We start from the raw sequence: 111,638 nt of genomic DNA, 5'->3' as shown, positions 1-111,638 counted from the left end.
GTTTGCAGAGTGAAAATACTTCAGCAACTCACCCACCTGCGGGTTATTGGCGAGGTCGATCAGCGGCGCATGGCCCCCAGGGATCAAGAGACCTGCATATTGAGAGAGGTCACCGGCAAGTACTTCAGTCAGTTTCTGCGGCTTGTTAATTCCGGGGAGGTTTGCCACCACCGATTGAATGCGCAGCATTTCTGTACGATTACCGCCAAAATAGAGTGGGTCAACCGAACGTTGGTCAACGCTCGGTGCCTGACCATTGGGTGTAACCAGTACCAGTTCATATCCCGCTTTTTGCAGGCCATCTGCCGGCACGCCAAATTCATTGAGGTAATATCCGGTCGGATAGGTTTTTCCCCCTTTAAGCGGTAACTGGTTTTCACCTGAAAGCAGCACCAGTATCCGCCCATGGGTTTCTGCCGCCAGGGCGGTAGCACTTACACCCAGGCAAAGTAACAGCGTAGTAATATATTTAGCTAATCGCATAACAAATATCCGAATCAGTAAGGTTTTATAATGGGCACAGTTGCTTAGAGCAATTTTAGCAACGCTTCAGCCGTAGCATCTGAAGACGCCGGGTTTTGTCCGGTAATCAACAAACCATCCACCGCGACGTGACTTTGCCAGTTTTCGGCACGGCTATAGTGACCACCGTTAGCCTTGAGCATATCTTCTACCAGGAAGGGGACGACCTGAGTCAGCTCTACGGCTTCTTCTTCACTATTGCTAAAACCCGTGACCTGTTTTCCCATTACCCATGGCTTGCCTGCCGCATTTTTGGCATGACGCAGTACCGCAGGCGCGTGACACACCGCCGCCACCGGTTTGCCCTGTGCCAAGAATTGTTCTATCAGTGCAATAGAGTGGGCATCTTCTGCCAAATCCCACAACGGGCCATGGCCGCCGGGGTAAAACAGTGCATCAAAATCATTGGCGTTAACATCCTGCAGTTTCAGGGTATTTCCCAGTGCTTGCTGCGCAGTAGCGTCTTCAGCGAACCGATCAGTGGACGCCGTTTGTGCATCCGGCTGGTTACTTTTCGGATCAAGAGGTGGCTGGCCCCCTTTGGGGGAGGCCAGAGTAATGTCTGCGCCCGCATCGCGGAAAACATAATAAGGTGATGCAAACTCCTCCAGCCAAAAGCCGGTTTTTTGGCCCGTGTTGCCCAGCTTGTCGTGCGAGGTCAGTATCATCAGGATTTTCATCATTTTCTCCGTTGAGCGCCGTAGCGCATGAATAAGTTCACTGGAGATCAGCTTAGGCTATTCGTTATAATTCTAAAAATTAGGACTCTTCATTTCAGGTATTCAAAAAGTGAATATATCCAGCAAAGACCTTAACCTGCTGCTGTTCTTCCATGTGCTTTACCAGGAACGTAACGCCTCACAAGCTGCGGTGCGGATGTCTCTGAGTCAGCCGGCAATGAGCCATAAACTCAACAAGTTACGGCATGAGTTTGGCGATCCGCTTTTTGTCAGGGCACCACGTGGGCTGGCTCCTACGCCACTAGCCCATCAAATTGCACCCCAGGTTCAAAAGCTGGTTGAAGATATCGAGACGTTTTACGATCGGTGTGAGGGACGCGATTTTCTTGCGCGGGCAGAACATATCCATATTTATACGACCGATTACATGGAGCAGATTCTGTTGCCGGGGTTATTGCCGATATTGCGACAAGAGGCCCCTAATCTGGTGCTGATAACCCATAACACGCGGGGAGTATTGCCGCGTGAAGAACTCGAGAAGGGCATCTGTGACTTAGCTATTGCGGGTTTTTATGAGCAGTTGCCAGATACTTTTCATCAGCAGCGTCTGTTGAGCGAAGATTTTGTGGTGTTGGCCGCCGCAGGGCACCCTTTGCTACATGAAGGACTTGATCTGAACACCTATCTGGCTTGCGAACACGTTCTGACAACGTTGACCGGCGATCTGAACGGGCTGGTTGATCGTGAGTTACAGCGTCAGGCATTGGCTCGAAAAGTGGTCGCCGGGCTGTCCAGTTTTCTTGCGCCAAGCCGCTTGATCAGGGGAAGTGAATTGCTGCTCACCTGCCTGCGTTCGTTGGGCGAAGAGGCCGTTGCGCACGATCCTGAATTGCGTATTTACCCGTTACCGCTGGTTTTGCCGAGCATCGACATGATGCAGATCTGGCATGAACGGACACATAGCGATCGGTTACGCCGCTGGTTGCGTCTGAAAATTCAGCAGCATGCACAAGTTCTAGCATGCACGAAGTGATTTCTTAATAGTGTGTAGAAGCATTTCCCACACGAATGCAGCAAAAAGCATCTGGGGGCTATAACTTAAAATAACCAATTAAATATCATCAAGTTATAGGGTTATAAACCCTCTCCCACAGGGGGAGAGGGGCGCCATATAAGCATGGTTTATCACGCCGCCAGCGTATGTTCCCTGAAGGCGACCAGCAGTTCTTCGATAAACTTCAGCCTGGCCGGGCGATCGGTGAGATCCAGCATAAACTTCAGCTTGGCCGGGCCGTCGAGGCGGTAAACCTGCGGTTTGCTTTGCAGCAGACCAATCAGATAGCTCGGGTCGACGCGGTTTTTCTCGCCGAATTCGATAAACCCACCGCGCTCGTTGCCCTCGATACGTTTGATCCCCAGAGTCTGCGCATGCTGGCGCATCGCCGCGCTTTGCAGCAGATTGCGTGCCGCATCCGGCAGCAGCCCGAAGCGATCAATCAGCTCCACTTTCAGCTCTTCCAGTTCACCGGTATTTTTCGCACTGGCGATGCGCTTGTAGAAGGACAAACGGGTATTCACATCTGGGATAAAATCGTCCGGCAGCAGGGCTGGCATGCGCAGTTCGACTTCGGTCTGATTGCTGGTGAGATCTTCCAGCGAAGGCTCGCGCCCGTTTTTCAACGCATCGACGGCGCTTTCCAACAGTTCCATATACAGCGAGAAACCAACGGTGGTCATCTGGCCGCTCTGATCTTCACCCAGCAATTCGCCAGCGCCACGGATTTCCAGATCGTGGGTTGCCAGCGCAAAGCCTGCGCCCAAGTCTTCCAGCGCGGCGATCGCTTCCAGACGTTTGTGCGCATCGGCACTCATGGTTTTTGGATGCGGCGTCAGCAGGTAGGCATAAGCCTGATGGTGTGAGCGCCCAACGCGGCCGCGAAGCTGGTGCAGTTGCGCCAGGCCGAAGCGATCGGCCCGCTCGATAACAATGGTATTGGCACTCGGGATATCGATACCGGTTTCGATAATGGTGGTGCAAACCAGCACGTTGAAGCGTTGGTGATGGAAATCGTTCATCACCCGCTCCAGATCGCGCTCGCGCATCTGGCCGTGGCCGATGGCGATACGTGCCTCTGGCACCAGTTCGGCCAGCCGCTCAGCGGCTTTATCGATGTTTTCCACATCGTTGTACAGGTAATACACCTGCCCACCGCGCAGCACTTCACGCAGAATGGCTTCGCGCACTACCAGGCTGTCGTATTCGCGCACGAAGGTTTTTACCGCCAGGCGGCGCGCAGGCGGGGTGGCGATGATCGATAAGTCGCGCATGCCGCTCATCGCCATATTCAGGGTACGTGGAATTGGCGTGGCGGTGAGCGTCAGGATATCCACGTCAGCGCGCATCGCTTTAATGCGCTCTTTGTGGCGCACGCCGAAGCGGTGTTCTTCATCGACGATCAACAGCCCCAAATCTTTCCAGCGCAGATCGCTTTGCAGCAGCTTATGGGTGCCGATGATGATATCCACTTTGCCTTCTGCGGCTTCTTCCAATACCTGCTGTTGCTCTTTGGCACTGCGAAAACGCGACATCATCTCAATGCGAATCGGCCAGGTGGCAAAACGATCGCGGAAGTTATCGAAATGCTGCTGTGCCAACAGAGTGGTCGGCACCAAGACCGCCACCTGCTTATTGTTCTCCACCGCCAGAAACGCGGCGCGCATTGCTACTTCGGTTTTACCGAAGCCGACATCGCCACACACCAAGCGATCCATCGCCAGCGGCTGACACATATCGCTCAGCACGGCGTTGATCGCCTGTTCCTGATCGGGGGTAGTTTCAAACGGGAAGGTTTGGCAGAACAACTGATACTGTTCGCGGTTGTGTTTGAAGGCAAAGCCCGATTTGGCGGCGCGCTGGGCATAAATATCCAGCAGCTCTGCTGCCACGTCACGCACGCGCTCGGCCGCTTTCTGCCGCGCCCGTGACCAGACATCGCCACCCAACTTGTGCAGCGGCGCATTCTCGTCGGCACCCCCGGCGTAGCGGCTAATCAGATGCAGAGAGGAGACCGGCACGTACAGTTTGTCTTCGCCCGCGTAAGAGAGGATCAGGTACTCCGCCTTGATGCCGCCGGTTTCCAGCGTGGTCAGGCCGACATAGCGCCCGACGCCGTGTTCCAGATGCACCACCGGTTGACCAGAGTGCAGCTCCGCCAGGTTGCGGATCAGCGTATCGGTATTAATGGTGCGGCGATTATCCTGCCGACGGCGGCTGACGCGTTCACCCAGCAAATCGCTTTCGCAGATCAGCGCCCGGTCGCGCAGGCTATCGAGAAAACCGCGCTCGGAGGCGCCGATCATCATATAGCGGCCGGGTGCCTCAGCTTCATCAAGGTGCTGGATCAGGCTGGTGCTCAGCTTGATGCGGCCCAGTAAATCCTGCAGGGTTTCACGGCGGCCTTCGCTCTCGACCGAGAAAATGACGCTGCCGCTGAAGCTTTCGATAAACCGGCGCAGGTTATCCAGCGGGGCTTTCTGCTGGGCCTGGACGGACAGATCGGGCAAGGGCTGATAACCCAGATTGGTACTCCCCGCTTTGGCAGGCAGATCGTCAGTTTTCAGCGCCATACGCGGCCAGGCTTTCAGCTCGGCGAACAGGGCATCCACACGCAGCCACAGCGTATCGGGGGCGAGCAAAGGACGCATCGGGTCAACCCGGCGGCTCTCAAAACGCTGATTAACATCCAACCAGAAGCGCTCGGCGGCGCTTTCCAGGTTGCCGGTGTTAACGATCAGCGTATTGGCAGGCAGATAGCTGAATAAAGAAGGCAGCGGCTGGCTGAAGAAGAGCGGCTGCCAGTATTCGATACCGGCTGGCCAGGTGCCTTTGCTCACCTGCTGATAAATATGTTCGGCGTCGCGGCGCACTTCAAACTGCTCACGCCACTGACTGCGGAACAGCTCAATGGCGGTTTTATCGGTGGGGAATTCATGGGCGGGCAGCAGATTGATGGCATCCACTTCGCTCAGGGTGCGCTGGGTATCCACGTCGAAGGTGCGCAGGCTGTCGATTTCATCATCGAAAAAGTCGAGGCGGTATGGCTCCTCGCTGCCCATCGGATAGAGATCGAGCAGCGCACCGCGGGTGGCGAACTCGCCGTGCTCCATCACCTGATCGACGCTGCGGTAACCGGCCTGTTCCAACTGAGCACGCAGGAGATCCCGTGAAAGTCGCTGGCCTTTTTTCATCACCAGCGCATGACCGTGCAGGAACTCATGCGGGCAAACGCGCTGCATCAGGGTATTGACCGGCAGAATAATAATGCCGCGTTCCATGGTCGGAAGATGGTACAAGCTGGAAAGGCGCGCCGAGATGATTTCCTGATGCGGCGAGAAACTGTCGTACGGCAGCGTTTCCCAGTCGGAAATGCTGGTCACCCTCTGATCGGTAAACTGCTGGATTTCGTCACGTAACCGCAGCGCGTTTTGCATATCCGGGGCGACGAGCATCACCGGGCCGTGATGGCGTTCGGCGATCTCAGCGCATTCCACGGCACAGGCAGAGCCGGTCAGTTGCCCCAGTTGGCGCAAATCACCCGCGCGGTCAGGTAGAGAGTAACGAGAAGATGATGAGGAACGGCGGCTATTATCAGAAGTGCTCATTCAGTTATCTTTAATCAATGAATTGAATAACAGTTTTTGTGGTGTTCACCGTGATGGTTGACGCGTGAATACCACAAAACCCTGTTTACCTGGCGCAAATAACAGCGCGCCTTTACCTTCTTTATACTAGCCCAGCGGCTAATAAACTGACACAGGTAAAAGCATACACCAGGCTGCTGTTGGGCGTTATTTAACCGCAGGTAAGAGAATAAAACCCGCCGGGTGGTTCCATAAACCGGGTGGAGCCATTATTATCCATGCTCATTGTGCTTAAGCTACGGCAACTAAACGGATTTCATGTATCAACCTGTCGCGTTATTCATTGGCCTGCGTTATATGCGCGGGCGAGCTTCAGACCGCTTTGGGCGGTTTGTCTCCTGGCTGTCCACCATCGGCATTACGCTGGGTGTGATGGCATTGGTCACCGTACTTTCGGTGATGAACGGTTTCGAAAAAGATCTCGAAAACAACATTTTGGGCTTAATGCCGCAGGCGCTGATTACCAGTAAACAGGGGTCGATCAATCCTGAGCAACTCCCGGCGTCTGCCGTGCAGGGGTTACAAGGCGTGGCCCGTGTCGCACCGCTGACCACCGGTGACGTTGTGTTGCAAAGCGCGCGCAGCGTCGCTGTGGGGGTGATTCTGGGGGTGAGCCCGGATGAAGCCGATCCGCTGTCGCCGTTCCTGGTTAACGTCAAGCAGCAGCAGTTGCAGCCGGGCGAATACAATCTCATCATCGGCGAACAGCTTGCCGGGCAGTTGGGCGTCAAACGTGGCGATCAGCTGCGCCTGATGGTGCCGAGTGCCAGCCAGTTTACCCCGATGGGCCGCATTCCGAGCCAGCGGCTATTTACCATTATTGGTACTTTCCACGCTAACAGTGAGGTGGATGGTTACCAACTGTTGGCTAACCAACAGGATGCTTCACGCCTGATGCGTTATCCGGCGGGGAATATCACCGGTTGGCGTCTGTTCCTGCAACAGCCGTTGCAGGTGGACACCCTCAGCCAGCAAACGCTGCCGGAAGGCACCGTATGGAAAGACTGGCGCGAGCGTAAGGGCGAGCTGTTCCAGGCGGTGCGCATGGAGAAAAACATGATGGGGCTGCTGCTTAGCCTGATCGTGGCGGTAGCGGCATTCAATATCATTACGTCTCTGAGCTTGCTGGTGATGGAGAAGCAGGGCGAAGTGGCCATTCTGCAAACTCTGGGCCTAACGCGGCGCCAGATTATGTTGATCTTTATGGTACAGGGGGCCAGTGCGGGCATTATCGGTTCGCTGCTGGGCACCTTGCTGGGCGTGCTGTTGGCCAGTAACCTGAACAACCTGGTGCCGATTCTGGGTGTCTTGCTTGACGGCGCTACGCTGCCGGTGGCGGTTGACCCGTTGCAGGTGACGATCATTGCCGTCGCGGCGATGGCGGTTTCCCTGTTATCCACGCTTTACCCTTCATGGCGCGCTGCCGCCGTACAACCCGCTGAGGCTTTACGTTATGAGTAACCATCTTTTGTTGCAGTGTGACAACCTGTGCAAGACCTATCAGGAAGGCAATCTGCATACCGATGTGCTGCGCAATGTCAGTTTTGCCATGCAACCGGGCGAGATGATGGCGATCGTCGGCAGCTCGGGTTCCGGTAAAAGTACCTTGTTGCACCTGCTGGGCGGGCTGGATTCGCCCACTTCCGGCGAAGTGATCTACAAGGGCCAGTCATTGAATTCGCTCTCTTCCGCCGCTAAGGCCGAATTGCGTAACCGCCAGCTTGGCTTTATTTATCAGTTCCACCATCTGTTGCCGGATTTCACCGCGCTGGAAAACGCCGCGATGCCGCTGCTGATTGGCGGTATGAAACCGGCACTGGCGCAGGAAAAAGCGCAGGAAATGCTGGCGGCGGTCGGGCTGGAAAAACGCAGTAAACACCGCCCCTCTGAGCTTTCCGGCGGCGAACGCCAGCGCGTGGCGATTGCCCGTGCGCTGGTGAATAACCCGTCGCTGGTGCTGGCGGACGAACCGACAGGCAACCTCGATCAGCGCACCGCCGACAGCATTTTTGATTTGCTGGGTGAACTGAACGTGCGCCAGGGCACGGCGTTTCTGGTGGTGACCCACGATCTGCAACTGGCACGGCGTTTAAGCCGCCAGTTGGAAATGCGTGATGGCCATCTGCAATCTCACTTGACCCTGATGGGGGCCGAGTAATGAGCGCTTCGCCACTTTCCTTGCTGATGGCGCTGCGCTTTAGCCGTGGCCGGCGGCGCGGCGGCATGGTGTCGCTGATTTCAGTGATCTCCACCATTGGTATCGCGCTAGGGGTGGCGGTGTTGATCGTCGGCCTGAGTGCAATGAACGGCTTTGAGCGTGAACTGCAAAACCGCATTCTGGCGGTGGTGCCGCACGGTGAGATCGAACCGGTTAATCAACCGTTCGAAGGTTGGCCTGAGATCCAGCAGCGGGTGGAAAAAGTGCCGGGCATTTTGGCTGCCGCGCCTTATATCAACTTTACCGGTCTGATGGAGAACGGCACCCAACTGCGTGCGGTGCAGGTCAAAGGTGTGGATCCCGCGCAGGAAAGCCAGCTTAGCGCACTGCCGAAATACGTGCAGGGCGATGCCTGGGCCAATTTCAAAAGCGGTGAGCAGCAGGTGATTCTTGGCAAAGGCGTTGCCGAAGCGCTGGGGGTGAAGCAAGGTTCTTATGTGACGGTGATGATCCCGAACAGCGATCCGGAAATGAAGCTGCTGCAACCGAAACGTATTCGCCTGCAAGTGGCCGGTATTCTGCAACTCAGCGGCCAGCTTGATCACAGCCTGGCGATGGTGCCACTGGCCGATGCGCAGCAGTATCTGGATATGGGTGACAGTGTCACTGGCCTTGCTATCAAAGTAAATGACGTGTTTGCGGCGAATAAGCTGGTGCGCGATGCCGGTGAAGTCACCGATGCCTACGTCTATATCAAGAGCTGGATCGGCACCTACGGTTATATGTATCGCGATATCCAGATGATCCGCGCCATTATGTACCTGGCGATGGTGCTGGTGATCGGGGTGGCCTGCTTTAACATTGTTTCCACCTTGGTGATGGCGGTGAAGGATAAAAGCGGAGATATCGCCGTGCTGCGTACTCTCGGTGCCAAAGACGGGTTCATCCGCGCCATCTTTATCTGGTACGGCTTGCTGGCCGGGCTGGTGGGCAGCCTAAGCGGCGTGGTGGTCGGCGTGATTGCTTCGCTGCAACTGACCAATCTTATCAAAGGGATCGAAAAGCTGATGGGGCACTCTTTCCTGTCTGGTGATATCTACTTTATCGATTTCCTGCCGTCCGAACTGCACTGGCTGGACGTACTTATCGTTCTGGCAACCGCCATTGTGCTCAGCCTGCTGGCCAGTTGGTATCCGGCCCGGCGTGCGAGCCGCATCGATCCTGCTCGCGTACTGAGCGGACAATAATAAAAACCTGGGGCTGATTAAGACGCCCCATTTTTTTAGCCTGAGGTCGAGTTATGTACTACGGTTTCGATATGGGCGGCACCAAGATTGAATTGGGTGTGTTCGATGCCGATCTACGGCGTATCTGGCAGAAACGGCTGCCAACGCCGCGTGACGACTACCGGCAATTGCTGGCGGTGTTGCGCGATCTCACCCATGAGGCCGATGCGTTTTGCGGTACCCAAGGTTCAGTGGGGATAGGAATTCCGGGCCTGCCGAATGAAGATGGCACCTTGTTTACCGCCAACGTGCCCGCCGCGATGGGGCAACCACTGCCGCGCGATCTGAGCACGCTGATTGGTCGTGAGATCAGGGTAGATAACGATGCTAACTGCTTCGCTTTGTCAGAAGCCTGGGATGACGAATTCCGTCACTATCCCAGCGTGTTGGGTATTATCCTTGGCACCGGAGTTGGCGGTGGATTGATTGTGGATGGCAAAGTGCTGTCTGGGCGTAACTATATCGCCGGTGAGTTCGGCCACTTCCGTTTGCCAGTGGATGCGCTGGAAGTGCTCGGGCGTGATATACCTCGCGTAGCCTGTGGCTGTGGCCATGATGGTTGCATTGAAAATTACATATCGGGCCGCGGATTTGAGTGGATGTATAGCCACTTTTATCAGCACCACTTGCCTGCACAGCAGATTATTGCGCATTATCAGGCGGGTGAGCCACGGGCAGTGGCGCATGTTGATCGTTTTCTGGAAGTGCTGGCGATATGTCTTGGCAATCTGCTGACTATTATCGATCCGCATCTGGTGGTGATTGGCGGTGGGTTATCGAATTTCGACGCGATCTACCAGGCGTTACCGCAACGCTTGCCAGCGCATCTGCTGCGTGTGGCTAAACTGCCACGCATCGAGAAGGCGCGTTACGGTGATGCAGGCGGGGTTCGTGGGGCTGCGTTTCTCAATTTAGTGCGTAATAAATAAGCAAGGAGAGTTCATGCACACTCGCCATCGGTTGTGTCGGTTTCGCAAGAATAAGCACGTGCTGCATCAGCGCTTTCGCTCACGGATTTTCCACCGAGATACTATGGCGGCGGCAGAGCTGAAGAAGCCGTTTGTCGTGGTGCTGACAGGGGCAGGGATTTCTGCTGAATCGGGTATCCGCACGTTCCGCGCAGACGACGGGTTATGGGAAGAGCACCAGGTGGAAGATGTAGCCACCCCGGAAGGCTATCGGCGCGATCCTGCGCTGGTGCAGGCGTTTTACAACGCGCGCCGTCAGCAGCTTCAGCAACCGGGCATTACCCCGAATGCTGCTCACCGCGTGCTGGCCGATCTCGAAGAGTGGCTGGGGGATAACTTCCTGCTGGTGACGCAAAACATCGACAATCTGCATGAGCGCGCTGGCAGTAAGCGAGTGCTGCATATGCACGGTGAATTGCTGAAAGTGCGTTGTACCCATTCCGGGCAGGTATTTAACTGGCCAGGCGATCTGAACGTTGATGAGCGTTGCCACTGTTGCCAGTTCCCCGCGCCGTTGCGCCCGCACGTGGTGTGGTTTGGTGAAATGCCGTTGAGGATGACCGAGATTTACGACGCGCTGGCAAAAGCCGACTTCTTCGTGGCCATCGGCACCTCTGGCCATGTTTATCCGGCGGCTGGCTTTGTGCATGAAGCGCGATCGGCAGGTGCCTATACCATTGAGCTGAATCTGGAACCCAGTCAGGTGGAAAGCCAGTTCGATGAGAAGCACTATGGCCCGGCCAGTGAAGTGGTGCCACGGTTTATGCATAAACTGCTGGCGGGTAAGATCGAACGGGCAGATATTCCCTATGACGGTGCGGGCTAAGATTGTTGCTGATGCGTATTCAGCTATCTCAGCGTCAAACTATCATTGATTCTAATGATTTCAGGTAAATCTGATTATTAATGACCTGTCTCAATATTTGATCCGAATCGGTTCCGCATAATGAAACGCGAAATTCTGAGGGCGGAACCATGGATAAACTACTTGATCGCTTTTTTAACTACGTCTCTTTCGACACACAGGCTAAAGCGAACGTCAAACATGTGCCGAGTACCGATGGGCAACTGAAGCTGGCGCGTGCGTTGCGGCAGGAAATGATTGAACTGGGGTTTGAACAGGTATCGCTCAGCGAGCACGGCTGCGTGATGGGAACCTTGCCAGGCAATGTCGCTTGGCCGGTGCCTACGATTGGATTTATTTCCCACCTTGATACTTCACCGGACTTTTCCGGTAAAAATGTGACGCCACAGGTAGTGGAGAATTACCGCGGTGGCGATATTGCCTTGGGGATTGGTGATGAAGTGCTGTCACCGGTGATGTTCCCGATCCTGCACCAGATGCTGGGGCAAACGCTGATCACCACCGACGGTAAAACCCTGTTGGGTGCCGATGACAAAGCAGGTATTGCCGAAATCCTCACCGCGATGATGCGGCTGAAACAGCAAAAAATCCCGCATGGTGACATCCGCGTCGCCTTTACGCCTGACGAAGAGGTGGGTAAAGGGGCGCATTTCTTTGATGTGGAAGCGTTCAATGCCGAGTGGGCCTATACCGTTGATGGCGGCGGCGTGGGTGAGCTGGAGTGTGAAAATTTCAATGCGGCATCGGTGACGGTGAAAATCGTTGGCAACAATGTGCACCCTGGCACTGCCAAGGGGGTAATGGTCAATGCGTTGTCGCTGGCGTCGCGCTTCCACCAGGCACTTCCGCCCGATGAAACACCCGAAAATACCGAAGGTTATGAGGGTTTTTATCACCTGAGCAGCATCAAAGGGCACGTTGAGCGCGCGGAGATGCATTACATCCTGCGTGACTTCGAGCGTGAAGGTTTTGAAGCGCGCAAGCGCAAAATGATCGAAGTGGCGCAAATCGTCGGGCGCGGGCTGCCGCGGGATTGCTATATCGAAGTGGCGATCGAGGACAGCTATTACAACATGCGCGCTCAGGTTGCCGACCATCCGCATGTCATTGCGCTGGCGCAGCAGGCGATGCGCGATTGCGATATTCAACCGGTGATGAAACCGATTCGCGGCGGCACCGACGGGGCGCAGCTGTCGTTCAAAGGGTTGCCTTGCCCGAATCTGTTTACCGGGGGGTATAATTTCCACGGTAAGCATGAGTTCATTACGCTTGAAGGCATGGAGCAGGCCGTGAGCGTGATTATGCGTATTGCGGCATTAACGGCGGCGCGAGCCAAAAGATAGACGTGTTTATCGGGCGCAGCTTACTGCGCCCTCCAAATATCGATTAGTCGTTAAAATACCAGTAACCGCTGTTGATCAGCGTGGTCAGCAGGGCGAGGAAGGAAGGATCGTTCATCGCTTCGCCCAGCAGGGTTGCATCAACGCTGAAATGTTGGCACAGCGCATCAGCCGCCTGTAGGTGCTGGGTATCAATCAGCTCACCGTTAACAAAGCACTGTTCGCCAATGCGCAGCACGCGCAGGCCACCCAGGCGCTGTAATGCTTCACCCTGTTGCAGCAGTTCGTAGATCTCGCCAGCTTGATACGGCGGCTCCGGTGGTGCAATGTCCAATTCGTGGCGCGACTGCGAAATAAACTCCCCGAACCAGTGTTGGAAATGTTCCGGCTGTTGCACCAGATCCAGCATCATCTGACGCAGCGCATCTACTTCCTGCGGCAATACGTTGGCCGGATGATCGCGCAGAGTCATGTCCGGATCGCTGTAGCGCTGGCTGCCCAGATCTCGTGCCAGTACGTAATCAGCAAAGCCGCTGACCAGTTCACGGCCATTCGGTGCGCGGAAACCTACGGAGTAGTTGAGCGAGTTTTCCTGCGAATAGCCCTCGTGCGGGAAGCCCGGTGGGATATACAGAATATCACCCGGTTCCATCTCTTCATCAATGATGGCGTCGAAAGGTTCGACCTGTAACAGGTCTGGATGCGGGCTGTGCTGTTTCATCGGCACTTTTTCACCCACGCGCCAGCGACGACGGCCAGTGCCCTGAATAATGAAGACGTCGTATTGATCAAGGTGCGGGCCTACGCCACCGCCTGGCACAGAGAACGAAATCATCAGATCGTCCATACGCCAGTCTGGCAGTTTGCGGAACGGGCGCATCAGCGCGCTGGAGGGCTCATGCCAGTGATCGACCGCCTGCACCAGCAATGACCAGTTGGTTTCCCCCAGATGATCGAAGCTTTCGAAGGGGCCATGTGCAACCTGCCAACGGCCATCCTGGTGGCTGACCAAGCGGCTGTCTACTTCGTTTTCCATTGCGAGTCCGGCCAACTCATCCGGGGAGATCGGATCGATAAAATTTTTGAAGCCGCGCTTCAGGATCACCGGGCGTTTTTGCCAGTAACGTTGTAAAAAGTCGTTCCAGTCCAGATCTAATTGATAATCCATGTTCTATTCCAGGATTGAGTGAGCTTGGAGGGATTATAACGGAAGTTAGGCCCCATGGATCGGGGCCTGAACGACAGAATTTATTCGTGATGGTGGGAGTCATGCTGGCGGGCGAAGGTCACTTCCATGCGAGCCCCACCCAGCGGGCTGTCGCTGATGGTAATGTGGCCGTCATACTGCTCGATAATCTCGGCAGCTACCGATAAACCCAGGCCCTGACCAGGGCGCAGGGTATCGACGCGCTGGCCGCGCTGGAAGATCAGTTCACGTTTGCTCTCAGGGATACCAGGGCCATCGTCATCAATCACAATGGTCAGGTATTTGTCAGAATGCAGCGACGTGATCTCCACAAACTCCAAGCAGTATTTGCAGGCGTTTTCCAGCACGTTGCCCATCACTTCCATAAAGTCGTTTTTCTCACCCATAAAAGTCACTTCAGGCGAGATATCCAAGGTGATCACCACCCCTTTGCGTTGGTAGACCTTATTCAGCGCCAAGGCCAGGCTGTCGAGCAGGGCTGATACCGAATGGATCTCGCGCGTCAGCACGGTTTGGCCCGAATTGATACTGGCCCGGTGCAGATAATAACCAATCTGCTGTGAAATACGGCCGATCTGCTCAAGCATAATCGGCTCCGCTTCTTCGATGGTGGTCTGCTTGCCGGAACGCAGCGAGCGCAGCGTGGTTTGCAGCACCGCCAGCGGGGTTTTCAGGCTGTGGGTCAGGTCTGACAGCGTGGTGCGGTATTTGGTGTAACGCTGCCGTTCATTGCGCAGCAGAATATTGAGATTACGTACCAGTCCGCGCAGTTCGCTGGGGAGGTTTTCATCCAACTGTTCGCGTTCGCCATTCTCCAACTGACCGACCTGGCTCACCAGCGCCTTGATGGGCCGCAGGCTCCAATAGGCCGCCAGCCACAGCAGTGGCACCACCAGCAGCAGATTAGCCAGCAAGACGTAGCTGAACCATTCCCATACCACGTCTGAGCGCTGTAGTTCCTGTGGGATACTGTCTACCACCACAATGGTCAACGCGGGCAGGCGCGAGGTGGCGGCGTAGGTATTGACGGCCACCGAGTGAGTCAGGGCATTCTGATCGGCGTCATCGTAATCTTTCAGTTGATCCTGGGCTTTAGGATTATTGCCCAACACTTCACTACTGATGCGGGTATCGGTATCAATCTCATAAAAACCCGACTCTTCTAACCAGCTTTTCTGGATCAGTTTTTCTAATTTCGGTACTTGGCGCTGGCTCCACAGCAGGTTGCCTTTATCGTCATAGATAAACACCAGCGTCGGGGAGTTGAGGTCAAGATCGGGTGGAATGGCGATGGTCAGCTTCTGTTCTTTCCATTGCGCCAGGCTGAAAAACAGGTTGCTCTCGCCGCGCAGCAGGCGGAAAGCGGTTTTATCAAAGCTGACGATATAGCCCACTACTGCCACCAACCCATAGGATAACGACAGCGCCAGGATCACCCCGGCGGTGGCCATCAGAAAACGGGCGCGCAGCGAGAAGGGTTTTTTATCCTTTTTGAACATGATGTTCACTTAGCATCAAAGCGATAGCCCTGACCACGCACGGTCGTGATCACTTCCTGTGGATATTCCGCTTGCAGTTTCTTACGCAGGCGGCCCATCAGTACGTCAATGGTGTGGCTCTCGCGCAGCTCTGCATCCGGGTAAAGTTGCAGCATCAGCGAATCTTTGCTCACCACTTTGCCCGCGTTACGGATCAGGGTTTCGATGATGGTGTACTCAAACGCCGTCAGCTTGATTTGCTGTTCGTTAACGCTTAACTCGCGGCGCGAAAGGTCGATCTGGAAGGGCGGCAGGACGATCACCTGTGAGGCCAGGCCACTGTTGCGGCGCATCAGCGCTTGCATACGGGCGATCACCTCTTCCAAGTGGAAGGGTTTGGTGACGTAATCATCGGCACCGGCTTCCAGCACGGCGACTTTATCTTGCCAGCTTTCACGGGCTGTCAGCACCAGAATGGGCAAATTCATCTGATGGGCGCGCCAGCGGCGGATCAGGCTCAGGCCGTCTTCCCCTGGCAAGCCGAGATCGACGATGGCGATATCAGGCGCATGTTCCTGCAAAAAATAATCAGCCTCTTTGGCGTCTTCCGCCGCATCCACCTGATGCCCCATTTCGCGCATCTGCACGGAGAGGTGGTGGCGCAATAGACCATTATCTTCAACAACCAGTACTCGCATGGGGCAGACTCCTGTAAATACGCGGGTGAAGTTCCGACTACCCAGAGCGCGCTAAGTTATGGTAGGTATAACCCGTTGATGCCGCAGGCGGGTAATTGGAAATCCGTGTTATCACACAATGGGATGCGGCAATTATCGGCAGTAGGTAATAAACGCAGGATAAACAGCATAGAGACAAAGGTAAACCAAACTTAAACGAAGGGGTTGCTTTCGAACCCAACATAATCAAATTTGCAGCAATCAGATGGAAGACGTTTATGGTGATAAATCAATATGGTCAGCCGGTGGGGGATCCATTACCGCAGTGGCAACCGCGGATACGGCCGACCGGTGCAACCCTGACCGGTAAGTTTTGCCACCTCGTTGCATTAGACGCCGAGCGAGATTTTGCCGCGCTATTCAATGCGTACCAGCAAGCAGCGGATGGCCGCGATTGGACCTATCTTATGGGCGAGCGGCCCGAAAGCTTGCCGGAAATGCGTGCGCATTTGGCAAAGCTCGAAGCCAATACGGGTCTGGCGAATCTGGTGGTGATCGACTCGCATAGTCAAATACCGGTAGGAACGGTGGCTTTTATGCGTATTGAAGAGGCGATCGGCGTGTTGGAGATTGGCCACGTCAACTGGTCACCGCTGATGAAGCAGCGCTCTTGTGCCACAGAGGCGATTTACCTGATGTTACGCTACACCTTTGACGAATTGGGTTATCGCCGCTGTGAATGGAAGTGCGACAGCCTGAATGAGCCATCCCGGCAGGCGGCGCTGCGTTTCGGGTTCAGCTATGAGGGGCGATTTATGAAAGCGCTGGTGACCAAAGGGCGCAGCCGTGATACCGACTGGTTTGCGATGACCGAAGATCGCTGGCCCGCAGTGCGTACCGCGTTCGAACAGTGGTTGGATGAGAATAACTTTACCGCCGACGGGCAACAGAAACAGCGGTTGCAGGCGTTTATGCCGTAAAAAATTGAGGCGACTGAAAAGCCGCCTCATTAGTCTTGCCGCGAGCTTATTTCAGCTCATCAACCATGCTGGTGGCACGGCCAATGTAATTGGCGGGGGTCATGGCTTTCAGGCGGGTTTTCTCTTCTTCCGGCAGTTCCAGGCTGTCGATAAACGCCTGCATCCCGGCCGCATCCACGCGTTTGCCACGGGTCAGCTCTTTCAGCTTCTCGTAGGGCTTTTCGATGCCGTAACGGCGCATCACCGTCTGGATTGGTTCAGCCAGCACTTCCCAGTTGTGATCCAGTTCGTCCAGTAGGTGCGCCTGATTCACTTCCAGCTTGCTGATGCCCTTCAGGGTGGCCTGATAGGCGATCAGTGCATAACCCAGGCCGACGCCCAGGTTGCGCAGCACGGTGGAGTCGGTCAGATCGCGCTGCCAGCGGGAAACTGGCAATTTGCTCGCCAGGTGGCCCATCACGGCATTAGCCAGGCCCAGATTGCCTTCGGAGTTCTCGAAGTCGATCGGGTTAACCTTGTGCGGCATGGTGGAGGAACCAATTTCACCGGCAATGGTTTTCTGCTTGAAGTGATTGAGGGCGATGTAACCCCAGATATCACGGTCAAAGTCGATCAGAATGGTGTTGAAACGCGCGATGCAGTCGAACAGTTCGGCGATATAGTCGTGCGGTTCGATCTGGGTGGTGTACGGGTTCCAGGTAATGCCCAGCGAAGTGACAAATTCTTCGCTGAAACGGTGCCAGTCCACTTCCGGGTAAGCCACAATGTGAGCGTTGTAGTTGCCCACGGCGCCGTTGATTTTCCCCAGGATCTCAACGCGTTCCAACTGACGGAACTGACGTTCCATACGGTAAGCCACGTTGGCGAACTCTTTACCGACGGTGGAAGGGGTCGCTGGCTGGCCATGGGTGCGGGACAGCAGCGGAATGTCGCGGTATTCCAGCGCCAGCCCTTTGAGTGCATCAATGATTTTGCGCCAGAACGGCAGCACCACGTCCTGACGTGCCGTTTGCAGCATCAGCGCGTGTGACAGGTTGTTGATGTCCTCTGAAGTACAGGCGAAGTGGATAAACTCCGATACCGCCTGTAGGGCAGGGACGGCTTCCACCTTTTCTTTCAGGAAGTATTCAACCGCTTTCACATCGTGGTTGGTGGTGCGTTCAATGGTTTTAATGCGCTGTGCGTCTTGTTCGCTGAACTCTGCGACGATTTTATCAAGGTAAGCGTTTGCGTCGGCATCAAAAGCCGGAACTTCCTTGATTTGTGTGCAGGCAGCCAGTTTTTGCAGCCAACGTACTTCAACCTGCACGCGAAATTTCAGCAAACCGTATTCGCTGAAAATGGTGCGCAGTGCGCTGACTTTATCACCGTAGCGTCCGTCAACGGGGGAAACGGCGGTCAGTGAGGATAATTCCATCGGTAGCAACTCCTGGGATCGATTAACAATGAGCAACGATATTTTGCGCCTGTTTGAACAGACGATTACGGGAAAACATTAATTGCAGGCGGCTGCCGCCAACCTGTTGCCACAGCACCGCAGCACGAATGCCTGCGAGCAGCGTGGCGCGCACCTTGGCCTGCACCTGCGGATTTTGCAGGATAGCGGGTGATCCGGTCACCTGAATACGCGGCCCCAGCGGTGCCACCACGTCGACATAAATACCGGCCAACGCGCTGATGATGGTGTCTGACTCCAGCTCAAAATGCGCCAGTTGGCGCTCTAACTGGCTCAGGCGATCGCCGAGGGTATTCATCGCCGATTTGTTGGCATTCAGCTTACGCTCCAACACCATCAGGCTGATGGTGTAACGGGTCAGCTCGGCAGCCGGGCCTTTATTGTTGGCATTGAGCACGCCCATTAGCGTCTCAAGGCCCATTTTCAGGTTACGCTCTTCGCCACCGAATACCGCCAGCGTAGAAGGGGGATCCATCTGCAACAGGCTGCTCAGCGAGGTGTGAAACGCTTCGCGATCGGCTTGCCCTTCGTGCGCCAGTTGCTGTACCAAGCGCGCTGACTGGCTGATTCCAGCCATCGCCAACGTGATGTCGTAATAATTCTTCGCCACGATTACTCCTGTAAGCGTTGTTCGATAATGCCGCCGCCCAGGCAAATATCGCCGAGATAGAACACGGCGGATTGGCCTGGGGTCACGGCAGCAACCGGTTCGTCGAAGCGTACTTCAATACGCTCTGCGTCGATCGGCGTGACGGTGCAGGGAATGTCTTGCTGGCGATAACGGGTCTTCACCGTGCAACGCAGGGCTGCCGTCAGTGGCTGACGATCGACCCAGTGCAGCTGTTGGGCGATCAGGCCAGTGGACATCAGGCGCGGATGATCGTGACCTTGGGCAACGATCAGAATATTGTTGGCAACGTCTTTATCCACCACATACCACGGGTCTTCGCTGCTGTCTTTCATCCCGCCAATGCCCAGCCCTTTACGCTGGCCGAGGGTGTGATACATCAACCCCTGGTGTTCACCGATGGTCTGGCCGTCAACGCTGACGATCGGGCCGGGTTGCGCAGGCAGGTAGCGGCCGAGGAAGTCGCGGAATTTACGTTCGCCGATAAAACAGATGCCGGTGGAATCTTTTTTCTTGGCGGTGACCAGCTCCAGTTGTTCCGCGATGCGGCGCACTTCCGGTTTTTCCAGCTCGCCCACCGGGAACAGGCTTTGTGCTACCTGCTCGTGGCTGAGGGTATAGAGGAAATAGCTCTGGTCTTTGTTGCCATCGATGCCGCGCAGCAGGCGGCTTTTACCGTCAACGTCCTGGCGGCGCACATAGTGGCCGGTAGCGATGTAATCTGCCCCCAGATCTTCTGCGGCAAATTCCAGGAACGCTTTGAATTTGATCTCTTTATTACACAGGATGTCCGGGTTTGGCGTGCGCCCCGCTTTATATTCTTCGAGGAACAGTTCGAACACGTTATCCCAGTATTCGGCGGCGAAGTTCACCGTGTGCAGCTCAATGCCAAGTTTGTCGCAAACCGCTTGCGCATCGGCCAAATCGGTGGCGGCTGAACAGTATTCCTCGTCATCGTCCTCTTCCCAGTTCTTCATAAACAGCCCAGCGACCTGATAGCCCTGTTGCTGTAACAGATAGGCAGTAACGGAAGAGTCGACACCGCCGGACATCCCGACGATTACTTTTTTCTGGCTGTTGTCTGACATGGGGATCTCACGAACTTGAACACATGACTGTGTGATAAAAAACAAGCGCAGTACTTTACCATGTTGGCCGCCTGCGCGCACGGCACTTATATGTTGTCTATGCCGTCAAAATGGCCAGTTGAAGCTGGCGACCAGTGATAAAGGATAACGCTCCGGCTGCTGATAACAGCGAATGCTCTCGGCAACCAGCGGGGAACGCAGGTTGCTGGCGGACAAAATCTCTTCGGCGGTCAGCCACAGGCAACGATCAATATCGCTGTCGTGCGGCTCGGTGGGCAACGGGCTTTCCAGCTCAATCACAAAGCTGAAGCGCAGAAACGGCGTGCTGTCCGGTGCGATCCACTGATGCATGCGCAGGAACGCCTGCGGCGTGGCGCGAATGCCCGTTTCTTCCCACAGCTCGCGTTCGGCGGCCTGGATCAGCGTTTCATCCGCCTCCAAATGGCCTGCCGGCTGATTCCACAAGGCTTTGTGATTGATGGTTTCTTCGACGATCAAAAATTTACCGGCGGCATGAACCACGCAGGCAACGGTGACGTGTGGTTTGAACATGGTGGTTCCTCTAGTGGTTACAGCGAATCAATAGATTGCCATTCACCGGGCTGCAATGTACCCAAGGAAAGGTTCCCCATACTGTAGCGAATCAGGCGCAGGGTAGGGAAGCCGATATGCGCCGTCATGCGTCGCACCTGGCGGTTGCGGCCTTCATACAAGGTGATTTTCAACCAGCAGGTCGGTATGGATTTGCGCTCGCGGATTGGCGGGTTGCGTGGCCATAACCACTGAGGCTCGTCCACAAGCTCCACGCCAGCGGGCAACGTTGGGCCATCTTTTAACGTCACGCCTGTGCGTAATTGCGCCAAATCGCTGTCTTGCGGTTCACCTTCGACCTGCACGTAATACACTTTACCGGTACGCTTACCCGGTTGTGTCAGTTGCGCCTGCAACTTGCCGTCATTGGTAAGCACCAGTAACCCTTCGCTGTCGCGATCAAGGCGCCCGGCCGCATAGACGTCGGTAAAGGGAATGAACGCTTTCAGCGTGGTACGTCCGGCTTCGTCGGTAAACTGCGGCAATACATCAAAAGGTTTGTTGAATAACACGATTCGGCGCGGCCCCTGCGGCGCTGCGCGAGCGGCGGGTTTAGCTGGGCTGAATCGTTTAACTTGGTGATTTTTAACAGGGAATTTATTCATAGTCGTTGATATTACGGATGATAGGCGCATTATAACCGAATCCGTTTCGGATTGGCGCGGACTGAATATTCAAGTAGTATTGACACGCATCTTACAAAGCATTAACAAAAATTGCGCTTGAAGAATGAAGGAGAGGTTGATGGAAAGCAAAGTAGTTGTTCCGGCAGAAGGTAAAAAGATTACGGTTGATGCCCAGGGTAAACTGGTTGTTCCGCCTAACCCGATCATCCCGTTCATCGAAGGTGACGGTATCGGTGTCGATGTTACCCCTGCTATGATTCACGTGGTTGATGCAGCAGTAAAAAAAGCCTACCACGGCGAACGTAAAATCTCCTGGATGGAGATTTATACTGGTGAGAAATCCACCCACGTTTATGGGAAAGACGTGTGGCTGCCGGACGAAACACTGAGTCTTATCCGTGACTACCGCGTTGCTATCAAAGGCCCGCTGACCACTCCGGTTGGTGGCGGCATCCGCTCCCTGAACGTTGCCCTGCGCCAGCAGCTCGATCTGTATGTGTGCCTGCGCCCGGTGCGTTACTACCAGGGCACGCCAAGCCCGGTAAAACAACCTGAACTGACTGATATGGTGATCTTCCGTGAAAACGCCGAAGACATCTACGCCGGTATCGAATGGAAAGCCGGTTCAGCAGAAGCTGACAAAGTGATCAAATTCCTGCGCGATGAAATGGGCGTGAAGAAAATTCGCTTCCCAGAGCAGTGCGGTATTGGCATCAAGCCATGTTCTGAAGAAGGCACCAAACGCCTGGTACGTGCGGCGATCGAATATGCGATCACCAACGACCGTGATTCTGTGACCCTGGTTCACAAAGGCAACATCATGAAGTTCACCGAAGGTGCCTTCAAAGATTGGGGCTACGAACTGGCGCGTGAAGAGTTTGGTGGTGAACTGATCGATGGTGGCCCATGGCTGAAGATCAAGAACCCGAACACGGGTAAAGAGATCGTGGTTAAAGACGTGATCGCCGATGCATTCTTGCAGCAAATCCTGCTGCGCCCGGCGGAATACGACGTTATCGCCTGTATGAACCTGAACGGTGACTACATTTCTGACGCCCTGGCCGCACAGGTTGGTGGTATCGGTATCGCCCCTGGTGCCAACATCGGTTCCGACTGTGCGCTGTTTGAAGCTACCCACGGCACTGCGCCTAAGTATGCTGGCCAAGATAAAGTGAACCCAGGTTCCATCATCCTGTCCGCTGAGATGATGCTGCGTCATATGGGCTGGTTCGAAGCGGCTGACCTGATTGTTAAGGGCATGGAAGGCGCAATCGCTGCCAAGACCGTGACCTATGACTTTGAACGCCTGATGGAAGGCGCTAAGCTGCTGAAATGTTCAGAGTTTGGCGACGCTATCGTTAAACACATGTAATGGTGTTTGGGCGTTAAATGATTACGGGAGCCTGATGGTTCCCGTTTTTTATTATTCAATATGTAACGGTTATCAAAACGTTATCAAAATAAGTTATCAAAACGCGGTTATTTGGATGCCTTGCTCATGATTATTTAAAGGTTGAGCTGAGTCTAAAATGTCCTGTAAAACTGACGGTAAACTCTCTACAAATGTCTTTTTCGGAAATAAGAAAAGAACCCTACAAGGAGTATGAATGAGCTTTTTCTGGGTGAACATTGGTGGCAGCTATAAAGAAGTCAAAGAGCAAAATTTCCTCTGGGCTCCTCAATTCGGAATGAACAAGAATGGGAAAAAGTTTAGCAATGCTTCGTGGGAGGCAGTAAAGGGCGTAAAAGCTGGAGATGTTATTTTCTGCAATAAGGATAGGGAGATAGTCTATGTGGCTACTGCTACAGCCGATGCGGAATTTGCGCCGCGCCCCCTGAGTCGATCCTTTGATAAATGGGAGCGAGAGGGCACTCGAGTAGAGGTAGAATTGACCGTCTTGGGGCACCCGATCGATGTTTCGCAGTTTAGCGAGATATTTATGAGTTCATATAATGAGTTGAGTCGTCCATCAGTCTTTGCCGAGAATGGTTCGTGCACACAAACGTATATGTGTGAGATTCCCGAAGTCGCGGCAAAAATGATAGCAAGCTTCATTAGTGAAAATGTCTCAATAGACTTCAATAAGGAGACCACTAAGGTAAAAGAAGCCACCGGAAGCACCAAAGAAACAATCATTCAGGCTCGTGTTGGTCACGGCCCCTACCGAGATAAATTATTTAAGAAGTGGGGCGGAAAATGCGCAGTCACAGGCATTGCGCTTGAGTCAATGCTAACCGCGTCCCATATTGTTTCGTGGTCTATCTCAAATGACAAAGAGAAAGTTGACCCTTACAACGGATTCCCCCTCATTCCTAACCTGGACAGATTGTTCGATCGGGGCATGATCAGCTTTGATGATAATGGACACTTATTGCACAAGAAAGAATTTTCAGGTCTGCTTCGTGATTTAAAAATCCCCTTGGACTCAAAAATTGATGGGCTGTTTGGGGAGAATAAAAAATACTTAAAACGGCACCGCGTGATTTTTGGGTTTGAGAAAGAGCAATAGCTTGGAGTACCTCCAAGCTAGCAGTTCACAGTGATCCAGTTTTTACCTCTATCATCGTGATATTGTTCAGTTTGCTTTTGCGATTTATGACCAAGAAGGAGTTGCGTATTTACACCTTGCTCGCTGTATAGCCGCTCTGAAAGAGAACGCTGTTCGTGAAATGTTGCTGGCGTTCCCGATCCCCAATCGATGTTTGCGAGATCTCTAGCTTTACTGAAATTCGTGGTTAACGTGTTTGCAGATACCTGAGCTCCGCGCTCCGCCATCGAGGTGCCACGAAAGTAGTGAACCAGATACTGGCTGACCACATGATCCCGGCAGCGGGCTACCACATCGCGCAGCGACATATTCAAAGTATCACAGCGAAGAGAAAGGGGGATCGCCAGCTTGGTGCCTGTCTTCTCCTGGATCACGTGTAAATGGTCATCCCAGATATCACTAAACTTCATAGCTGAAACGTCCCCAAGCCGCTGGCCGGTCACAATAGCCAGCAGCATTGCGTTGCCCATGTACTTATGTTGTTTATTGGCGATGTCGAAAATCAGTTGCCACTCTTCAAGGTTCAGACGCTGACGGGTAATTTTGCGCCGCGGTTGCTTGGTGGCCAGCGCCGGGTTATAGCCTGGTGGAACCTCACCAAAATGCTGTGCCTCCTTGAACACGTCGATCAGTACTGAGCGAACAACCTGAGCCATTCGAGGCTGACCCGCAGAAATATACTCATCCAGCAGTAAGGATATGTCTCTTGCATCGACAGATGGCAGCGGCTTCATGGAAAAACTATGGCGCAGGAGATCTACAGGTTTGCGCTTTTGCTTGAATGTGTTCTGCTTAATATCGCCTGACGCGAGACGCTCCTCCTGTATTTTCCAGTACCGATCTAACCAAGTGCTGACGGTAATTTCCTTTCCCCGGATCCGTGCCAACCGGTCACCTAATGCCAGCATTTGGCGACTGCGCTGCTCAGCCAACCTGCTGTTGGCCTCTATCGCAATTTCACGGGCTTCCTGCTCATTGTCACCTAGCGCGTGATACTTCCCGGTAACCGGGTGGCGATAACGCCAATACACCTTATTAGCCTTGCGGCTGAATAGCGGGTACAGGTTAGGGATATCGACATTATTCTTACGTGGACGAGCTGCCATCGTTCAAGATCCTTTGAAGCCTTGGATTATCAGAGTGCCTAATTACCGGGGATGTAAGCGGCCCGACTAATTCAGCATCTTCTCGCACCCGCCACAGCCTGCCTTCTTTACGTGCTGGTGGTGAGAAGTGGCCTTCTTTCGCACAACGCCGCAGCGTACTCAGAGAGGGTGGCTTGCTGCGATATCGTTCCGCAGCCCATTCTTCAAGCGTTAACATTTGCAACATGGTTAATCTCCACACAATAGGCCCGCTGCAACGGGCCGCTGATCATTGCTGGTGGTCTGCTGGCTTATCGCCGCATACCTGGTCTACAAACCGATCAGTCTCATCATCATCCGCGACACGCGAAACCCCGTAATTGCAGTATTCATGGAAAATATCACTTCCAATCTCCTCTGCATCTTCTGTGGTTGCAGCCTCAAAATAATGTGTTGAGACATACCCTGGCGCTTCGATAGTTACACGGTACTTAGTCATGATCACGCTCTCTCCTCCTGTGAGTGCCCAGCTTTGACGAAGATGATCCAGTGCGTTTTGTCGGCTTTTCCAGTGCGCTGCCAAATAGCTGGCTGCTCATCCGTCAATACGATGATTTGGCTTACGGGTATTTGGGTTTCCGCCCATTTGAATATCAAAACGCCGTGAGGCCGCAGCACGCGAAATGCTTCCGAAAACCCAGCCCGGATATCATTGCGCCAGGTATCGCGATTTAACTTTCCGTACTTCTTCCCCTGCCATCCATTTGGCCCGGCGCGATCAAGGTGCGGCGGGTCGAAAACAACAACCGAGAAAGAAGCATCAGCAAAGGGCAGTGCGCGGAAATCGGCTATCACATCGGGGCTGATAACGAGCTGCCGGCCATCGCAAAGTGTGTGCTGTTCGGCGCGGATATCACTGAACACGGCGCGGTCATCGGCTTTGTCGAACCAGAACATGCGAGAGCCGCAACACATATCAAGAATCTGAGCGGCGTTACTCTTCATGATGGACCTCACTGACCGGAACAACTGCATCTACCGGCAGGCATTCATACTGAGGTGGTAACTGTTGCTGGCGCACATCGGCCAGGCAGTTAGATTGATCTGGATACACCCAACCCTGCGGAACGTAATCACACGGCTGGTAGGTGTAGCAGACGAGAAGGAACAGACCGAACATCACTCAATCCTCTCGCCAGTGATCTGCCGATAGCGGTTTGCGAATTGCGCACGCGCCTGTGCTGGATTAAGAGGCATGACGCTTACCATCTCTGATGGTTTCACGCCGTCAAGCATCGGCCAGCGTTCGCCATTATCGATCCCCAGATCGCGTCGTTCGGTTGCCAGCATAACCAGGTCAGCATGTTTAACCTCCGAGCTCAGCTCGGCAGGCAGGCCGAACTTATGACGGATAACAAAATCAATACTGTTTTCAATCCCGCGATAGTCAGGGATTAAACGTTTAAGCGGCGATGGAATATCTTTGCAATATGCTTCATGGGCATCATGCAATAAAGCCTCCAGTGCGAACTCTGGCGGAACAATTCGACTTACTAATACAGAATGCTGCGCTACGGAATAGAACTCCGGTAAATGACCAGCAAAGCGGCACTCATGTGATAACGCCTGCACAATATCTTCAATGCAAATACTTTCAGGTGTTGGCTTTGCATAATTAAAATGCAGGCCACTGAATGTTTTAATCCATGACATAATTATTTCCCCACACAGTTTAGGCAATACTTCACCAAATACCCCATCGCTGGGGTATTTGAGGCTGCATTACTTAATTAAAAATCAGGATTCAAAACTACCGATGAATGTCTCAACTGATTCGCCATCGAATTTCCCGATCAGTAGGTCACGGAACTCGATAGCAATCTCTTCTTCCTTCGCTTCGAGCTGTACGATACGGAGAACGAAACACGGCTCGTCGCTTTTCAACAGGCCATTGCGAAGACTGAAAGGGCGCTCGCCAAGACCTTCATACGGTACGCATTTGAATTCAAACGCGACTGGCATGATCTCTTTACTTGTGGCCTCAACGCTCTGCATCAGTGATTTTTTACCGCTAAAATCACCATCTTCATGATCCGCTTCCTGCATCTGCTTGATACTGACGCGCCGCACGGCGCTGGCAGCTTGAGCGATCGGCATGGTTTGGCCGTCAGCATCGAACGCGGTAAGGAAATCAGACCAATCTTCCAGCCATTCTGCGATCTGCTTCTGGTTAAGGCGCTTGCCATTAATGTCCAGCAATGCGCGGAATGGTGCGGTTTTCTTGAGATTGATATCTGCGACGTTATCAGCGTGGCCCGGAGCAGCCAGGGTGCCAATATTAAACACAGAGCGCGCACTCATTTTCTCCGCATCGATAAAGCAGCGGGCCGGTTCATCGGCATCATCAGCATAGCCAGCGGAGTACCGCACAAAATCGCCGATACTGGTCGTTCTCATGCGCCCACGGAAGCGGAAGCGGGTTTTATGAAACCCTTCCAGGCTTGCGACTGACACATCATCCGGCAAAACAGAAACAGGGCAATCAGTGCTTTTTACTGCATCAAGATATGAAGCACTCAATGTCAGCGCCTGAATTTGAGCGATTGCGGATCCGTCTAATTGAGACATAGGAATAAATCCTTATTAATAAATAATTGAGGGGAGCACGTTATTACTGTGCGATCTTTAGTTTTCCGTCAGGCTGACCGGCGACCGTAAATAATTGGCCCTGGTCTTCTTGCAGAATAGTCAGCTTGCCACCCTTGCCGACATACATAGGTGTTTCAGTGGTATCTTCTTCTGAAACTTTCCCGCGCGGGGTAGGGGTGACGAATTTAAGCTGATGCTTAATACCCACACGCTTTTCTTCAACTGAATTACTGAGGCGGTCAAGATCAAAGGTGAGAACAACCTTTCCCTTTCCGCCATTATTGAGAACACCCAGAGCGGTAGCATTTAACGCTGCTGAGATTTTATTCATAAACACACCGGCATCCAGTTCACCAAGAAAATCCGGCACATTGGTCTTGCGGTCATCACTCATTGAATAGCCCTCTTGCGAAGCGGCATGGCGCCGCATGTTTCTCCACACATCGGTGGCGCACCGCGCCGGGGGCTTTAGACTGCAAAGGTTAAAAGGGAACCAGCACAGTACGCCACCTGATATGTGAAAAAGGGCGGCCAGCCTATGAACATTGTCGTCTTCCTCCTGGTGTTGGTTGACGTTCGGCGTGGCCGCCAAAACTGCACTTACCCTTGCTATTGCGGTGTCCGGAGATCCCGGCAGTTGTCATTAGGCGTTTAGTCAGCCAGACGAACCGGTTGTGACAGGGCCAAACGGAGAGAAAAGCCCGCTAAACTTACCGGTGCATAGGTCTGCACATTCACCACAACGAAAAGAGCACTGGCGTTAAGGTTCGCCTCCGCTTAGCTGCAAATCGGGCCGTCGCCATATTGCAGTAACAATGCCCTTGCCTGTTGTGTGCTGGTCTTTCCCAACCGTCAGCTGCATCTACTTCAGCAGAGAAACCCGCCGTGCTACGTCATAATCTGAGTAATGGGAATCAACCACATCAGATCCATCCAGCCCAGCAAACTCATCAACTCTAATAACGCTGTACGCTGGCCGATGGAATTGACGCGGCACGCGCTCTATAAACGTTCCTTTTAACTTATTGCTGCCGAAGTGCGGCGTTATCAACACGCGCATGCCGGGTTTTAGTGCCGTTGGTTTCATTCTTCACCTTCCCATTACGTGTGCCTGGTTACTTCTCCACCTCAGGCGGCGGTGTTATCTTGGGAGTTCTCACACAACCAAGAAGGGAATTGCTATGTCCGTGTTTGATAAACAGGAACTTGAATTACCCGCATGCATCAAGTGCGGCACCAAGACGAAGAAGAAAATTGCTTGGCTTAAGGTGAACAAGCATTTCACCTGTCGCTGTGGCGCCAGGATCGACGTCAATAGCAGCAAGCTGACTGCTGAGATCCGGAAGTTGGAGAACCAAATAAATAAGTTGTTTAAGTAATGCTTTGTCGATCGTGATGGTTTCAAGTGATTGGCTTCCCGCTTCTCCGCCCAGGGAGGCCAATTCACCAGCGGCGCATTTTGTTTCCTTAATCCATGCTTGAATATCGGAAAGCTTCCAGCCTACGGCGCGAGCGGTAATCTTTACCCTTGCAGGGAACTTCCCCTCTTTTTCCATCAGGTAGCGAGTGGTACGACAAAGCCCTGTCAGTTTCTTGCATTCAGCCTCACGCACTATTTGCTCTATATCCATCATCAAGCCCCTTGCTGAGTATCACCACTATCGCGAATCATCCCGATCTTCATGCGCCTCGGGCGGCTACTTCGTGGGCGTCCTGCCTGTTCGCTGTTTATGGGATTATGATGTACTAATGGTACTTAAAAATCAAGTACCATTGGTACAAAATGATTCAAGAAAAACACATGGACATCTAAATGCCTTGAATTACATGCAATTATTGTCTTCTATTTTCTATGGAATACAACGGTTAGGACGTGGTTTGAGCTGAGCTATAAAATTTTTTCAATGCCAGGTATCGCAGCAACCGCCGCAACCAAGGCGATAACCGCTAAAATTGTACCCACAAGCCATTGAGTGGTTGACGCTGTGCTTTTCAAGCCGTCAATTTGCCCACTGATACCATCTTTTAAACCGCTTATCTGACCAGTTATCCCTTCACGCAACCCATTAATTTCACCTTTTGCACCGATCATCTCCCCCTTTATCTCGGAAAGCGACGTGGTAATCGCGGAAAATTGCTGCGCTTGGAATGCTCTAAACTCAGCCATCTCCAGCCTCATGGACGCAGCGATTACGTCAATTTCGGCCTTACTTGCCTTTATGTGGGACTGGAGTTCTTCCCTATTCATATCTGACATTTCAGCCTCCCCTGGAATGATGTTGTCAGGTTCATCATAGCCTACTGTGATTGAACTCTCTCTTCCACCAACTACTGAAAGGCGTACGCGCGTAAGCCTTCCCGGCACAATGCGCTGTTCATGTATGTTATCTTCTGATTTGTCCATATTATTCAGTAGTAAAGAAGGCTATGTTTGTATGGAGAACACCCGCAGATCCGCTACTTTCAGTGAGATGGCAAAGTATTTGATAAATACCTTTCCCTGGAATATTTATATTCCTGAGAACAACATCCACCTGCCCATCAACGTTTCCCGTTAAGATGGAGCCTTTCGTGTTAATCTCCATTATCGCTGTTTCAGTAAAACTGTCAGCCAACTCCAATGAATCACCCAGCTTCATTTTTAGGTGTATCGGAGAGATTAATAACTCAATGCTGTACTTATGAACAGGCCTTAAGCCAACAAAGCCCACGCAAACCCTAAGTGTTATATCTTTTGGGAAAGTATCAATAGTGAACTTCGTCTGTGGTTTTATTAACTCACCTTCGTCATTGAACGGTACAACAAAGCTAATTCTTTCATATCCAGACATAGATTTTCCTTTGGTATAAGCGCCAAATCGCTTTATAGATTCAACTGGTTAACTACCCATGCCGCTTAAACGCTTGTGACTGACTAAGCAGAACGCGCCCCATGACTTTCAGGTGCTGCTCGTTATCTTCATCTATCTCCCAGTCTGTGTACTGTGAGTTATCAGAATGAACAAGTAGGCGATCAGCCAACATTTGAAGTCGCTTTACATGAAGATGGTTTTTGTAAAGAAAAACGTAAATACCATCGCCATTAAAGTAATCCTTGCTTACGTCAACAAATATCGAGTCGCCGATTTCAATGGTCCCGGACATGCTGTCACCATCGACAGTAATCATTTTGATATGCGAAGCTTGTTTCCCTCCAAACATATAGAGAGCATGATCGTCCGTATATTCAATGGAGCGTATCGTCTGGATTACTTCGTTATTAATAACTCCTGGTCCTGCACTGGCTTGCACGTCAAAAACATCAACCCTAAACGCCCTCGAGTACCCAGGAGTAATAGGGGCGTCATCAAAAATCTGATTCTCCTCGTATTCACCAAGCAGCCAGTCACTACGAACACCTACGTAATCTGCGAGCTCCGCCATCTTCCCTCGCCTAGGTATTGATTCGGCATTGAACCATTTGCTCACCGCCTTCGGCGTAACGCGAAGAGCTTTAGCAATGTCAGTCTGGCGTCCATGCACTTCCAGTTTCGCTCTATCACAAGCCAGTGCAAGCCGCTGAGCAAAAATTTGTCGCACTTTATCTTCTTGAACCATAGGTTCAATCATATAGGTACTTGCTTGTACTATCAGTTCCGTCATAATATGTACTTACAGTTCATTTTTATTGAGAGGGAAGATATGCAAAACCTTACACTCGGAGATGTCATTAGGGATATCAGAGTTTCGGTTGTCGCAGGTGCCTGTGGGTTAACGCCCAAGGCTGTTTATAAGTGGATTAAACGCGGCTCATTACCCAGAACAGATTTCACGGGTGAAACCAGTTACGCAAAGAAAATCGCCTCAGCATCTGGCGGACGGTACACCGAAGAAGAAATTAAGGCGATTAAAAAACAAGCGCCAATTACTTAATTGGCATTATCCACCAATCATTCATAGAAAAAAACCACAGAACTAAGGGGGTAACCGTGGGTATTAAGCATTGGATAGCCGAGAAACAACCGGCATGGCTGGTGGCCGCAATCAGGAAATGTATTTCCGCACTGCCTGGTGGTTATGACGAAGCGCCAGAGTGGCTCGGAAAGAAAGAACCCGGCGACAGGAAGGGCATCACTAAAGACTCGTTGTTCAACCGCCTGCGCACTGATGGCGATCAGATCTTCCCGTTGGGTTGGGCCATGGTGCTGCAGCGTGCTGGTGGAACGTACCACGTAGCTCACGCCGTAGCTCGGGCATCAGGTGGGATATTCATCCCTATGCCAGAGCAAGACGAGGTGGATAACGCCGATATCAACCAGCGCCTTATAGACGCATTCGAGCAGATCGGTCGGTATTCGCAAGAGATTAAAAAATCCATTGAGGACGGTGTTATTGATCCCCGCGAACAGGCGGCAATAACCGATGAGTTGTATCTGACGATCGCGAAGTTGCAGGAGCATTCGACGTTAGTCTTCCGCGTCTTCTGCCCACCTGAAAAGTTGACGCCCGAGGTTGCAGCCCCAGGCGTCGAGCGCGAATTAATTCACTGTGTGGAGAAATAAATCGCATGGCCAGTTTAACAACAGTCTATCGATTACCGCAACTGCGCTGCCTGGCACTGCCTGGTGGTGAACACCCAGCGCCGTATCGGTATGAGCGAAGAATAGCAGGCCGCTGGGTGCCATGTAACCACAGGCGCACGGCGGGAATTGTGGGTGTAGTAAATCGCCGGGGGAATCATGAGCCGCATTTTTGAAGTTGTTCAGGCAATGTCTGGACAGAAGAACTGCATCGTGATCCCTGGCCCGTATCTGGATTATTTCGCCAGCGATCAGCAGGCTTTTGCCCTGGCCGCAGTTCTGAACCAGCTTGTGTTTTGGACGGGGAAATCCTCACAGGACGACGGCTGGTTCTACAAAACCCATGAGGAGCTTGCTGGCGAGCTGCGTGGCGTCAGTGAAGATCAGGTTCAACGGGTTGTCAGTAAGTTGCGCAAGAAGTATTTGCCCGGTGTTATTGAGGTGTCCACCCGCAAGGTAAATGGCACGCCAACCAACCATTATCGCATTGATGGCGACAAGCTGATCGCCCTTATATTCCAGGCTGCACCGGAAAACGCAGAATCGCGGAATGGAAAACGCGAAAGTGCGGAATCCAATACGCAGAATAACGGAATGGAAAACGCAGAAGCGCGTGAACAATGCCGTGAATCTGCGGAATCCTATCTCTATACAGATCACTACACAGATCAAAACAAACAGATCATAAAACCTACTGGTCAGCCTGCTGCGCAGACCGACCCAGAGGTCGAAATTACTGATCGGGCTAAACAGGTTCTCAAGCACCTGAACATGGTCACTGGCTCGAAGTACCAGCCCGCTACTGGCACGCTGGAGAACATCCGGGCCAGACTGCGCGAAGGTCACACCACCGATGATCTGTGCCTAGTGGCCGACTACAAGCAGGCGCACTGGGGATCATCGGCAGAAATGGCTGAATACCTGCGCCCATCCACCTTGTACCAGCCGAGCAAGTTCGAGGGTTACCTGTTGAGTGCTACCAAGTGGGATAAATCAGGCCGACCGCAGGCAGTTAACGGCAAGTGGCTAAAGCCCGGTGAAACTACCAGCTCTGACCATACCGATCGTGACGCGGCATACCGACGTTTTATTGGTTCCGCCCGGCCAGTCCAGAACCCAAGTGAACTTGAGATTGCAGCCCGTAAAGCTGCCGATGGCGCAAACGTGCGCAACATGAGCCCGCTGTATTCGGTACCAGCATGGAATCGCATCTGGGCAGAGTGCGCACAGCGACTAAGTGGGGGTAAGGCAGCATGAAAACAGCAACACAGATTAACGTACGCTCACTGATCGCCGCGCTAAAACAGGCCAGACGCTTGTGGAAAATCCGCGAGTTAAAGCGGTTGTGGTGGGAAGAAATTCAGATGATCAGGATCGCAAAGCGCCGCCACTGGCATTGTGTACTGGCTCGCTATCACGCAGAGCAGCGCTATCAATTTGTTAAGCGGTTGGCGCGCTATGAGCAAACGAAGGGGGCACTATGACCGTTAGTGCCTATTGCGAAAAACTCAGCGCACTGCGCCAGCAGCCCGCTCATGAGTTGAAAGAGATTGGCGATCAGTGGCGCACCCCAGACCCGCTGTTCTGGGGTATCAATGCGATGTTCGGCCCGCTTGTTCTCGATCTGTTCAGCGATGGCGAAAACAGCAAATGCCCGGCGTTCTATACCGCCGAAGACAATGCCCTTACTCAAGATTGGTCAGAAAAGCTGGCAGACCTGCACGGCGCAGCGTTCGGCAACCCGCCGTATTCTCGCGCCCAGCAGCATGAAGGCCAGTACATCACCGGCATGACGTACATCATGGCGCACGCTATGGCGATGCGTGAGCGTGGAGGCCGGTATGTTTTCCTGATCAAAGCAGCAACCTCCGAAACCTGGTGGCCAGAAGACGCCGATCACGTTGCATTCATTCGCGGGCGTATTGGTTTTGACGTGCCGAAGTGGTTTATTCCAGCCGACGAAAAACAGGTTCCAACCGGTGCATTCTTTGCCGGTGCTGTCGCTATCTTCGATAAAACGTGGCGTGGCCCCGCAATGAGCTACATCAGCCGTGAGCAGCTTGAGGCGCAGGGTAGGGCGTTTCTAGAGCAGATCAGCTGGCTGGCCGGGCGCGGGGTGGCGGCATGATCCACTATCATGGCGGGCCTATAACTCCCGACACCTGCGCAATGAAGGCATGGTCAGCGGGACATGCGTTTATCTCCTTTGCCAATCCCAGCCAGATCGGATTGGCATCAGAGATCTGTCAATCGTTCGCGCTGGATAATGGCGCGTTCTCAATCTGGAAGAAGGCGGGCAAAAACAAAATCGACTGGTCTGATTATTACGACTGGGTGGAATGCTGGAAAAACCATCCAGGCTTAGATTTCGCGGTTATACCGGACGTGATCGACGGCGGCGCGGCGGAGAACGATGCTCTTTTGGCGGAGTGGCCCCACGGCAAGTTTATCGGTTGCCCGGTTTGGCACATGAACGAAAGCGAAGACCGATTCATCCGGCTTTGCCATGAATATCCTCGGGTGGCGATCGGCAGTTGCGGTGAGTATGACGTGAAATCACCCCTGAAGGCTGTAGCTCGCATCAAGGATATCATTCGGCATGTTGTTGATGCTCATAACCGGCCGATCGCAAAACTCCATGGCTTGCGCATGCTGAACAAAGACATCTTTACTCGTCTGCCACTGGCATCAGCTGATAGTACAAACGTAGCCCGCAATATCGGTATCGATAAGAAGTGGCAGGGCACATATTCGCCTCAGTCAAAGGAAACCCGCGCTCACATTCTGGCTGAGCGCATTGAGGCATTCAACAGCACCGGCACGCTCGAATACTGCGAAATACGCGACCGATTCAGCATGCAACTGCAGATGGAGGTGTGATGTGAGAATGTTGCTTACTCCTTACTTGCAGCGTGATCTGGGCGTGGTGCTGCTGCGCCCTGGTCGTGAACTGCTACATCACTTCAGTGGCCGCGTGCGGCTGCTTATTGCCAGTGAGCCAGCGGAGTTACAACCGCTGCCTTCCGGGCTGGTACCAGTGGATGAGCAGCAGTTAGCCGCGGATCCGCGTCTTTCTTCCTTCTTCCAGCAGCCCAGAGTTATTGCCGCTGCTGGTGGTGTTGATTCGCTGGTGGCTTGGTTAGAGCGCTCAACAACCTGCCAATGGCCAGCAGCGGATGAAGACTATCACGACAAGAACATGACCACGCTCCGCTACGGTTGCGGGGCGGTTCGGTTGTGCTGGCATCACGAGAACATCCTACGCGAGCAAACTATACCGGCGCTCGATACGCTAACCGAACAGAACGTGGCTGATTTCGTTGTACGCCGGGCGCGTGCACACTTCAATTTCGACGAAAACCACCAGTTGACGTTGCCGGAGCTCTGTTGGTGGGCTGTCATTCAGCAGGTTTACGATCTGCTGCCTGATGCGGTGGCGCGGTCAGCACTACGCCTGCCACCAGTAGAATTCAAATCAGGGCCGAAAAAAGAGGCGGATATCGTGTGGGAGCGTCCACCAGCGGAGATCGTCAACGAATACGTTGAGCAGATTAAGCCGGTGCTAGGTGTGGATATCGATCCTGAGCCTATTGCTGGCCTTGCGCTAATTCCGAAGATGAAGCGCTGGGAGTGCGAGAAGTACACCCAGTGGATCAAGTCGCAGAAGTGCTGTTGTGGCTGCGGCATGCCTGCTGATGATCCGCACCACATCATTGATCAGGGTTTCGGCGGTACCGGTACCAAACCACACGATATCTTCACCATCCCATTAACCAGGCGGTGCCATGACGAGCTGCATAAAGATGTAGCCGCATGGGAAGCAGAGCACGGCAGCCAGCTTTATCACCTTGCCCGCACCCTGGATCGGGCGTTCGGACTTGGGGCAATCGTCACAGCAAACAAGCGCGGGGCAAAGGTATGAGAGACATGTATGAGGTTTTGTCACGCTGGGGCGCGTGGGCGCGGCAAGATGGTGGCATTGGTTACTCACCGATTGCTGCCGGGTTTAAAGGGCTATTACCGCCGAGCTGTAGCGGCAAGCAATCGTGTTCTGATGATGATGGGTTGTTGATTGATGGCTGCGTGGCAAGGCTGAAAAAGTATAAACCTGATGAGTACGATCTGGTGGTTCTGCATCATATCTACGGCTTATCACTGCGCTATATTGCCAGAAAGCGTAAATGCTCAGACGGGACTATCAGGAAAGAGATGCAGACGGCAGAGGGGTTTGTAGGTGGTTGTTTGGCGATGCTGGGTATAAACATTGCATTAAAATTTTAAACATATAAAAGCCCCTTAACTATAAGGGGCTACGGTTTTTAGCCTAATTCTCGATATGATTTTTTTAAATTGGTACACCAGTTTTTAAGTGTACGCGCTCTTCGTTCTTTGGTTGATTCGCTTAATGTGGGCGCACATTCATCTAAATACGCTTTAGATGAATTTGGGTTTAATTGAGTAATATTTGTGACATTACTCCACGTAATCCACGTCCATCCACAATGAGAGTTTTCAAAACTTTGTGCTGCTATCGCCATCTTTTTATTTAGGGGGGACAGGACTACCTGTTGTCCGATAGATGTCACTCTCCCTGACTCGGAAACAAACCCAAGTATTTTTGATGCTTCTGTATAATAAAGGATGTGTCTATCAGATAGATCCAGAGAGTCCCTTTCAAGAAAGCCATTCCTCCAAATATTCTCAACGACTTCAAATATTTTATCTAACGTATCAGCTTGGGGTACTTGCTTGCTATTAACATTCATTGAAGTAATGCTGTTTATTTTTTTCACATAGTATTCAGCATCTAATTTATTGATTTTTAGAAAATTATTCTCTGTATTTTTGTTTGAGAAATCTACTATAAGATCATCTTTTATAACATGATTGAGTAGTTTTTCAAAAGACTGAGAAGGTATATTGTTTTCTTTAATAAACCTTGTTATGTCCTTTCTATTTTTCATTAGAGTGGAAAGAAAAGTTAATTTCTCTTCTACCAAATTAAATCCCTTAGAGTTAAAGTCTAATGTAAATGATCCCGGTTTTCCTGAAACGGGAATAAGCTTATCGTGAAAGTTCATTATAGAGATAAACTCTTTATAAAGTTCATCAATAATTACAAATACAGGTGATATCATGCTGAAATCGATCATTGACTTACTCGACTTAGGCTTGTCAATATGTATAGAGTAATCTGCATTTAAACAGCCTGTTTCAGCTAACTCTGCAATTTCATCATTGGTAATAACATTCTCTACAAAACTAATATATATATTGGTGTCAGGCATTAAAATAAAATCTTTAATATTTCCGAGTTTGGATGTGAAGACAGGCTGTTTTCCTTTTTTAAAAGGCGTTTCAATTAAGAAAAATAACTTCTCATCTTTCTTCTCCAAAATATTAAATATATCTATACTTTTGGACTCAAAGGCAAGTAACTTGCTTTTAGATATAGGGAATGATACCCAAGAGTAACTAGTATCAGACTCATCAATCCAATAAACAAGTAAGAATTCACCCCTTTTAGTTATCACAGAGAACAGTTTGGGGCCGTCAAAATAGTCATAAATTGACTTGTAGTAGAGATCACCATGTATCGGTGAATGTGTAAATAACTTTTTCATTTTGGCTCCACCACTTCAACAAAGTTAAAATGTTTGTGGATTTCAACACCTTTAAAAACCCAAAGAGTGTGGTGGTACACCTCTTTGAATGTTTGTTTGACGCGTCCAACCTCACTAGTAAGTGAAGCTTTGGCAATGTATCTTTTCTGGGTTGCGTTTCTGAACCTACCAACTGTCATCCTCGCACCTTCGATGGTGTTCTGAACTGAAACCCCGTAAGAACAGACCAATTGTAGACCTGATCGCATATCCAGTAAATCAGGATCTTTATCATAGTCTGAAGCTAGGCACTTTCTAGTTGGTTTTTGTTTGTTGGTGATTCGGTAAAAATCACCAGAAGGGGGATAAGCATCTTCTGGAGGAACACCATCCATATCTGCAAAACAATCAGGCCACACACCTTCAAAAGAATCTGCTATTTTAGCTGAATTAGCCATGTAACGACCTTACATCCATGCGGTGCCAACCCAAGGGGTTGCAATAGTCAAAAAAGAGAAGAACCCAAGCTTCCCTTACCAATTAACCTGGCATGTCTAAAGTATTCAAATAGTTACAAATGCAATTTTTAATTTATAGTTTTTATCTTTAAAAAAACCATAAGACTGTAACCGTGACCCGTAGCTTTCTCAACAAAAAACTACTAACGCGTACGCAAAAATACAGATATTGTGATAAGAGTAGTTACGCAGTCAGTAGCTTATCCAATCAAAAAACCTCGTTTCGACGGGGTTTTGTCTTTTCTGGGGCCGCACCGCTTGCTACTGTTGCGTAACACCAACAACAAGGACGTAAGCATGAGCACCGACAAGACTGCACGTGACATAGAAGAACAGGCAGATGCCCTGGCAGAAGAAATCCTGATGCTTTATGTGATGGATGGCATGAAAGCCAAAGAGCAGGTTAAGCAGCTCCTGATGCAGTTTGTACTGCAAACTCCCAAGCCTCATTAAAAAACACTGTTTGTGAAGTGGGCGGCGGTTAGGTGTTACCAGCACTCTAACCGCCAGGTGCTCATGTCGTTGGTCACAAGCGAACCTTTTGCCCGTGCTGCGAACAGCAGAACGAGCCTACTAAAGAAAGGCGCTTATGATCTCCAGTACCAGTCTTGTCAACGCTGACACAATCGAATACATCAAAACCCTTCCTGATAACTGCATCGACCTGATAGCCACGGATCCTCCGTATTATCGGGTGAAGTCGTGCGCCTGGGATAACCAATGGAAAAGCGAAGCTGAGTATCTGGCCTGGCTGGATGCGCTGCTGGTTGAATTCTGGCGGGTGCTGAAGCCGAACGGCAGCATGTACCTGTTTTGTGGCCATGCCCTATCGGCAGATATCGAACTGATGGTGCGCCAGCGTTTCGATGTCCTGAACCACATTATCTGGGCAAAGCCATCAGGGCGCTGGCAGGGGTGCAGGAAAGAGAGTTTACGCAGCTATTTCCCGGCCACTGAGCGAATCATCTTTGCCGGGCATTACGCCGGGCCATACCAGCCAAAAGACACAGGCCACGCGGCAAAGTGCACAGAGCTGAAGCAAAACGTTTTTAAGCCGCTGATCGACTATTTCAGGTCAGCCCGGCAGGCACTGAATGTGTCGGCCAAAGAGATCAACGAGGCCACCGGGCGGCAGATGGCCAGTCACTGGTTTAGCGCCAGCCAATGGCAGCTACCAACCGAGGAACAGTATTCAGTACTGCAGGCGCTGTTCCAGCGTAAAGCCGCTGAGTTGCACCAGGCCGGTGGGCTCGATAGGCCGCATCATGATCTTGCCAAGGATTATGCGCAGTTGGATCGGGAGTGCCAGCAGCTGAGCAAAGAATACGCCGGATTGCGGCGGCCATTCACTGTTTCAGTAGATGTGCCGTATACCGATGTGTGGACGTTCCCACCGGTGCAGTATTACCCAGGCAAACACTCATGTGAAAAGCCAGCGGCAATGATGGAGCACATCATCAGCGCCAGCAGTCGTCCCGGGGATGTGGTAGCAGATTTCTTCATGGGGTCAGGCTCAACAATCAAGGCCGCGATAAAGCTTGGTCGCATTGGTCTGGGGGTGGAGTTGGAAAGGGAGCGATTCGATCAAACCGTTCGGGAGATCTATCCGAATGGGTAAACCAGCCTCGGCATAATCCGGGCTTTTTTATTGGGCTACTGCCCGGGGAAATGAATATGCAAAGTGAACCGTATTTCTATAATCCAGGCATGACACCAGAACAGCTTGAACATTGGCTAGGGCAGCAAAAGTTACACCTCACTCACTACAACCGATTGGTTGCAGAAAGAGCCGCTTTGATTAAGCGACTCGCCGAGATTGATACTGTTTTAGAGCATTACACTACTTTATTGCAGCCAGAAAAATTGAGTTTTCCCTGGGAGCCCAGTCCTCTTCAAGAAGCTCATCAAAAACAAAGGCAGTAGAAGGTAACTCAAGGTATTCAGTAAAATATTTTACCTCGCCAGATAGCTTATCGATACGCATCTCATCTTGAATAACAAAGAGGCAATCGGCTAATGAGAGTTGACTAATTTCGGATGGCTTCCATTTGGTTTTGGTGAAGATAAGGTGGTGCAGGGCCTTTTTATCTTGTAGTGGCTCAAAGATTGTAGCGTATTGCTGGCGGTGCTTGTGCAATACCATTTCCAGTATGAATATCTGTGCGGATCGTGTTTTGATGCAATTATCCTCAGCGCTTCCTGAGTGGAACGAATAATGACTTAAACCTCGATTCTCGCAAATTCTTGACTTAATAACGTGCCACAAATTATGAATTGAACTCATTAAGTATCCCTTCTTGGTTGTGTGAGAACTCCCAAGATACCATCACCTGAGTGGAAAATGATCAGGCTTTCAAGGCTCACTTCGGTGGGCCTTTTTCATTTCTAACGCCCGGCGTTCGCTGGACGGCGAACAAAGGAGAAATTATGGCTGACCCAGTTACTGCCACAACGGCAGCGGGAATAGCAAAATCAGGGGGAGCAGTAACAGGTCTTGCGATAGTGACGTTCTTTGCTGGGCTACCAGCTGACGTTGTACTCGGTGCTTTTGCCGGCGCGATCCTGTTTGTTGTTTCCGCTTCTGAGTATGGCAACCGTTCCCGTGTGATTCTGGCGATCGGCAGCTTTACGGCCGGGCTGACGATGTACAAGCCTGCTGCGGCATGGATTGTTGATTTCCTTCCAGCCGGTTACGACCGGGGCGCGGATGCCGCTGGAGCTTTAATCGCTGCTGGTTGCGTTATCCGTGTGCTGATGATGATCAACAGCGGTGGCGGATTCCTGAAGAAGAAAGGGGGCAGCGGCGATGGTAACTCATGATCCCGAAACGTTAATCAATGCTGTCGTCTGCGCAGTAATCGCCATTCGCCTGCTCACGTTCCGCCGCGATGGTGGTGAGTATGTACGCTGGGGAGCTTACCTTGCCTACTGCTTAATCCTAGCCACTGGTTCCGTGACGATCCGTATCGCCATGGGTGCATACGAAGGCACCACCGATCCGGCGGAGTTGTTCATCAATGCGGTGCTCTGCGTGATGGTGCTGCGCGCTAAGGGCAACGTAGTGCAGTTATTTAAGGCAAGGAGAGGTAGCGATGCCTAATTTCAGATTCAGCAAACGCAGCGAGGGTAATCTCGTTGGCGTAAACCCCGCGCTGGTAAAAGTAGTACGCCGTGCGTTGGAGCTCTCGACTGTCGATTTTATTGTGATCGAGGGTGTCCGCACTCAAGCTAGGCAGCGAGAACTATGGGCTCAGGGTAGGACAACGCCTGGCAAGATCGTCACACGGACGATGAAGTCCAAGCATCTTGAAGGAAGGGCCGTTGATCTTCTACCAGTAACCGGCTGGGAAAATTTATCGTCTTTCAGAGTCGTATCAAAAGCAATGTTTCAAGCTGCCTCCGAGTTGGGTGTGAAAATCACCTGGGGCGCGGACTGGAATAGCAACGGTATCCAAGAGAAAGGCGAAGATGACAGTCCTCACTTTGAGTTATCCGCATGAAAATAAAGTTTGAGCTATCAGTTGCACATTTCGCAGAAGGCATGAAGCCGTCACACGGGCCACAGCAATGGCCGTGGTGGCGCTTATTTTCAATTGGCGTTTATCGTCACGATATTCCTCGGCCATCTACGGGGCGCAGGATGTGGCTCTATACGCGCTGGGGTGCTGGGTACGTGGGCATCTATTTGGTACGGCGGTCATCATGACTCAATTCACACGATACAGCCTGATAGGCGCGCTGCTGGTTGCCATCTGCCTCGGCTGGTATGCGTCTTCGCTATCAGGCGATTTAGATAAATCCAAGCGGGAAAACAAAGTACTGGTGGCCGCAGTGGAGAGTCGTGACGGCACAATCACCGGGCTGAAAGATGCTGCTAACTCCGATCGTAAGGCTACCGAGGAACAGCTCAAAATCGAACAGCAGAAGAGGGCAAAGGCCGATGCTGAAAACAAAAAGCTACGCAAGGCGTTGGAAGAGAACGGTTGCAGCGATCAGCGCCTGCCTGATGATGCTCTCAACATCCTGCGCAAATAAACCGTCCCCACCGGCCCCGCAACTGATTTACGTCTACCCGCCAGCGGTGCTACTCCAGCAATGTGAGCAAACGCCATTTACCGGGGAAACCTTCGGTGATGCGGTAATGGCGCTGCAGGTGGCGCAGGGTGAGCTTGATGTATGTGCTTCTCGGATTGATGGGCTGATTAAGTGGTGGATGGCTATCAGTAGTTAGTGGAGAGGCTTTACGACATTTTTTGTCATAGGTTCTTAATCGATTGGCTCTCATTCATAAAAAAAGTTAATCTCTTACTTTATTATAAATGGGAGAGTTGGCATGAAAGAGTTACTACCTGTATTGACTGCATTTCTTGGTGGTTTTTTTTCATTCTTGGTCATGTTTAAGACCAATAAATGGAATGATGAAAGAATCAAAGTTCAGATTGAGCATGAAAGACAAAAGGAAGTTCGTAAGTTAATGATAGATAAAGGAGAGGTTTTGTATACGCTTTTCTCTGAATGGACAAAGTTAATAATTAATTACCAATTGTGCTTAATTAGAGTGGCTAAAGGAAGTATCACAAAAAATCAAATGAATGAGGTGATGAGTAGCGCCAGTAATAAAGGTTCACATGATAAATTAATAACACTTCTCAATTTGTATTTTCCCACTTTGACGAGTGACTTTGAAATTGCCAATCAATATAGAAGTGAGTCTGTGAGTGCGAGTATTGAGTATGAGCAAAATAAAATCAAAGCTTCCGAGTGTATTACTCGTGTTGATGCTGCAAGCGAGGGGTTTGAGAAACAAATGAATCTTGTGCAAGAAAAGCTAAGAAATGAAATAGCAAGCTATATTAAATGATTTTTTTCGCTGCTATTTATAGTTAATTTGACTAATTATTCTTTTCTTAAGTCATTCGCGGGGACCTTACCGGTAGGTGGTTCCTCTATTTTATGAAATTGCACATGAAAGAGCCACGTATATATGGGAGCAAGTGGGACAAGGCTCGGCGCGGGTTCCTGCAACTGCATCCCCTTTGTGTTATGTGTGCCGAGCAGGGGCGAACGGTTGCCGGTAACGTGGTTGATCACATCATCCCGCACCGCCTCAAAGAAGCGCTGAAGTCAGGTAACCGTATAGCGATAGCAAAAGCACAAAAGCTGTTCTGGGATCCAAAGAACTGGCAGGTGTTATGCACATCCCATCACAGTGCAACCAAGCAACGAATGGAGAAAAGCGGCACGGTGATAGGTTGCGATGCTAACGGGCTGCCGCTCGATCCTAACTCACATTGGAATAAAACATGAAAGACTTAGATGTTAAATACCGCAATGGTCGGTTTGAATCATTGGTAATAGATGGGGAAAAAATATCACCTGGCAGCATCAGGGCATTTACTTTGCATGATGAAAGCAGCGGCAAATTTCCCATATTGGATATTACCTTTATTGGAAACAGTAAACGTACCGTATTTGTCGAAGAAAACCCGCTAATCGAAATAAATAAAGGTGAGGGGGAGGGGTAAAACTTTAAATGTTTTTCCCTAAATGACCGCTCGCATCCCCTTATTTTAACGCTAACCCGATTTTTTTTAGTTTTCAGGTGACCACGATGGTGCAAAAACGAACACGTTCTGACAGTTCAGCGGCGGCGGTTCAGGCCATGAAAAATGCCAGTGAGGATACAATTCAACCTCCGGTATATGCGGGCCTGGAAAAAAAAGCCGAACCTTTTTGGCATGATAATATTCGTTCAAAAGCGCTTGATAGCTGGACACCAGCTGACCTCTTGGCTGCGGTAGAATTGGCAAATAACCAGTATGAAATAACCCTCTTACGGAAAGATTTACGTAAGAAAGAAAGAGTCCGTGGTGATGAGCGAGACGATAAAGCGATTGGTGAATTACGTGACGATATCGTAGTTTTACAGCGCGCTATTCTTGCCCAGCGCCGCGACCTGCAAATTCATTCCCATGCTACCAACGGTGAAAGCCGTGACCAGAAAAACCGCAATAAAAACGACGCAGATGCTCGCCGGACAGCCGGTAAGCACCGGTCAGATGATGGCAATCTGATCGCATTTCCAAAACACGGCTAGGAGTAAAGCATGACGCGAGGTGAGCGCGTGATAGCGTTCATTGAGCGCTATTGCATCGTGCCAGAGGGCAAACTGATCGGGCAGCCGATGTTGCTTGACGAATTTCAGAAGATATTTCTGCTGGCCATCTATGACAACCCCCACGGAACGGATAAAGCCTATCTCAGCATAGCGCGAAAGAACGGTAAAACCGGCTTGATTGCGGGAATCCTTTTAGCGCACCTGGTAGGCCCGGAGGCGGTGCAAAACTCGCAGATCGTCAGCGGTGCAATGAGCCAGGAACAGGCGGCGGTTGTGTTCGATCTGGCCGTAAAGATGATAGGACTTAACCCCGAATTGCAGGACATTGTTCATATCATCCCAAGCGGAAAAAAGCTGTTGGGCCTGCCGTGTAACGTTAAATACAAAGCTTTAGCCGCAGAGGGAAAGACGACACACGGCCTTTCTCCTTTGCTTGCCATTCTTGATGAGGTAGGGCAAATCGTCGGGCCGCAATCGGCTTTTGTTGATGCGATTGTCACGGCACAGGGTGCGCATGAAGCCCCGCTCCTTATCGCAATCAGTACGCAGGCTGCGAACGATGCTGACTTGTTCAGCATCTGGCTGGATGACGCGGAGAATTCAAAGGATCCGCACATTGTTTCCCACGTTTACGAGGCACCGAAAGATGCCGAACTAGATGATCGGGAAGCATGGGCCGCTGCAAATCCGGCGTTGGGCACCTTCCGATCTCTTCGCGATATGGAGAGGATGGCGGAAATGGCCGGGCGAATGCCCAGCTTTGAGAACACCTTCCGAAATTTGAACCTGAACCAGCGTGTTTCTACCGTATCGCCGTTTATGTCTCGCAACGTGTGGGAGTCATGCCGCGAAGCTCCGCAGACCATTACCGGTCAGTGCTATGCCGGGCTGGATTTGTCGGCAAGCAAAGATTTAACCGCATTCGTTATTGCGGGTCAGTCAGCAGATGGCTGGTGGAATATTTACCCCTATTTCTGGACGCCAGAGAAAACCATGCGTGACAGGGCGAAAACCGACCGTGTGCCTTATGACGTGTGGGCAAAGCAGGGCGTTCTGAAAACCACACCGGGATCGTTTGTCGATTATGCCGTGGTGATCCGTGACATTGCGGAAATCATCAGTGATTTCGATATTGCCGCTATTGCCTTTGACCGCTGGCGCATTGACCTACTGAAAAAAGAGGCTGATCTGATTGGATTGGCGCTGCCGTGGGTGCCGTTCGGGCAGGGTTTCAAAGATATGGCCCCAGCTCTGGATACGCTGGAAGCGGCAATGCTAAACGGGCGTGTCAGGCATGGTATGCACCCGGTGTTGACTATGTGCGCCGGTAATGCGGTCGTAATCAAGGATGCAGCCTCAAACAGAAAACTCGATAAGTCGAAAGCGACCGGGCGAATCGATGGAATGGTGGCACTCACCATGGCAATGGGCGCAGCAAATGGCGAAGCCGTAGAACCTGGTGGCGACTTCGATGATTTCTTATCAAAACCGTTGAGCATGTGATGGCAGATAAAACTAATTACAGTATCGACCTGCGAACGAATAACGGTTGGTGGGCGCGGGCTGCGTCGTGGTTCGTCGGTGGACGCCTGGTTACTCCGGATCAGGGTTCGCAAACAGGCCCGGTGTCAGCGGGAGGTACGCTAGGTGATTCCGTTATCACTGACGAGCGCATTTTACAGATCTCTACTGTCTGGCGTTGCGTCAGCCTGATTTCTACGCTGACCTCATGCCTGCCGCTGGATGTATTCGAGACAGACAAAAGTGACAACCGGATGAAGGTCGGCCTGGACAATCCCCTTGCTCGGTTGCTGCGCTTTTCCCCCAATCAGTACATGACCGCGCAGGAGTTCCGCGAGGCTATGACGATGCAGCTGTGTTTCTACGGGAATGCGTATGCATTGATTGAACGGAATAGCAGCGGGGACGTGATCAGCCTGATCCCGTTACTGTCAGCCAATATGGATGTTCGGCTGGAAGGTAAGCAGATCATCTACAAGTACAGGCGCGACAGCGAATATGCCAAATTCAAGAAAAGCGAAATATTCCACCTGAAAGGCTTCGGCTTTAATGGGTTGGTAGGCCTATCGCCGATCGCCCACGCGGCCAAATCAGGCGGGGTTGCCGTAGCGATGGAAGACCAGCAGCGTGATTTTTACGCCAACGGTGCCAAGTCTCCGAAAATCCTTTCGGTTGGCGATCGCGTGATGACAAAAGAGCAGCGCGACCAGGTGGAGGAAAACTTCAAGGAGATAGCGGGCGGGCCGGTTAAAAAGCGCCTGTGGATACTTGAGGCGAATTTTGAAGCGCATGATATCGGCGTAAGCTCCCAGGATGCCGAAACCATGGCCTCACGCAAGTTTCAGGTCAGTGAGTTGGCGCGATTCTTTGGGGTACCCCCTCACCTGGTGGGGGATGTTGAGAAATCGACATCATGGGGAACGGGTATTGAACAGCAGAATATGGGGTTCCTGCAGTACACCCTACAGCCGTATATCACCCGCTGGGAGCAATGCATTCAACGCTGGATAGTCAAACCGGCTGACCTGGGCATCTACCATGCCGAACACAACCTGGATGGCTTGCTGCGTGGTGATTCGACCTCTCGCGCTGCCTTCATGAAAGCCATGGGGGATTCTGGCCTGCGCACCATCAACGAAATGCGCCGGTTGGACAACTACCCGCCATTACCTGGGGGCGATGTTGCCACGCGGCAATCACAAAACGTTCCTCTCACTGAGTTAGGCAAGCAGCCCCGCGAAAGCGGGGTTTAGTTTTTATGGGGGATCCATGACTGAAATTAAGAAAACCCTCTCTTTCGAAGAGACAGAAATCAAATTTACCGGCGACGGTACGCAAGGGATTTTTGAGGGCTATGCATCTGTTTTTGGCAATGTCGATTCAGACGGTGACGTGATCCTGTCGGGTGCGTTCAAGAACACCCTGGAGAAACAGACCCGCAGGGTTGCCATGTTCTTCAACCATCGAGCGTGGGAATTACCCGTGGGCAAATGGGACGCCTTGCAGGAGGACACCAAAGGGCTGTTTGTCCGTGGACAACTGACACCCGGACATAGCGGAGCCAGTGACCTGAAGGCCGCCATGCAGCACGGCACGGTAGAGGGAATGTCGGTCGGGTTTTCAGTAACCAAAGACGATTACTCACTGGCGACCAATGGCGGGCGCATTTTCAAGAATATCTCCGCACTGCGCGAAATCAGCGTGTGCACCTTCCCGGCTAACGAGCTGGCCGGAGTATCAGCGATGAAAAGCATCGATGGTATCGAAACGATTCGTGACGTTGAGAACTGGCTGAGGGATTCAGTGGGTTTAAGCAAGTCACAGGCCGTGGGGCTTATTGCCCGGTTCAAATCAGCTATTCGGAGTGAGTCCGACAGTGACGAGAACAAAACAGAAATATCTGCTCTCATCGAGCGCATCAGTTCTTTCCCTCAAACTTTAGGTAAATAATATGTCCGAATTAGCACAAATTCAGAAAGCCATCGAAGAATCACAGAAGAACATGACCCAGCTTTTCGACGCTCAGAAAAAAGAGATCGAAGAAACGGGCCGCGTTTCCAAATCATTACAGGACGATCTGGTCAAGGTTCAGGAAGAGCTGAAAAAATCCGGCCAGCGCTTGTTTGACCTTGAGCAGAAAGGGGCTGATGGTGCGGATGATCCCTCCATCAAAAAAGACTTTTCAGAACGTGCAGCCGAGGAACTTACCAAGTCATGGAACGGCAGCAAGGGGACGTTTGAGGCCAAAACCTTCAACAAATCGCTCGGAAGTGATGCGGCTTCAGCCGGTGCGTTGATCGAGCCGATGCGCCTGCCGGGTATTCTGGCCCCTGGTTTACGTCGGCTGGTGATTCGTGACCTGTTGGCGCAGGGGCGCATCTCTACCAATTCGCTTGAATATGTGCGTGAAAAAGTCTTCACCAATAATGCCGCTCCAGTAAAGGAAAAGGCCCAAAAACCAGAATCTGATCTGACATTCTCGAAAGAAACAACCAACGTGAAAACCATTGCCCATTGGATCCAGGCATCCCGCCAGGTGATGGATGATGCACCAATGTTGCAATCTTACGTCAATACTCGCCTGCTTTATGGTCTGGCGCTGGTGGAGGAAAACCAACTGCTGAACGGTGACGGTACTGGCGACAACCTTACTGGCATCAACGCCGTTGCAACGGCGTATGACACCACGCTGAATGCCACCGGGGATACGCGGGCAGACATGATTGCTCATGCCATCTTCCAGGTAACTGAATCAGAATTTAGTGCATCTGGCATCATTCTGAACCCGCGTGACTGGCATAACATCGCCTTGCTGAAGGATAACGAAGGCCGGTATATCTTCGGTGGCCCGCAGGCCTTCACAAGTAACATCATGTGGGGCTTGCCGGTAGTACCAACCAGAGCACAGGCTCAAAGTACTTTCACTGTGGGTGGTTTTGATCTGGCCTCTCAGGTGTGGGATCGCATGGATGCCACGATCGAAGTGAGTCGCGAAGACCGCGACAACTTCGTGAAAAACATGCTGACCATCCTGTGTGAAGAGCGTCTGGCGTTGGCGCACTATCGCCCGCAAGCGCTGATCAAAGGCACCTTCCCGGCACCAACCAAGTAACGCGGAGGGGGCGGGTAATCCCGCCCTGATGTTATGGCGATTAAAGTCACTGATGTTGTACCGGTCGAAGAGTTACGCCAACACATCGAGTTTGACAGCGACGATCGCGACGCGGTGATCACCCGTTATGCCCAGGCTGCATTGGATTACTGTTTGCGCTGGTGTGATGACCCGCGCTGGGTAAAGGCGGGTGATATTCCTTCTCCTGTAGTTTCTGCAATGCTGCTGGTTTTTGCTGATCTGTTTGAGCATCGCACCGGGCAAAGCGAAGTGCAGTTATACACCAATTCCGCCGCCGAAAACCTGATGTGGTTGTGCCGCAATTGGCGCGGCGCGAAGGTGGAAGAAAGCGAAACAGGGGAGGGATCGTAATGGAGCCAGGGCGCTTTAGGCATCGCATCATGATCCAGAACTTCGAAACGGTAGAGCTTCCCTCGGGCGGTGAAATGGCGGTGTGGGTGGATGCATCGATAAAGCCGATCCCCGCCGAGGTGAAGGCTATCAGTGGCCGGGAGTTAATGGCGTCAGGCGCGGAACATTCAGAGGCAACTGTGCGTGTCTGGTTGCGCTTTCGTGATGACGTTTCCAGCTCTTCACGTATGCTCTTTCGCGGGTTGGTCTATGACATTGTGGCAGCGTTACCGGATGTGCGCCTGACGCGCCTGGAGCTGCTCTGTAAAAGCGGGGTAAAACTATGATCAATACCAAGCTGGATTTTTCCGGGCTTCTCGATATTTCCAAGGATCTGGAGGTGTTGAGCAAGGCCGAAAGCCGCAATGTACTAAGGCAGGCAACTCGGGCAGCGGCCACGGTATTTCGCGATGAGGCCCGGGGGCGTGCGCCGGAGGATACAGGCAAACTGAAGCGCAACATTGTTGTGATTAACCAGCGCGCCAATGATGGCGGCGCGGTCGCAGGTGTCCATGTTCGCAGTGCGGGCAAGGCAGAAAACCGCAACAACTCCTTCTACTGGCGCTTTGTTGAGCTGGGTACATCGCAGATGCCCGCCGTCCCATTCATTCGCCCGGCGTTCGACGCTCGGCAGGATGATGCAGCGGCAGCGGCGTTCGCGAAAGCCAACGAAGCGATCGACAAGGTGCTATCAAAATGACTGAGGCCGATCTCAATCCGCTGCTAAAACCCCTGGTTGGTGGGCAGGCATATCCTTACGTGGTCAAGCTGACCCCGGAGGGAATGCCAGCGGTAAAACCACCGTGGATCGTCTACACGGTACCCGATGAAAACCGTGCGGATGTGTTTTGCGGTACCGCAGAAACCGCTTACCTGGCGCAGATCGACGTGTACGCCAGCAGCATTGACCAGGCCAAAGAACTCCGAGCCAAAGCCGAGCAGGCGATCGCTGTTCTGTCTCCGGCAGAAATCCACCTGTTCAGCGGCCATGAACCCGATACCGGCCTTTTCCGCGCCTCGCTTGAATTCAAAGTGTGGCAATAACCTTTAACCCATCTTGATCCTAACCCGCCGCGTGCGGGTTTTTTAATGTCTGGAGAAAACTCATGACAGCTAAGTTCGAAAAAACACAAGGCACGGTAGTGAGCATTTCCGCTACCGAAGCCAGCGAGGCCAACCCGGCAGGCATTACCTGGCTCTCTACATCGTGCTCAGCCAAAGAGCTCAGTTACACCGGCGGCCAGAAGGACGATATCGAAGTTACCACCCTGTGCTCCACTGAAAAGGAGATGACCAACGGGCTCGCTGCACCGGCTGAAATGACCATCAACAAAAACTGGAGCGCCTACGATGATGCTCAAGATTCGTTGATGGCAGCTTACGAAACGGACACCCGCCGCGCCGTTCGTGTGATTTTCCCGTCTGGTAATGGGTTCGCTTATCTTGCAGAGGTACGCCAGAACAGTTGGAACGTTGCTACATCTGGCGTGGTAGCCGCCTCTTTCACGCTGCGCATCATCGGCAAACCAATCAGAATTTTTGCAGTGACTATCCCGGTAACCGGCGTGTTGCTGGATAAAGTGACGGCAGCATTGAAGTTGGGCGAAAGCCTTACCCTGACACCGACGATCGCCCCAGCAACGGCAACAAACAAGGCTGTTACATGGACATCCTCAACCCCGGCAAACGTTATGGTCACCGCAGCGGGCGTTATCACGGGCCTTGCGGTAGGCACCTCAACGATCACCGTTAAGACCACTGATGGCGCAAAAACCGCTACGTGTGTCGTGACTGTCACAGCCTAATAGGAGCATCGCCCCATGGCAGGAAAAAAACTGAATCTTAAGGCGTTGGCATCCGCGCCGCTTGCAGGCTTCCGCATCAAGTCGATTACGGTTGATGAGTGGGAGGGGGCGGTCGTGATTTTGCGCGAGCCCTCGCAGGAAAGCTGGGGGCGCTGGCGTGAAATACTGACGCCACCGGAACCGGAGGAAGGCAAGGAACCCCTGAAGCTGTCGATCACTGAAGAGACACAACGCAGCATCCGTGCCGATGCGGCAATCTTTATTGATGTTCTGCTTGATGAAGATCACCAGCCTGTTTTCAAACCTGGCGATCTGGATCAGGTGGTGACGTTCTACGGCCCGGTACATGCGCGATTACTTAAGCAGGCGATCGCACTGAGCACCACACAGGAAGATGCTGAAAAAAAGTCAGAGAGCCAGAAACCCAGTTCATGATGAAGCTGGCGCTTCGCCTGGGTAAAACCCTGGGCGAGTTGCGCCAGACCATGAGCGTCAGTGAGCTTCGCCTCTGGATGGAATTCAACAAGATCAGCCCGATCGGTGATGAGCGTAATGATTATCACGCCGCGCAGATCTCGGCTGCCGTGTTCAATTCTCAGCGCACCAAAGACCCGATAACCATTCCCGATATGTTGCTGCGCTGGAGTGGGCCGGAGGAAGAAGAGGCAGAGGACACCTCTGAACTTGAGAGCTTCCTGGGGGCTCTGGCTGATTAACTGCCCGCCGCGTGCGGGTTTTTTTATAGGTGAATTATGGCTTCGCTGCGTGAGCTGATCATTAAAATATCTGCTAACTCAAGTTCTTATCAGGCTGAGATGGCCCGCGCCTCACGCATGGGGGGCGAGTATTACAAGACGATGGAGCAGGGCAACCGCAAGGCCGAGGCTGCGACTCGTCAAAGCCAGCGTGCACTGGCCGATCTCAACGGCCAACTGACCTCTGTCAAAACCGCCGCCGCCAGCATGGCCGGTGTATTTGTCAGCCTGTTTGCCGTTGGCAATATTATTAATGCCGCTGATCAGTGGGGCCAATACCAATCCCGTATCAAGATGGCTACCGGCTCGGTGGAGGAATTTCGTTCTGTTCAGGCGCGGCTGCTGGAGATCAGCGATCGCACCTATAAAAATATCGATGAGCAGGCCGAGCTGTATATTCGCAGCTCAACCGCAATGAAGGAGTTGGGCTACAGCACTAAGGGTACCATCGACTTTATCGACTCCATTTCCAGTTCGCTGACGATCAACGCCGCCAGTGCCGAGAAGGGTAAGAGTGCGATCGATGCGCTGTCTAAATCCATGGTGACCGGCAAAGTTTCTGGTGATGAATGGAACACGGTCATGGAGATAATGCCGACCGTGATCGGCGATATTGCCCGCTATCTCGGCACCACGGAAACCGCGGTAAAAAGCATGGCCGCCAACGGCAAACTGTCGATGGATACGTTCGCCAAAGCGACGATCGCCGCACGGCAGCGTAACGCCGAATTGGCCGAGGCCATGCCGACTACTCTCGGCGACGCCATCACCAAGCTGAACAACCACTTCAAAACCTACATCACCGATGTGAACGCATCCAGCGGGGCCACACAGGCGCTGTCTGGCACGATCGGCTATCTGGCTGAACATATTGATGAGGTGGTAACCGCAGCCGGTATCCTCGGTGGTATCGGGCTGGCCAGAACGATCGGTGGATGGGCGAGCAGTACCGCGCTGGCCGCGAAAGAATTTGCGAATAAGGCCAGTAGTCAGCTAGCCCTTGCTGCTGCACAGCGTGAGGGACTGAGTGTCACCCTATCCCAAATCGGCGCAGAGCGTGCTGGTGCAGTTGCCGCCCAGCAATCCCTGGTTGCTCAGCTAAAGCTTGCGCAGACGGAGCAGGCCCGCACCGTTATCCGAAAACAACTTGCTGTTAACTCCGCCGAAGTTGCCCGCCTGACCCGCGCAGAAGCGGCAGCTACAGCAGAGCTGAATGCAGTTCAGGGGCGGCTTACTGCCTCAAGCGGGCTACTGAAAGGTGCGCTGGGGTTGCTGGGTGGACCTGCTGGCATCGCTATGATGGCTGGCGCAGCGGTCTTCTACTACTACCAAAAAACCCAGCAGGCCCGCGAGGAAAGTCTAGCCTTTGCTGATTCCTTGGGCGCAGTAGTAGACAAGATGAACAGCATGAATCAGGCCCAACTAAAGGGGGCACTGGCTGAGACTGGCGATTCTATCAAGGCACAAAGGGACAATATTGCTGATCTGATTTCCGCTCAAGAAGATGCAAGGGCGGAGTTATTGCAGCGCCAGGAATTGGTTAAACAATTTTCTACTGCACAAGGGGAAAGTAACGGGCATACAGTGAAGGCAGCGGAACTGCAAAGAGCGTATGACAAAATTACCCGTGATTTGAATGATGCCCAAGCCAAGCTTGGCAGGACAATTGCGGATCAGTCAAAGCTACAGGGTGAATTGAATAAGGTAACTTCAGAGTCTGATGCATCATTTGCCAATCTGAAGAAGGGATTGATCGACACCTATAACCTGTCCGGTGCGGCCGCAACTGCTTTGGCAACAACACTGCAAACGTTAAAAGAGCTTAACGAAGAACAGGGGAAATCTGGCGGTACCGGTAAGTCTATTATTGATACGTCAAAATATGATCTTTTCGTTAAGAAGCAACAAGAAAGCCTTGACCTGTTAAAGCTGGAGGGGGCAGAGCGTGCGAAGTTAAAGGCGGTACAGGATGCTGTATCCAGCGGCGCGCTGCTGACTGATAAGTCCGGCAATGTCATCGATGACATGAAAACCCATCAAAAGCAGATCGAGGCGAATGCTGCGGCTGAATATAATTTGCAGCAGCAGCAACAAAACCGAAATAAAACAACCAGCGCCGGAACAAATGTTGCCAAGGAATATGAGCAGAAACTCGCCAATCTTAACAAAGAAATTCAGGTTGAGGCTGTTCGCCTGAAAGACGGTGACGCAGCGGCGGCATTGTTCTCTGCGTCTCTGGAGGCAGGAACTAAGTGGACGGACGCTCAACGAGCAGGGCTTGAGCAGCTTAACAAGACGCTGGCCGAGGCCAAGCAGCGCTGGGAAGATCATAACGCAGCGATCGCCAACGACCCCTACCGCGCCGCTACCGAAACCCAGAAGAAGGCGAGCGAGCAGCTACAGCGCCAGATTGCTGACGGCGAGATCAAGAGCGCGGAGGATATCGCACGCCGCAAGCAGGATATCAACACGGCTTATCTGCAAGCGCGGGCCGAGGCCGATCAGCGTTACGCTGTCTCCAGCACCGCTGAATTAGCCGGTAACGTTGATCCTATCCAGAACCTTGAGAATCAGTTGGCTAAGCGGCACGCTCTGATCGAAAGCTACGCCGCCGCTGGCGTGGTATCGCAAGACCGCGCTAACCAGCTCCTGGCTGCATCCGATCGCGATTCCATGGAACAGCGTTATCAGGCATCGCTGCAACTGTATGCCAGCCAGGGTGACATGCAGAAGATGAGTGTTGATCTGTTCCAGGCAACAACGGAACGCGCAAAGAACATGCTCACCGGCTTGCTGACGGGCACGCAGGACTGGAAGGAATCCATGTCCAATCTGTTCTCATCGCTTACCCAGTCGATTATCAGCAACTTGATCGATATGGCTGCACAGGCTCTGCTCACCAGCGAAGCAATGCAATTTATCAAAGGTGTCGCCGGTGGGCTATTGGGTGGGCTCGGTGGTGCCGCCTCAGGCGCGGCCGGTGCAGCAGCGGGCGCAGCTGGTTCATCAGGTATTGGCGCAATGGGGATGAGCACTAGCTTTGCGGCATACGACCTTGGTGGCTTTACTGGGCTGGGTGGTAAATATGAACCGGCAGGGGTTGTTCATAAAGGCGAGTTCGTTTTTACAAAAGAGGCGACTGAGCGGATCGGCGTAGATAATCTCTACGGCATGATGCGTGGTTACGCAACCGGTGGGCTGGTTTCTGATGGGGTGCCGTCTGTCAGCGCTGCATATGCACCACCAACAACCGCAAGCGTGGCGCCGCAGATTAACGTTTATATCGATAGCGCCGATCTGTCAGTGCAAAACACTCCGCAGGGCAGGGAACAGTTATCCGGTCAGGTGCTCGGCAGCATGATGCAAGCCCTATCAAACGTAACTAGTTGGCTCAGATCTGCTATGCCTGATAGCGGGTTAAGTGCGGGGTCAGCAGTCTGGGATGTCGCGACAGCCTATGCTGCACCGACCAGCGCCGTCGATCGCTCTCTGGATATCAAACCCACCACTGCAAGCCTGCCCCCAGCAATGCGTGAGAACGCCAGTACTGCCGCACCGGTCTTTAACATCACTATCAACAGCGATGGGCAGAGCACAGTGTCTACTCCGCCAGGTATGGAGCAGTTTGGTAACGAACTCGCGCAGTTTGTTGATCAGCGGTTTAAGGCTTTGCTGCAGAAAGAAACGGGACAAGGGCGGATGTTAAGCACAGCAATAAAGGGGCGTAGAGAATGACGCTGGAAACATTCAATTACTGCGCCCGCGTTAACCCTGTTGGCGATCACACCTTTCGCGTTCGCGAGGTGCAGTTCGGTGACGGGTACAAACAACGTGTTGGTGACGGACTTAATAATGAGTCTCAAAGCTGGCAGTTAACATTTACCAACAACGAGCAGATCACTGTCGAGATCAGGGATTTTTTCAAGCGGCACGCAGGGTATAAGGCCTTCAAGTGGACCAGCCCAAGCCTTGAGTTAGGGCTGTACACCTGCAAAACGTACCAGATCACCGCATTAGGGAAAAATTCACGCGGTAAATTTATGTTCCAGCTCGCGGCCACGTTCGAAACCGCATTCCATCCATAATAGGTAAAACCATGTCTATCAAAACCGATCACCAGGTGTTAGAGCCTGGGAGTAAAGTGCGCCTGTTCGAAGTGGACGGGAGCCAGTTCGGCGGGCCAGAACTGTATTTTCACAGCCATGCTATCCCACATACCACCGAGGAACTGGAGAGGGCCGGTGATGATCCGGCGAAGCTGCCAGCGAAATCGATCTGGTGGGGCGGGCGGGAGTACAAGCCCTGGCCTGTACAGATCGAAGGGCTGGAGGTGACCAGCGACGGCACCGCACCGAGTCCAACGTTATCGGTCGGTAATATTGATGGCGCTGTGGCCGCTATGTGCCTAGCATACCAGAACTTGGCACTGTTTAAGGTCACCATCCGCGACACTTACGCGCACTATCTCGATGCTCATAATTTCCCCGAGGGTAATCCCAGCGCTGACCCGACGCAGGAAAAAATAGATGTCTGGTATATCGATCGCAAGCTGACCGGCACAAACACAGTGATCCAGTTTGCTCTTTCATCACCGGCAGACCTGCAGGGCATTATGATCCCGACCAGGCAGATACACAGCCTTTGCAACTGGTGCATTCGCGGGCAGTATCGCGGGGCATCGTGCGGTTATACCGGCACTCGATATTTTGATATCGATGGAAACCCGGTTGATGATCCCTCGAAAGATGTTTGTTCAGGCCTGGTGTCCACCGGCTGCGAGCCCCGGTTTGGCAAAGGCAACCCATTGCCACACGGCGGTTTCGTTGGCTCGTCACTGCTGAAGAGGTAGTCATGCGCAAACATATCACCACCGCCGTGCTGGCGCATGCGGCTGAGGCTTACCCCTCGGAGTGCTGCGGGCTTGTAACTCAAGATGGTCGCCGCCAGCAGTATCACCGCTGCCGCAACACCGCACTAGCACCGACCGAACAATTCATCATGCACCCGGAGGACTACGCCGCAGCGGAAGACGCGGGAACCATCGTCGCGATCGTTCACAGCCATCCGGATGCAACAACCCAGCCGAGCCAGCTTGATCTTGCTCAGTGTGACGCGTCACAGCTTCCATGGGTAATCATCAGTTGGCCAGAAGGCGATATCAGGACGATCACCCCCACTGAAGGAATCAAACCGCTGATAGGCCGCCCGTTCGTTCACGGTTTATGGGATTGCTATGCAACCGTTCGCGATTGGTACCAGCTCGAGCGCGGTGTAACGCTACCGAATTTTGAGCGGTCAGACGGGTGGTGGAACCGCGGCGAGAACCTTTACATGCAGCACTATGCTGAAGCCGGGTTTGCACCAGCTACCGGTGATCTGCAGATCGGTGACGTAATCATTATGCAGATACGAGCGGAGGAACCGAACCATGCTGGGGTTTATGTCGGTGATGGGGTGATGCTCCACCATATGTATGGGCAGATCAGTAAACACGCTCCCTACGATGGTTATTGGCAGGATCGAACGATTATCACGCTGCGTTTTAATGCCAGTTAACTGATAGTGATCTTGTCTTCAAGCGATGATAATCTGTTTCGGAATATAACAAACAAGGAAAGGGGTAAGAATGAAAAAGGTACTTCTAATTGTTTTAAGCATCCTTTGGTTATCAGGATGTGCCTCTAAAGCTGAAAGATCAGCACAGCAAGCCGAAATTGATAAAACAATCCCCATATGCCAGTCAGACAAACAGTGCGCTGCGGCATGGTCAGGAGCTAGGCAGTGGGTTAATCAAAACTGCGGAATGAAGATACAGACATATAGCAATGATTATATAGAAACGTATAACTCAATAGGAAAATCAGCGGCCACTGCATGTCAGGTAAATAAGACGCCACTACCTAACGGAAATACAGCAATAAACATAAGGGTCTCGTGTGCGAATATGTTTGCCTGCGTTCCTGATCAGTATCAATCGGTAATTAAATTTAATAATGAATTAAATGAATATATGAAGCAGTTCGGCACCATAAAAATAGGTGTAATGCTTGGCATGGTAGATAAAAACGGAGTATTGGCAAAAAACTCCGCAGATTCATTTGGGCTTATTGTGCAAAGTGTTTCTCAAGGACAGATAGCACAGAAGAGTGGGTTGCAGTCTGGCGATATAATTACGCATGTTGATGAAAGGCGCGTTGTGAAACTTAGTGACTATGGCAATCTTATTGAGGAGCATGCTCGTGGAGATAAGCTTGTTTTTACTGTTTTAAGAAATGGCAATGAAATTAAAGTCCCAGTTCTGATATAATATTACACATCTATAATATATATTATTGTGTTGAATAAGCCCTCTTCGGAGGGTTTTTTATTGGAGAAAATATGTCAATCAAAACAAATAAATATCGAATGGTCAGACTATACGGCGTCCTCGGCGCAACGTTTGGCCGGGTTCATAAGCTTGTAGTGTCTACGCCGCAGGAAGCTATTAAAGCGCTGTCTGTCACTATCCCAGGATTTGAGAAATTCCTGCAGACCGCCAAAGATCGCGGCCTGACATTTGCCGTTTTCAACGGCAAGCGCAATATCGATCGTGACGAGCTGGAGTTCTCTGGTACCGATGATATTAGGATTGCGCCGGTAATTATCGGTAGCAAACAGGGTGGGGTATTTCAAACGATTCTCGGTGCTGTGTTAGTCGCTGTTGGTGTGGTTGTGGGTGTTATGACAGCTTGGACGGGGATAGGTGGAACGATTGGTCTTGGCATGGCAATGTCAGGGGCATCAATGATGCTCGGCGGCGTTATCCAGATGCTATCCCCAACGCAAGGCGGGTTAGCAATGCGAGAGAGCCCGGATAACAAACCCTCGTATGCCTTTGGTGGCCCGGTGAATACTATCGCCCAGGGTAATCCGGTACCCATTCTATACGGCAAGCGGAGAATTGGCGGGGCGATTATTTCAGCAGGGATATTTGCTGAAGATCAGCAGTAACGTAATCACCCTCAATCAGGCCCGCTCAATGCGGGTTTTTTACGCCCGGAGAAACGTAATGTCAGCAATTATTGAAGGTCGCAAGGGTGGCGGCGGTAGCCAGCATAGCCCGGTTGAATCACCTGACTCCCTGCAGTCCACATCACACGCCAAGATTTTGCTGGCGCTGGGTGAGGGGGAGTTTGCCGGTGGTTTAGACGGCACAAACATTTTTCTCGACGGCACGCCGATCATCGGCCCGGACGGCACCGAAAATTTCCCCGGCGTTAAATGGGAGTTCCGGCCAGGCACGCCAGATCAGACCTACATACCAGGCATGCCGGACGTTGAGAACGAAATCACTGTCGGTACCGAACTGACCAGCCTTAATCCCTGGGTGCGGTCGCTGACCAATACCCAGCTTTCCGCAGTTCGCCTGCGCTTTTCATGGCAGCAGCTTCAGCGGCAGCAAGATAACGGCGACGTTGTGGGCTACCGTATCGAGTACGCCATTGATGTGGCCACAGATGGCGGCGCTTACCAAGAGCTGTTAAAGACGGCAGTTGATGGCAAGACAACAACAAAATACGAGCGCAGCCACCGTATCGACCTACCGAAAGCATCTACCGGCTGGCAGATCCGCGTACGCCGAATTACGCCAAACAGTAGCAGCAACTTGGTTGCTGACAAAATGGTTATCGAATCACTCACAGAGCTGATTGACGTCAAACTTCGGTATCCAGAAACCGCGCTGCTGTTCGTTGAGTTTAACGCAAAGCAGTTTCAGAACATCCCGCAGATTTCCTGTGAGCCTAAGGGTAGCATTATCCGCATCCCGACGACTTACGACCCGATCGCCCGCACTTATACCGGCGTATGGGATGGCAGCTTTAAATGGGCCTGGACGAATAACCCGGCATGGATTTTTTACGATCTATTGATCAACGCCCGTTACAGTATCGGTACCCGCGTTCGTGCAGAGAATCTCGCGTTGACGAAGTGGGACTTGTACACCATCGCGCAGTACTGCGATCAGTTGGTACCGGATGGGCGCGGCGGTGGCGGCATGGAGCCGCGCTTTATGTGCGACGTGTATATTCAGTCGCAGGAAGAAGCCTGGTCGGTTCTGCGTGACTTTGCCAACATCTTCCGGGGAATGACGTTCTGGGCCAACAACAGCATGAACGTGCTGGCCGATATGCCCCGCGATGTGGACTACATCTACACCCGCGCCAACGTTAAAGACGGCCTGTTTACCGACGCCAGTTCCAGCGAGAAAACGCATTACAGCACCTGCATGGTGAGCTGGAGCGACCCGGCGAACGGCTATCAGGATTCAGTTGAGCCGGTGTTCGACAATAATCTAATCCGCCGTTACCAGGTCAAGCAAGCCGACCTCACAGCCATAGGCTGTACGCGGCAGACCGAGGCGATCAGGCGCGGGAAATGGTTATTGCTGACCAATGAGAAAGACCGGGTGATCAGTTTCACAGTTGGCGCGGATGGCAATATACCAGGTCCGGGCTGGATCATTGGCGTAGCAGATGAAGCGTTTGCCGGTCGCCCGCTCGGCGGCCGTATCAGTTCTGTATCTGGCCGTAGCATTACGCTGGATCGGGAGTCATCGGCAAAGGTGGGTGAGCGCCTGATCGTCAACCTGCCCAGCGGCAAGGCGCAGGGCCGCACCATTCAATCAGTGAATGGCCGTGTGGTGACCGTTACGACGAACTACAGCGAAACGCCGGTGGCCGAATGTGTGTGGGCTGTTGACGCTACTGATTTAGCAATCCAGCTTTTCCGCGTCACCGGCATCACCGAGAATCAGGACGGCATATCGTTTGACATTACGGCTGTTGAGTACGACCCGAATAAGTACGCCCGCATCGATACCGGCGCACGGATTGAAGACCGCCCGATCTCAGTTATCCCGCCAGGCGTCCAGGCACCACCAACGAACGTCCGGATCAGCGAGAACTCAGCAACGATTCAAGGGCTGGCCGTGGCCACGCTCTATGTGACGTGGGATAGAGCCGAGAACGCAATAGCGTATGAAACGGAGTGGCGCAGGGATAACGGCAACTGGATACCCGGCCCGCGAGTATCAACGCTGGGCTTTGAGATCCAGGGCATCTACGCAGGTCGCTATCAGGCCCGCGTCCGGGCGATAAACCCGGTCGAGATTTCAAGCGTGTGGGCCAATGCACACGAACAGCAGCTCCACGGCAAAATCGGCGAGCCGCCAGCGCTGGCCAGCTTTACGGCTGTTGGCCAGGTGTTTGGCATCGTGCTGAATTGGGCATTCCCAGCGGGAGCAGAGGACACCCAACGCACTGAGATATGGTACAGCACGCAGCCGGATGGCGCAGGAGCGATGCACCTAGGCGATTACGCCTACCCCCAGCGGAGCCACACAATGACCGGTCTGGCCGCTGGCGTGCAGTTTTGGTTTCAAGCGCGACTTGTCGATCGCCTGGGCAACGCTGGGCCGTGGACAGCATGGACGCATGGCGCATCGAGCAGCGAAGCGGATGAGATTCTTGATTATCTCACAGGGCAGATAACCGAAACGCAACTCGGTAAAGACTTGCTTGGCCCGATCGAGGACGCCAGCAAGTTGCAGGATATGTGGTCTATCAAGGTTGGTAAAACGTGGGACGGCAAATTGTATTCTGCCGGTATTGGTGTCGGTGTGGAAAACACCCCGGCAGGCATGCAGAGTCAAGTGCTGTTCATGGCTGACCGGTTCGCATTCTTAAACGTGACAAATGGCGTGGTATCAACGCCGTTCGCTATTGATGGAGGGCAGACATTTATCAATTCTGCGTTTATTAAAGATGGAACAATTACGAATGCAAAAATTGGGGAGTATATAACATCATATGACTGGTCATGGAATGAAGACCCAACAAAAATAAAGGGATGGGCAGTCGATAAAGCTGGATATGCGTGGTTTGCTAACGTTTATATCAGGGGGGCTATCCACGCAGATAGCGGATATTTTAAAGGAGCAATATACGCCGATAGTGGATATTTTAAAGGAGATATAACAGGAGCTGGCGGTACTTTTTCGGGAACCGTATACGCAGAAAATCTTATTGGTGAAACTGTTCATGCTGGAGTATGGGAAACAGTTAAAGTAAAAGGGGTTAATGAATCTACACATAGATACTTCACTGGTGGTCTTCCATACACAACTATTGTAATGGTTCCACACGTTGCGCTTGCTCTAATCGGGAATAGCTCTGGTTCAGGCAGTGTATATATAAAAGTAAATGGTGTTGATTTTTGGAGAGGTTTCGCAGGCGGAGAAAGTAGTAACTATCGGGGTGCAATTGTTATAGAGGTACCACCATATGGCACCCTAGATGTTGAGTTTGGTATTACAGGGGCTGCGTCTGGACTTATTTGGTCAAGCTCCGACGCGTCTACGTGGTCAGGGGCTCATCCATCTGGGCGAATGTCAGTAATAGCCTTCCGTAAAGGTCAGAACAGATTCTATTAATTGAGCCTTTTAAAAATAACTAATAACCCGCCATGCGCGGGTTTTTTATTTGGAGAATAAAACCATGGCAGTAATCAGCGGTATTCTGAAAGACCCAATCGGCGGCCCACGTATTGGCGTAGTTATCGAATTACGCGCAGTCAGAACCTCAGCAACAGTTGTTAACCAGGCACGCTCTCAGTCGATCACAGACGCGGCAGGCAAATATACGTTAACTGTAGAGCCTGGTGCATACGATGTGATGATCACGGCCGGTGGACGCCAGCCCGAGCGCGTAGGTGGAATCACTGTAGCGCTTAACTCACAGAACGGGACGCTCAACGACTTCCTGACAATTCCAGGCGAAACAGATCTAAACCCTGCGATTGTGGAAGCTGTAGATCGCATGCGTGCAGACGCGGCAGCATCAGCAGCATCAGCAGCTACTAGCGCGAATGGATTATCAGGCGCTTTAAAAAATCTGAATTTCTCGCCTACTGAGGCAGTTGCAAACGCGGCATGGCGCAAAGTCGGTACTGTTAAAAACATGGTTCAGGGCGGTCAAACAATCGTTATCCGTATCGGCGGGACTGCATCGTATAACGGGCATCCGAATGCCAACGGCCTTGTTGATATTGTTATTCGCACCGGCAGCGGAGCTATTACAGGCGTTAATGCAGTAGGGCGTGCGTCAGCCACCGCATTTATTACGAATGGTACCGGGTTTGTAGGTTCGACTCAGTTAATCAGCGACCTCGGATTGATTGAAACTGCTGCTAATACGTTTGATCTGTACATGAAGTTTAACCCGTTCGTTAGCGGTATTTCTGCGGCTATTAGTGCAACGTCTATCTCACATATTGCAGATAACTGGACGTGGGGAAAAACAGAAGTAACTGACCCTACTATCGTTTTAGAGCGTGAGATAATCAAAGTTTGGACGGAAGGCAGTTTACCTAATCCATTGAAACCCGGAGATTATGGTTTGGGTGGGACTGCTGGAGTTATAGTTAATAACCCAGATGATATTAGCAAGAACCAATTTTTCCAATTTCCAACGAATAGTGTTAACGCTCCTACCTCTGGTCCATGGGGTGGCATTATGGGGGGTTATGATGCTCAATCGCGATACCAACTTGCATGGGTAATGGGTTCGACAACTGTAGATTTACAGACGCGTGTTCGTTCAACTGCTGGAGCATGGAGTAACTGGTGTAAATTGTGGCACTCAGGAAATACTACAGTAGACGCCAACGGCTTCATCAAGAAAGCCTCTCCAATCGTCAAGCTATTCGGTACCGGTGAGTGCGAACTCAATGACCAGAGCCAGGGTGTGACCACTGAACGCATCAGCGAAGGTGTCTACCGGGTTTCCGGGGTGCTGGGGTTTAACGGCGATGGCGCATGGGGTGGGGCTGGTAATGGCACTGAAATCCCGGTTGACGATAACAAGCGCCCAGTGATTTGGATTGAATCAAAAATCTTGCCAGATGGTGACATAGAAATCCGCACGTATCATCGCACGTACGATACAGGCCCATACTCAACCCGGAATATCGAGGTTATGGAAACAGACGCCATTGATAGCAAGGGGAAGGTTATTAAGGACCAAAAAATCTACGTGCCGATACCCGACGGAGAGGCGATCGACATCCCAGCAGGCCGTTGGATTGATCTGCGTGTAGAGATGCCTGCAGTTGAGGAGCCAGAACCGGTGATTGAACCTGAACCAATCCCGGAGCCCGAGGTAGTACCGGAACCGGATACCGATCAGCAGCCTGAAGCGGAAATTGAGCAACCGGCTGCGCCTGAACAGGGCGATACGCTAGAGGCTGAAACCAAGGAATAACGATAGGGCCGGGAGAAATCCCGGCCGAAGTGCAGTTGCGGCTCTGATAATCCACAGATCTCGATAAGCCGAGCATTGTGAGGTATGGGGTATCTTTGTTGATTTGGTTTATTTAACGCTGAGCTAGCGATGCGTGTACATCTTCGGCAAATACCAGCAAAAAATTCAGCCCGCATCTTTGAGAGGCCTTTAAATCAATCGTCAAATTTCTCGATCAGGTCATTTGCTATTTTTACGATCTGGGCCTGATTGAAATCGCCGTTTACTTTTTCCGGATAATTACACTCCTCGACAGTCCATTCTTCAGGCTCATCTTCATCGCCTTCAATGTGGACCCCGGGATCGTTTCTATACTCTTCTCTGTAAGCATTCACGGTTTTAATTGCCTCAACTGCGGACTTCCGATCATACCCATTCACAACTAATTTTGCGGCAAGCAGTGCATCTTCCCAGCGATTCTCTTGCTCAATTCTTTCTGCTTCGTCGTCTAACTCCCAATCTGCTGTCATATCGTTTATCTCCATTGAATAAAACATCCGATTAGTCCATAGGGCTTAGGACCCTAGAGCCATAATAGAATGCATTGGAAAAAACACAAATACTGTGGATTTATCGAGTTAAAAAAGAAGGGTAAACAAGAATCAACAGTAACAGTTTGTTTTTTCATATAAAAAGTTGGTCGGCATGAAAGTGTTCGAACCTTTGACCCCGACACCCCATGACGATGCACCATAAAAAAAGGAGTTATCAAAACCCATAAACAACTTAGTTTTATCAGTGGGTTACAGGATGCGTAAATGTATGTGTTTTCACCAAAATTATTACGCTTTATCAATTAAAATCATGATGCTGTGATTCATCCCGCCATATACTGCTGCGTCATATGGGCTGGTTCGAAGCGGCTGACCTGATTGTTAAGGGCATGGAAGGCGCAATCGCTGCCAAGACTGTGACCTATGACTTCGAACGCCTGATGGAAGGCGCTAAGCTGCTGAAATGTTCAGAGTTTGGCGACGCTATCGTTAAACACATGTAAGTGTGATTTAGTGTTGAATGATTACGGGAGCTTATGGCTCCCGTATCTTTTCCCCCCTCAAAAAATTCTTCTGCAAAACTCTTCTGCAAAACGGTATGAAAAGTGAGCTATTTTCCTCCTCCCACCTCCTACACGCTGCGCATCAAAGGTAAGCCGGTGCGGATTTATGCCGTAAACATTCCGGTTACTGGCGTGACTTTGGATAAGGCCACAACCTCTTTGGCTCTCGGTACCAGTCTCACGTTAACCCCAACGATCGCACCAACCTCAGCGACCAATCGAGGGTTAACGTGGACATCCTCTGCGCCGGGTAATGTCATGGTATCCAATAAAGGCGTTATCACCGGCCTTGCTGCGGGCACCTCAACGATCACCGTTAAGACCACGGACGGCGGGGAAACCGCTACGTGTGTCGTGACTGTCACAGCCTAATAGGAGCATTACCAAATGGTAGGAAAAAAACTGAATCTGAAGGCGCTGGCCTCGGCCCCAATGGCGGGATTTCGCACCAAAACCGTCACAGTTGAGGAATGGGAGGGGACCGCAGTGATTTTGCGCGAGTCCTCTCCGGAAAGCTGGGGGCTCTGGCTGATTAACTTATTGCGTTATGAGTAGGTAGTTAAGTTGGTAGGGTTTTGCCAATCAGTTGATCTCTGCTACGATATTCTCACGCCAAATAAAGAAAGGGGATTTTATGTATTACGGGGATTCGAGTGAGTTTGCCGTTGCATTTTTATATTTTGTAATTTCATCATTTATTATCTTTTTCATAATTAGATATGCAGTTATGGCTAAGCAAATAATAATGGAATTAAAGAGTATTAACGAAAGTCAAGAAAAGCAGTTGAAAATAATGTCTGCAATTCTTGATGATTACTTAACTAGAAAGTCAGAGCAAAGACGTGACTGAACGCTTCATGTTCATTGTAGTGATTTCCTAAGATTAATTTTGCTATAAATGAACTAATTTACTCTGGTAAGAAAGCAAGTGTTAATTAACAGCCCGCCGCGTGCGTTGAGGGATCCCCATAAACCAGCACCATATTTCGGTATGTTCTGGCGAGGTGATTAAGAACGGTGCTCAGCACCGTTCGCCTTAAAATTAGCGGGGAGTGTCGTAAGACATTCTCCGCTAACGTCAGATACGAGATAACACGCCGTGATTTAATACTGTTGGCCTGATACCTCAGATGGAGTCTTTTTTTCAGCATGATAGCCAATAAGCCACAGGACTATTGTGCTCAACGTTGCCAGCAGGCTCAGGACCAGCATTCTTCCCGCTGAACGACTGTAACTAGCATGCAGACCGAACCCGAAGCGTTCGCTTTTCTCATCCCGGAAGTTCTGCTCGTTCTGCATTCGACGACTGTACAACTTCATGATTTCACGTGGTTTGAGGTCATCTGTACTGCTGAAGAGCAGCCACGGTTCTTTTGCTGCTTTACGGGCATCACGGATCTGTGATTTACGAAGGATCCGGCACCGGCTGTGCGTAACTGCCCTCAGGCTCAGATGAAAGTATATTTTCTCCGGGCATAAAAAAACGCACTTAGGTGGTTCAAGGTTTAACTGCGAGATAGATTATAATGAAATCGTATTTAAATCGCATTTATATTGAGATTTTCGAGATGAAGACTTATTATCTAATCATCCAAAGCGGATAGCTCTTCAACAAAAATGGGGAAACGATGGTTACGGTTCAGTGGACGAAAAAAGCGCTCAAACAGTTGCTTTCAATCGACACAAGATACCGCAAAGTCATCAGTGAGAAGGTTAATCAGCTCGAAGCCTTTCCCGCCGTAACGCTAGATATCAAGAAGCTCCAAGTGACTGATAAGCAATACAGGCTAAGGGTCGGGGACTACCGAATAATCTTCGAAATCACTGAGGGTGAACCGGTTATCTGCGAGATTACCGCAGTTAAGCGCAGGTCATCGACAACATACTAAGGCGGGGAAACCTGCCCTTTCCCCTGAGCACTACGCCTGAGTTCACACTGGAGTAAACGAAAATGACCGTGCAAATTATCCGTAACGATAAAGGCGAACCACAATATGCCGTGGTGCCATATGCCGAATACGAAAACCTGATCAACGCAAAGGATGAATGGGAAGATGTGCCATACGTGCCATCAAAAAATGATGATATGACTATCCCTAACGCGGTCGTCAATATCATGGTTAGCCAAGATGTTTCTATCCTGGCTGCCTGGCGTATCTATCGTGACCTGTCTCAGTACGATGTCGCGGAGAAGCTCGGCACAACACAATCAACAGTTTCACAATGGGAGGCGTCAGAACGCCCTCAGAAGCGTACTCGTGAAAAACTGGCTGCGCTGTATGATTGCCAGCCTGAGCAGTTGATCCCGTAACGCCCCATTCACCGATAGCAAAAACCCGCCGAATGGCGGGTTCTAAGAAGATATACTTTTGGTTAACGGACTGATATTACTTATCATCTTTATGAATAGCGGCGATCAACAGGTCTATCTGAGCGTTTTGCTTTTCGCAGATCGTTTTTAACAACGCAACTTGTTCATTTTCCCTAACAGCAAATCGAATTAATTATCCGTAAAAATGAAATAAAAAAATATAGAATAGCAATAAGGTACGAAGAGGGTGTGAGTATTGAACCAATAACTCAAATATAAAAAAACCGCCTCGGCGGTTTTTTTATCAGGTTAATATGAAAGTTATTTGAAGTATTTATCTAGCGGATCGAAATATCTATATTTCCTGTAGAATGCAAACCAGTAAGCTAACCCCATCAAACCTCCGACAGCAGAAAGTTTAAGATAGATTATTTTCCGCTGCTCAAGAAAATCGTAGAATGAATATTCACCTTTCCACATATCAGCCAGAGCCCCACCAAAAACCAGACCCATAATCATATAAATTAATGGGATAGCAACAGCGTAAGCCGCTGTTAGATAGATGAGTATGAACAGCTTGTGTTTTGTATTGATGTGCATGTAAGTAAAACCGTTGCTTGCAATATTACCGATAATATAACACCCAACCCATTCAATGTCTGGGGTTTTTTTACAACCTGGGAAGTGCCCGTCCTGACGTAATCTGAACCAGGGCGCAGCTGCACCAACAATCAAAAACGCACACCGGAACCGATGCCAATCGTCGCGCTTGAAACCCCTGAACTACCACCTGAAACCGAAGCTGAAACGCATCCTGCCAGCAGGGTGACTAAAACGGTACATATAATAATTTTCATAGAACCTCGTTGAAGCGGCAGATGGCATACGATCAGTAAAGGCGGTGGACGACATTTGTGCAATAGTGCGAGCAAGAATGTGTGATAAACGAGGGCGTTGGCACAGCCCGGGGCTGTTTTGCATAAGCTGGATATCGTTAAACGCTTTGAAAGATTGTTAACAGAGTTTAATTCTTTATTTCTACGTATTTTGTAGCTCATAAAACCAAGAAAAAGATGTTTCACCAAGTTGGGTTAAAAAATTCTCGGGGATGATAGATGGCGTAACAGCAGGAAATGCTGATAGGGTACTTGTTGATTTGCAGCAAGATAAAGACACCATTGTTCTAAATTCAATCAACTGCCAGCCTGCTATTTTTAACCTTGTGAAGTTTCTAACGAGCCCTAAGGGTACGGCAAAAGCCTCGCCAGAAAGGGAAGTTCGGCTATCAGCCTCATTATATTCTTATGGTTGAACATTGCTTAGGCCGCACTTTTGCGAAGTTTGCTCGTATTGAGGATCAAAAAATCTCCGGCTTAGACCACCAGTGAATAAACCATTCAGCCAGATTGGCGATATATAAAATACTCAGGATAGTCGCAACGATGAGGAGAATGGGGATTATATAATGCTTCATAACACTGCTCTGCTTTTAGCGGTCCTGACCTCTGTGCCGTAGGTTAACTAAGGATTTAAAATGGAGCAAGGAGAGTTGTATTTTGATGATCTGAGCCTGCAGGTTCAGTGAAATGCGGCAAACGGTGGGATATTGAGGTAATGAAAATGAAGGCCAATAACATCTGATACACATGCAGGCTGACGACGTTAACTTTTTACGAGGCTAACTGATTCATTGGGAGCAGGTTTCTTAGCAGTTACTGAGGTCTTGATACTCGACGCTGCTGATAGGCATTTTGGTCAAAGACGTAGGAATAATGTCTTTAATTCTCGTTCTTACGGAAATAATGTCCGCAGTGGGGGCAGATCATCGTGATGTTCTTGTTGAGTTTCTGGCGGTTCTGTGGCGAAACTTTAGAACATTTTGGGCAAGTGACATTGGCTGATGATGTATCACTAAACATCTTGAAGGCATCAAGGAGAGACATATCTTTCACCGGGTAGATGAGTGGTGAAGGCAGTGTACTCTGTTCGGTGATCGATAGCTCACTATTGTTTAATGCGCAGAGTGAAACCGTGAACCTTGCCGGATTCTGCTGAAATTCAAGGGAATAGTGTTAGCTGACGGCGTAAGGAAAAAAAGCCCCTACAAAAGTGAGGGGCAAGTGTAACAACACCAGGGAAATCGGTGATTTTCATCTGCGAGTACTATATGTTTTTTGAGACGATAGTTCATCAAAATATCGATGCAATATTGCATCACAATGATGAATATTTCCGTATGAAATCGTCTGCAATCATAATTTTGAGTAATTATTGATCGTGTTGTCGATTGTTTAATCAAGCTAATATAAGGTTCTCCGGCGCTTAAACTCCAATCCGATCGCGCAGTGTGTAGTAAGCTGCACCAATGGCGGTGAACGGGATTTGCAGATTGCGCCCGCCAAAGAATGGCAGGTGTGGCAATTTGGCAAAGGCGTCAAAGCGTTCTGCATCGCCGCGCATCAATTCTGCAATCAGCTTGCCCGCCAAGTGGGTACAGGTCACGCCGTGGCCGCTGTAACCCTGCATATAGTAGATATTATTTTCCAACCGACCGAACTGCGGCATGCGCGACAGCGTCAGCAGGAAATTGCCGGTCCAGCGATAATCAATGCGTACCCCTTTTAGCTGTGGGAAGGTTTTCAGCAGTTTGGGGCGGATAAGATTATCGATATCGTCGGGATCGCGCGCACCGTAAACTACGCCACCGCCGTAAAGCAGGCGGTTATCACCGGTTATACGGTAATAATCCAGCAGGTAGTTACAGTCTTCCACGCAATAGTTTTGTGGGATCAAAGAGGCTGCGACTTCCGGGGCCAGCGGTTCGGTCGTCACCACCTGGGTGCCGCACGGCATACTGCGCTTGGCTAAACGAGGTTCCAGCTTGTCACCCAAATAGGCGTTACCGGCGACGATGACATAGCGCGCAGTCACTTGCCCGTTGGCGGTGCTGACCAGCGCGGGTTCACCGTGGCGGATGTTGGTCACTGCCGACTGTTCGAAAATCCGGCCACCCTGTTGGCGAATGGCTTCGGCTTCGCCCAACGCCAGGTTGAGCGGATGAATATGGCCACCGCTGCGATCGAGCAATGCGCCGACGTAGCGATCGCTGGCGATTTCCTGGCGGACGCGTTCGTTGTCCAGCAGTTCAAGCTGCGTATTGCCGTAACGTTCCCAGTTTTGTTTCTGCTCGATCAGTGCGTGGTATTGCTTGTTGTTGAGTGCGGCAAAAATACCGCCTGGGCGATAGTCACACTCAATGGCGTAACGTTCGATGCGGCTGCGGATAATGTCGGCCCCTTCAAACATCATGCTGCCCAGCATACGGGCACTTTCTGCTCCGTAGCGCGCTTCAATCACGTCAATGTCGCGGCTGTAGGAGTTGACCAACTGCCCGCCGTTGCGGCCGCTGGCGCCGAAACCAATGCGTGCGGATTCCAGCAGCACCACGTTGAAGCCAGCCTCCACCAGGAACAGCGCTGAAGACAGGCCGGTATAGCCGCCACCAACGATACAAACGTCACATTCGATCGATTCATTCAACTGCGGATAAGGCTGATGGGCATTGGCCGTCGCCGCATAATAACTCTTTACGTGTTCAGTCATGATTCGGTCCTTATTCCAGAGAAATCCAGGTGGTTTTCAGTTCGGTAAATTTATCCAGCGCATGCAGTGACTTGTCGCGCCCGTTGCCACTTTGCTTGTAGCCGCCGAAGGGCACGGTCATATCGCCGTCGTTGTAGTTGTTAACGAACACCGTGCCCGCCTTCAATTGGCGCGCCATGCGGTGTGCGCGGGAGAGATCGCGCGTCCACACGGCGGCCCCCAGCCCATACTCGCTGTCATTAGCCAGAGCCAAAGCCTGTTGTTCACCGTTGAAAGTGGTTACTGCCAGCACCGGGCCGAAGATTTCGTCGCGCGCTACGCTCATGGCGTTGTCCACTTGGGTGAGAATGGTCGGGCCGAGATAGCTTGGCTGGCTGCCTTGCTTGTGTTCGCGGCCATCAAGGAACAGCGCAGCGCCCTGTTCCAGCCCCTGTTCGATATAGCCAACCACCTTTTCGCAGTGGCCATGGTCGATCAGCGTCCCCATAATGGTCTGCGGATCGAGCGGGTTACCGGGCTCGAAGGCTGCCGCATGCTTGCGCAGCGCCTGGAGGAATTCCTGCTGGATGCTTTCTTCCACCAGTAAACGCGTACCGGCAATGCACACCTGGCCTTGATTATAGAAGATACCGGCGGCGGCACCCTGTGCGGCTTTATCCAGGTTCGGGCAATCAGCGAAGATGATGTTGGCGCTTTTGCCGCCAGCCTCTAGCCAGACGCGCTTCATGTTGGATTCACCGGCATATTTCATCAGTTGCTTCGCCACCTGGGTGGAACCGGTGAAGGCGAGGGCATCCACGTCCTGGTGCAGCGCCAGCGCTTTCCCGGCATCATGACCATAGCCTGGCACGATGTTTAGCACGCCGTCCGGCAGCCCGGCCTGTTGTGCTAAAGCACCCAGATAGACCGCCGTCAGCGGTGATTTTTCTGAAGGTTTCAGCACCACGCTGTTACCGGCCGCCAGCGCCGGGCCCAGCTTCCAGCAGGCCAGCAGCAGCGGGAAGTTCCAGGGCACTATGGCACCGACTACGCCGATCGGCTCCCGCTGGATCAGCGCCAACGCATCGTTGCCGGTGGGGGCGATTTCGCCATAGACTTTATCAATGGCTTCCGCATACCAGCGGATGCAGCGAATGGCGCCGGGAACGTCATCACGCAGGCTGTGGCGGATCGGTTTACCGGTGTCCAGCGTTTCCAGCAACGCCAACTGTTCATGGTGTTCTTCCATCAGCACCGCCAGCTTCAGCAGCGTGGTTTTACGCTGGCCGGGACTCGCCTGTGACCAGTCACCGCGTTCGAATACTTCACGTGCGGCTTGCACTGCCAGATCGATATCCGCCTGGTCGCCGCGCGCCATTTGCACCAGTTCACGCTGAGCGGCAGGATCTTCCACGGCGAAAGTTTCGCCTGTGGTGGCCGGTTGGTAACGGCCATTGATAAACAGCCGGTTCTCAATCTTCAGGGCCTGTGCCCGTTGTTGCCAATACTGTAGATGGTGGAAATCCATACCTTGCTCCGTTAATCAGAAGGTGGTCGGCGTGTGGGCGCTGATAATCCGGCAAACCCGTGCCGACGTGTTGCTGAAACTGTGGGGAATACCGGTATTGATGGTGTAGCTCTGGCCTGCTTGCAGGTGATAGGTCTGCCCATTCACCTGTAGCATGACTTCGCCTTCCAGCAGAGTGCCGATCTCTTCCCCCTGATGTTTGAGGCGTTCACCGGTGGTGGTCCCCGGTTCATAGGTTTCGATCATCATCGCCAGCGTGCGCTCGGGGTCACCGTTATGGATCAGTTTCATCGAAACCCCTTGGCTGCCGATTTCAATCAGATCTTCATGATTGATGACGATCCGTGGTTCATCCGGTTGCTCCGGCTCGGCGAAAAAAGCCGATAGTGACAGCCCATACACCGTCAGTAACTTTTGCAGCGTACTGATGGCCGGGCTGACTTTGTCCTGTTCAATGGTGCTGATAGCGCTGTGCGTTAATCCAGACAGTTCGGCGACCCGGCGCTGCGACAAGCCTAATTGCTGGCGGATCTGCGACAAGCGTTTCCCCGGTGCCAAGCTGACATCGCTCATAGGCGTTTTTCCTTCTGATAATTCTGGCAAGCGGTAATGAATCCATCAAATAGCAGGCGGGATAGCGCATATTCATCACTGTTCCATTCCGGGTGCCACTGCACGCCCAGCGCAAACGGCTGATCGCGGATGCTGATGGCTTCCACCAGCCCATCGGCGGCATGCGCCTCAATGCGCACGCTGGGGCCGAGCGTTTTAGCCCCTTGGCCGTGCAGTGAGTTCACCCAGAATTTGTTGCAATCTGGCAGCAACTGCGCCAGCAAGCCACCATCCTGAACAATCACCTCATGCGCGGGAGCATATTGCTGTTCCAGCGGCAGATCGTGATCTTCCCGGTGCTCAAGCAATTCAGGTAATTCATACAGGCGGCGATGCAGGGTGCCTTGGGTGGCGACGACCATTTCCTGCATACCGCGGCAAATGGCGAAAAGGGGAATGCGCCTGTTGAGCGCCAGGCGGAGCAGCGCCAGGCTCAATTCATCTCGCCCAGGATCGGCGTCAGGCTCATCGCCGTTTTCACCATAAAGGTGCGGCTGCACATTACTGGGGCTGCCCGGCAGCAGGATGCCGTCGAGGTGTGGCAGCAATTCTTCCAGCATTTCCGGCTCTGCCAGCGCGTGTGGCAAGGCGACAGGTAACCCGCCAGCGGCCAAAACCGCATTCAGGTACTTTTCTTGCAAGGTCTGTGTGAGGTGTTGGTTTAACCTATACCTGCACATCACAACGCCGATGATTGGTCTGTTAAATATATTGCCCATACTATCCCCTTGATGTGTTCGAAATTATGACCGTTATGCCAAAATATCGCCTTTTTTGTTCAATATTGACTAAATCTAGCAGCGGAGTGGCCAATATTCAAACCAAAAGTAACACTTGCAAAACAATTTTGTTGCATCTATGTTTCATTGGTGGACATTATATTGAGCAAGATGGTCAATAAACATCGAAAGCAATAAGTGTGAGAACCACAGACCAAACACAACGACGGGTGAATCATGCAAACCAACATCGTAGAAGTGGAAAACTTTGTGCAGCACAATGAAGAAAGGCGAAGTAGCGCGTTCCAGCGCGAAGTGAAGAAGTATCTGGAACGTTATCCGTTAACCCAGCATATCGATGTTTTACTGACCGATCTCAACGGCAGCTTCCGTGGTAAACGTATCCCGGTTGCTGGCTTGGGCAAATTGGAGAAAGGCTGTTACTTCCCGGCCTCGGTGTTTGCAATGGACATTCTGGGCAACGTGGTGGAAGAGGCCGGGTTAGGGCAAGAGTTGGGTGAGCCGGATCACATCTGTGTCCCGGTCGCCGGAACCCTGATGCCGTCGGCGGCCGATCCGGAATATATCGGGCAGGTACTGCTCACCATGCTGGATGAAGATGGTACTCCCTTTGACGTTGAACCGCGTAATGTGCTGAACCAGCTGTGGCAGCGTTTGCGTCAGCGCGGGTTATCCCCCGTAGTAGCGGTAGAGTTGGAGTTCTATCTCATCGATCGCCAACGCGATTCAGAAGGTTATCTGCAACCGCCGTGTTCGCCCGGCACCCAGGAGCGCAACACGCAAAGCCAGGTGTATTCGGTGGATAACCTCAATCACTTTGCCGATGTGCTGAGTGAGATTGATGAACTGGCACGTTTGCAGGGGATCCCGGCAGACGGTGCGGTAGCGGAAGCGTCACCCGGCCAGTTTGAGATTAACCTGCATCACACCAACGACGTGCTGTTGGCTTGCGATCACGCGCTGGCGCTGAAACGCTTGGTACGCATGGTGGCAGAGAAGCACAACATCCAGGCCACCTTTATGGCCAAGCCTTATGAAGAGCACGCGGGCAGCGGTATGCATGTGCATATCAGCATGCTGGACAATCAAGGCAACAACGTGTTTGCCGACGACGATGGTGAAGACTCCGTGCTGCTAAAACAGGTGCTGGCGGGGATGATCGCCCTGATGCCTGCCTCTATGGCGCTTTTGGCACCCAATGTGAATGCCTATCGCCGTTTCCAACCCGGCATGTATGTGCCGACGCAGGCTTCTTGGGGCCACAATAATCGCACCGTTGCACTGCGCATTCCCTGCGGCGATCGCGATAGCCACCGCGTGGAGTACCGCGTGGCGGGGGCTGATGCCAACCCTTATCTGGTGATGGCGGCGATATTGGCCGGGATGGTGTACGGCCTCGACACCTCATTACCGCTGCTTGAGCCGGTGACCGGCAACGGCCTGGAGCAGGAAGGTTTACCGTTCCCCATTCGCCAGAGCGATGCATTGTATGAGTTCGAACACCAGCCGGTGCTGAATGCGCTGCTGGGGGAAAGATTCAGCCATGTCTATCTGGCCTGCAAGACCGATGAACTGGTGCAGTTTGAACGACTGATCACCGAAACCGAAATCGAGTGGATGCTGAAAAACGCCTGAGGCGTTCAGCCTATCCCACCGCGCGCCCGGCGTATTCCCGCGGGTTCCCTGTGGCCCGGCGAAGCCGTGCGCAGCGGTGACTACTTTCTTCCAACTTGGCGTACAGGACGCCGGCGAGGAATAACCCATGACGATAAGTGCCATCGACCGTAATGGCGCGGGCAAACCGCAACTGCGTAAAACATTAAAACTGTGGCAAGTGGTAATGATGGGCCTGGCATACCTGACGCCGATGACGGTGTTTGACACTTTCGGCATTGTTTCTGGCGTAACGGATGGCCACGTTCCGGCCTCCTATCTGCTGGCGCTGGCGGGGGTACTGTTTACCGCCATCAGCTACGGTAAGCTGGTGCGCCAGTTTCCCACCTCGGGTTCTGCCTATACCTACGCGCAAAAAGCGATTAACCCGCACGTTGGGTTTCTGGTCGGTTGGTCGTCGTTGCTGGACTATCTGTTCTTGCCGATGATCAATACGCTGCTGGCGAAGATTTACCTCACCGCGCTGTTCCCCGAAGTGCCTCCGTGGATCTGGGTAGTGGGTTTTGTGATTATCATGACGGCGATCAACCTGAAAAGCGTCAATGTGGTTGCCAACTTCAACACGCTGTTTGTGCTGGCCCAGGTGGTGATTATTGTGGTGTTTATCTTCCTAGTGGTGCATGGCCTGCATAATGGCGAAGGGGTGGGTACAGTCTGGAGCCTGCAACCTTTCGTCAGTGAAAATGCCCATTTGGTGCCGATTATCACCGGTGCGACCATTCTCTGTTTCTCGTTTCTGGGCTTTGATGCCGTTACTACGCTGAGCGAAGAAACGCCGGATGCTGCCAGGGTGATCCCCAAGGCGATCTTCCTCACCGCCTTGTACGGCGGGGTGATTTTCATCAGCGTGTCATTCTTTATTCAGCTGTTTTTCCCCAATATAGAGCGTTTTAAAGAGCCCGATGCGGCGCTGCCAGAAATTGCGCTGTATGTGGGCGGGAAACTGTTCCAGGCGATTTTCCTCTGCACCACCTTTATTAATACGCTGGCCTCCGGTTTGGCTTCTCATGCCAGCGTTTCGCGGCTGCTGTACGTGATGGGGCGCGATAACGTGTTCCCAGAAAGATTCTTCGGCTACGTACACCCTAAATGGCGCACGCCTGCGCTTAACGTGCTGATGGTCGGGCTGGTGGCGCTGTCTGCCATATCCTTCGATCTGGTCACCGCCACCGCATTGATCAACTTTGGTGCGCTGGTGGCGTTTACCTTCGTTAACCTCTCGGTGATCAGCCACTTCTTTATCCGTCAAGGGCGCAATAAAACCTGGAAGGATCGTTTCCACTTCCTGATCCTGCCGCTGGTGGGGGCACTGACGGTTAGCGTCCTGTGGCTGAACCTGGAGAAAAGCTCGCTGACCATGGGGCTGATCTGGGCGGCACTGGGGTTTGCCTACTTGGTGTACCTCACCCGTCGTTTCCGCCAGCCGCCGCCACAGTTTGAGCGGCAGCCACAGCAGTAATCATGCAAGGCGGGTTTTCCCGCCTTTCTTTTTACCTTTCAGGCCAGTAGAGTGAAGCCCTTGCAAAACTAATGACTGGATCCCACTCTGATGCCCACGCTGTCCGTATCCCATAAAGCAACCCTGTTTGGCCTGCTGGCGATTGTGCTGTGGAGCAGCGTGGTCGGCCTGATCCGCAGCGTCAGCGAAGGCTTGGGGCCGGTAGGCGGCGCGGCGATGATCTACAGCGTGAGCACGCTGTTCTTGCTGATCGTGATGGGTATCCCGAAGCTGCGTGATTTCCCCCGTTCTTACCTGATTATTGGCAGCCTGCTGTTTGTGGCCTACGAGATTTGTCTTTCTCTGTCCTTGGGTTATGCCAGTAACCGCATGCAGGCGATTGAAGTGGGGATGATCAACTATCTGTGGCCCTGTTTTACCGTGCTGATGGCGATCCTGTTCAATGGTCAGAAGGCTAAATGGTGGGTGATCCCTGGGCTACTGTTATCGCTGTTTGGCATCGGTTGGATCATGAGCGGCGATGGGGGATGGTCTCCGGCGCAAATGCTGGTCAATGTGCGCAGTAATCCCCTGAGCTATGGGCTGGCGTTCAGCGGTGCGGTGATTTGGGCGGTCTATTGCAACGTTACCAAGAGGATCGCCCAGGGCAAAAATGCGGTGGTGCTGTTTATTACGCTGACCGCGCTGGCCCTGTGGCTGCAATATCCGTTCAGTAATGAAAGCGGTATGCATTTCAGCCTGCCGGTTAGCGTGGCATTGCTGTCTGCCGGGATCGCCATGGGTGCAGGCTATGCGGCATGGAATGTCGGGATCCTGCATGGCAACATGACCTTGCTGGCCACGGTTTCTTATTTTACGCCGGTGCTGTCGGCGGTATTTGCCGCCGTGGTTCTCAGCACATCGCTGACCATTAACTTCTGGCAGGGAGTGGCCATGGTCACTGTCGGTTCACTAATTTGCTGGCGAGCCACGCGCGCAGGTTAAGCTTGGTGATTCGCGAAGTGATGGATTTAAGCTAATCTCAAATTAAGTGTTCTGCCTGAAGGAACGTGAAAAATGAGAAATGATATTCAGTTTATTCAGCAACCTGCGCTTGACGGGCACAGCTTCATTACCGGCGACATTGTGCGCTTGACCACCGCTAACTTACTGCACGAATATCAATTGGATGTGGTTATTCTGCGCCGTGACGATAAGCTGATTTATGGTTCCGTAGTGGTTGCGGCACCCAAGACCGACATTCCGGTCGCCCGTTGGGAAATTGCCAGGGGGGATGAAGTGGTATTCCGCCAGGAGAATATTGCCAAGGCGCTTCCCGGAGTGCGCTAGTTCACCGTTTCGCACAGTACCAACCCTCGAGTTAAAGCCGACACCAGAGTCGGCTTTTTTACGCCATTATTCTGAATCCGGCTAATTCCACGGGCCGTAGATAAAGGGTACAGATCCCGTGCTAAAACCCTTTTTTAATGATGGGTATCACATTGAATATGAATACAAATGAAAAATAATTCAAAAAATGAGAACGCAATCGATTACCTTATCGTAAAATATCTCACTGGATCACAGATTCTTGCACCCGCTGGTTTCTATAATGCGCGCGTCGGATTAACCGTTCGTTACACCAGACTCATCGTCATCTTTCTAACGGGCCGCCAATGGCCCTTTAAGCATGTGGTAATAAAATGAAAAAAATCGCTCTCGCAGCAGGTGTGCTTCTCACTGCGTCTTACAGCACATCATCAATGGCGGATAGCAAAGATAGCCAGTTCGTTTCAGATTGGTGGCACCAGAGTGTCAACGTGGTGGGTAGCTACCACACCCGCTTCGGACCACAACTGAACAATGACGTGTATCTGGAGTACGAAGCCTACACCAAGAAAGACTGGCTGGATTTTTATGGCTACGTGGATGTGCCGAAATTCTTTGGTACCGGCAATACGCCAAACCGGGGTATTTGGGATAACGGTTCACCGCTGTTTATGGAGATCGAACCGCGTTTCTCGATCGACAAACTGACCGGGGCCGATCTGAGCTTTGGGCCGTTTAAAGAGTGGTATTTCGCCAACAACTATATCTATGACATGGGGCGCAACAACGAATCGCGCCAGAGCACTTGGTATATGGGGCTAGGGACTGACATCGATACGGGTTTGCCAATCAGCCTGTCGATGAACATTTATGCCAAATATCAGTGGCAGAACTACGGTGCGGCGAATGAAGACAGTTGGGATGGTTACCGTTTCAAAGTGAAATACTTTGTACCGTTGACTCAGATGTGGGGCGGCAACCTGAGCTATATCGGTTTCACTAACTTTGATTTTGGTTCCGATCTGGGTAAGAACGATTTCACCGTTAATGGCCGTCAGGCTCGCACCAGCAATTCTATCGCTTCCAGCCACGTGCTGGCGCTGAACTACGATCACTGGCACTACTCGTTCGTTGCCCGTTACTTCCATAACGGTGGTCAATGGCAGGATGGGGTTGATATCGGTACACCGCAGGGCCCAATCAAGTCTACGGGTTGGGGTTACTACGCGGTTGTCGGTTATAACTTCTGATTTTCCGTGGTATCAAATAGCAAAAAACCCCGTTCAAACGGGGTTTTTTGTCTCCGTTACAATGTTGACTCAACCGGGCAAATGCTTAACCGGCATGACCAATTTCCCTTTGACGACATAACATTCGTTATTTATCCATTTGAGAATTTGCTCACGGCTCACACCTTCATATCGGGCATAGCGATAGAGATCGCCATTGAAGTATTGCGTGATGTATTCCATAAGGGTCATTTGCATGGCTGTAACTCCTGAACGCCCACCCGTTGCCAGCCTGGCCACCGCGGGAGGTTAAGGTTTGTGAGTGCTGAAATTTAGTTTAGCGCCTAAAAAAGCTCAAGAAAGAGCACGAAAAATAACAGTAACTGACAAAAAGAAATCCCGCACGGAAAGGCGGGAAATAACGAATATCATCACTTTCTGATGACATAAAACAGTATTTTGAGGTGCAACGAAAAAGAGCACGCTAACTCTTTTTAGTGACCAGAACAAAGTACTGGATGGCCTATTTTGCCGCAAGAAAAATATGCGAAATTTATTCGGTTTTTATGAATAGTTTCACGCATGAATAAATTTCCAGCATTTTGGCATGAATAACCACGGTGAATATGATGTGCTGTGCCGATTGGCCGATATCGGATCCTGAGACAACGTTAAGCGTGCGCGGTCATGTCACGTTTGAACGTTAAGATTCGGCTGCGATTGGCGATCAAGTCCACACTGTAGCCACGAAAATAGAGACAAAAACGTTTGAGCCATGGGCCGTCTTGGCTTTCAACCAGCATCCGCCCGTTACCGAGAGAACTCAGCGTGCCAACTTGTGCGGCGGGGCCAACACCAATATGGATTTTGTTGCCACGGATCTCGAAAGCGGTGCGGTATTGCGGGTGATACCAAATGCCCTGTACCTGCTTCAGGCAACCGAGGTCGGTGGTCACCGGCAAGAAACTGTGTTCCAGATGGCCAACTTCCCCCTCGACCGCTTCTCCGGTCCATTTCAGGCGCATCGGTAGATGAGCAGAAAGCGAAACGGCATAGCCGTCGGCGCTTTGATAAAGCGGTTCGCTGGTCCCCAGGTAGGCAACGTTACCGTCTTTCACTTCCAGCCAGTAAGGCTCGGCGATGGTGGCGTAGATCCCATCGGGGATGGCGCTACTGCGTTCGGGTAAAGCTTCGCCTAACAGCGCGGCCATTACCTGCAAAATCATGCTAAAACTGTCGCAGTCTTCGCGGTTGGCCACCAACAAGGCACCGGCTTGCCGTTCAGGGGCTAACAAAAAGTAGCTTTTATAACCGGCGAGGGAACCCCCGTGGCCGAACAGGGTTTGGCGGCCAAGAGGCGTTTGTGCCAGCCCGAGCCCATAGCGGCTGGCTGGGCCGTGGTTGAGCCTGCGTGGTGCGCTAAGTTGCGCCAATACGCCTTTACCGGGGCCGCTGTCTGTCAGCAAAGATTGCAGCCAGCGGGTGAGGGCGTTGGCACTGCCGGTCAGGCTGCCAGAAGCCGAAAGATGCAGCCCACTGCTGGTTTGTTGCCAACCTTGCGCGGCGTGCCAATAGCCGGGCACCAATCCTGGTACCACATCGAACCAGCTTTCTGGAGCCTGTAGCTGAACGTCAAGCGGGCGCGCCAGATGCTGCTGCACCAAAGCGTTAAAATCATATCCCTTGGCGTTTAACGCCGCTTCCACTAAACGGTAACCGGTGTTGGTGTAGGCGACTTCGCTGCCCGCCGGGTAGTTGAGTCGCCCTAGGCTGCGGATAAATTCCAGCACCGGCTGCGCATCACTGACGGTATTGACGGAGATCCCAAGCAAGCCCAATGTTTCGCGCACGTCCGGCAGGCCGCTGGTCATATCCAGCGCCTGGCCGACGGTCACGTTTGCCAGTTGTTCACCCAGTTCAGGCAGCAGGTCGCCTAACCGATCGTCGAGGTGGATGGCGTTATCGGTTGCATTAAGCGCCAGTGCGGCAAAAATGTGTTTGGTGATAGAGGCATAGCGCACCACGCTGTCGGCAGTAAAAGGTTCATTGCGGGCCAGATCGGCTAATCCCGCACAGACCACTGCCTGGTTTTTTGTGCTGTCAAACAGGATAATTGCCCCACCGGGCTCGCCCGCGGTTTGCCAGTCGGCCAACAGCCCAACGGACATTGCCTGCGCAGCGCGCCAGTTTAGCGGGGTGTCAAACATAGTTGCCTCCAGAGCTGATGGTTGTTCCCGTTCGGCTTCAGGTATCTGGATACAGCGGCTTGAGTCTGGGCTGAAGCATGGCCGGGTTTTCGCCAGATTGTCGCGCACGGCAAAATGTGTAGGCCGCTGTTTTGTGCGCTGTGCAGATTCGCTGGTTATCTTTCCATCAAAATTGCGATGCAGTACGCAAATTGCAGTGATAACAACAGATTCGGAAACAAGATCAGGCGGCTGGCAATAGATGGAATTGGCGGGGGAAATATTCGATTTTCAAGACCATTGATGATGAAACTCCGCGCTTCCGTTTATGACAGGAATCGTCAAGGACGCTTCGAAGCCAGAATGGTGTCCGGTTCTCGGCGACTTCAACACAAGCGCACCACCGATGCGTTGCGCAATTGCATTAACTATCGCCAGCCCAAGCCCACTGCCCTCAGTACCGCTTTCCGCACGCTCAAAGCGGTTCGTCAGGCGGGCAAGGATTTCATCTGGCACGACGGGGCCATCATTAGCGACGGTCAGCCTCCCTGTACTGTCGAGTGAGACTTCGATAGCGGTTCCTTCGGCTCCGTGACGTAGTGCATTCTCGACAAGGTTGCGATAGATAATCGCGAAGACATCGGGATCAAGATTTGATATCAGAGGCGCGCTCGGCAACTCTAGGGAAATCCGCTCCGCACCGACCATCCGCGACAGATCTTTCGTCAAAATGTGTGCGATAGGGCGCAGATCTGTGGCGTGCGCCAGACGCAATCGCCCCCCTTCGGCCCGAGCCAGTTGCATCAGGCGTTCTGAGAGCCGCGTCAGGCGCTTGAGTGTCACCTCAATCCCAGTCGCGCGCGTTTTGGCTGCGGGGTCGCTTGTTTCTGCCTGTAGGCGTTGAGCTTGCGCGATAGCACCAGCAAGTGGCGTACGCAGTTCATGAGCCGCGTTAGCGGTAAAGCTGCGCTCCGCTTCGAAAGCTACAGCGAGCCGCTTAAGCAACCTGTTCAGAGTGTTTGCCACAGGGACAACCTCAGCCGGGAGACGATCAACAGGTACCAGTGACAGATCGTTTGCGCCACGCGTAGCCAACCCGTCGCGGAAGCGGCGCAAAGGTGCAAGGCTGGTTCGGACTGCAAATATGATGGACAACAGCGCGATGGGTAGAAAAATCAGCAATGGCAATCCCAGCATCATCTGGATTTCCCGCGCCACCGTATTACGACGAGCCAGCGGTTCGGCAACAGTGATCCGGATCGAACCTTGCAGCACCTCTTCGCTGTAGAGTCGATGAGTGTTGGACTGGCTGAAGCCGATGCCATCCCAAGGGGGGAAGCCTCCTGGATCGGCATCGTGTGATTGAAGCAGGATTCGTCCCCGCTCATCGCGCACCACATAAGTGAGAAATTCGTCGTGTGCGTGGATTTCGGCCAGGCGCTGAGTGACCCCCTCTTCTTCACGCCCAAGAATATCCGTAACGGCAAGTGGCAGAATGCGCTGCGCCGTTTCCTGCAAGGCCGAGTCGAAAACCGCCTCCATGGCCTGACGAACCAGGATCGCGGTCACTGAAGCTGCGCCGATCCACAGTATGGTCAGCAGGACCCCCAGCGAAAGTCCCAGCCATCGCTGAAGACTGCGTGGCATCCTCATGCTTGCCTCAAGCGATAACCAAGGCCCCGTTCGGTTTCGATGATCCCGACGCCTAGCTTCTTGCGCAGGCGGCTAACATGCACTTCGATCGTATTGCTCTCAATCTCAGCATCGAAGGCGTAGAGCTTATCCTCAAGCTGCGGCTTGGAGAACAATTGGCCGGGGTGGGATAAAAAGGCCTCGAACAGCGCCCATTCGCGCGCAGTTAGCGACACCGGGTGGCCGTTGTGATGAATGCTGCGAGCGGTGAGATCTATCTGGAGAGCCCCATGGATGATGATAGGGTTGGGGTTGCCGCGATATCGGCGTGCAACCGATCCAACCCGCGCCGACAGTTCGGTTAGATCGAAGGGCTTCACCAAGTAGTCGTCTGCACCCGCATTCAGCCCCTCAATTCGATCAGATACCTGATCGAGCGCTGTCAGGATGATAACCGGTATGGCACTGCCTTGTGTTCGTAGACGTCGTAGGAAGTGAAGCCCTCTACCATCGGGAAGCATGAGGTCAAGAAGAGCGAGATCGTAAGCCACGCAGGCAATCGCGCTGTCAGCAGCGTCAAGTCGCTGTACCCAGTCCACTGAATGACCATCACCCGCAATCTGGTCGCGAACAGCGGCGCCAAGAACAGCATCGTCTTCAATCAGCAGGATACGCATTGAATTCTCCCTTGATATGGAGCCCTCACAATGAACACCTTACGGGAAGCTGAAGCATTTTTCGCTCGAGGTTCAGGTTGCGGTCACGTTAGTAGAGCATCCTTAGTAACATCAAGGATAAAGGAACACAGCGATGAAATCACTCTTTCCTATAACCATCGTGATCGCACTGATAGCCAGTGGTGCTGCACTAGCGAGCGACGACTGTCGCCGCCCCATGGCCGAATGGCAATCGCGCGATACGGTTGCCGCTCATGTCACTGAAATGGGCTTTGTTACTGAACGGCTGCACATAGACGATGGTTGCTACGAGATCCGTGGTCGTGACAGCGAGGGCAATCGGATCAAGCTGAAGATCGATCCGTCAACGCTGGCACTCCTAAAACTGGAGGTTCGTTTCCGCGCCGGTGCCAAATTGTCACGCTATCTACCTGACGCACGCAATCAGACGGACAAGCCGCAGAGTATTCCCCCCATAACGCCGCAAACCGACACAAAAGAGGAGTGAGCGCGGTGTTAGGTTCTACGGCAACAACGACGAGTAGAGGCCTGTCGAGCGTCGCAAACCGCCCGCATTGGCTCACCCAACAAGGGATGACAGTTTCTTCAGGAGGTAGCGGAGTAATTACAACCCCGAGAGCTCCAGAAAACACAGGGGGGCACAACGATAAGAGAAGCTTAAAAAGTCCATCGTCAAACCCGACGCAACGTTCAAGTACCTACACCAAAAACATGTATCAGGATTTCACCCATGAAAAGACTTATATCTTGCATAGTTTTGTCTACGGCTTTGGCGCTGCCTGGCCTGTCCATGGCACGCCCGGTTACCTTAACTACCACACTTAAAAACTATGGGGGCGATGGAGCCTACCTTGCCTTTTATCTTACGGATGCTTCAGGCGCTTACGTGAGTACTCTGTGGGTGGCAGGCGGGAAGTCGAAATACTACAAGCACTTGACAGACTGGCATCGGGCTACCGGTGGTAACCGATCCCAAATCAATGGCATCACGGGTGCCAGCGTCGGTGCTGGCCGTAGCCTGGAGGTCACCGTTGATTTAGCAGATGCCTTATTTGACGCTGGCTACACGCTTTGCATTGATGCCGCCGTAGAGAAGATGCGGGACAGCCCGCGCGAGGTTGCTCTGCCATTGACCAAAGTTGGCGCTGGTCAGCTCGTTACGGGGCGTCAATATATCGCCGACTTTACCTACGGTTTATGATCCTGAGCGGAGGCAATTGCAATGATACGCATCCTGCACTGCTGGCTGGGTATTGTGCTAGCCGCCTTGTTGTTCGTGACGGCTTTGAGCGGCGCTGCACTGTCACTCTCTCCGGCACTCGAAACTGTTCAGAGTCCGCAGGCGGATGCAGGGTTGACAGTGGCAGAGTTGGCTACACGGGTGCAGATGGCTCACCCTGGCCTCGAGCAAATTAAGCGTGCTCCCTCAGGGCAGATTAGCGCCTGGTGGTTCAATAACAACCAACCAGGATCGGCACTCATCGATCCGGCCACCGGCGGCGATCTGGCTGCTGCCGATCCTGCTCCGCTATGGCGCTGGCTGACCACCTTGCATCGGTCGCTCTTCTTAGGTGATGGAGGCCGGTTAACAACAGCTGCCGGAGCATTGGCGATGCTGGTTCTAAGCATTTCGGGCGGGCTGCTAATCGTGCGGCGTACTGGCGGTTGGCGGCGTTGGTTCACTCAACTGCGCGGCCCACTGGCGGGGCGGTTACACAGCGAAATTGCTCGTGTCGCGGTGTTAGGGCTGGTGTTGTCTTCCGTCACCGCGCTTTGGATGTCGGCCGAGACTTTCGAGATAGTTGTAGTAGAAGAACCGGGGCTTGATATGCCAGCCGTGGTCAGTGGCCTGACCGGTCTTATGCCAGCGAATATGGACATTCTACGCAGCATGCCCGTATCCGAACTTCGCGAACTGAGCTTCCCCGCTTCTGGAGATCCGCAGGATATATTCACCATCAGAACCCACCGGGGCATGGGGTATGTGGATCAGGGAACCGGAGCTATGCTGATGTGGCAGGATCTGAGCCTCCGACAACACATATCTGAGACGGTCTACCTGTTACATACCGGCCAGGGCGCGGCCGTGTTGGGGCTCATCCTTGGCCTGGCGGCCCTGTGTGTTCCCGCTATGATCGTGACCGGCGGCCTTACCTGGCTGGCTGGGCAGCGCCGGCGCCCTCGCCTGAAAGGCAATGCTCCAGCCGCAAAGGCCGACACCGTGGTGCTGGTTGGTTCTGAAAGCGGCAGCACTTGGGGCTTCGCAGCGACCCTGGCAAAGGCTTTGCGCGAGGTGGGGCATTCGGTGCATGTGGGGCACATGAGCGGGTTCGCGCCCATGCGCTATGGCAAGGCGCAACGCTTTCTGATCCTTGCCGCCACCTATGGAGATGGCGATACGCCCGCCTCGGCCAAAGGGTTCCTCAACCAGATCCAGAGTATGCAGGAACCCCCAGTTGCCCCCCTGGCTGTGCTGGGCTTTGGCGACCGCAGTTTCCCCTCTTTCTGCGCCTTTGCCGTCGCGGTGGAGGATGCGGCCCGTGCCAAGGGATGGCCGCTGCTGCTGCCCTTTGAGGCCATTGACCGTCAGTCGTCTCAGGATTTCACCCGCTGGGGACGAACCTTAGGGCACACGCTGGGGATCGAACTTGAACTCGTCCACCAACCGGTGTTGCCTGCCACTAAGGTACTGACTCTGCTAGGGAGGCGCGATTACGGGGCCGCGGTTCAGGTGCCGATGGCGATCCTGCGCTTTGCATTGCCGAAAGCTTCGTTCTGGCAACGTCTAACGAGGCAGGGGTTTGTGCGGTTCGAGGCAGGGGATCTATTGGGTATCCTACCTGAGGGATCGGCAGTACCACGCCTCTACTCTCTGGCTTCCAGCACAAGCGACGGTTTCATCGAAATTGTCGTGCGCAAGCACGTCGGTGGCCTCTCTTCAGGTCAACTTACGGCTCTGGAGCCCGGCCAGACTGTGCGCGGATACTTTCGCAGTAACCCCGGCTTTCACGTTGGCCGGGGCCGCAAACCCCTGATCCTGATCGGTGCAGGCACTGGTGTGGGCCCACTGGCAGGCTTTATCCGCAATAATAAGCAGCAGCGCCCGATCCATCTGTTTTTTGGGCTTCGTAACCCTGACAGCGACTTTCTTTATCGTGATGAACTGTCAAACTGGCAAGCCGAGGAGCGGCTTACGCAGCTCTTTATTGCTGTCTCACGCGGAGGTCACCAGCAGCAATATGTACAAGATGTACTTCGCCGGGAAGGGGCGCAGGTGCTTGAAGCCATCCGTCAAGGGGGCAGAATTATGGTTTGCGGTGGGCGTGATATGGCTTATGGCGTTACCGAAGCGCTGACTGATATCCTGCAACCTGCTGGGCTGACGCTTGCGATGTTGAAGGCAGAGAAACGCTATGTTGAAGACATCTACTGACCTGATCCGCCACGCGTTGAACGGCCCCACCATGGGTACGCGTTGGTCTGCTTTGTTCTTTGCCCCGTTAGGATTCGATCCCGCTCCTCTACAAGCAGCATTGCAGAAGGCGGTAGATGAGGTAGATAGGCAAATGTCTACCAGGCAGCCAGCCAGCGACCTGATGCGACTGAACCAAACTCCGCAGTGCGAATCTGTGACGGTTCCTGACAGACTGGCCCAGGTGCTGGCCCTTGGTTTGACCATTGGCCGGGCATCGGGTAATGCCTTTGATATTGGCATGGGTGATGCCGTGCGCGCCTGGGGTTTCGGCCCGGATGCGGCGGATGTGCAGAATATCCGCAGCGCGATGGCCGTGCGGCGGCGGCCAGCATACGAGATGCTTGAGCTGCAAGGGAATCTTGTGCGTAAGCGGGGGGCTATTTCGCTCGATCTAAACGGTATCGCGAAGGGGTACGGTGTGGATCAGTTAGCGGAAACGTTACGGATTTTTGGTATTGAGGCTGGGTTGGTCGGAATAGATGGTGAATTGCGCGCGCTTGGCCTGCGTCCTGATGGTGAGTGCTGGACGATCGCTATCGAAATGCCAAATGTGGCATGCCGTGCGCCCCATTCGATCCTGTCTTTACAGAATGCAGCTGTAGCTACCTCCGGCGACTATCGGCATTGGGTGAACGTTCAGGGGCGTCGTCTGTCACACACGATGGACCCCCGGCGGGGCGCTCCCCTGATCTCCTCACTCGCCTCAGTTACAGTCATTGCTCCCACCTGCGCTGAGGCAGACGCATGGGCCACCGCTTTTATGGTACTCGGCCCCGAGCTTGGGGAACCGCTAGCGCTAAGGCAAGGGCTGAGCGTGCTTTTCCTGACGCGGGATGAGGTTGGAGGCATTAGTTCCAAGGGCTGTGGGCCGCTGTTTTCCTGTTAACCTTACCGAGTGGGCACAGTGCAAAATTGCGCTGATGGCGAACCATAATAGTTAAGTGTGCGCGCTCGAACCTTAAGATCACGCTGCGGCAGGTACTGGATGAAACAGAGATGGAGGGAGAAAGCTTCGGTGCATCAATTAGCACCGAAGCGGAAAGGTTAAGCCTGCTGTTCGCCCCAGGCCAGCATGCCTTCAATCATCTGTTGCAGCAGATGCTGTAATGGCGCGGCGCGCGGTGCGTCAAACGCAAATGGATACTGTTCTGACATGTAATTCACCTGCGCCAGCTCCAGTTGCACCGCATGTTGGTTTTTCTGCGGCTGGCCATAGGCGCGGGTGATATAACCGCCCTTAAAGCGCCCGTTGAGCACGTGGGTGAATTGCTGCTGTTGTTCACAACAGGTAACCAACCGATCGCTCATCGCAGGGGCGCAACTGGCACCGCTGTTGGTTCCCAGGTTGAGATCCGGCAGTTTGCCGTCGAACAGCCGAGGTATCACCGAAGCAATGGAGTGTGCATCAAACAGCAGCACATAGCCGTGCTGGGCTTTCAGCCGCGCCAGTTCGTTTTGCAACTGCTGATGATAGGGCTGCCAAACGTTCTGCAAGTAGCCCGCACGCTCTTCATCGCTCGGGGCAAGATCTGGCAGAAAACTCGGGCGGCCATCGAACAACACGTCAGGGAACAGACCGGTGGTGGCGGTGGTGTACAGCGGTTTATCGTCTGCGGGGCGGTTAAGATCGATCACAAAACGTGAATAGTTACCGACCAACATACTGGCACCCATCTTACGGGCAAAATCATACAGCTGTGGAATATGCCAATCGGTGTCCGGCAATGGCCGTGCATCATCGCTCAAACCACGTTCAACCGCCGGAGTCAGTTTGGTACCGGCATGGGGAATGCTAATCAACAGCGGCAGGTTACCGCTGTGGAACTCAAAGGGATCGCAAATCATTGACGTACTTCTCCTCGGAAAATCACCGTGCAGGGCAGTTGGCCGCCCAACCAATAAGCCAGTTCCGCCGGGCGTGCCAGCGGCCAGTGAACAAAGTCTGCCACCTTGCCGGTCTCCAGTGAGCCATGGCTGGCCTGCAACCCCAGCGCTTTGGCGGCATGCAGCGTCACGCCTGCCAGCGCCTCTTCCGGCGTCAGGCGGAACAGCGTACAGGCCATATTGATCATCAAGCGCAGCGATAGCGCTGGCGAAGTGCCGGGGTTGGCATCGCTGGCGATTGCTATCGGCACGCCGTGTTTGCGGAACAGCTCGACCGGCGGGCATTGGGTTTCACGCAGCATGTAGTAAGCCCCCGGCAGCAGCACAGCTACTGTGCCAGAGGCGGCCATGGCGGCAGCGTCTTCTGCGGTGGCGTATTCAAGATGATCGGCAGAAAGGGCGTGATGGCGTGCCGCCAGCGCGCTGCCACCGAGAGCAGAAAGCTGCTCGGCGTGCAGTTTGACCGGCAACCCGGCTTGTTCTGCGGCGTTAAACACCCGTTCGACCTGTGCCGGAGAGAACGCCAGATGTTCGCAGAAGGCATCCACCGCATCCGCCAAACCTGCCGCCGCCGCTTCTGGGATGATGGTATGGCAGACCAGATCGATGTAGTCGTCGGGCCGCCCAGCGTATTCCGGTGGCAGTGCGTGTGCCGCCAGGCAGGTGGTTTTCACTTCAACCGGTAATAACTCGCCTAGCTGGCGCGCTACGCGCAGCATTTTCAGTTCGCTGTGCGGCGTTAAGCCATAACCGGACTTGATCTCTACACAGGTTACACCCTCTGCCAGCAGCGGCCGCAGGCGAAACAGCGCCTGCTCTAATAGCAGTGCTTCTTCAGCGTCACGCGTGGCTTTTACCGTGGAGATGATGCCACCGCCTTGCGCGGCGATCTCGGCATAGCTTACGCCGTTTAAACGCTGTTCGAATTCAGCGCTGCGGTTGCCGCCAAAGACCAGATGCGTGTGGCAATCGATCAGGCCGGGCGTAACGATCCCGCCGTCGAAGCGCACCGTTTTAGCCGCTGCCAGCACCGGCATGGTGGCCTCTTCGCCTATCCAGACAATCTTGCCGTCGCGCACGGCGATCGCGCCATTGCTGATAATGTGATATTTGCCGTCGCGCATGGTGACAATATCGGCACCGTGCCACAGGCTGTCACAGTGGATCTCAGACGTCATGGTGTTCCTGCTCCCACATGGTTGTATATACAATTAAAACCAAGCTAACGCATTCGTCGGGATGCTACAAGAGAGGGGATAAGAATTTGTTATGAGAATGTGATGAAGCACGGGGCAGCGTTTGCCCCGGCGGAATTCAGACCTGATTGGTAAAGCGGCCAAACAGCTGGTAGCGGCTGCCCGGATACAGCAAACGGGCGGAGGTCACCACCGTCTTTCCTGACCAGGTACGACGGTGGATCAACAGGCCCGGTTCATGAGCCTCTAATTGCAACAGCTCACGCTCGTGTTGCGTGGGCACCACGGCTTCCACGATGTGCTCACCGGCGGTCAGCGGCGCTGATTGCATGAGATAAATATAGGGCGTGACCTGATCGAAATCCTGCTTCATGTAATCCGGTGCGACCAGCGGGTTAACGCAGCGATCTTCTATCTGCACCGGGATGTCATTCTCGTAATGAACGATCTGCGAATAAAACAGGGGCTGGCCGGGTTGAATGCCGAGCGCTGCTGCCTCTTCATCACTTGCCGGTCGGGCCTTAAGCTCCAGGATTTTGCTGCTGTGGCGGTGGCCGCGTGCGGCAATCTCATCGGCAATATTGTGCACTTCCAGCAAGGCAGTGTGCGCCTTCGCTTCCGCGACAAAAGTGCCGACGCCCTGCATGCGGATCAGAAAGCCTTCGCTGGTCAACTCGCGCAAAGCACGGTTGATGGTCATGCGGCTGACGCCAAGTTCGGCCACCAGTTCACTTTCAGAGGGCACTCGCTGGTGCGGTTGCCAGTGGCCTGCGCGGATTTGGCTCACTATCGCCTGTTTGACCCGTTGATAGATCGGGGCGGGCGTATCGCTCATTGCTGCAGCCAGTTGCAACATGATCTGTTGATCTACCACGACGTTAACCTCGTCAAATAAAAAAATAATAACATCAGTTTACTGTTGATGTTGGCATATGTATATGTATATACAAGTAGGGCCAATTCACCCGATGAGTGAGATTGGTTCACAAAATTTTAACCTATGCGCCTGCCGCGCTTTCTTAGCTGTTACACCTACTTTGGAATACTGCTATGCCTGCTTATTTTGCTTCTCGCGCACTGATCCCGTCCGGTTGGGCTCACAACGTGCGGCTCGATGTCGATGTGCACGGCCAACTGACCCAGGTTACTCCGAATGCCGAATCTACCGATTGCCTGCGCTTGCACGGTGATGTGGTGCCGGGCATGCCAAACCTGCATTCCCATGCTTTCCAGCGCGCGATGGCTGGCTTGGCAGAGGTGGCAGGCAATCCGCAAGACAGTTTCTGGACCTGGCGCGATCTGATGTATCGGCTGGTGCAGCGCTTAACCCCAGAGCAGGTTGAGGTGATTGCCCGTCAACTGTATATCGAAATGCTCAAGGGCGGCTATACCCAGGTGGCAGAGTTTCATTATTTGCATCATGCCCCAGACGGTAAAGCTTATGCCGATCGCGGTGAAATGACTGGCCGCCTTAGCCAGGCCGCGCAGCAGGCGGGGATTGGCATGACGCTGCTGCCGGTGCTCTACAGCTATGCTGGTTTTGGTGCTCAGCCCGCGCAAGCGGGGCAAAAACGCTTTATTCAGAATGTGGATAGCTATTTGGCACAGCAGCAGACTATTGCTCGCCAACTGGCCGGGCAACCGCTGCAAAACCATGGGTTGTGCTTCCATTCGCTGCGGGCGGTGGAGCTTAGCCAGATGCAGCAGGTTTTGGCCGCATCGGATTCTGCCTTACCGGTGCATATCCATATTGCGGAACAGCAAAAAGAGGTCAATGACTGCCTGGCATGGAGCGGCCAACGCCCGGTGGCCTGGCTGTATGAGCACCTGCCGGTGGAAAGCCGCTGGTGTCTGGTGCATGCCACCCATCTGGATCGTGAGGAACTGGAACAACTGGCGCGCAGTAAAGCGGTCGCCGGGCTGTGTTTGACCACCGAAGCCAACTTGGGTGACGGCATCTTTCCCGGTGATAGCTATCTGCATCATCAAGGGCGCTGGGGGATTGGTTCGGACAGCCATGTTTCATTGAACGTGGTGGAAGAGTTGCGTTGGTTTGAATATGGCCAGCGGCTGCGCGATCAGCGCCGCAATCGCCTGACCACGCCGGAACAACCTGCGGTGGGCGATGTGCTCTACCAGCAGGCGTTACAGGGCGGCGCACAGGCTTGCGGTACGGCGATCGGCCAACTGGCGGTGGGTTACCGTGCGGATTGGCTGGTGCTGGACGGTGACGACCCGTATCTGGCTGCGGCACCGGATGAATCCATCCTCAACCGCTGGCTGTTTGCCGGGGGCAAAGAGCAGATCCGCGACGTATTTGTGGCGGGCCGTCAGGTGATTGAGCAGGGGCGCCACGCGCTGCAACAGCAGAGCAGCGCCGAGTTTCTGCAAGTGCTGAAAACCTTCCAACAGGAGGCATGATGAGCCTGAACCGTTTTGATTTTACCAGTCTGCCGGTGAGTACATGGCGCAACGGCGGCGGTGAAACCCGTGAGATCACCAGCCAACCGCCGGGCAATGCCGATTTTGACTGGCGCGCCAGCATTGCCACTATCGCGCAAGATGGTCCGTTTTCGGCCTTTAACGGTATCGATCGCTCAATCACCCTGCTGGAAGGCGATGGTGTGCATCTGTATAGCGCGGGCCAGATCGACCATCGTTTGCAGCATTTGGGGGAGCCGTTTGCTTTTTCTGGTGATGTAGCGCTGGAGGCATTTTTGCTCGGCGGCAGCAGCCAGGATTTCAACATTATGACGCGGCGCGGGCGCTGTAGCGCCGACGTTCGGCGCATCACGACTGAGGTGATTGCCCCAGCATCACATGCTGGCGTGTTGTATGTGTTGCAGGGCGAGTGGCAACTTGAGGATGGTAGCCCATTGAGCCAACGTCAGGGCTGCTGGTGGCAACAGCAACGGCGATCGCTGCGCTTTTCGCCACGAGATGGGGCGATTGCACTGTGGGCGGATATCACTGCCCGCTAGAGTCTGTGGCTAAGTTATGGGATTATCAGACTTTCTATCCCAGACAGAGAAGGGCGCATGGCCTCGCTGAAAGATGTTGCAAAACTCGCTGGCGTATCGTTGATGACGGTGTCCCGCGCCATCAACGAACCCGGCAAACTTCGGCCGGATACCTACCAGCGCGTAAAGCAGGCGATTGATCAACTGGATTACGTGCCGGATCTTGCGGCACGGCGTATTCGTGGCGACAGTCGCCGGGTGAAAACCCTTGGCGTACTGGCGCTCGATACGGCAACCACACCGTTCTCGGTTGACATGATCCTCTCGATTGAAAAAACCGCCCGTGAACAGGGTTGGAACAGTTTTGTGGTCAACCTGTTTGCCGACGATAATGCCGAACAGATGGTCGATCTGCTGCTGGCGCACCGGCCAGACGGCGTGATCTTTACCACTATGGGCCTGCGTCAGGTCACCATTCCGGCTAAATTGCTGGACCAACAACTGGTACTGGCCAACTGTGTCAGCCCAGAAAGCTCTGTCGCCAGCTATATTCCCGATGATGAACAAGGCCAGTACGATGCCATGCGGGCGTTGATCGCTAGCGGCTACCGTGCACCATTGTGCATTCAACTGCCGGAAAATACCTTAGCGGCCGGGCTGCGGCGGCGTGGGTTAGAGCGCGCTTGGCGCGAAGCCGGTGGCGATATGGCGCAACTGCGTCAATATCACTTGGATCTCAGCGGAGGGGATGAACATTACCGTGACGCTGTCACTATTTTGGCCAGGCATTTCTCCCCAGGCGTGCAGGATTGTGATGCAGTGGTGTGTGGTAACGATCGTGTGGCGTTTATGGTCTATCAAGCCTTACTGGCTCAAGGTTGGAAAATCCCTGAACAGGTGGCGGTCTTGGGTTACGACAATATGGTAGGGATTGGCGAGCTGTTCCAACCGCCGTTAACCACCGTGCAGTTACCGCATTATGAATTGGGGCGTCAGGCAGCGTTGCATCTGATTAATCAGCTTACGCACAAGGAAACGGTGCGGGTTGCCTGCCCGTTGCTGATGCGCGATTCGATGTAACAACCTGCTCCTGCCAGGCAGGAGCAGGTGAGGTTTTACCGCCAAATGGTGGCCAGTTGCCATGCCTGCACGTCAACAAACTGCGCGCTGCCCGCCTCAGCGAACAGGCTGAGATGACGATCGCCATCCGTAGGGTAAATACGGCTGGTCAGGCAGGCTTCTCCCTGATTGACAAACACTTCCAGTGAAGAACGGTCAACAAAAATCCGCAATGTCAGCATATCGCCTTCCGGCAACGGCACGCTGCGGCAACCGCACAGGCCAGGTTCAGGGCTAAAGCGCTCTAAAACCAAGCGGCGGGCCTGATTATCAACATACACGCGAGCGGCTTTGCCCACGGCCATGCCATAGCGTTCCGCCTCGCTGGCGTTGATATCCACAATCAGCAGCAGTTCATGCAGGTTGCTACCCAACAACTGTTGCTGGTTGTGGCACTGTATGGCACCCAAGCGTTGCGGTTCGGTACGCAATGCGGCCAGTTCGCGGGCTGGGTTCATCAGCACTTTACCCTGAGCATCCAGCGTCAGTTCGCGCGGCAAGGTCAATGCCCCGGCCCAACCATGCGCTTTGCTGGGCATGGCGGATTCCCACATATCCATCCAGGCAAACAGCATACGGCGGCCATCGGCGGCGGTGAAGGTCTGCGGCGCATAGAAATCATGCCCGGCATCCAGCTCACAGAAAGGCTGGGTGACGGTAAAATCCTGCCCCGGCTGCCAGTTGCCCAGCAGGTAACCACTCTGGAAACGGTTACGGTTGCGGTAACCTTGCGCAACCAATCCCTGTGGCGAGAACAGCAATACCTGCCGTTCACCCAGCGGGAAGAAGTCCGGGCATTCCCACATATAGCCCTGGGTCGCATTTTGCGCCTGAGCGAGAACGCGTTCGAACTGCCAGTCACGCAGGTCGGAAGAACGATATAGCCGGGCCTGCCCGAGGTTGTTCTCTTTAGCACCGATCACCATCCACCAACTGCCCGCTTCGCGCCACACTTTGGGATCGCGGAAGTGCTGAATACCTGCTGGCGGAGCCAACACTGGCCCCTGTTTAACAAAGTTCACGCCGTCGTGGCTGATGGCCAAGCATTGCACTTCGCGCACCTGGTCGTCGTCGCCAGTTTTGCCCAGCCAAACGTGGCCGGTATAGATCAGCGTCAGTACGCCATTATCATCAACTGCACAGCCGGAGAAACAACCGTCCCGATCGTAGTCATCGCCCGGAGCTAAAGCGATAGGCTGATGCTGCCAGTGCACCAGATCGCTGCTGGTAGCGTGTGCCCAGTGCATAGGGCCCCAGTTTTCATCGTAAGGGTGATGTTGGTAAAACGCATGATAAACCCCGTTAATGCAGATCAGTCCGTTGGGATCGTTGATCCAGCCAGCCAGCGCTGCCAGGTGGAAGCGTGGGTAGTAATCGTCATGGCGCTGTGCGCGCAGAGCCTCAATCGCGTGATCGGCTTGAGCTAAGGCTTTTTTCATTGAATCGACTCGCTTGATTTAATTACAGGTTGAAATTGGGGTACTTGGCTTGCCTGCTCAGCGCGCAGCAGGAAGCAGGAAATAAGAGTGGTACTGGCGACGGCACAACCCATCAGCAGGTAGGTGGGGGCAAAGCCGATATGGTCGTAGCCGTAGCCAGCCAGCGGCGACAAGAAGCTGGCCATCACCTGCGTAACGAACTGGAAACCCACCAGATACAGGGTGGAGGATAGGCGGCTATCGAAGCGGGTGGCGATGTATTTGAAAATGGCAATCAGCAGGATTGGCAACTCAACGGCGTGCAGCAGTTTCATGGCGGAAATCATCAGCGCACCACTCGCCAAGCCGGAACCAAGCATACGCAACGCCATCAGGCCACCGGCCAGCAACAACCCTTGCTTGGCCCCGATGCGGTTCACCAGCAACGGGGCTAGGAACATCCCACCGGCTTCAAGGAATACTTGCAGGGAGTTGAGGAAGCCGTACATCTCATTGCCTTGCTGCGAGGTTGGGAACTGCGAGGCAAAATATACGGAAAACTGCTGGTCAAACACGTTGTAAACGCTGATGCCGAGCACAAATACCACCAACGCCCAAAAGCTCGGCAGGCGCAGCAAAGCCAGCGCATCCTGTAGCTTCAGGTTCTCCGGCTTACCGAATTCCAAGCCAGACAGGGCATTGGGTTTCAACTCGCGTATCTGGCTCAGCAACAGTAGGAATATTACGGCAGAGGCGGACGCCAGCCAGAAATTGATGTTGGGGTTGATGTTAAAGATAAACCCGGCAAAGAAGGTGGCACAGGCCCAGCCAAGCGAACCCCACATGCGGGCGCGGCCAAACTCAAAGCCGATAATACGGCTGACGCGTTCGGTGTAGGACTCCAGTGCACCGATCCCGGCGAAAAAGGTGGCGCCGATAAACATGCCACCTACCAGTGCACCAAGCAGTAAATTGGTTTTTAGCAGCGGTGCATAAACGTAGATAAAGAACGGCCCGGTGAGCAGCAACATCAAGCCGAGAAATTGCAGCAGATGTTTGCGTAGCCCGAGTTTATCCTGAATAAAACCGTACAGCGGCTGAGCGCACAGGGCGACTAGCGAGATGGCTGAGAAGATCAGGCCGGTTTCAGCGCCTTTCAAGCCAATCTTTTGATTCAGCCAGATGGAAATCAGTGAAAAACTGGATGACCAGGTGAAGAAGAAAAAGAACAGCAGGCCACTTAGAAGCACATAATATTTTTTGGTTTCGCGGTTCATGGGAAAACCCTGATGGATGAGAGTGCTTTATTGTTAACGTTAACTTTTGGCTAAATAAAGCCATCACTCTATCTAATTGCGATGTTAATCACAAAAGTTAACGTTAACATTTATGCTTTGCGATCGGCGTCACGGGTGAAAATTGAATATGGCAGCAGCAGGTGGAGGGGATTCTCTCGGGGCTATCGGCTTTGAAATAAAAAGGGGTTCAACATACAGAACCCCGATATTAAGCATCCGTAGAAGAGTGCAAGAGAGTGCACTCTTTAGGCGGAATTACAATTTAGGCCCAGCACTCACCAGCTTTTTACCCGCTTCAGTCACGGTATACTTGCTGAAGTTATCGATAAAGCGCTGCGCCAGATCCTGCGCTTTCTCTTGCCACAGCGATTCGTCGGCATAGGTTTTACGCGGATCGAGAATCGACGGATCCACGCCAGGCAGTGCCATAGGTACGGCCAGATCGAAGATCGGCAGCGTGAAGGTTTCTGCCTGCTCGATCTCACCACTCAGGATGGCATCGATAATACCGCGGGTATCTTTGATCGAAATGCGTTTGCCGCTACCGTTCCAGCCGGTATTCACCAGATAAGCCTGCGCCCCGGCCGCTTCCATGCGCTTCACCAGCACCGAAGCATATTGCGTTGGGTGCAATGCCAAAAACGCGGCACCGAAGCAGGCAGAGAAGGTTGGGGTAGGCGTAGTGATGCCCCGCTCGGTACCGGCCAGTTTGGCGGTGAAGCCAGAGAGGAAGTGGTATTGGGTCTGTTCCGCGGTCAGGCGTGAAACCGGCGGCAGTACGCCAAAGGCATCCGCCGTCAGGAAAATGATTTTCTTGGCGTGCCCGGCTTTGGAAACCGGCTTGACGATATTTTCGATATGGTAAATCGGGTAGGAAACGCGCGTATTCTCGGTCTTGCTGGCATCGTCAAAATCGATACTGCCATCTGCCAGCACCTGAACGTTTTCCAACAGCGCGTCGCGGCGGATTGCCTGATAAATCTCTGGCTCGGCCTGAGCAGAAAGTTTGATGGTTTTGGCGTAGCAACCGCCTTCGAAGTTGAACACCCCATCGTCATCCCAACCATGTTCGTCGTCGCCAATCAGTTGGCGCTTCGGATCGGTGGAAAGCGTGGTTTTGCCGGTGCCAGACAGGCCGAAGAAGATCGCCACATCGCCTTTCTCACCCACGTTAGCCGAACAGTGCATGGAAGCGATGCCTTTTAACGGCAGCAGGTAGTTCATGATAGAGAACAACCCTTTCTTCATTTCACCGCCGTACCAGGTACCGCCGATCAACTGTATACGTTCGGTCAGGTTGAAGGCGACAAAGTTTTCTGAATGCATGCCCTGCTGTTGCCAATCGGGATTCGTGCATTTAGCGCCGTTCATCACCACAAAGTCGGGTTCGAAACTTTGTAGCTCCTGCTCCGTAGGGCGGATAAACATATTCTTGACGAAATGCGCCTGCCAAGCCACCTCGGTAATGAAACGGACTTTCAGCCGGGTATCGGCGTTGGCGCCGCAAAAAGCGTCCACGACAAACAGGCGCTTATTGGAAAGCTGATTGCCAACCAGGGTTTTCAGATGCTGCCAAACCTCTGGCGAAAGCGGCTGATTATCGTTTTTACCGGTACCGCTGTCGGACCACCAGACGGTATCGCGCGTAGTGTCGTCACGCACGATGTATTTGTCTTTTGGCGAACGGCCGGTGAACTCGCCGGTATCGACGTTGACCGCGCCTAGCTGGGTCAGCGTACCGCGTTCCAACGGTGGCAAATCGGTGCGGGTTTCTTCGGCAAACAGCTGTTCATAGCTAGGGTTATAAACGATCTCGCTAGCGTGATGAATACCGTAACGAGTGAGAGTCTGTGGGGTAACAGTTGAAGACATATCTACTTCCTTATTGGCTATGTTCTGCCCCGTTTTTACGGTGTCGCGCGTTAAAACGGGGATCGGTTCCTGCTGACCGGATTCAGCTTTTACCGTTCCGGCTCTATTTATTAACCAAGCGGCTACTATAGCATAACATCGCCTGTCCGCCTGATGATTTTAATAATCAGACATTGGCGATAGTTAATTAAGAAAATATGAAGGCAGGGGAGGATATTGAATTAATATGACAATATGTGAAATTGTATTGTTATGATTTAATTAGATGTTTTTATTAAAATAGCGTTTCATTATATTCACTATTTAAATGAGCGATCTTAATTTATTACTTGTTGTCGTTCATTTTTTCATCGAGTAAATAATAAAGTGGGTAAACTATAAAAAACGTATTGTCGTTACGGAGTGTTTTTATCTAGCATAAGTCATGTTAATAACTGTAATTTCCCGATAAATCCTATTAATGTCGACGGATTTCGTGTGCAGAGTATCGCCCTGAGAGAGGCCGGGCTTGCATACCTCGGGCTTTCTTCGAATCGCCGGCCATCAGGTTGGCGATTCACTTGCCATCTTTCAGCATATTGATCGCCGCACCGATCAGGATCCGGCGTTCAACGTCATGGCTGGCTGCTAACTGTTGTGTCAGATGTTTGGCCAGCGTATCTACCGATAAAACCTCGCCGCGATGGCGCAACTGCATCACGCTGTCGCCAATCAAGCGGGCAACCTCATCCCATATGGGCTTTATCTCCTGCTCCGAGAACTTCATCGTTAACCTCGGCTGGGTGATTTTTGGTCAATGTAGCAGTTGCTTGTCGGCTTCGCCACCCGTCAGGTTGAACAAAAAATAAAACCGGAAGCATAAAGAATAATCCGTCAGTGTTTCTTCTGGTTTTTGTATTCAATACTGGTGGTGTCAAACAACGGGAGGACAAAATCATGCGATTGGTTGAACAACTGGCAGAGTATTATCGGCTCAGCAAGCGGGCAGAAGTTCAGAACCGCTGGTGCCGCCTGTGGTTACCGCAGGGCGAGGCGCGTATTGCCTACTTACGGGAATTGCTGGAGCCAACCGCAAAATGCCCGGCCAAGTGAGCCACTGAGGCTGTCAGCAAGGGGGCTGATTAACCGAAGGCGATAGCCGCCCAGCGCAGTAACAACAAGGCCAGACAGATCAACACCAGAACCACAAACATTTTCCAATGTTTGGCACGCATACGTTTGGTTGGCAATTTCGCTTCCTCATCCTTTTAGAGGCAGAGATACCCAATGCCCAGGCCGACGATCGCAATAGCGGTAAAAGCCACGATCTTCAGCAAATCGCTGAAGGTGTCATCGGGGTCTTCTCTGACTTCTTCATGTGGTTGCCTAGCGACTATTGAGTAGATTTTAAACCACAGTATGCCTGCTGGCGCCTGCCACGCACAGGGTTTTACCCTAAAATCGCGAAAAAGGGGCTTGGAACGCAGGGCGATGCTCCGCCTGCCCGGTGCAATACGGCAGGCGCAAGTGTACTATCCTGTGTGCATCAGTGACTCAATCGATAAAGGTAAAGCTATGGCATTTGCGGCAAAATATGAAGATATAGAACGTTGGGCGTTCGGTGATACCGCACAGCAGGCGGATGATTTGGCTAAACGGGTTTTGGACGGTGTTAAAACCGCCACCTGTTCTAGTCTGGATGGCGAGGGTATCCCACAACCTGGCGATGTTTTTGTGGTGGTTGACGGTAAGAATGAGCCGGTCTGTGCGATCGAGCTGACCACCGTAGAGATGAGCACTTATGATCAAGTGAATGAAGCCCATGCGATGGCCGAAGGTGAGGGCGATCGTTCGCTGGCTTACTGGCGCAAAGAGCATAAACGCTTTTTTGAAGAGTACGAGCTGTTCTCACCGGATATGACGCTGGTGCTGATGCACTTTAAGGTGATCGAAAAGTTTTAAGCGGGATCGATACGGCATAAAAAAACGCGCGGTGTCCAATCGGAACACCGCGCGTTTTTTGGCTTGTTAGGGTTATTCCAGCCGCATTACCCAGGCATCGGCCTGCCGATCGTAATGCTGTTTGTACAATAAGGACTGTTTGCCATCAAGCATGGCTGGGATACTGGTATGTTCATCCCAGCCGTCCAGTTGCATACACAGATCGGGATCGGATTTACAGGGAATGGCGAGAGTGACTTTTCCTTCGGCATGTTCAGACGCAGACGTCAAATGTGCATCATCGACCTCGAAACTGCCTATCTTTACAACGGTTTTGCCCATTGGAACTCCTTGTTCAAGCAGGTGGTAGGAGGTAAGACCAGTTGAGGTCGCCAGTATCAGCATAGCCAATGGAACAGAAAAAGCTACCGAAAAAGCTCAAGCTGGGACAACGTCTGCTATTCCACCACCAGGCTGAGGTTGTCTTGAGAGATGCCCATGTCTGTTCAGGCCAGGCGGAGTAATGGTGTCAAACGGGTTTGACGTGGTAAACAGACGCTATTAAGCAGGGTTTTGTGAAGTTACAGATGATTAACCTTGTGGCTATGGGTATTTAATGCTTATTTTATACGGGTTAAGCTTCGGCTCTCTGAAAGTGTGAACGGTTAATAATGACTAAAGAACAATTCTACGCGGAATTAAAACGTGACTTGGGTGCGTTGCTTGAGGGGGAAACCCATTTTATTGCCGCCTTGTCCAACGCCAGTGCGTTGCTCAATGAACGTCTGGCGGATGTGAATTGGGTGGGCTTCTACCTGATGGATGGCAATCAACTGGTGCTCGGTCCGTTCCAGGGCAAAATTGCCTGCGTGCGTATTCCGATCGGGAAAGGTGTATGCGGCACGGCAGTGGCAGAAAATCGGGTGCAACGTGTCGGCGACGTCCATGCGTTTCCGGGGCATATTGCCTGTGACGCAGCCAGCAATGCCGAAATTGTGCTTCCGCTGGAAGTCAATGGTCAGATTATCGGCGTTCTGGATATTGATAGCACAGTTTATCAACGCTTCGATGAACAGGACGAAATTGGCCTGAAAGCGGTGGTGGCAGGGCTTTGTGCGCAGTTAGCACCATGCAATTGTGCGAAATACGTCACTGTAGCAGCAAGTTGATCTACGGTTAACGTGGCATTTAGCGATGACGTCATTATAATGACGCCTGTTCATGCCTGCGGCTTGTTGGCAACCCGTTGTAATCAGGAAATTTCATGGAAAATCAACCTAAGTTGAACTCTAGTAAAGAAGTCATTGCTTTTCTTGCCGAGCGTTTCCCGCTCTGCTTTAGCGCCGAGGGTGAAGCTCGCCCGTTGAAAATCGGTATTTTTCAGGATCTGGTAGAACGTGTGCAAGGGGAAGAAAGCCTCAGCAAAACGCAGTTGCGTTCTGCCCTGCGCCTGTATACTTCAAGCTGGCGTTACCTGTACGGCGTTAAAGTCGGCGCACAGCGCGTTGACCTTGACGGTAATCCGTGCGGTGAGTTAGAGCAGCAGCATGTCGATCATGCCCGCCAGCAGCTTGAAGAGGCCAAAGCGCGCGTTCAGGCTCAGCGTGCTGAGCAAAACGCCAAAAAACGTGAAGCCGCCGGTGAATCTGCTACCGCTGAACCTCGTCGTCCGCGTCCTGCTGGCAAAAAGCCCGCTGTACGTCGTGAAGGCGGAGCCGCGCCAGAGAACCGCAAGCCGCGCCCACAAACTCGCCCACAGCCAGCTCGTGAACCTCGTGCAGTTAAAGAGGAAAGCCAGCCGCGTCATGTGCCAGTCACCGATATCTCTAAACTGCAAATTGGCCAAGAAATCAAAGTCAGAGCAGGGCAGAGTGCGATGGATGCAACCGTACTCGAAATCGCTAAAGATGGCGTACGTGTGCAGCTCTCCTCCGGTCTGGCGATGATTGTGCGCGCAGAACACTTGCAGTTCTGATACGGAGGCCAACCAAGGCATGAACAAATTTGTCAGATTAACAGCAGTCGTTGCTCTGCTGTGGGCGGGTGTCAGTTACGGAGCGGATACAGCCAACATCCGCATCGACCAACTGCCGCAGCTCGTGCAGGAACCGCAACATGCTACCGTGAGTGAGCGCGTTACTTCGCGCTTCACTCGCTCTCATTATCGCCAGTTTGCCCTAGATGCGGACTTTTCAGGCAAGATTTTCGATCGCTTCCTGAATATGCTGGATTACAGCCATAACGTATTGCTGGCTTCCGATGTCGCGCAGTTTGCCGACAAACGCAATACGCTGGGTGAAGAGCTGAAATCTGGCAAGCTGGATACGCCTTACGCGTTATTTAACCTGGCGCAGAAACGCCGGTTTGAACGCTACCAGTATGCGCTGTCGCTGCTGGAAAAGCCGATGAATTTCACCGGCAATGACACTATTGATATCGACCGCAGTAAAGCGCCGTGGCCAAAAGACAGAGCGGAGCTGGATCGCCTGTGGGATGCCAAGGTCAAATATGACCAACTCAACCTGAAGCTGACCGGCAAAACCGAAAAAGAAATCCGTGACACGCTGACCAAGCGCTACCAGTTCGCAATCAAACGTCTGACGCAAAGCAACAGCGAAGACGTTTTCACGCTGGTTATGACGGCCTTCGCCCACGAAATCGATCCGCATACCAACTACCTGTCGCCACGCAATACCGAGCAGTTTAATACCGAAATGAGCCTGTCGCTCGAAGGTATCGGTGCGGTGCTGCAGATGGATGACGACTACACGTTAATCAACTCCATGGTGCCGGGTGGCCCGGCGGCGAAGAGCAAAGCGATCACCGTGGGTGACCGCATTGTCGGCGTTGGTCAGGCGGGTAAACCGATGGTGGATGTGATCGGTTGGCGTCTGGACGACGTGGTTTCCCTGATTAAAGGGCCGAAGGGCAGCAAGGTGCGTCTGGAGATCCTGCCAGCAGGCAAGGGCACCAAAACCCGGGTGGTGACGCTGACCCGTGAGCGCATCCGCCTGGAGGACCGCGCGGTGAAAATGACCATCAAAACCGTTGGCAACCAGAAAGTCGCGGTGATGGACATTCCTGGCTTCTATGTGGGTTTGACCGATGATGTCAAAGTCCAGTTGCAGAAAATGGCCAAGCTGAACGTTGATAGCCTGATCATTGATCTACGTACCAACGGCGGCGGTGCGCTGACGGAAGCGGTCTCGCTTTCCGGCCTGTTTATCCCGAGCGGCCCAGTAGTGCAAGTGCGTGATAACAACGGCAAAATCCGTGAAGATGCGGATGCCGATGGCGTGATTTACTACAAAGGCCCGCTGGTGGTGCTGGTTGACCGTTTCAGCGCTTCGGCGTCTGAGATTTTCGCTGCGGCAATGCAGGACTATGGCCGTGCCTTGGTCGTGGGTGAGCCTACCTTCGGTAAAGGTACCGTGCAGCAATATCGCTCGTTGAACCGGATTTACGATCAGATGTTGCGCCCTGAGTGGCCAGCGCTGGGCTCCGTGCAGTACACCATTCAGAAGTTCTACCGTGTTGATGGCGGCAGTACTCAACGTAAAGGTGTAACGCCGGACATCCTGATGCCAACCGGTATCGATCCGGCAGAAACCGGTGAAAGCTTTGAAGACAACGCCATGCCGTGGGATAGCATCAACGCAGCTACCTACGCCAAGACGGGGGATATGAAGCCATTCGAACCGCAACTGTTGAAAGATCACGAACAGCGCATTGCCAAGGATCCGGAGTTCCAGTACATCGCGCAAGACATTGCTCATTACAAGGCATTGAAGGCTAAGAAAAACATCGTTTCCCTCAATCTGGCCACGCGCGAGAAAGAGAACCATGACGATGATGCGACGCGCTTAAAACGGGTTAATGAGCGTTTGCAGCTTGAGGGGAAAAAGCCGTTGAAATCCCTTGATGATCTGCCGAAGGATTACAAAGATCCGGATCCGTATCTGGATGAGACGGTCAGGATCGCTCTGGATCTTGCCAATTTCGAAAAACAGCAGCCATCGCAGCAAGCGGCACCTGCCAAGTAATCTGCTGGATTCTGAGTTGAAAACGCACCCGCACTAGGGTGCGTTTTTTATTGCAGCGTAGTGGCACAATCCATCTTTATTATTGCTATAAAGTCTCACACTTTTACGCAACAATCGTTTACAATTTACAAAATCGCTATTGAGTGCCGTTTTTGTAAAGTTTCGTATTTTTAGTAGGTTAATGGCGCATAACTCTTGAAACTGTGACGCATGCCCATACGATCAGAGTATCTGAGGCGGCGTTTTATTAACATTTATGAGGAAGTAAACATTCTATGATGCGTATAGCTCTGTTCCTGCTTACCAACCTGGCGGTGATGTTGGTTTTCGGGCTGGTGCTCAGCCTGACAGGAATCCGATCCAGTAGCGTTCAGGGCCTGATGATTATGGCCGGTCTGTTCGGCTTTGGTGGTGCGTTTGTTTCACTGCTGATGTCTAAATGGATGGCGCTGCGCTCTGTCGGTGGAGAGGTGATTACACAGCCGCGTAACGAAACTGAAAACTGGTTGCTGGAAACGGTACGTCGTCAGTCACAGCAGGCTGGCATCGCCATGCCGCAGGTGGCGATCTACCATGCCCCGGATATCAATGCCTTTGCCACCGGCGCACGTCGTGATGCTTCACTGGTGGCCGTCAGCACCGGCCTGCTGCAAAGCATGAGCCGTGATGAGGCAGAAGCGGTTATTGCGCACGAAATCAGCCACGTTGCTAATGGTGACATGGTGACCATGACCCTGATCCAAGGGGTGGTGAACACTTTTGTGATCTTTATTTCGCGCCTGATTGCGCAGGTGGCCGCTGGCTTCCTGGGTAACCGCGATGGTGAAGGTGAAGGCAATGGCAACCCGATGATTTACTTCGGTGTTTCGATGGTGCTTGAACTGGTCTTTGGTATTCTTGCTAGCATCATCACTATGTGGTTCTCGCGTCACCGTGAGTTTCATGCTGATGCCGGTTCTGCCAAACTGGTAGGTCGTGAGAAGATGATTGCCGCACTGCAACGCTTGAAAACCAGCTACGAACCTCAGGAAACGGGCAGCATGATGGCGTTCTGCATCAACGGCAAATCCAAGTCGTTCAGCGAGCTGTTTATGTCTCACCCGCCGTTGGACAAGCGCATTGAAGCGCTGCGTTCCGGCCAATACCTGAAGTAATTATCAGCAGAATCAGCAGAGAGTAAAAACCCCGGCAAACCGGGGTTGATGGCAAAGTGGTTCTTAAGCCCGAGATACTCGGGCCTAGAGCACCGAGGGGGCGCTCCGGCGGCTTACGCCGCTACGACCCCTTCGGCACGCTCTCCCTAATATCTTGGCTTTGTCAGCAGTCTGAACCCCAACCCCGGCTTGCCGGGTTTTTTTATGTCGGTGAGTTGGGTTCATTGCTGCGCGCTGGTGGCGCAGAACGGGGCTGAGTGATGCGTAGGCAACTGACTATTGCCGCCACACTGGCGAAGGCTCCTGCAAGCACCAGCGAGGCGTGAGTGGCGTTGCTGTGGAACAGGTTGAACATCAGGGCAACCAGTGCCGCACCGGAGGTTTGCCCCAGCAGGCGCGCAGTACCGAGCATGCCACTGGCACCGCCGCTACGATGGCGCGGCGCGGCGGAAATGATGGTGTGGTTATTGGGGGATTGGAACAACCCGAACCCGATGCCGCAAAGTACCATGCGCCAGATGATATCCAGATCCGTTGGGTCTTGTGGCAGCATCGCCAGCAGGAACAGGCCGAGAGCGAAGGTCGCCAGGCCAATACCCCCCAATAATCCGGCGTGAATATGCTCTACCAGACGGCCTGCAATCGGTGCGACCACGATGATCGCCAGTGGCCAGGGCGTTAACAGCAGGCCGGTAGCGACTTCATCACGGCCCAGCGCGCCTTGCAGGAAGAACGGCAGCGATACCATCGCCAGCATTTGTGCGGTAAAAGAGCAAATAGAGGTGCCCATCGACAGCGCGAAGATAGGTATGCGCAGCAAATCCACGGGTAACAGCGGGGATTCCTGGTTTAACTGGCGGCGCACAAAGAAGTAGCCAATCACCAAGAGTGCCGCAACTTCACCGGCGATCAGCAGCAGGCTCTGCCCTTGGGCAAATCCGCTGACGGCGGTAATCAGCAGGCCAAAGGTCAGGGCGTTCATAACCGCGCTGACAGGATCAAAGCTCTGGTTACTGTTTTTCTGGCTGTTTGCCGGTAGGAATTTCATCCCCAATAGCAGGGCAACAATGCCTATTGGCAGGTTGATGGCAAACAGCCACTGCCATGAGGCGACAGACAGAATGGCAGCAGCTATCGTCGGGCCAGCAGCGGAAGAAAAAGCCACAATCAGTGAATTGATGGCGATACCACGGCCAAGAAAGCGTTGTGGATAGATAATACGGATGAGCGCCGTATTGACACTCATAATTGCCGCTGCGCCAAAGCCCTGTAGCACGCGGGCAATCGTCAGCGTGACCAGCGAATCAGACAGGGCACAGAACAGTGAAGTTATGCTGAAGACCAGCAAACCGGCCAGATAGATACGGCGATAACCAATCAGATCGCCGAGCGAAGCCAGCGACAGTAATGAGATAACAACGGCCAGTTGATAGGCGTTCACTACCCAAATCGAGCTGGCTGGGCTGGCTTGCAGATCGCGGGCAATCGTCGGCAGGGCGACGTTGGCGATCGTGCCGTCGAGCACGGAAACGGTAATACCTAATGCAATGGCAAGGATCGCGCCATACCGTTGTGGGACGGGGAGGCCGTCGGAACAAGAACGCGTCATAGTCAGTATATTTATAAACAGGGGGAGTATTAACATGCTAATCATATTTGCTGCTGAATGCACCCACCGTTTTCCTTGGTAAGTGTAAAAAGTGGTGAGAAGTGTGTCGCTAATTGCTTCATTGCTGGTCATTATTCCGCAACTTTCATTGCGCGGGGTGAAATGTTCCGATTATACTGAAACTCTTGTTCAAATTTCCTAAAACAAAAACAGGTGAGTAAGGTATTGACCATGGCTAACGCAGATCTAGACAAGCAACCGGATTCGGTCTCATCAGTGCTGAAAGTGTTTGGCATCTTGCAGGCATTGGGCGACGAACGCGAAATCGGTATAACCGAACTTTCTCAACGGGTAATGATGTCCAAAAGCACCGTTTATCGTTTCCTACAGACGATGAAGTCGTTGGGGTATGTCGCTCAGGAAGGGGAATCTGAGAAGTATTCTCTCACCCTGAAATTATTTGAGCTGGGGGCCAAATCGTTGCAGAACGTCGATCTGATCCGCAGTGCCGATATCCAGATGCGTGAGTTGTCGAACCAGACTCGCGAAACTATTCACCTGGGTGCGTTGGATGAAGACAGCATTGTCTATGTCCATAAAATTGACTCAATGTATAACCTGCGTATGTATTCGCGCATTGGTCGTCGTAACCCTCTGCACAGTACCGCCATTGGTAAAGTGCTGTTGGCATGGCGCGATCGCGGTGAAGTTGAAGAGATCCTCTCTCACGTCGAGTTTACCCGCAGTACTCCTCATACCATCGTCAGTGCTAAGGCGTTGCTGCCGCTGTTGGATAAAGTGCGCGAGCAGGGTTTTGGTGAAGATATTGAGGAGCAGGAAGAAGGGCTGCGTTGCATCGGGGTTCCGGTGTTTGACCGCTTTGGCGTGGTGATCGCTGGCTTGAGTATTTCCTTCCCAACTATCCGTTTCTCTGAAGAAGCCAAAGATGGCTATGTGGCACAGTTGCACACTGCTGCTCGTCTGATTTCAGAGCAGATGGGGTATCACGACTACCCGTTTTAATCGCTTACCCCGTATCACTACAATAAAAAAACCGGCGCATTTATTATTGGCGCCGGTTTTTTTTCACTACGATAAACCTTTACCGATGAGCCAGATCGACTTCGTCTTCACTGTTCATGATGGATTTGTCGGTCTGCTTCATCAATTGGCTGGTGACGGTGCCTGCGGTCATCGCGCCGCTGACGTTCAATGCGGTACGGCCCATGTCGATCAACGGTTCAACGGAGATCAGCAAGGCAACCAGCGTTACCGGCAAGCCCATGGCGGGTAAAACAATCAGGGCGGCGAAGGTTGCACCGCCACCGACCCCGGCAACACCGGCGGAACTGATGGTCACGAGGCCTACCAACGTCGCGATCCACATCGGATCTAACGGGTTGATACCCACGGTTGGTGCGACCATTACGGCCAGCATCGCTGGATACAGGCCAGCACAGCCATTCTGGCCGATAGTGGCCCCGAACGAAGCGGAGAAACTGGCGATGGATTCCGGCACACCCAAACGGCGAGTTTGCGCTTCTACGTTCAGCGGAATGCTGGCGGCGCTGGAGCGGCTGGTGAAAGCAAAGGTAAGAACCGGCAAGACCTTGCGGAAGAATTTCAGCGGGTTAACCCCGGTAAAGGTCAGCAACAGGGCATGAACCGCGAACATAATCGCCAGGCCGAGGTAAGAGGCTACCACGAAGCTACCCAGCTTGATGATGTCTTGGATGTTGGAACCGGCAACCACTTTGGTCATCAGCGCCAGCACACCGTATGGCGTGAGCTTCATCACCAGGCGCACCAGTTTCATCACCCAGGCTTGCAGAGTGTCGATCGCTGCCAATACGCGTTGGCCTTTTTCTTTATCGTCTTTCAGCAGTTGCAACGATGCAACGCCCAGGAAGGCAGCAAAGATCACGACGCTGATAATAGAAGTTGGATTGGCACCGGTCAGATCGGCAAAGGGGTTTTTCGGTATAAATGACAATACCAACTGCGGCACGGTCAGATCGGCCACTTTACCCACATAGTTGCTCTCAATCGCTAAAAGACGTGCGCTTTCCTGCGTGCCTTGCACTAAGCCTTCGGCAGTCAGGCCGAACAGGTTGGTCACCAATACCCCCACCAGCGCCGCGATCAGCGTGGTGAACAGCAGGGTACCAATAGTCAGGACGCTGATTTTGCCCAAAGAAGCGGCGTTATGCAGTTTGGCTACCGCACTCAGGATCGAAGCGAATACCAGTGGCATCACGATCATCTGCAGCAGTTGCACGTAGCCGTTACCGACAATGTTGAACCAGGTGATGGATTCTTTCAGCACCGGGTTGTCTGAACCGTAAACCCATTGCAATGCTAAACCGAACAGCACGCCGATCACCAGACCGACCAAAACTTTCTTCGCCAGACTCCATTGCTTATGGCGGGTTTGCGCCAACAGCAAAAGGAGGGCGACAAAAACCAGCACGTTTAATACGAGCGGTAGATTCATCCCATGTCTCCATCATCTTTTTTATAGTCTAAAAGTGCTACCCAGCAGAGGTGTAGCGATGTAAATATCGTAACAGTTTGCTGGAAAGCTCACTTATATCCAAATGGAATTGAATATAACTTTCAGCTCGAATTTGTTTAATTTATAGACCTAAAGAGGAGGAAATCATCGATTTTTTGTGATCACAATCGAATATTTTTTATTTGCTCAAAATATGACTGCACGGGAAAGGTGTATCCCCCTTGCCAATAGAGAGCAAAAGCGACCAGGCACAAACACAAGACACGTTCCAGTTGGTTGCCTTTCTGCGAATTCAGCAGCGGCAGGCCGAAGCGCCAGCGGCAGGGCCAAAGCAGCGGTACTCCGGCCGGGGTCAGCATATCGGCCAGTAAATGGCTGAAGTAACCAATGATCATGGCGTGCAGCACATCAATAGGAATTGGCCAACTGTGTGGCACATCTAAGCGGAATAACATCATGCCACCGACGATTGCCAGCAGGCTGTGAGTGAAGCCGCGGTGGCCGAAAGCGCGTGATATGGGAATCGCGATCCAGCGCAGGCGCTGGCCTAGCACTGATTTAGGATGGTCGATGTCCGGTAATAACGATGTTAGCAAGGCGGCAGGAATAATGTGCCACCAGTCACCGTTGGCCAGTTCAGGCGTGACCTCTGCCTTTTTGGCGAAGATCGCACAGGCAACAGAGAAAATAAGATGTCCTTCCGCGGTCATGCTATGGTTATTCCGGTTACTAAACTGTTAATTTATCCAGTATATGGTTTTTTTTACAGTTGCGGAAGATGTTACCACGTAACTAATTGTTTATTTTACGGCGTATTACAATGGGTTGAGCCAATAAAAAGGCTCTGCATGCAGAGCCCGGAAAAGTGTTTTGATGCAGGCGCTT

124 protein-coding genes and 3 pseudogenes (2 of these 127 cut by a window edge) are annotated in these 111,638 nt (G+C 52.6%); 74 read left to right on the top strand and 53 right to left on the bottom strand.

What is annotated here, in order from left to right; genetic code table 11:
• Positions 1–483: the 5' portion of a type 1 glutamine amidotransferase domain-containing protein gene (locus tag ACX1CU_RS13265; protein WP_459398775.1), read on the bottom strand. The gene continues 363 nt to the left of window position 1, outside the view; the window shows 483 of its 846 coding nt (coding positions 1–483); its start codon is at positions 481–483; its stop codon lies beyond the left edge, outside the window.
• A gap of 44 nt (positions 484–527) precedes the next feature.
• A complete protein-coding gene (locus ACX1CU_RS13260; protein WP_459402806.1) occupies positions 528–1,202 on the bottom strand; it encodes a type 1 glutamine amidotransferase domain-containing protein in 675 nt (224 codons plus the stop codon).
• Between the two features lie 109 nt (positions 1,203–1,311).
• On the opposite strand from ACX1CU_RS13260, the gene ACX1CU_RS13255 reads away from it, so the two are divergent.
• On the top strand, positions 1,312–2,235 hold the full coding sequence (locus ACX1CU_RS13255) for a LysR substrate-binding domain-containing protein (protein ID WP_459398774.1): 924 nt from the start codon (positions 1,312–1,314) through the stop codon (positions 2,233–2,235).
• A 152-nt stretch (positions 2,236–2,387) separates the two neighbouring features.
• Here the strand turns inward: ACX1CU_RS13255 and mfd are convergent, their stop codons facing one another.
• On the bottom strand, positions 2,388–5,864 hold the full coding sequence (gene mfd, locus ACX1CU_RS13250) for a transcription-repair coupling factor (protein WP_459398773.1): 3,477 nt from the start codon (positions 5,862–5,864) through the stop codon (positions 2,388–2,390).
• Positions 5,865–6,161: 297 nt separating this feature from the next.
• Here mfd and lolC point away from each other — a divergent pair, with 297 nt between their 5' ends.
• The 6 genes from lolC to pepT all read left to right on the top strand — a co-directional run bounded on the left by lolC (position 6,162) and on the right by pepT (position 12,523).
• Entirely contained in the window at positions 6,162–7,364 is a 1,203-nt protein-coding gene (lolC, locus tag ACX1CU_RS13245) for a lipoprotein-releasing ABC transporter permease subunit LolC (RefSeq protein WP_459398772.1), read from the top strand.
• Positions 7,357–8,061, top strand: coding sequence for a lipoprotein-releasing ABC transporter ATP-binding protein LolD (lolD, locus tag ACX1CU_RS13240; RefSeq protein ID WP_459398771.1), 705 nt, complete (start codon positions 7,357–7,359; stop codon positions 8,059–8,061). The genes lolC and lolD overlap by 8 nt, the downstream gene beginning before the upstream one ends.
• On the top strand, positions 8,061–9,308 hold the full coding sequence (lolE, locus tag ACX1CU_RS13235) for a lipoprotein-releasing ABC transporter permease subunit LolE (RefSeq protein WP_459398770.1): 1,248 nt from the start codon (positions 8,061–8,063) through the stop codon (positions 9,306–9,308). The genes lolD and lolE overlap by 1 nt, the downstream gene beginning before the upstream one ends.
• 53 nt (positions 9,309–9,361) lie before the next feature.
• Positions 9,362–10,276 (top strand): N-acetylglucosamine kinase, encoded by a 915-nt coding sequence (gene nagK, locus ACX1CU_RS13230; RefSeq protein WP_459398769.1) that lies wholly within the window; start codon positions 9,362–9,364, stop codon positions 10,274–10,276.
• 13 nt (positions 10,277–10,289) lie between these two features.
• Entirely contained in the window at positions 10,290–11,141 is an 852-nt protein-coding gene (gene cobB / locus ACX1CU_RS13225; RefSeq protein ID WP_459398768.1) for a Sir2 family NAD+-dependent deacetylase, read from the top strand.
• Between the two features lie 149 nt (positions 11,142–11,290).
• A complete protein-coding gene (gene pepT / locus ACX1CU_RS13220; RefSeq protein ID WP_459398767.1) occupies positions 11,291–12,523 on the top strand; it encodes a peptidase T in 1,233 nt (410 codons plus the stop codon).
• A 43-nt stretch (positions 12,524–12,566) separates the two neighbouring features.
• Here pepT and ACX1CU_RS13215 read toward each other — a convergent pair whose 3' ends face one another.
• The 3 genes from ACX1CU_RS13215 to phoP form a co-directional block, all read right to left on the bottom strand.
• Positions 12,567–13,688, bottom strand: coding sequence for a ribosomal protein uL16 3-hydroxylase (locus tag ACX1CU_RS13215; RefSeq protein WP_459398766.1), 1,122 nt, complete (start codon positions 13,686–13,688; stop codon positions 12,567–12,569).
• Between the two features lie 80 nt (positions 13,689–13,768).
• Positions 13,769–15,226 (bottom strand): two-component system sensor histidine kinase PhoQ, encoded by a 1,458-nt coding sequence (gene phoQ / locus ACX1CU_RS13210; RefSeq protein ID WP_459398765.1) that lies wholly within the window; start codon positions 15,224–15,226, stop codon positions 13,769–13,771.
• Between the two features lie 5 nt (positions 15,227–15,231).
• Entirely contained in the window at positions 15,232–15,903 is a 672-nt protein-coding gene (gene phoP, locus ACX1CU_RS13205) for a two-component system response regulator PhoP (RefSeq protein ID WP_459398764.1), read from the bottom strand.
• A gap of 257 nt (positions 15,904–16,160) precedes the next feature.
• Here phoP and ACX1CU_RS13200 point away from each other — a divergent pair, with 257 nt between their 5' ends.
• Positions 16,161–16,862: a GNAT family N-acetyltransferase gene (locus tag ACX1CU_RS13200; RefSeq protein ID WP_459398763.1), complete on the top strand. Its 702-nt coding sequence runs from the start codon at positions 16,161–16,163 to the stop codon at positions 16,860–16,862.
• Between the two features lie 46 nt (positions 16,863–16,908).
• Here the strand turns inward: ACX1CU_RS13200 and purB are convergent, their stop codons facing one another.
• The 5 genes from purB to rluE form a co-directional block, all read right to left on the bottom strand.
• Positions 16,909–18,279, bottom strand: a complete 1,371-nt coding sequence (purB, locus tag ACX1CU_RS13195) for an adenylosuccinate lyase (protein ID WP_459398762.1) — start codon at positions 18,277–18,279, stop codon at positions 16,909–16,911.
• A 22-nt stretch (positions 18,280–18,301) separates the two neighbouring features.
• Positions 18,302–18,928, bottom strand: a complete 627-nt coding sequence (hflD, locus tag ACX1CU_RS13190) for a high frequency lysogenization protein HflD (RefSeq protein ID WP_459398761.1) — start codon at positions 18,926–18,928, stop codon at positions 18,302–18,304.
• Between the two features lie 2 nt (positions 18,929–18,930).
• Complete coding sequence (gene mnmA, locus ACX1CU_RS13185; RefSeq protein WP_459398760.1) at positions 18,931–20,034, bottom strand: tRNA 2-thiouridine(34) synthase MnmA; 1,104 nt, start codon at positions 20,032–20,034, stop codon at positions 18,931–18,933.
• Between the two features lie 105 nt (positions 20,035–20,139).
• Positions 20,140–20,586, bottom strand: a complete 447-nt coding sequence (locus ACX1CU_RS13180; protein ID WP_459398759.1) for an NUDIX hydrolase — start codon at positions 20,584–20,586, stop codon at positions 20,140–20,142.
• Between the two features lie 17 nt (positions 20,587–20,603).
• Positions 20,604–21,230, bottom strand: coding sequence for a 23S rRNA pseudouridine(2457) synthase RluE (gene rluE / locus ACX1CU_RS13175; protein WP_459398758.1), 627 nt, complete (start codon positions 21,228–21,230; stop codon positions 20,604–20,606).
• Positions 21,231–21,369: 139 nt separating this feature from the next.
• On the opposite strand from rluE, the gene icd reads away from it, so the two are divergent.
• Together icd and ACX1CU_RS13165 are read left to right on the top strand one after the other, a co-directional pair.
• Entirely contained in the window at positions 21,370–22,623 is a 1,254-nt protein-coding gene (gene icd / locus ACX1CU_RS13170; RefSeq protein ID WP_459398757.1) for an NADP-dependent isocitrate dehydrogenase, read from the top strand.
• A gap of 235 nt (positions 22,624–22,858) precedes the next feature.
• Complete coding sequence (locus ACX1CU_RS13165; RefSeq protein ID WP_459398756.1) at positions 22,859–23,761, top strand: HNH endonuclease; 903 nt, start codon at positions 22,859–22,861, stop codon at positions 23,759–23,761.
• A 17-nt stretch (positions 23,762–23,778) separates the two neighbouring features.
• On the opposite strand, the gene ACX1CU_RS13160 is transcribed toward ACX1CU_RS13165, so the two are convergent.
• The 13 genes from ACX1CU_RS13160 to ACX1CU_RS13100 form a co-directional block, all read right to left on the bottom strand.
• Positions 23,779–24,906, bottom strand: a complete 1,128-nt coding sequence (locus ACX1CU_RS13160; protein ID WP_459398755.1) for a site-specific integrase — start codon at positions 24,904–24,906, stop codon at positions 23,779–23,781.
• Entirely contained in the window at positions 24,887–25,132 is a 246-nt protein-coding gene (locus ACX1CU_RS13155; protein ID WP_459398754.1) for an excisionase, read from the bottom strand. The genes ACX1CU_RS13160 and ACX1CU_RS13155 overlap by 20 nt, the downstream gene beginning before the upstream one ends.
• Positions 25,133–25,174: 42 nt before the next feature.
• Entirely contained in the window at positions 25,175–25,384 is a 210-nt protein-coding gene (locus tag ACX1CU_RS13150; protein WP_459398753.1) for a hypothetical protein, read from the bottom strand.
• Between the two features lie 2 nt (positions 25,385–25,386).
• Positions 25,387–25,890, bottom strand: a complete 504-nt coding sequence (locus tag ACX1CU_RS13145; protein ID WP_459398752.1) for a class I SAM-dependent methyltransferase — start codon at positions 25,888–25,890, stop codon at positions 25,387–25,389.
• Complete coding sequence (locus ACX1CU_RS13140) at positions 25,880–26,065, bottom strand: DUF1482 family protein (RefSeq protein WP_459398751.1); 186 nt, start codon at positions 26,063–26,065, stop codon at positions 25,880–25,882. The genes ACX1CU_RS13145 and ACX1CU_RS13140 overlap by 11 nt, the downstream gene beginning before the upstream one ends.
• Entirely contained in the window at positions 26,065–26,598 is a 534-nt protein-coding gene (locus ACX1CU_RS13135) for an HD family hydrolase (protein ID WP_459398750.1), read from the bottom strand. Before ACX1CU_RS13135 ends, ACX1CU_RS13140 begins: the two co-directional genes overlap by 1 nt.
• Positions 26,599–26,682: 84 nt before the next feature.
• Positions 26,683–27,513 carry a YfdQ family protein gene (locus ACX1CU_RS13130; protein ID WP_459398749.1) on the bottom strand — a complete coding sequence of 277 codons (831 nt, stop codon included), beginning with the start codon at positions 27,511–27,513 and terminating at the stop codon, positions 26,683–26,685.
• A gap of 43 nt (positions 27,514–27,556) precedes the next feature.
• Entirely contained in the window at positions 27,557–27,928 is a 372-nt protein-coding gene (locus ACX1CU_RS13125; RefSeq protein WP_459402805.1) for a hypothetical protein, read from the bottom strand.
• A 468-nt stretch (positions 27,929–28,396) separates the two neighbouring features.
• On the bottom strand, positions 28,397–28,621 hold the full coding sequence (locus ACX1CU_RS13120; RefSeq protein ID WP_459398748.1) for a hypothetical protein: 225 nt from the start codon (positions 28,619–28,621) through the stop codon (positions 28,397–28,399).
• Positions 28,622–28,745: 124 nt separating this feature from the next.
• Entirely contained in the window at positions 28,746–29,168 is a 423-nt protein-coding gene (locus ACX1CU_RS13115; RefSeq protein ID WP_459398747.1) for a helix-turn-helix transcriptional regulator, read from the bottom strand.
• Positions 29,169–29,422: 254 nt separating this feature from the next.
• The gene (locus tag ACX1CU_RS13110; RefSeq protein ID WP_459398746.1) at positions 29,423–29,938 is read right to left on the bottom strand and encodes a hypothetical protein; all 516 of its coding nucleotides are present in this window, start codon (positions 29,936–29,938) and stop codon (positions 29,423–29,425) included.
• 1 nt (position 29,939) lies between these two features.
• Positions 29,940–30,365 carry a hypothetical protein gene (locus tag ACX1CU_RS13105; protein ID WP_459398745.1) on the bottom strand — a complete coding sequence of 142 codons (426 nt, stop codon included), beginning with the start codon at positions 30,363–30,365 and terminating at the stop codon, positions 29,940–29,942.
• Positions 30,366–30,417: 52 nt separating this feature from the next.
• Positions 30,418–31,143 carry an XRE family transcriptional regulator gene (locus ACX1CU_RS13100; protein ID WP_459398744.1) on the bottom strand — a complete coding sequence of 242 codons (726 nt, stop codon included), beginning with the start codon at positions 31,141–31,143 and terminating at the stop codon, positions 30,418–30,420.
• A 72-nt stretch (positions 31,144–31,215) separates the two neighbouring features.
• On the opposite strand from ACX1CU_RS13100, the gene ACX1CU_RS13095 reads away from it, so the two are divergent.
• The 8 genes from ACX1CU_RS13095 to ACX1CU_RS13060 all read left to right on the top strand — a co-directional run bounded on the left by ACX1CU_RS13095 (position 31,216) and on the right by ACX1CU_RS13060 (position 36,374).
• Positions 31,216–31,446, top strand: coding sequence for a helix-turn-helix domain-containing protein (locus ACX1CU_RS13095; protein WP_459398743.1), 231 nt, complete (start codon positions 31,216–31,218; stop codon positions 31,444–31,446).
• A 56-nt stretch (positions 31,447–31,502) separates the two neighbouring features.
• On the top strand, positions 31,503–32,075 hold the full coding sequence (locus tag ACX1CU_RS13090) for a YmfL family putative regulatory protein (protein ID WP_459398742.1): 573 nt from the start codon (positions 31,503–31,505) through the stop codon (positions 32,073–32,075).
• Positions 32,076–32,252: 177 nt separating this feature from the next.
• Positions 32,253–33,350: a conserved phage C-terminal domain-containing protein gene (locus ACX1CU_RS13085; RefSeq protein WP_459398741.1), complete on the top strand. Its 1,098-nt coding sequence runs from the start codon at positions 32,253–32,255 to the stop codon at positions 33,348–33,350.
• A complete protein-coding gene (locus tag ACX1CU_RS13080) occupies positions 33,347–33,577 on the top strand; it encodes a hypothetical protein (RefSeq protein WP_459398740.1) in 231 nt (76 codons plus the stop codon). The genes ACX1CU_RS13085 and ACX1CU_RS13080 overlap by 4 nt, the downstream gene beginning before the upstream one ends.
• Positions 33,574–34,221 carry a phage N-6-adenine-methyltransferase gene (locus tag ACX1CU_RS13075; protein ID WP_459398739.1) on the top strand — a complete coding sequence of 216 codons (648 nt, stop codon included), beginning with the start codon at positions 33,574–33,576 and terminating at the stop codon, positions 34,219–34,221. Before ACX1CU_RS13080 ends, ACX1CU_RS13075 begins: the two co-directional genes overlap by 4 nt.
• Positions 34,218–34,973 (top strand): hypothetical protein, encoded by a 756-nt coding sequence (locus ACX1CU_RS13070; protein ID WP_459398738.1) that lies wholly within the window; start codon positions 34,218–34,220, stop codon positions 34,971–34,973. The genes ACX1CU_RS13075 and ACX1CU_RS13070 overlap by 4 nt, the downstream gene beginning before the upstream one ends.
• Before the next feature lies 1 nt (position 34,974).
• Positions 34,975–36,015, top strand: coding sequence for a DUF968 domain-containing protein (locus ACX1CU_RS13065; protein WP_459398737.1), 1,041 nt, complete (start codon positions 34,975–34,977; stop codon positions 36,013–36,015).
• Positions 36,012–36,374: an antiterminator Q family protein gene (locus tag ACX1CU_RS13060; protein ID WP_459398736.1), complete on the top strand. Its 363-nt coding sequence runs from the start codon at positions 36,012–36,014 to the stop codon at positions 36,372–36,374. Before ACX1CU_RS13065 ends, ACX1CU_RS13060 begins: the two co-directional genes overlap by 4 nt.
• A 38-nt stretch (positions 36,375–36,412) precedes the next feature.
• Here ACX1CU_RS13060 and ACX1CU_RS13055 read toward each other — a convergent pair whose 3' ends face one another.
• A complete protein-coding gene (locus tag ACX1CU_RS13055) occupies positions 36,413–37,717 on the bottom strand; it encodes a DUF6575 domain-containing protein (protein ID WP_459398735.1) in 1,305 nt (434 codons plus the stop codon).
• Positions 37,714–38,154, bottom strand: coding sequence for a hypothetical protein (locus tag ACX1CU_RS13050; RefSeq protein ID WP_459398734.1), 441 nt, complete (start codon positions 38,152–38,154; stop codon positions 37,714–37,716). The genes ACX1CU_RS13055 and ACX1CU_RS13050 overlap by 4 nt, the downstream gene beginning before the upstream one ends.
• A 357-nt stretch (positions 38,155–38,511) precedes the next feature.
• Between ACX1CU_RS13050 and ACX1CU_RS13045 the strand changes: the two genes are divergently transcribed.
• Positions 38,512–38,667, top strand: a complete 156-nt coding sequence (locus ACX1CU_RS13045) for a hypothetical protein (protein ID WP_459398733.1) — start codon at positions 38,512–38,514, stop codon at positions 38,665–38,667.
• Between the two features lie 136 nt (positions 38,668–38,803).
• Positions 38,804–39,832, top strand: coding sequence for a DNA-methyltransferase (locus ACX1CU_RS13040; protein WP_459398732.1), 1,029 nt, complete (start codon positions 38,804–38,806; stop codon positions 39,830–39,832).
• A gap of 222 nt (positions 39,833–40,054) precedes the next feature.
• Here the strand turns inward: ACX1CU_RS13040 and ACX1CU_RS13035 are convergent, their stop codons facing one another.
• Positions 40,055–40,498: an ECs1072 family phage-associated protein gene (locus tag ACX1CU_RS13035; protein ID WP_459398731.1), complete on the bottom strand. Its 444-nt coding sequence runs from the start codon at positions 40,496–40,498 to the stop codon at positions 40,055–40,057.
• 143 nt (positions 40,499–40,641) lie between these two features.
• Between ACX1CU_RS13035 and ACX1CU_RS13030 the strand changes: the two genes are divergently transcribed.
• The 29 genes and pseudogenes from ACX1CU_RS13030 to ACX1CU_RS12890 all read left to right on the top strand — a co-directional run bounded on the left by ACX1CU_RS13030 (position 40,642) and on the right by ACX1CU_RS12890 (position 64,235).
• Entirely contained in the window at positions 40,642–41,034 is a 393-nt protein-coding gene (locus ACX1CU_RS13030; protein WP_459398730.1) for a putative holin, read from the top strand.
• Entirely contained in the window at positions 41,021–41,314 is a 294-nt protein-coding gene (locus tag ACX1CU_RS13025) for a phage holin family protein (protein ID WP_459398729.1), read from the top strand. The genes ACX1CU_RS13030 and ACX1CU_RS13025 overlap by 14 nt, the downstream gene beginning before the upstream one ends.
• Positions 41,307–41,714: a M15 family metallopeptidase gene (locus ACX1CU_RS13020; protein ID WP_459398728.1), complete on the top strand. Its 408-nt coding sequence runs from the start codon at positions 41,307–41,309 to the stop codon at positions 41,712–41,714. The genes ACX1CU_RS13025 and ACX1CU_RS13020 overlap by 8 nt, the downstream gene beginning before the upstream one ends.
• A 202-nt stretch (positions 41,715–41,916) precedes the next feature.
• Positions 41,917–42,249, top strand: a complete 333-nt coding sequence (locus ACX1CU_RS13015) for a DUF2570 family protein (RefSeq protein ID WP_459398727.1) — start codon at positions 41,917–41,919, stop codon at positions 42,247–42,249.
• Complete coding sequence (gene lysC, locus ACX1CU_RS13010) at positions 42,221–42,445, top strand: Rz1-like lysis system protein LysC (RefSeq protein ID WP_459398726.1); 225 nt, start codon at positions 42,221–42,223, stop codon at positions 42,443–42,445. The genes ACX1CU_RS13015 and lysC overlap by 29 nt, the downstream gene beginning before the upstream one ends.
• 102 nt (positions 42,446–42,547) lie before the next feature.
• Complete coding sequence (locus tag ACX1CU_RS13005) at positions 42,548–43,075, top strand: hypothetical protein (protein WP_459398725.1); 528 nt, start codon at positions 42,548–42,550, stop codon at positions 43,073–43,075.
• Between the two features lie 104 nt (positions 43,076–43,179).
• Complete coding sequence (locus tag ACX1CU_RS13000; RefSeq protein ID WP_459398724.1) at positions 43,180–43,521, top strand: HNH endonuclease signature motif containing protein; 342 nt, start codon at positions 43,180–43,182, stop codon at positions 43,519–43,521.
• A complete protein-coding gene (locus ACX1CU_RS12995) occupies positions 43,518–43,739 on the top strand; it encodes a hypothetical protein (protein WP_459398723.1) in 222 nt (73 codons plus the stop codon). Before ACX1CU_RS13000 ends, ACX1CU_RS12995 begins: the two co-directional genes overlap by 4 nt.
• 86 nt (positions 43,740–43,825) lie before the next feature.
• Entirely contained in the window at positions 43,826–44,311 is a 486-nt protein-coding gene (locus ACX1CU_RS12990; protein WP_459398722.1) for a terminase, read from the top strand.
• A gap of 9 nt (positions 44,312–44,320) precedes the next feature.
• Positions 44,321–45,835, top strand: a complete 1,515-nt coding sequence (locus tag ACX1CU_RS12985) for a terminase large subunit (RefSeq protein WP_459398721.1) — start codon at positions 44,321–44,323, stop codon at positions 45,833–45,835.
• Entirely contained in the window at positions 45,835–47,106 is a 1,272-nt protein-coding gene (locus tag ACX1CU_RS12980; protein ID WP_459398720.1) for a phage portal protein, read from the top strand. The genes ACX1CU_RS12985 and ACX1CU_RS12980 overlap by 1 nt, the downstream gene beginning before the upstream one ends.
• 16 nt (positions 47,107–47,122) lie before the next feature.
• On the top strand, positions 47,123–47,803 hold the full coding sequence (locus ACX1CU_RS12975) for an HK97 family phage prohead protease (RefSeq protein ID WP_337262952.1): 681 nt from the start codon (positions 47,123–47,125) through the stop codon (positions 47,801–47,803).
• Between the two features lies 1 nt (position 47,804).
• Entirely contained in the window at positions 47,805–48,965 is a 1,161-nt protein-coding gene (locus ACX1CU_RS12970) for a phage major capsid protein (RefSeq protein ID WP_459398719.1), read from the top strand.
• Positions 48,966–48,998: 33 nt separating this feature from the next.
• A complete protein-coding gene (locus ACX1CU_RS12965; RefSeq protein WP_337262954.1) occupies positions 48,999–49,337 on the top strand; it encodes a head-tail connector protein in 339 nt (112 codons plus the stop codon).
• Positions 49,337–49,663 (top strand): phage head closure protein, encoded by a 327-nt coding sequence (locus ACX1CU_RS12960; RefSeq protein WP_337262955.1) that lies wholly within the window; start codon positions 49,337–49,339, stop codon positions 49,661–49,663. The genes ACX1CU_RS12965 and ACX1CU_RS12960 overlap by 1 nt, the downstream gene beginning before the upstream one ends.
• Positions 49,660–50,076, top strand: a complete 417-nt coding sequence (locus ACX1CU_RS12955; protein WP_459398718.1) for an HK97-gp10 family putative phage morphogenesis protein — start codon at positions 49,660–49,662, stop codon at positions 50,074–50,076. Before ACX1CU_RS12960 ends, ACX1CU_RS12955 begins: the two co-directional genes overlap by 4 nt.
• On the top strand, positions 50,073–50,420 hold the full coding sequence (gene gp17 / locus ACX1CU_RS12950; protein WP_337262957.1) for a tail completion protein gp17: 348 nt from the start codon (positions 50,073–50,075) through the stop codon (positions 50,418–50,420). The genes ACX1CU_RS12955 and gp17 overlap by 4 nt, the downstream gene beginning before the upstream one ends.
• Positions 50,421–50,482: 62 nt before the next feature.
• Positions 50,483–50,920: pseudogene (locus tag ACX1CU_RS12945) on the top strand (phage tail tube protein); the annotation flags it as partial.
• Positions 50,921–51,181: an Ig-like domain-containing protein gene (locus ACX1CU_RS12940; RefSeq protein ID WP_337265047.1), complete on the top strand. Its 261-nt coding sequence runs from the start codon at positions 50,921–50,923 to the stop codon at positions 51,179–51,181.
• Between the two features lie 15 nt (positions 51,182–51,196).
• Complete coding sequence (locus ACX1CU_RS12935; protein ID WP_337265042.1) at positions 51,197–51,616, top strand: phage tail assembly chaperone; 420 nt, start codon at positions 51,197–51,199, stop codon at positions 51,614–51,616.
• Positions 51,616–51,897, top strand: a complete 282-nt coding sequence (locus tag ACX1CU_RS12930) for a phage tail assembly protein T (RefSeq protein WP_337265046.1) — start codon at positions 51,616–51,618, stop codon at positions 51,895–51,897. Before ACX1CU_RS12935 ends, ACX1CU_RS12930 begins: the two co-directional genes overlap by 1 nt.
• A 36-nt stretch (positions 51,898–51,933) precedes the next feature.
• The gene (locus tag ACX1CU_RS12925; RefSeq protein ID WP_459398717.1) at positions 51,934–55,671 is read left to right on the top strand and encodes a tape measure protein; all 3,738 of its coding nucleotides are present in this window, start codon (positions 51,934–51,936) and stop codon (positions 55,669–55,671) included.
• Complete coding sequence (locus tag ACX1CU_RS12920; protein ID WP_459398716.1) at positions 55,668–56,021, top strand: phage tail protein; 354 nt, start codon at positions 55,668–55,670, stop codon at positions 56,019–56,021. The genes ACX1CU_RS12925 and ACX1CU_RS12920 overlap by 4 nt, the downstream gene beginning before the upstream one ends.
• Positions 56,022–56,032: 11 nt before the next feature.
• Entirely contained in the window at positions 56,033–56,785 is a 753-nt protein-coding gene (locus tag ACX1CU_RS12915) for a phage minor tail protein L (protein WP_459398715.1), read from the top strand.
• A 2-nt stretch (positions 56,786–56,787) separates the two neighbouring features.
• A complete protein-coding gene (locus tag ACX1CU_RS12910; RefSeq protein ID WP_459398714.1) occupies positions 56,788–57,492 on the top strand; it encodes a C40 family peptidase in 705 nt (234 codons plus the stop codon).
• Positions 57,493–57,562: 70 nt separating this feature from the next.
• Entirely contained in the window at positions 57,563–58,243 is a 681-nt protein-coding gene (locus ACX1CU_RS12905) for a PDZ domain-containing protein (protein WP_459398713.1), read from the top strand.
• Between the two features lie 71 nt (positions 58,244–58,314).
• Positions 58,315–58,926 carry a tail assembly protein gene (locus ACX1CU_RS12900; RefSeq protein ID WP_459398712.1) on the top strand — a complete coding sequence of 204 codons (612 nt, stop codon included), beginning with the start codon at positions 58,315–58,317 and terminating at the stop codon, positions 58,924–58,926.
• Between the two features lie 58 nt (positions 58,927–58,984).
• A complete protein-coding gene (locus tag ACX1CU_RS12895; RefSeq protein ID WP_459398711.1) occupies positions 58,985–62,407 on the top strand; it encodes a TipJ family phage tail tip protein in 3,423 nt (1,140 codons plus the stop codon).
• Between the two features lie 64 nt (positions 62,408–62,471).
• Entirely contained in the window at positions 62,472–64,235 is a 1,764-nt protein-coding gene (locus ACX1CU_RS12890; RefSeq protein WP_459398710.1) for a phage tail fiber protein, read from the top strand.
• 194 nt (positions 64,236–64,429) lie between these two features.
• On the opposite strand, the gene ACX1CU_RS12885 is transcribed toward ACX1CU_RS12890, so the two are convergent.
• Entirely contained in the window at positions 64,430–64,744 is a 315-nt protein-coding gene (locus ACX1CU_RS12885) for a hypothetical protein (RefSeq protein WP_459398709.1), read from the bottom strand.
• Between the two features lie 350 nt (positions 64,745–65,094).
• Between ACX1CU_RS12885 and ACX1CU_RS12880 the strand changes: the two are divergent.
• The 4 genes and pseudogenes from ACX1CU_RS12880 to ACX1CU_RS12865 form a co-directional block, all read left to right on the top strand.
• A pseudogene (locus tag ACX1CU_RS12880) lies at positions 65,095–65,271 on the top strand (isocitrate/isopropylmalate family dehydrogenase); the annotation flags it as partial.
• A gap of 102 nt (positions 65,272–65,373) precedes the next feature.
• Entirely contained in the window at positions 65,374–65,703 is a 330-nt protein-coding gene (locus ACX1CU_RS12875) for an Ig-like domain-containing protein (protein ID WP_459398708.1), read from the top strand.
• Between the two features lie 15 nt (positions 65,704–65,718).
• On the top strand, positions 65,719–65,886 hold the full coding sequence (locus ACX1CU_RS12870; protein WP_459398707.1) for a phage tail assembly chaperone: 168 nt from the start codon (positions 65,719–65,721) through the stop codon (positions 65,884–65,886).
• A 79-nt stretch (positions 65,887–65,965) separates the two neighbouring features.
• Positions 65,966–66,181: a hypothetical protein gene (locus ACX1CU_RS12865; protein WP_459398706.1), complete on the top strand. Its 216-nt coding sequence runs from the start codon at positions 65,966–65,968 to the stop codon at positions 66,179–66,181.
• A gap of 85 nt (positions 66,182–66,266) precedes the next feature.
• On the opposite strand, the pseudogene ACX1CU_RS12860 reads toward ACX1CU_RS12865, so the two are convergent.
• Positions 66,267–66,759, bottom strand: a pseudogene (locus ACX1CU_RS12860) (transposase); the annotation flags it as partial.
• 200 nt (positions 66,760–66,959) lie between these two features.
• Between ACX1CU_RS12860 and ACX1CU_RS12855 the strand changes: the two are divergent.
• Complete coding sequence (locus tag ACX1CU_RS12855; RefSeq protein WP_459398705.1) at positions 66,960–67,220, top strand: type II toxin-antitoxin system RelE family toxin; 261 nt, start codon at positions 66,960–66,962, stop codon at positions 67,218–67,220.
• 62 nt (positions 67,221–67,282) lie between these two features.
• Complete coding sequence (locus ACX1CU_RS12850) at positions 67,283–67,642, top strand: helix-turn-helix domain-containing protein (protein WP_459398704.1); 360 nt, start codon at positions 67,283–67,285, stop codon at positions 67,640–67,642.
• Between the two features lie 76 nt (positions 67,643–67,718).
• On the opposite strand, the gene ACX1CU_RS12845 is transcribed toward ACX1CU_RS12850, so the two are convergent.
• The 7 genes from ACX1CU_RS12845 to puuD form a co-directional block, all read right to left on the bottom strand.
• Positions 67,719–67,832, bottom strand: a complete 114-nt coding sequence (locus ACX1CU_RS12845) for a YebO family protein (RefSeq protein WP_459402804.1) — start codon at positions 67,830–67,832, stop codon at positions 67,719–67,721.
• Between the two features lie 131 nt (positions 67,833–67,963).
• Positions 67,964–68,377, bottom strand: a complete 414-nt coding sequence (locus ACX1CU_RS12840; RefSeq protein WP_459398703.1) for a hypothetical protein — start codon at positions 68,375–68,377, stop codon at positions 67,964–67,966.
• A 1,043-nt stretch (positions 68,378–69,420) separates the two neighbouring features.
• Positions 69,421–69,585 (bottom strand): YnfU family zinc-binding protein, encoded by a 165-nt coding sequence (locus ACX1CU_RS12835; protein WP_459398702.1) that lies wholly within the window; start codon positions 69,583–69,585, stop codon positions 69,421–69,423.
• A 379-nt stretch (positions 69,586–69,964) separates the two neighbouring features.
• Positions 69,965–71,245, bottom strand: a complete 1,281-nt coding sequence (locus ACX1CU_RS12830; protein WP_459398701.1) for an NAD(P)/FAD-dependent oxidoreductase — start codon at positions 71,243–71,245, stop codon at positions 69,965–69,967.
• Between the two features lie 10 nt (positions 71,246–71,255).
• Positions 71,256–72,752 carry an aldehyde dehydrogenase PuuC gene (puuC, locus tag ACX1CU_RS12825; protein ID WP_459398700.1) on the bottom strand — a complete coding sequence of 499 codons (1,497 nt, stop codon included), beginning with the start codon at positions 72,750–72,752 and terminating at the stop codon, positions 71,256–71,258.
• Positions 72,753–72,767: 15 nt separating this feature from the next.
• On the bottom strand, positions 72,768–73,325 hold the full coding sequence (gene puuR, locus ACX1CU_RS12820) for an HTH-type transcriptional regulator PuuR (RefSeq protein ID WP_459398699.1): 558 nt from the start codon (positions 73,323–73,325) through the stop codon (positions 72,768–72,770).
• The gene (gene puuD, locus ACX1CU_RS12815; RefSeq protein WP_459398698.1) at positions 73,322–74,083 is read right to left on the bottom strand and encodes a gamma-glutamyl-gamma-aminobutyrate hydrolase; all 762 of its coding nucleotides are present in this window, start codon (positions 74,081–74,083) and stop codon (positions 73,322–73,324) included. Before puuD ends, puuR begins: the two co-directional genes overlap by 4 nt.
• Positions 74,084–74,320: 237 nt before the next feature.
• Here puuD and ACX1CU_RS12810 point away from each other — a divergent pair, with 237 nt between their 5' ends.
• From ACX1CU_RS12810 to ACX1CU_RS12790, 5 genes are all read left to right on the top strand, one after another.
• The gene (locus tag ACX1CU_RS12810; protein ID WP_459398697.1) at positions 74,321–75,739 is read left to right on the top strand and encodes a glutamine synthetase family protein; all 1,419 of its coding nucleotides are present in this window, start codon (positions 74,321–74,323) and stop codon (positions 75,737–75,739) included.
• Between the two features lie 127 nt (positions 75,740–75,866).
• Entirely contained in the window at positions 75,867–77,237 is a 1,371-nt protein-coding gene (locus ACX1CU_RS12805; protein WP_459398696.1) for an APC family permease, read from the top strand.
• 90 nt (positions 77,238–77,327) lie between these two features.
• Positions 77,328–78,221, top strand: coding sequence for an aromatic amino acid DMT transporter YddG (gene yddG, locus ACX1CU_RS12800; RefSeq protein ID WP_459398695.1), 894 nt, complete (start codon positions 77,328–77,330; stop codon positions 78,219–78,221).
• Positions 78,222–78,293: 72 nt separating this feature from the next.
• On the top strand, positions 78,294–78,566 hold the full coding sequence (locus tag ACX1CU_RS12795) for a hypothetical protein (RefSeq protein WP_459398694.1): 273 nt from the start codon (positions 78,294–78,296) through the stop codon (positions 78,564–78,566).
• A 353-nt stretch (positions 78,567–78,919) separates the two neighbouring features.
• Positions 78,920–79,795 (top strand): nucleoside-specific channel-forming protein Tsx, encoded by an 876-nt coding sequence (locus tag ACX1CU_RS12790; protein ID WP_459398693.1) that lies wholly within the window; start codon positions 78,920–78,922, stop codon positions 79,793–79,795.
• A 69-nt stretch (positions 79,796–79,864) separates the two neighbouring features.
• On the opposite strand, the gene ACX1CU_RS12785 is transcribed toward ACX1CU_RS12790, so the two are convergent.
• The 4 genes from ACX1CU_RS12785 to ACX1CU_RS12770 form a co-directional block, all read right to left on the bottom strand.
• Positions 79,865–80,032: a hypothetical protein gene (locus ACX1CU_RS12785; protein WP_459398692.1), complete on the bottom strand. Its 168-nt coding sequence runs from the start codon at positions 80,030–80,032 to the stop codon at positions 79,865–79,867.
• Positions 80,033–80,445: 413 nt separating this feature from the next.
• Entirely contained in the window at positions 80,446–81,981 is a 1,536-nt protein-coding gene (locus ACX1CU_RS12780; protein WP_459398691.1) for a serine hydrolase domain-containing protein, read from the bottom strand.
• 270 nt (positions 81,982–82,251) lie between these two features.
• On the bottom strand, positions 82,252–83,607 hold the full coding sequence (locus tag ACX1CU_RS12775) for an ATP-binding protein (RefSeq protein ID WP_459398690.1): 1,356 nt from the start codon (positions 83,605–83,607) through the stop codon (positions 82,252–82,254).
• A 2-nt stretch (positions 83,608–83,609) separates the two neighbouring features.
• Complete coding sequence (locus tag ACX1CU_RS12770) at positions 83,610–84,269, bottom strand: response regulator transcription factor (protein ID WP_459398689.1); 660 nt, start codon at positions 84,267–84,269, stop codon at positions 83,610–83,612.
• 133 nt (positions 84,270–84,402) lie between these two features.
• On the opposite strand from ACX1CU_RS12770, the gene ACX1CU_RS12765 reads away from it, so the two are divergent.
• From ACX1CU_RS12765 to ACX1CU_RS12750, 4 genes are all read left to right on the top strand, one after another.
• On the top strand, positions 84,403–84,777 hold the full coding sequence (locus ACX1CU_RS12765; RefSeq protein WP_459398688.1) for a PepSY domain-containing protein: 375 nt from the start codon (positions 84,403–84,405) through the stop codon (positions 84,775–84,777).
• Positions 84,778–85,020: 243 nt separating this feature from the next.
• A complete protein-coding gene (locus tag ACX1CU_RS12760) occupies positions 85,021–85,491 on the top strand; it encodes a DUF2271 domain-containing protein (RefSeq protein WP_459398687.1) in 471 nt (156 codons plus the stop codon).
• Between the two features lie 21 nt (positions 85,492–85,512).
• Positions 85,513–87,723, top strand: a complete 2,211-nt coding sequence (locus tag ACX1CU_RS12755; protein WP_459398686.1) for a PepSY domain-containing protein — start codon at positions 85,513–85,515, stop codon at positions 87,721–87,723.
• Positions 87,704–88,651, top strand: coding sequence for an FAD:protein FMN transferase (locus ACX1CU_RS12750; RefSeq protein WP_459398685.1), 948 nt, complete (start codon positions 87,704–87,706; stop codon positions 88,649–88,651). Before ACX1CU_RS12755 ends, ACX1CU_RS12750 begins: the two co-directional genes overlap by 20 nt.
• A 158-nt stretch (positions 88,652–88,809) precedes the next feature.
• Here ACX1CU_RS12750 and hutG read toward each other — a convergent pair whose 3' ends face one another.
• From hutG to hutC, 3 genes are all read right to left on the bottom strand, one after another.
• Positions 88,810–89,610 carry an N-formylglutamate deformylase gene (gene hutG, locus ACX1CU_RS12745; RefSeq protein WP_459398684.1) on the bottom strand — a complete coding sequence of 267 codons (801 nt, stop codon included), beginning with the start codon at positions 89,608–89,610 and terminating at the stop codon, positions 88,810–88,812.
• Positions 89,607–90,827 (bottom strand): imidazolonepropionase, encoded by a 1,221-nt coding sequence (gene hutI, locus ACX1CU_RS12740; RefSeq protein WP_459398683.1) that lies wholly within the window; start codon positions 90,825–90,827, stop codon positions 89,607–89,609. Before hutI ends, hutG begins: the two co-directional genes overlap by 4 nt.
• Before the next feature lie 136 nt (positions 90,828–90,963).
• Entirely contained in the window at positions 90,964–91,701 is a 738-nt protein-coding gene (hutC, locus tag ACX1CU_RS12735; RefSeq protein ID WP_459402803.1) for a histidine utilization repressor, read from the bottom strand.
• A gap of 194 nt (positions 91,702–91,895) precedes the next feature.
• On the opposite strand from hutC, the gene ACX1CU_RS12730 reads away from it, so the two are divergent.
• Genes ACX1CU_RS12730 through ACX1CU_RS12720 form a run of 3 tightly spaced genes read left to right on the top strand, consistent with a single transcriptional unit; the run spans position 91,896 to position 94,885 of the window.
• On the top strand, positions 91,896–93,266 hold the full coding sequence (locus tag ACX1CU_RS12730; protein ID WP_459398682.1) for a formimidoylglutamate deiminase: 1,371 nt from the start codon (positions 91,896–91,898) through the stop codon (positions 93,264–93,266).
• Positions 93,266–93,826: a HutD/Ves family protein gene (locus ACX1CU_RS12725; protein WP_459402802.1), complete on the top strand. Its 561-nt coding sequence runs from the start codon at positions 93,266–93,268 to the stop codon at positions 93,824–93,826. The genes ACX1CU_RS12730 and ACX1CU_RS12725 overlap by 1 nt, the downstream gene beginning before the upstream one ends.
• A 57-nt stretch (positions 93,827–93,883) precedes the next feature.
• Positions 93,884–94,885: a LacI family DNA-binding transcriptional regulator gene (locus tag ACX1CU_RS12720; RefSeq protein ID WP_459398681.1), complete on the top strand. Its 1,002-nt coding sequence runs from the start codon at positions 93,884–93,886 to the stop codon at positions 94,883–94,885.
• A gap of 35 nt (positions 94,886–94,920) precedes the next feature.
• Here ACX1CU_RS12720 and ACX1CU_RS12715 read toward each other — a convergent pair whose 3' ends face one another.
• The 4 genes from ACX1CU_RS12715 to ACX1CU_RS12700 all read right to left on the bottom strand — a co-directional run bounded on the left by ACX1CU_RS12715 (position 94,921) and on the right by ACX1CU_RS12700 (position 100,278).
• A complete protein-coding gene (locus ACX1CU_RS12715; RefSeq protein WP_459398680.1) occupies positions 94,921–96,363 on the bottom strand; it encodes a glycoside hydrolase family 32 protein in 1,443 nt (480 codons plus the stop codon).
• On the bottom strand, positions 96,360–97,619 hold the full coding sequence (locus ACX1CU_RS12710) for an oligosaccharide MFS transporter (RefSeq protein ID WP_459398679.1): 1,260 nt from the start codon (positions 97,617–97,619) through the stop codon (positions 96,360–96,362). The genes ACX1CU_RS12715 and ACX1CU_RS12710 overlap by 4 nt, the downstream gene beginning before the upstream one ends.
• Positions 97,620–97,895: 276 nt before the next feature.
• Positions 97,896–99,512, bottom strand: a complete 1,617-nt coding sequence (gene pckA, locus ACX1CU_RS12705) for a phosphoenolpyruvate carboxykinase (ATP) (protein ID WP_459398678.1) — start codon at positions 99,510–99,512, stop codon at positions 97,896–97,898.
• 556 nt (positions 99,513–100,068) lie between these two features.
• On the bottom strand, positions 100,069–100,278 hold the full coding sequence (locus ACX1CU_RS12700; RefSeq protein WP_459398677.1) for a hypothetical protein: 210 nt from the start codon (positions 100,276–100,278) through the stop codon (positions 100,069–100,071).
• 170 nt (positions 100,279–100,448) lie between these two features.
• Here ACX1CU_RS12700 and ACX1CU_RS12695 point away from each other — a divergent pair, with 170 nt between their 5' ends.
• A complete protein-coding gene (locus ACX1CU_RS12695; protein ID WP_459398676.1) occupies positions 100,449–100,604 on the top strand; it encodes a hypothetical protein in 156 nt (51 codons plus the stop codon).
• 29 nt (positions 100,605–100,633) lie between these two features.
• Here the strand turns inward: ACX1CU_RS12695 and yniD are convergent, their stop codons facing one another.
• A complete protein-coding gene (yniD, locus tag ACX1CU_RS12690; protein WP_459398675.1) occupies positions 100,634–100,741 on the bottom strand; it encodes a small membrane protein YniD in 108 nt (35 codons plus the stop codon).
• A 325-nt stretch (positions 100,742–101,066) separates the two neighbouring features.
• Here yniD and ACX1CU_RS12685 point away from each other — a divergent pair, with 325 nt between their 5' ends.
• Complete coding sequence (locus ACX1CU_RS12685; RefSeq protein WP_459398674.1) at positions 101,067–101,453, top strand: ASCH domain-containing protein; 387 nt, start codon at positions 101,067–101,069, stop codon at positions 101,451–101,453.
• Positions 101,454–101,525: 72 nt separating this feature from the next.
• On the opposite strand, the gene ACX1CU_RS12680 is transcribed toward ACX1CU_RS12685, so the two are convergent.
• Positions 101,526–101,774, bottom strand: coding sequence for a DUF1480 family protein (locus ACX1CU_RS12680; protein WP_459398673.1), 249 nt, complete (start codon positions 101,772–101,774; stop codon positions 101,526–101,528).
• Between the two features lie 329 nt (positions 101,775–102,103).
• Between ACX1CU_RS12680 and ACX1CU_RS12675 the strand changes: the two genes are divergently transcribed.
• From ACX1CU_RS12675 to htpX, 4 genes are all read left to right on the top strand, one after another.
• Positions 102,104–102,601: a GAF domain-containing protein gene (locus tag ACX1CU_RS12675; RefSeq protein ID WP_459398672.1), complete on the top strand. Its 498-nt coding sequence runs from the start codon at positions 102,104–102,106 to the stop codon at positions 102,599–102,601.
• A 95-nt stretch (positions 102,602–102,696) separates the two neighbouring features.
• Positions 102,697–103,407, top strand: a complete 711-nt coding sequence (proQ, locus tag ACX1CU_RS12670; RefSeq protein ID WP_459398671.1) for an RNA chaperone ProQ — start codon at positions 102,697–102,699, stop codon at positions 103,405–103,407.
• Positions 103,408–103,426: 19 nt separating this feature from the next.
• Positions 103,427–105,475 carry a carboxy terminal-processing peptidase gene (prc, locus tag ACX1CU_RS12665; RefSeq protein ID WP_459398670.1) on the top strand — a complete coding sequence of 683 codons (2,049 nt, stop codon included), beginning with the start codon at positions 103,427–103,429 and terminating at the stop codon, positions 105,473–105,475.
• A gap of 275 nt (positions 105,476–105,750) precedes the next feature.
• Positions 105,751–106,629, top strand: a complete 879-nt coding sequence (htpX, locus tag ACX1CU_RS12660; protein ID WP_459398669.1) for a protease HtpX — start codon at positions 105,751–105,753, stop codon at positions 106,627–106,629.
• Positions 106,630–106,831: 202 nt separating this feature from the next.
• Here htpX and ACX1CU_RS12655 read toward each other — a convergent pair whose 3' ends face one another.
• Positions 106,832–108,238 (bottom strand): MFS transporter, encoded by a 1,407-nt coding sequence (locus ACX1CU_RS12655; protein ID WP_459398668.1) that lies wholly within the window; start codon positions 108,236–108,238, stop codon positions 106,832–106,834.
• Between the two features lie 231 nt (positions 108,239–108,469).
• Between ACX1CU_RS12655 and kdgR the strand changes: the two genes are divergently transcribed.
• Positions 108,470–109,261, top strand: coding sequence for a DNA-binding transcriptional regulator KdgR (gene kdgR, locus ACX1CU_RS12650; protein ID WP_459398667.1), 792 nt, complete (start codon positions 108,470–108,472; stop codon positions 109,259–109,261).
• A gap of 79 nt (positions 109,262–109,340) precedes the next feature.
• On the opposite strand, the gene ACX1CU_RS12645 is transcribed toward kdgR, so the two are convergent.
• From ACX1CU_RS12645 to kduD, 3 genes are all read right to left on the bottom strand, one after another.
• Positions 109,341–110,732: an L-cystine transporter gene (locus ACX1CU_RS12645; protein ID WP_459398666.1), complete on the bottom strand. Its 1,392-nt coding sequence runs from the start codon at positions 110,730–110,732 to the stop codon at positions 109,341–109,343.
• A gap of 182 nt (positions 110,733–110,914) precedes the next feature.
• On the bottom strand, positions 110,915–111,463 hold the full coding sequence (locus tag ACX1CU_RS12640; RefSeq protein ID WP_459398665.1) for a metal-dependent hydrolase: 549 nt from the start codon (positions 111,461–111,463) through the stop codon (positions 110,915–110,917).
• Positions 111,464–111,636: 173 nt separating this feature from the next.
• A protein-coding gene (gene kduD / locus ACX1CU_RS12635; RefSeq protein WP_459398664.1) for a 2-dehydro-3-deoxy-D-gluconate 5-dehydrogenase KduD crosses the window boundary here: on the bottom strand, positions 111,637–111,638 show a 2-nt sliver of it. Its footprint extends 760 nt past the window's final position; a 2-nt sliver of its 762-nt coding sequence is all that appears in the window; the start codon falls outside the window, past its right edge; its stop codon straddles the right edge of the window (only 2 of its three bases are visible, at positions 111,637–111,638).

It is taken from the genome of Serratia sp. D1N4 (genome assembly GCF_054552755.1).
Note: the sequence above shows the minus strand (reverse complement) of the source record. Positions and strands in the feature narration are given on the sequence as shown.

Bases quoted from the DNA above. Each gene is read 5' to 3' on its own strand.
- ACX1CU_RS13200 (WP_459398763.1), top strand. From the start codon at position 16,161: ATGGTGATAAATCAATATGGTCAGCCGGTGGGGGATCCATTACCGCAG.
- purB (WP_459398762.1), bottom strand. From the start codon at position 18,279: ATGGAATTATCCTCACTGACCGCCGTTTCCCCCGTTGACGGACGCTAC.
- ACX1CU_RS12710 (WP_459398679.1), bottom strand. From the start codon at position 97,619: ATGAACCGCGAAACCAAAAAATATTATGTGCTTCTAAGTGGCCTGCTG.
- ACX1CU_RS13130 (WP_459398749.1), bottom strand. From the start codon at position 27,513: ATGTCTCAATTAGACGGATCCGCAATCGCTCAAATTCAGGCGCTGACA.
- ACX1CU_RS12700 (WP_459398677.1), bottom strand. From the start codon at position 100,278: ATGAAGTTCTCGGAGCAGGAGATAAAGCCCATATGGGATGAGGTTGCC.
- ACX1CU_RS13075 (WP_459398739.1), top strand. From the start codon at position 33,574: ATGACCGTTAGTGCCTATTGCGAAAAACTCAGCGCACTGCGCCAGCAG.
- nagK (WP_459398769.1), top strand. From the start codon at position 9,362: ATGTACTACGGTTTCGATATGGGCGGCACCAAGATTGAATTGGGTGTG.
- phoQ (WP_459398765.1), bottom strand. From the start codon at position 15,226: ATGTTCAAAAAGGATAAAAAACCCTTCTCGCTGCGCGCCCGTTTTCTG.
- ACX1CU_RS12695 (WP_459398676.1), top strand. From the start codon at position 100,449: ATGCGATTGGTTGAACAACTGGCAGAGTATTATCGGCTCAGCAAGCGG.
- pepT (WP_459398767.1), top strand. From the start codon at position 11,291: ATGGATAAACTACTTGATCGCTTTTTTAACTACGTCTCTTTCGACACA.
- lysC (WP_459398726.1), top strand. From the start codon at position 42,221: ATGATGCTCTCAACATCCTGCGCAAATAAACCGTCCCCACCGGCCCCG.
- ACX1CU_RS13095 (WP_459398743.1), top strand. From the start codon at position 31,216: ATGCAAAACCTTACACTCGGAGATGTCATTAGGGATATCAGAGTTTCG.
- ACX1CU_RS12685 (WP_459398674.1), top strand. From the start codon at position 101,067: ATGGCATTTGCGGCAAAATATGAAGATATAGAACGTTGGGCGTTCGGT.
- ACX1CU_RS12770 (WP_459398689.1), bottom strand. From the start codon at position 84,269: ATGCGTATCCTGCTGATTGAAGACGATGCTGTTCTTGGCGCCGCTGTT.
- ACX1CU_RS12895 (WP_459398711.1), top strand. From the start codon at position 58,985: ATGTCAGCAATTATTGAAGGTCGCAAGGGTGGCGGCGGTAGCCAGCAT.
- ACX1CU_RS13165 (WP_459398756.1), top strand. From the start codon at position 22,859: ATGAGCTTTTTCTGGGTGAACATTGGTGGCAGCTATAAAGAAGTCAAA.
- ACX1CU_RS13020 (WP_459398728.1), top strand. From the start codon at position 41,307: ATGCCTAATTTCAGATTCAGCAAACGCAGCGAGGGTAATCTCGTTGGC.
- ACX1CU_RS12980 (WP_459398720.1), top strand. From the start codon at position 45,835: ATGGCAGATAAAACTAATTACAGTATCGACCTGCGAACGAATAACGGT.
- ACX1CU_RS12640 (WP_459398665.1), bottom strand. From the start codon at position 111,463: ATGACCGCGGAAGGACATCTTATTTTCTCTGTTGCCTGTGCGATCTTC.
- cobB (WP_459398768.1), top strand. From the start codon at position 10,290: ATGCACACTCGCCATCGGTTGTGTCGGTTTCGCAAGAATAAGCACGTG.
- ACX1CU_RS13150 (WP_459398753.1), bottom strand. From the start codon at position 25,384: ATGACTAAGTACCGTGTAACTATCGAAGCGCCAGGGTATGTCTCAACA.
- htpX (WP_459398669.1), top strand. From the start codon at position 105,751: ATGATGCGTATAGCTCTGTTCCTGCTTACCAACCTGGCGGTGATGTTG.
- ACX1CU_RS12990 (WP_459398722.1), top strand. From the start codon at position 43,826: ATGGTGCAAAAACGAACACGTTCTGACAGTTCAGCGGCGGCGGTTCAG.
- ACX1CU_RS13105 (WP_459398745.1), bottom strand. From the start codon at position 30,365: ATGTCTGGATATGAAAGAATTAGCTTTGTTGTACCGTTCAATGACGAA.
- ACX1CU_RS12720 (WP_459398681.1), top strand. From the start codon at position 93,884: ATGGCCTCGCTGAAAGATGTTGCAAAACTCGCTGGCGTATCGTTGATG.
- ACX1CU_RS12905 (WP_459398713.1), top strand. From the start codon at position 57,563: ATGAAAAAGGTACTTCTAATTGTTTTAAGCATCCTTTGGTTATCAGGA.
- ACX1CU_RS12865 (WP_459398706.1), top strand. From the start codon at position 65,966: ATGTATTACGGGGATTCGAGTGAGTTTGCCGTTGCATTTTTATATTTT.
- ACX1CU_RS12715 (WP_459398680.1), bottom strand. From the start codon at position 96,363: ATGAAAAAAGCCTTAGCTCAAGCCGATCACGCGATTGAGGCTCTGCGC.
- puuC (WP_459398700.1), bottom strand. From the start codon at position 72,752: ATGGATTTCCACCATCTACAGTATTGGCAACAACGGGCACAGGCCCTG.
- ACX1CU_RS13015 (WP_459398727.1), top strand. From the start codon at position 41,917: ATGACTCAATTCACACGATACAGCCTGATAGGCGCGCTGCTGGTTGCC.
- gp17 (WP_337262957.1), top strand. From the start codon at position 50,073: ATGACTGAGGCCGATCTCAATCCGCTGCTAAAACCCCTGGTTGGTGGG.
- ACX1CU_RS13025 (WP_459398729.1), top strand. From the start codon at position 41,021: ATGGTAACTCATGATCCCGAAACGTTAATCAATGCTGTCGTCTGCGCA.
- ACX1CU_RS12920 (WP_459398716.1), top strand. From the start codon at position 55,668: ATGACGCTGGAAACATTCAATTACTGCGCCCGCGTTAACCCTGTTGGC.
- yddG (WP_459398695.1), top strand. From the start codon at position 77,328: ATGCCCACGCTGTCCGTATCCCATAAAGCAACCCTGTTTGGCCTGCTG.
- ACX1CU_RS13215 (WP_459398766.1), bottom strand. From the start codon at position 13,688: ATGGATTATCAATTAGATCTGGACTGGAACGACTTTTTACAACGTTAC.
- ACX1CU_RS12755 (WP_459398686.1), top strand. From the start codon at position 85,513: ATGATACGCATCCTGCACTGCTGGCTGGGTATTGTGCTAGCCGCCTTG.
- ACX1CU_RS13050 (WP_459398734.1), bottom strand. From the start codon at position 38,154: ATGGCTAATTCAGCTAAAATAGCAGATTCTTTTGAAGGTGTGTGGCCT.
- hutC (WP_459402803.1), bottom strand. From the start codon at position 91,701: ATGTTGCAACTGGCTGCAGCAATGAGCGATACGCCCGCCCCGATCTAT.
- ACX1CU_RS12790 (WP_459398693.1), top strand. From the start codon at position 78,920: ATGAAAAAAATCGCTCTCGCAGCAGGTGTGCTTCTCACTGCGTCTTAC.
- ACX1CU_RS13140 (WP_459398751.1), bottom strand. From the start codon at position 26,065: ATGTTCGGTCTGTTCCTTCTCGTCTGCTACACCTACCAGCCGTGTGAT.
- ACX1CU_RS12930 (WP_337265046.1), top strand. From the start codon at position 51,616: ATGAAGCTGGCGCTTCGCCTGGGTAAAACCCTGGGCGAGTTGCGCCAG.
- ACX1CU_RS13005 (WP_459398725.1), top strand. From the start codon at position 42,548: ATGAAAGAGTTACTACCTGTATTGACTGCATTTCTTGGTGGTTTTTTT.
- ACX1CU_RS12970 (WP_459398719.1), top strand. From the start codon at position 47,805: ATGTCCGAATTAGCACAAATTCAGAAAGCCATCGAAGAATCACAGAAG.
- hutI (WP_459398683.1), bottom strand. From the start codon at position 90,827: ATGACGTCTGAGATCCACTGTGACAGCCTGTGGCACGGTGCCGATATT.
- ACX1CU_RS12925 (WP_459398717.1), top strand. From the start codon at position 51,934: ATGGCTTCGCTGCGTGAGCTGATCATTAAAATATCTGCTAACTCAAGT.
- ACX1CU_RS12850 (WP_459398704.1), top strand. From the start codon at position 67,283: ATGACCGTGCAAATTATCCGTAACGATAAAGGCGAACCACAATATGCC.
- ACX1CU_RS12675 (WP_459398672.1), top strand. From the start codon at position 102,104: ATGACTAAAGAACAATTCTACGCGGAATTAAAACGTGACTTGGGTGCG.
- lolE (WP_459398770.1), top strand. From the start codon at position 8,061: ATGAGCGCTTCGCCACTTTCCTTGCTGATGGCGCTGCGCTTTAGCCGT.
- ACX1CU_RS13040 (WP_459398732.1), top strand. From the start codon at position 38,804: ATGATCTCCAGTACCAGTCTTGTCAACGCTGACACAATCGAATACATC.
- hutG (WP_459398684.1), bottom strand. From the start codon at position 89,610: ATGATTTGCGATCCCTTTGAGTTCCACAGCGGTAACCTGCCGCTGTTG.
- puuD (WP_459398698.1), bottom strand. From the start codon at position 74,083: ATGGGCAATATATTTAACAGACCAATCATCGGCGTTGTGATGTGCAGG.
- ACX1CU_RS13035 (WP_459398731.1), bottom strand. From the start codon at position 40,498: ATGAGTTCAATTCATAATTTGTGGCACGTTATTAAGTCAAGAATTTGC.
- ACX1CU_RS13125 (WP_459402805.1), bottom strand. From the start codon at position 27,928: ATGAGTGATGACCGCAAGACCAATGTGCCGGATTTTCTTGGTGAACTG.
- ACX1CU_RS12935 (WP_337265042.1), top strand. From the start codon at position 51,197: ATGGCAGGAAAAAAACTGAATCTTAAGGCGTTGGCATCCGCGCCGCTT.
- mfd (WP_459398773.1), bottom strand. From the start codon at position 5,864: ATGAGCACTTCTGATAATAGCCGCCGTTCCTCATCATCTTCTCGTTAC.
- ACX1CU_RS12915 (WP_459398715.1), top strand. From the start codon at position 56,033: ATGTCTATCAAAACCGATCACCAGGTGTTAGAGCCTGGGAGTAAAGTG.
- ACX1CU_RS12780 (WP_459398691.1), bottom strand. From the start codon at position 81,981: ATGTTTGACACCCCGCTAAACTGGCGCGCTGCGCAGGCAATGTCCGTT.
- ACX1CU_RS12765 (WP_459398688.1), top strand. From the start codon at position 84,403: ATGAAATCACTCTTTCCTATAACCATCGTGATCGCACTGATAGCCAGT.
- ACX1CU_RS13000 (WP_459398724.1), top strand. From the start codon at position 43,180: ATGAAAGAGCCACGTATATATGGGAGCAAGTGGGACAAGGCTCGGCGC.
- ACX1CU_RS13260 (WP_459402806.1), bottom strand. From the start codon at position 1,202: ATGAAAATCCTGATGATACTGACCTCGCACGACAAGCTGGGCAACACG.
- ACX1CU_RS12750 (WP_459398685.1), top strand. From the start codon at position 87,704: ATGTTGAAGACATCTACTGACCTGATCCGCCACGCGTTGAACGGCCCC.
- ACX1CU_RS12805 (WP_459398696.1), top strand. From the start codon at position 75,867: ATGACGATAAGTGCCATCGACCGTAATGGCGCGGGCAAACCGCAACTG.
- ACX1CU_RS12855 (WP_459398705.1), top strand. From the start codon at position 66,960: ATGGTTACGGTTCAGTGGACGAAAAAAGCGCTCAAACAGTTGCTTTCA.
- ACX1CU_RS12810 (WP_459398697.1), top strand. From the start codon at position 74,321: ATGCAAACCAACATCGTAGAAGTGGAAAACTTTGTGCAGCACAATGAA.
- kdgR (WP_459398667.1), top strand. From the start codon at position 108,470: ATGGCTAACGCAGATCTAGACAAGCAACCGGATTCGGTCTCATCAGTG.
- ACX1CU_RS12760 (WP_459398687.1), top strand. From the start codon at position 85,021: ATGAAAAGACTTATATCTTGCATAGTTTTGTCTACGGCTTTGGCGCTG.
- ACX1CU_RS12995 (WP_459398723.1), top strand. From the start codon at position 43,518: ATGAAAGACTTAGATGTTAAATACCGCAATGGTCGGTTTGAATCATTG.
- ACX1CU_RS13055 (WP_459398735.1), bottom strand. From the start codon at position 37,717: ATGAAAAAGTTATTTACACATTCACCGATACATGGTGATCTCTACTAC.
- ACX1CU_RS12835 (WP_459398702.1), bottom strand. From the start codon at position 69,585: ATGTCTCTCCTTGATGCCTTCAAGATGTTTAGTGATACATCATCAGCC.
- lolD (WP_459398771.1), top strand. From the start codon at position 7,357: ATGAGTAACCATCTTTTGTTGCAGTGTGACAACCTGTGCAAGACCTAT.
- ACX1CU_RS12870 (WP_459398707.1), top strand. From the start codon at position 65,719: ATGGTAGGAAAAAAACTGAATCTGAAGGCGCTGGCCTCGGCCCCAATG.
- ACX1CU_RS13070 (WP_459398738.1), top strand. From the start codon at position 34,218: ATGATCCACTATCATGGCGGGCCTATAACTCCCGACACCTGCGCAATG.
- proQ (WP_459398671.1), top strand. From the start codon at position 102,697: ATGGAAAATCAACCTAAGTTGAACTCTAGTAAAGAAGTCATTGCTTTT.
- ACX1CU_RS13100 (WP_459398744.1), bottom strand. From the start codon at position 31,143: ATGATTGAACCTATGGTTCAAGAAGATAAAGTGCGACAAATTTTTGCT.
- ACX1CU_RS12965 (WP_337262954.1), top strand. From the start codon at position 48,999: ATGGCGATTAAAGTCACTGATGTTGTACCGGTCGAAGAGTTACGCCAA.
- ACX1CU_RS12830 (WP_459398701.1), bottom strand. From the start codon at position 71,245: ATGACTGAACACGTAAAGAGTTATTATGCGGCGACGGCCAATGCCCAT.
- ACX1CU_RS13045 (WP_459398733.1), top strand. From the start codon at position 38,512: ATGAGCACCGACAAGACTGCACGTGACATAGAAGAACAGGCAGATGCC.
- pckA (WP_459398678.1), bottom strand. From the start codon at position 99,512: ATGTCTTCAACTGTTACCCCACAGACTCTCACTCGTTACGGTATTCAT.
- ACX1CU_RS12890 (WP_459398710.1), top strand. From the start codon at position 62,472: ATGGCAGTAATCAGCGGTATTCTGAAAGACCCAATCGGCGGCCCACGT.
- ACX1CU_RS12955 (WP_459398718.1), top strand. From the start codon at position 49,660: ATGATCAATACCAAGCTGGATTTTTCCGGGCTTCTCGATATTTCCAAG.
- ACX1CU_RS13030 (WP_459398730.1), top strand. From the start codon at position 40,642: ATGGCTGACCCAGTTACTGCCACAACGGCAGCGGGAATAGCAAAATCA.
- ACX1CU_RS12725 (WP_459402802.1), top strand. From the start codon at position 93,266: ATGAGCCTGAACCGTTTTGATTTTACCAGTCTGCCGGTGAGTACATGG.
- ACX1CU_RS12775 (WP_459398690.1), bottom strand. From the start codon at position 83,607: ATGCCACGCAGTCTTCAGCGATGGCTGGGACTTTCGCTGGGGGTCCTG.
- puuR (WP_459398699.1), bottom strand. From the start codon at position 73,325: ATGAGCGATGTCAGCTTGGCACCGGGGAAACGCTTGTCGCAGATCCGC.
- phoP (WP_459398764.1), bottom strand. From the start codon at position 15,903: ATGCGAGTACTGGTTGTTGAAGATAATGGTCTATTGCGCCACCACCTC.
- ACX1CU_RS13135 (WP_459398750.1), bottom strand. From the start codon at position 26,598: ATGTCATGGATTAAAACATTCAGTGGCCTGCATTTTAATTATGCAAAG.
- ACX1CU_RS13060 (WP_459398736.1), top strand. From the start codon at position 36,012: ATGAGAGACATGTATGAGGTTTTGTCACGCTGGGGCGCGTGGGCGCGG.
- ACX1CU_RS12680 (WP_459398673.1), bottom strand. From the start codon at position 101,774: ATGGGCAAAACCGTTGTAAAGATAGGCAGTTTCGAGGTCGATGATGCA.
- mnmA (WP_459398760.1), bottom strand. From the start codon at position 20,034: ATGTCAGACAACAGCCAGAAAAAAGTAATCGTCGGGATGTCCGGCGGT.
- ACX1CU_RS12975 (WP_337262952.1), top strand. From the start codon at position 47,123: ATGACTGAAATTAAGAAAACCCTCTCTTTCGAAGAGACAGAAATCAAA.
- prc (WP_459398670.1), top strand. From the start codon at position 103,427: ATGAACAAATTTGTCAGATTAACAGCAGTCGTTGCTCTGCTGTGGGCG.
- ACX1CU_RS12900 (WP_459398712.1), top strand. From the start codon at position 58,315: ATGTCAATCAAAACAAATAAATATCGAATGGTCAGACTATACGGCGTC.
- ACX1CU_RS12730 (WP_459398682.1), top strand. From the start codon at position 91,896: ATGCCTGCTTATTTTGCTTCTCGCGCACTGATCCCGTCCGGTTGGGCT.
- rluE (WP_459398758.1), bottom strand. From the start codon at position 21,230: ATGAATAAATTCCCTGTTAAAAATCACCAAGTTAAACGATTCAGCCCA.
- lolC (WP_459398772.1), top strand. From the start codon at position 6,162: ATGTATCAACCTGTCGCGTTATTCATTGGCCTGCGTTATATGCGCGGG.
- ACX1CU_RS13155 (WP_459398754.1), bottom strand. From the start codon at position 25,132: ATGTTGCAAATGTTAACGCTTGAAGAATGGGCTGCGGAACGATATCGC.
- ACX1CU_RS12795 (WP_459398694.1), top strand. From the start codon at position 78,294: ATGAGAAATGATATTCAGTTTATTCAGCAACCTGCGCTTGACGGGCAC.
- ACX1CU_RS13080 (WP_459398740.1), top strand. From the start codon at position 33,347: ATGAAAACAGCAACACAGATTAACGTACGCTCACTGATCGCCGCGCTA.
- ACX1CU_RS12910 (WP_459398714.1), top strand. From the start codon at position 56,788: ATGCGCAAACATATCACCACCGCCGTGCTGGCGCATGCGGCTGAGGCT.
- ACX1CU_RS12655 (WP_459398668.1), bottom strand. From the start codon at position 108,238: ATGACGCGTTCTTGTTCCGACGGCCTCCCCGTCCCACAACGGTATGGC.
- ACX1CU_RS12885 (WP_459398709.1), bottom strand. From the start codon at position 64,744: ATGACAGCAGATTGGGAGTTAGACGACGAAGCAGAAAGAATTGAGCAA.
- ACX1CU_RS13115 (WP_459398747.1), bottom strand. From the start codon at position 29,168: ATGATGGATATAGAGCAAATAGTGCGTGAGGCTGAATGCAAGAAACTG.
- ACX1CU_RS12645 (WP_459398666.1), bottom strand. From the start codon at position 110,732: ATGAATCTACCGCTCGTATTAAACGTGCTGGTTTTTGTCGCCCTCCTT.
- ACX1CU_RS13110 (WP_459398746.1), bottom strand. From the start codon at position 29,938: ATGGACAAATCAGAAGATAACATACATGAACAGCGCATTGTGCCGGGA.
- ACX1CU_RS13120 (WP_459398748.1), bottom strand. From the start codon at position 28,621: ATGAAACCAACGGCACTAAAACCCGGCATGCGCGTGTTGATAACGCCG.
- ACX1CU_RS13145 (WP_459398752.1), bottom strand. From the start codon at position 25,890: ATGAAGAGTAACGCCGCTCAGATTCTTGATATGTGTTGCGGCTCTCGC.
- ACX1CU_RS13180 (WP_459398759.1), bottom strand. From the start codon at position 20,586: ATGTTCAAACCACACGTCACCGTTGCCTGCGTGGTTCATGCCGCCGGT.
- icd (WP_459398757.1), top strand. From the start codon at position 21,370: ATGGAAAGCAAAGTAGTTGTTCCGGCAGAAGGTAAAAAGATTACGGTT.
- ACX1CU_RS13085 (WP_459398741.1), top strand. From the start codon at position 32,253: ATGAGCCGCATTTTTGAAGTTGTTCAGGCAATGTCTGGACAGAAGAAC.
- ACX1CU_RS12960 (WP_337262955.1), top strand. From the start codon at position 49,337: ATGGAGCCAGGGCGCTTTAGGCATCGCATCATGATCCAGAACTTCGAA.
- ACX1CU_RS12985 (WP_459398721.1), top strand. From the start codon at position 44,321: ATGACGCGAGGTGAGCGCGTGATAGCGTTCATTGAGCGCTATTGCATC.
- ACX1CU_RS12785 (WP_459398692.1), bottom strand. From the start codon at position 80,032: ATGCAAATGACCCTTATGGAATACATCACGCAATACTTCAATGGCGAT.
- ACX1CU_RS13160 (WP_459398755.1), bottom strand. From the start codon at position 24,906: ATGGCAGCTCGTCCACGTAAGAATAATGTCGATATCCCTAACCTGTAC.